The sequence below is a fragment of the Actinopolyspora sabaoui genome (assembly GCF_051225635.1).
Classification (GTDB): Bacteria; Actinomycetota; Actinomycetes; order Mycobacteriales; family Pseudonocardiaceae; genus Actinopolyspora.
Genome location: NZ_JBMIHH010000002.1, coordinates 402,147 through 514,349, shown reverse-complemented (window position 1 = coordinate 514,349; position 112,203 = coordinate 402,147). Strand labels below are relative to the sequence as shown.

At 68.1% G+C, this 112,203-nt stretch carries 109 protein-coding genes and 3 tRNA genes (2 of these 112 running past the window's edge); 75 read left to right on the top strand and 37 right to left on the bottom strand.

Annotation, left to right across the window (positions count from 1 at the left end; translation table 11 throughout):
* A protein-coding gene (locus ACOQFL_RS04930) for a dipeptidase (protein ID WP_435542870.1) crosses the window boundary here: on the bottom strand, window positions 1-141 show its 5' end (the start). 1,074 nt of this gene lie to the left of the window's left edge; the window shows 141 of its 1,215 coding nt (coding positions 1-141); the start codon lies at window positions 139-141; its stop codon lies off the left edge, out of view.
* Window positions 142-549: 408 nt separating this feature from the next.
* On the opposite strand from ACOQFL_RS04930, the gene ACOQFL_RS04925 reads away from it, so the two are divergent.
* The 4 genes from ACOQFL_RS04925 (at window position 550) to ACOQFL_RS04910 (ending at window position 5,412) form a co-directional block, all read left to right on the top strand.
* A complete protein-coding gene (locus tag ACOQFL_RS04925) occupies window positions 550-837 on the top strand; it encodes a DUF3311 domain-containing protein (RefSeq protein ID WP_435542869.1) in 288 nt (95 codons plus the stop codon).
* Between the two features lie 138 nt (window positions 838-975).
* The gene (gene mctP / locus ACOQFL_RS04920; protein ID WP_435542868.1) at window positions 976-2,637 is read left to right on the top strand and encodes a monocarboxylate uptake permease MctP; all 1,662 of its coding nucleotides are present in this window, start codon (window positions 976-978) and stop codon (window positions 2,635-2,637) included.
* Window positions 2,638-2,790: 153 nt separating this feature from the next.
* Window positions 2,791-4,449, top strand: a complete 1,659-nt coding sequence (locus ACOQFL_RS04915) for an FAD-binding dehydrogenase (protein ID WP_435542867.1) — start codon at window positions 2,791-2,793, stop codon at window positions 4,447-4,449.
* A gap of 234 nt (window positions 4,450-4,683) precedes the next feature.
* Complete coding sequence (locus tag ACOQFL_RS04910; protein WP_435542866.1) at window positions 4,684-5,412, top strand: PIG-L deacetylase family protein; 729 nt, start codon at window positions 4,684-4,686, stop codon at window positions 5,410-5,412.
* A gap of 343 nt (window positions 5,413-5,755) precedes the next feature.
* Here ACOQFL_RS04910 and ACOQFL_RS04905 read toward each other — a convergent pair whose 3' ends face one another.
* From ACOQFL_RS04905 to paaI, 7 genes are all read right to left on the bottom strand, one after another.
* A complete protein-coding gene (locus ACOQFL_RS04905; protein ID WP_435542933.1) occupies window positions 5,756-5,947 on the bottom strand; it encodes a hypothetical protein in 192 nt (63 codons plus the stop codon).
* A 126-nt stretch (window positions 5,948-6,073) separates the two neighbouring features.
* Entirely contained in the window at window positions 6,074-6,997 is a 924-nt protein-coding gene (locus ACOQFL_RS04900; protein ID WP_435542865.1) for a diacylglycerol/lipid kinase family protein, read from the bottom strand.
* Window positions 6,998-7,249: 252 nt separating this feature from the next.
* Window positions 7,250-8,920, bottom strand: a complete 1,671-nt coding sequence (locus tag ACOQFL_RS04895; protein WP_435542864.1) for an APC family permease — start codon at window positions 8,918-8,920, stop codon at window positions 7,250-7,252.
* A 432-nt stretch (window positions 8,921-9,352) separates the two neighbouring features.
* Entirely contained in the window at window positions 9,353-11,029 is a 1,677-nt protein-coding gene (locus tag ACOQFL_RS04890; RefSeq protein WP_435542863.1) for an APC family permease, read from the bottom strand.
* Between the two features lie 308 nt (window positions 11,030-11,337).
* Window positions 11,338-11,943 carry a TetR/AcrR family transcriptional regulator gene (locus tag ACOQFL_RS04885; RefSeq protein WP_435542862.1) on the bottom strand — a complete coding sequence of 202 codons (606 nt, stop codon included), beginning with the start codon at window positions 11,941-11,943 and terminating at the stop codon, window positions 11,338-11,340.
* Between the two features lie 129 nt (window positions 11,944-12,072).
* Window positions 12,073-13,404 carry a phenylacetate--CoA ligase PaaK gene (paaK, locus tag ACOQFL_RS04880; protein WP_435542861.1) on the bottom strand — a complete coding sequence of 444 codons (1,332 nt, stop codon included), beginning with the start codon at window positions 13,402-13,404 and terminating at the stop codon, window positions 12,073-12,075.
* Window positions 13,405-13,417: 13 nt separating this feature from the next.
* Window positions 13,418-13,795: a hydroxyphenylacetyl-CoA thioesterase PaaI gene (gene paaI, locus ACOQFL_RS04875; protein ID WP_435542932.1), complete on the bottom strand. Its 378-nt coding sequence runs from the start codon at window positions 13,793-13,795 to the stop codon at window positions 13,418-13,420.
* Between the two features lie 309 nt (window positions 13,796-14,104).
* On the opposite strand from paaI, the gene paaZ reads away from it, so the two are divergent.
* The 6 genes from paaZ (at window position 14,105) to paaE (ending at window position 20,345) form a co-directional block, all read left to right on the top strand.
* Window positions 14,105-16,147, top strand: a complete 2,043-nt coding sequence (gene paaZ / locus ACOQFL_RS04870; protein ID WP_435542860.1) for a phenylacetic acid degradation bifunctional protein PaaZ — start codon at window positions 14,105-14,107, stop codon at window positions 16,145-16,147.
* A gap of 109 nt (window positions 16,148-16,256) precedes the next feature.
* A complete protein-coding gene (gene paaA / locus ACOQFL_RS04865; protein ID WP_435542859.1) occupies window positions 16,257-17,225 on the top strand; it encodes a 1,2-phenylacetyl-CoA epoxidase subunit PaaA in 969 nt (322 codons plus the stop codon).
* On the top strand, window positions 17,222-17,566 hold the full coding sequence (gene paaB, locus ACOQFL_RS04860; protein WP_435542858.1) for a 1,2-phenylacetyl-CoA epoxidase subunit PaaB: 345 nt from the start codon (window positions 17,222-17,224) through the stop codon (window positions 17,564-17,566). The genes paaA and paaB overlap by 4 nt, the downstream gene beginning before the upstream one ends.
* A 262-nt stretch (window positions 17,567-17,828) precedes the next feature.
* A complete protein-coding gene (paaC, locus tag ACOQFL_RS04855; RefSeq protein WP_435542857.1) occupies window positions 17,829-18,719 on the top strand; it encodes a 1,2-phenylacetyl-CoA epoxidase subunit PaaC in 891 nt (296 codons plus the stop codon).
* A complete protein-coding gene (gene paaD, locus ACOQFL_RS04850; RefSeq protein WP_435542856.1) occupies window positions 18,713-19,249 on the top strand; it encodes a 1,2-phenylacetyl-CoA epoxidase subunit PaaD in 537 nt (178 codons plus the stop codon). The genes paaC and paaD overlap by 7 nt, the downstream gene beginning before the upstream one ends.
* 1 nt (window position 19,250) lies before the next feature.
* Window positions 19,251-20,345 carry a 1,2-phenylacetyl-CoA epoxidase subunit PaaE gene (paaE, locus tag ACOQFL_RS04845; protein WP_435542855.1) on the top strand — a complete coding sequence of 365 codons (1,095 nt, stop codon included), beginning with the start codon at window positions 19,251-19,253 and terminating at the stop codon, window positions 20,343-20,345.
* Between the two features lie 207 nt (window positions 20,346-20,552).
* On the opposite strand, the gene ACOQFL_RS04840 is transcribed toward paaE, so the two are convergent.
* From ACOQFL_RS04840 to ACOQFL_RS04830, 3 genes are all read right to left on the bottom strand, one after another.
* Window positions 20,553-21,494 (bottom strand): sporulation protein, encoded by a 942-nt coding sequence (locus ACOQFL_RS04840; protein ID WP_435542854.1) that lies wholly within the window; start codon window positions 21,492-21,494, stop codon window positions 20,553-20,555.
* 370 nt (window positions 21,495-21,864) lie between these two features.
* The gene (locus ACOQFL_RS04835) at window positions 21,865-22,071 is read right to left on the bottom strand and encodes a hypothetical protein (protein WP_435542853.1); all 207 of its coding nucleotides are present in this window, start codon (window positions 22,069-22,071) and stop codon (window positions 21,865-21,867) included.
* Between the two features lie 159 nt (window positions 22,072-22,230).
* Window positions 22,231-22,851, bottom strand: a complete 621-nt coding sequence (locus tag ACOQFL_RS04830; protein WP_435542852.1) for a YigZ family protein — start codon at window positions 22,849-22,851, stop codon at window positions 22,231-22,233.
* 271 nt (window positions 22,852-23,122) lie between these two features.
* On the opposite strand from ACOQFL_RS04830, the gene ACOQFL_RS04825 reads away from it, so the two are divergent.
* Complete coding sequence (locus ACOQFL_RS04825) at window positions 23,123-23,323, top strand: hypothetical protein (protein ID WP_092602537.1); 201 nt, start codon at window positions 23,123-23,125, stop codon at window positions 23,321-23,323.
* Between the two features lie 203 nt (window positions 23,324-23,526).
* Window positions 23,527-24,681 (top strand): FAD-dependent oxidoreductase, encoded by a 1,155-nt coding sequence (locus ACOQFL_RS04820; RefSeq protein ID WP_435542851.1) that lies wholly within the window; start codon window positions 23,527-23,529, stop codon window positions 24,679-24,681.
* Window positions 24,682-25,193: 512 nt separating this feature from the next.
* Here ACOQFL_RS04820 and ACOQFL_RS04815 read toward each other — a convergent pair.
* Window positions 25,194-26,024 (bottom strand): aldo/keto reductase, encoded by an 831-nt coding sequence (locus tag ACOQFL_RS04815; RefSeq protein ID WP_435542850.1) that lies wholly within the window; start codon window positions 26,022-26,024, stop codon window positions 25,194-25,196.
* A 195-nt stretch (window positions 26,025-26,219) separates the two neighbouring features.
* Window positions 26,220-27,479, bottom strand: coding sequence for an MFS transporter (locus ACOQFL_RS04810; protein ID WP_435542931.1), 1,260 nt, complete (start codon window positions 27,477-27,479; stop codon window positions 26,220-26,222).
* 405 nt (window positions 27,480-27,884) lie between these two features.
* Between ACOQFL_RS04810 and ACOQFL_RS04805 the strand changes: the two genes are divergently transcribed.
* Together ACOQFL_RS04805 and ACOQFL_RS04800 are read left to right on the top strand one after the other, a co-directional pair.
* On the top strand, window positions 27,885-28,970 hold the full coding sequence (locus ACOQFL_RS04805) for a hypothetical protein (RefSeq protein ID WP_435542849.1): 1,086 nt from the start codon (window positions 27,885-27,887) through the stop codon (window positions 28,968-28,970).
* Entirely contained in the window at window positions 28,970-29,575 is a 606-nt protein-coding gene (locus ACOQFL_RS04800; protein ID WP_435542848.1) for a zinc finger domain-containing protein, read from the top strand. Before ACOQFL_RS04805 ends, ACOQFL_RS04800 begins: the two co-directional genes overlap by 1 nt.
* 63 nt (window positions 29,576-29,638) lie before the next feature.
* On the opposite strand, the gene ctaD is transcribed toward ACOQFL_RS04800, so the two are convergent.
* Entirely contained in the window at window positions 29,639-31,342 is a 1,704-nt protein-coding gene (ctaD, locus tag ACOQFL_RS04795) for an aa3-type cytochrome oxidase subunit I (protein WP_435542847.1), read from the bottom strand.
* Window positions 31,343-31,686: 344 nt separating this feature from the next.
* On the opposite strand from ctaD, the gene ACOQFL_RS04790 reads away from it, so the two are divergent.
* Window positions 31,687-32,487: a DUF427 domain-containing protein gene (locus ACOQFL_RS04790; RefSeq protein WP_435542846.1), complete on the top strand. Its 801-nt coding sequence runs from the start codon at window positions 31,687-31,689 to the stop codon at window positions 32,485-32,487.
* 93 nt (window positions 32,488-32,580) lie between these two features.
* On the opposite strand, the gene ACOQFL_RS04785 is transcribed toward ACOQFL_RS04790, so the two are convergent.
* Window positions 32,581-33,219 carry an SACE_7040 family transcriptional regulator gene (locus ACOQFL_RS04785; RefSeq protein ID WP_435542845.1) on the bottom strand — a complete coding sequence of 213 codons (639 nt, stop codon included), beginning with the start codon at window positions 33,217-33,219 and terminating at the stop codon, window positions 32,581-32,583.
* A gap of 141 nt (window positions 33,220-33,360) precedes the next feature.
* On the opposite strand from ACOQFL_RS04785, the gene ACOQFL_RS04780 reads away from it, so the two are divergent.
* The 3 genes from ACOQFL_RS04780 to ACOQFL_RS04770 all read left to right on the top strand — a co-directional run bounded on the left by ACOQFL_RS04780 (window position 33,361) and on the right by ACOQFL_RS04770 (window position 38,542).
* Window positions 33,361-34,974 (top strand): carboxyl transferase domain-containing protein, encoded by a 1,614-nt coding sequence (locus tag ACOQFL_RS04780; RefSeq protein ID WP_435542844.1) that lies wholly within the window; start codon window positions 33,361-33,363, stop codon window positions 34,972-34,974.
* Window positions 34,975-35,245: 271 nt separating this feature from the next.
* The gene (locus ACOQFL_RS04775; RefSeq protein WP_435542843.1) at window positions 35,246-37,318 is read left to right on the top strand and encodes an acetyl/propionyl/methylcrotonyl-CoA carboxylase subunit alpha; all 2,073 of its coding nucleotides are present in this window, start codon (window positions 35,246-35,248) and stop codon (window positions 37,316-37,318) included.
* Between the two features lie 63 nt (window positions 37,319-37,381).
* Window positions 37,382-38,542 (top strand): acyl-CoA dehydrogenase family protein, encoded by a 1,161-nt coding sequence (locus ACOQFL_RS04770; RefSeq protein WP_435542842.1) that lies wholly within the window; start codon window positions 37,382-37,384, stop codon window positions 38,540-38,542.
* 340 nt (window positions 38,543-38,882) lie between these two features.
* Here the strand turns inward: ACOQFL_RS04770 and ACOQFL_RS04765 are convergent, their stop codons facing one another.
* On the bottom strand, window positions 38,883-39,467 hold the full coding sequence (locus ACOQFL_RS04765; protein WP_435542841.1) for a dihydrofolate reductase family protein: 585 nt from the start codon (window positions 39,465-39,467) through the stop codon (window positions 38,883-38,885).
* Between the two features lie 499 nt (window positions 39,468-39,966).
* On the opposite strand from ACOQFL_RS04765, the gene ACOQFL_RS04760 reads away from it, so the two are divergent.
* Entirely contained in the window at window positions 39,967-40,809 is an 843-nt protein-coding gene (locus ACOQFL_RS04760; protein WP_435542840.1) for a hypothetical protein, read from the top strand.
* 228 nt (window positions 40,810-41,037) lie between these two features.
* Here ACOQFL_RS04760 and ACOQFL_RS04755 read toward each other — a convergent pair whose 3' ends face one another.
* Together ACOQFL_RS04755 and ACOQFL_RS04750 are read right to left on the bottom strand one after the other, a co-directional pair.
* Window positions 41,038-41,619 (bottom strand): hypothetical protein, encoded by a 582-nt coding sequence (locus tag ACOQFL_RS04755; protein ID WP_435542839.1) that lies wholly within the window; start codon window positions 41,617-41,619, stop codon window positions 41,038-41,040.
* Window positions 41,620-41,964: 345 nt separating this feature from the next.
* A complete protein-coding gene (locus ACOQFL_RS04750) occupies window positions 41,965-42,183 on the bottom strand; it encodes a heavy-metal-associated domain-containing protein (protein WP_435542838.1) in 219 nt (72 codons plus the stop codon).
* A 273-nt stretch (window positions 42,184-42,456) separates the two neighbouring features.
* On the opposite strand from ACOQFL_RS04750, the gene ACOQFL_RS04745 reads away from it, so the two are divergent.
* From ACOQFL_RS04745 to ACOQFL_RS04725, 5 genes are all read left to right on the top strand, one after another.
* Window positions 42,457-42,699, top strand: a complete 243-nt coding sequence (locus ACOQFL_RS04745; protein WP_435542837.1) for a hypothetical protein — start codon at window positions 42,457-42,459, stop codon at window positions 42,697-42,699.
* 445 nt (window positions 42,700-43,144) lie between these two features.
* Window positions 43,145-43,750, top strand: a complete 606-nt coding sequence (locus tag ACOQFL_RS04740; protein WP_435542836.1) for a ScbR family autoregulator-binding transcription factor — start codon at window positions 43,145-43,147, stop codon at window positions 43,748-43,750.
* Between the two features lie 357 nt (window positions 43,751-44,107).
* Window positions 44,108-44,183, top strand: a tRNA-Glu gene (locus ACOQFL_RS04735).
* A 28-nt stretch (window positions 44,184-44,211) separates the two neighbouring features.
* Window positions 44,212-44,288 (top strand) — tRNA-Asp (locus ACOQFL_RS04730).
* 28 nt (window positions 44,289-44,316) lie between these two features.
* Window positions 44,317-44,390: transfer RNA gene (locus tag ACOQFL_RS04725), tRNA-Phe, on the top strand.
* 156 nt (window positions 44,391-44,546) lie between these two features.
* On the opposite strand, the gene ACOQFL_RS04720 is transcribed toward ACOQFL_RS04725, so the two are convergent.
* Window positions 44,547-45,494, bottom strand: a complete 948-nt coding sequence (locus tag ACOQFL_RS04720; RefSeq protein ID WP_435542835.1) for an MmyB family transcriptional regulator — start codon at window positions 45,492-45,494, stop codon at window positions 44,547-44,549.
* A gap of 118 nt (window positions 45,495-45,612) precedes the next feature.
* Between ACOQFL_RS04720 and ACOQFL_RS04715 the strand changes: the two genes are divergently transcribed.
* Window positions 45,613-46,833 (top strand): MFS transporter, encoded by a 1,221-nt coding sequence (locus tag ACOQFL_RS04715; RefSeq protein ID WP_435542834.1) that lies wholly within the window; start codon window positions 45,613-45,615, stop codon window positions 46,831-46,833.
* Window positions 46,834-46,894: 61 nt separating this feature from the next.
* On the opposite strand, the gene ACOQFL_RS04710 is transcribed toward ACOQFL_RS04715, so the two are convergent.
* On the bottom strand, window positions 46,895-47,296 hold the full coding sequence (locus tag ACOQFL_RS04710; RefSeq protein WP_435542833.1) for a VOC family protein: 402 nt from the start codon (window positions 47,294-47,296) through the stop codon (window positions 46,895-46,897).
* Between the two features lie 138 nt (window positions 47,297-47,434).
* Between ACOQFL_RS04710 and ACOQFL_RS04705 the strand changes: the two genes are divergently transcribed.
* From ACOQFL_RS04705 to ACOQFL_RS04680, 6 genes are all read left to right on the top strand, one after another.
* The gene (locus tag ACOQFL_RS04705; protein WP_435542832.1) at window positions 47,435-47,866 is read left to right on the top strand and encodes a hypothetical protein; all 432 of its coding nucleotides are present in this window, start codon (window positions 47,435-47,437) and stop codon (window positions 47,864-47,866) included.
* Complete coding sequence (locus ACOQFL_RS04700) at window positions 47,859-48,551, top strand: hypothetical protein (RefSeq protein WP_435542831.1); 693 nt, start codon at window positions 47,859-47,861, stop codon at window positions 48,549-48,551. Before ACOQFL_RS04705 ends, ACOQFL_RS04700 begins: the two co-directional genes overlap by 8 nt.
* Window positions 48,552-48,802: 251 nt before the next feature.
* Entirely contained in the window at window positions 48,803-49,327 is a 525-nt protein-coding gene (locus ACOQFL_RS04695) for a GNAT family N-acetyltransferase (RefSeq protein WP_435542830.1), read from the top strand.
* A gap of 169 nt (window positions 49,328-49,496) precedes the next feature.
* Complete coding sequence (locus ACOQFL_RS04690; RefSeq protein ID WP_435542829.1) at window positions 49,497-49,793, top strand: hypothetical protein; 297 nt, start codon at window positions 49,497-49,499, stop codon at window positions 49,791-49,793.
* A 215-nt stretch (window positions 49,794-50,008) separates the two neighbouring features.
* Window positions 50,009-50,341 carry a hypothetical protein gene (locus ACOQFL_RS04685; RefSeq protein ID WP_435542828.1) on the top strand — a complete coding sequence of 111 codons (333 nt, stop codon included), beginning with the start codon at window positions 50,009-50,011 and terminating at the stop codon, window positions 50,339-50,341.
* A gap of 331 nt (window positions 50,342-50,672) precedes the next feature.
* The gene (locus ACOQFL_RS04680) at window positions 50,673-51,089 is read left to right on the top strand and encodes a VOC family protein (RefSeq protein ID WP_435542827.1); all 417 of its coding nucleotides are present in this window, start codon (window positions 50,673-50,675) and stop codon (window positions 51,087-51,089) included.
* Window positions 51,090-51,162: 73 nt separating this feature from the next.
* Here the strand turns inward: ACOQFL_RS04680 and ACOQFL_RS04675 are convergent, their stop codons facing one another.
* The gene (locus ACOQFL_RS04675) at window positions 51,163-52,398 is read right to left on the bottom strand and encodes a cytochrome P450 family protein (RefSeq protein WP_435542826.1); all 1,236 of its coding nucleotides are present in this window, start codon (window positions 52,396-52,398) and stop codon (window positions 51,163-51,165) included.
* A gap of 226 nt (window positions 52,399-52,624) precedes the next feature.
* Here ACOQFL_RS04675 and ACOQFL_RS04670 point away from each other — a divergent pair, with 226 nt between their 5' ends.
* Entirely contained in the window at window positions 52,625-53,212 is a 588-nt protein-coding gene (locus tag ACOQFL_RS04670) for a GrpB family protein (RefSeq protein ID WP_435542825.1), read from the top strand.
* A gap of 43 nt (window positions 53,213-53,255) precedes the next feature.
* On the opposite strand, the gene ACOQFL_RS04665 is transcribed toward ACOQFL_RS04670, so the two are convergent.
* Entirely contained in the window at window positions 53,256-53,873 is a 618-nt protein-coding gene (locus ACOQFL_RS04665) for a DJ-1/PfpI family protein (RefSeq protein ID WP_435542824.1), read from the bottom strand.
* A gap of 283 nt (window positions 53,874-54,156) precedes the next feature.
* Between ACOQFL_RS04665 and ACOQFL_RS04660 the strand changes: the two genes are divergently transcribed.
* Window positions 54,157-54,558, top strand: a complete 402-nt coding sequence (locus ACOQFL_RS04660; RefSeq protein WP_435542823.1) for a PPOX class F420-dependent oxidoreductase — start codon at window positions 54,157-54,159, stop codon at window positions 54,556-54,558.
* 169 nt (window positions 54,559-54,727) lie between these two features.
* Here the strand turns inward: ACOQFL_RS04660 and ACOQFL_RS04655 are convergent, their stop codons facing one another.
* The 4 genes from ACOQFL_RS04655 to yczE all read right to left on the bottom strand — a co-directional run bounded on the left by ACOQFL_RS04655 (window position 54,728) and on the right by yczE (window position 57,936).
* Window positions 54,728-54,955 carry a DUF8847 domain-containing protein gene (locus ACOQFL_RS04655; RefSeq protein WP_435542822.1) on the bottom strand — a complete coding sequence of 76 codons (228 nt, stop codon included), beginning with the start codon at window positions 54,953-54,955 and terminating at the stop codon, window positions 54,728-54,730.
* A 399-nt stretch (window positions 54,956-55,354) separates the two neighbouring features.
* Window positions 55,355-56,383, bottom strand: coding sequence for a magnesium and cobalt transport protein CorA (locus ACOQFL_RS04650; RefSeq protein WP_435542821.1), 1,029 nt, complete (start codon window positions 56,381-56,383; stop codon window positions 55,355-55,357).
* A gap of 37 nt (window positions 56,384-56,420) precedes the next feature.
* Window positions 56,421-57,287, bottom strand: coding sequence for a protein phosphatase 2C domain-containing protein (locus ACOQFL_RS04645; protein WP_435542820.1), 867 nt, complete (start codon window positions 57,285-57,287; stop codon window positions 56,421-56,423).
* Window positions 57,288-57,294: 7 nt separating this feature from the next.
* On the bottom strand, window positions 57,295-57,936 hold the full coding sequence (gene yczE, locus ACOQFL_RS04640) for a membrane protein YczE (RefSeq protein ID WP_435542819.1): 642 nt from the start codon (window positions 57,934-57,936) through the stop codon (window positions 57,295-57,297).
* A 62-nt stretch (window positions 57,937-57,998) separates the two neighbouring features.
* Here yczE and yczR point away from each other — a divergent pair, with 62 nt between their 5' ends.
* The 3 genes from yczR to ACOQFL_RS04625 all read left to right on the top strand — a co-directional run bounded on the left by yczR (window position 57,999) and on the right by ACOQFL_RS04625 (window position 61,611).
* Window positions 57,999-59,435: a MocR-like transcription factor YczR gene (gene yczR / locus ACOQFL_RS04635; protein ID WP_435542818.1), complete on the top strand. Its 1,437-nt coding sequence runs from the start codon at window positions 57,999-58,001 to the stop codon at window positions 59,433-59,435.
* Window positions 59,436-60,484: 1,049 nt separating this feature from the next.
* Window positions 60,485-61,078 (top strand): RNA polymerase sigma factor, encoded by a 594-nt coding sequence (locus ACOQFL_RS04630; RefSeq protein ID WP_435542817.1) that lies wholly within the window; start codon window positions 60,485-60,487, stop codon window positions 61,076-61,078.
* Window positions 61,075-61,611: a hypothetical protein gene (locus tag ACOQFL_RS04625; protein WP_435542816.1), complete on the top strand. Its 537-nt coding sequence runs from the start codon at window positions 61,075-61,077 to the stop codon at window positions 61,609-61,611. The genes ACOQFL_RS04630 and ACOQFL_RS04625 overlap by 4 nt, the downstream gene beginning before the upstream one ends.
* Before the next feature lie 228 nt (window positions 61,612-61,839).
* Here the strand turns inward: ACOQFL_RS04625 and ACOQFL_RS04620 are convergent, their stop codons facing one another.
* Window positions 61,840-63,006, bottom strand: a complete 1,167-nt coding sequence (locus ACOQFL_RS04620) for a pyridoxal phosphate-dependent aminotransferase (protein ID WP_435542815.1) — start codon at window positions 63,004-63,006, stop codon at window positions 61,840-61,842.
* 281 nt (window positions 63,007-63,287) lie between these two features.
* Here ACOQFL_RS04620 and ACOQFL_RS04615 point away from each other — a divergent pair, with 281 nt between their 5' ends.
* The gene (locus ACOQFL_RS04615; protein ID WP_435542930.1) at window positions 63,288-64,493 is read left to right on the top strand and encodes a DUF445 domain-containing protein; all 1,206 of its coding nucleotides are present in this window, start codon (window positions 63,288-63,290) and stop codon (window positions 64,491-64,493) included.
* A 54-nt stretch (window positions 64,494-64,547) separates the two neighbouring features.
* Here ACOQFL_RS04615 and ACOQFL_RS04610 read toward each other — a convergent pair whose 3' ends face one another.
* Window positions 64,548-65,102, bottom strand: a complete 555-nt coding sequence (locus ACOQFL_RS04610) for a CGNR zinc finger domain-containing protein (protein WP_435542814.1) — start codon at window positions 65,100-65,102, stop codon at window positions 64,548-64,550.
* Window positions 65,103-65,205: 103 nt separating this feature from the next.
* Between ACOQFL_RS04610 and ACOQFL_RS04605 the strand changes: the two genes are divergently transcribed.
* From ACOQFL_RS04605 to ACOQFL_RS04585, 5 genes are all read left to right on the top strand, one after another.
* On the top strand, window positions 65,206-65,619 hold the full coding sequence (locus tag ACOQFL_RS04605) for a VOC family protein (protein WP_435542813.1): 414 nt from the start codon (window positions 65,206-65,208) through the stop codon (window positions 65,617-65,619).
* A 134-nt stretch (window positions 65,620-65,753) separates the two neighbouring features.
* Window positions 65,754-66,239, top strand: coding sequence for a helix-turn-helix domain-containing protein (locus ACOQFL_RS04600; RefSeq protein WP_435542812.1), 486 nt, complete (start codon window positions 65,754-65,756; stop codon window positions 66,237-66,239).
* Window positions 66,240-66,244: 5 nt separating this feature from the next.
* Window positions 66,245-67,069 (top strand): hypothetical protein, encoded by an 825-nt coding sequence (locus tag ACOQFL_RS04595; protein WP_435542811.1) that lies wholly within the window; start codon window positions 66,245-66,247, stop codon window positions 67,067-67,069.
* A 141-nt stretch (window positions 67,070-67,210) separates the two neighbouring features.
* On the top strand, window positions 67,211-67,498 hold the full coding sequence (locus tag ACOQFL_RS04590) for a DUF2516 family protein (protein WP_435542810.1): 288 nt from the start codon (window positions 67,211-67,213) through the stop codon (window positions 67,496-67,498).
* Window positions 67,498-68,301, top strand: a complete 804-nt coding sequence (locus ACOQFL_RS04585) for an alpha/beta fold hydrolase (protein ID WP_435542809.1) — start codon at window positions 67,498-67,500, stop codon at window positions 68,299-68,301. Before ACOQFL_RS04590 ends, ACOQFL_RS04585 begins: the two co-directional genes overlap by 1 nt.
* Window positions 68,302-68,415: 114 nt before the next feature.
* Here ACOQFL_RS04585 and ACOQFL_RS04580 read toward each other — a convergent pair whose 3' ends face one another.
* Window positions 68,416-69,165 carry a maleylpyruvate isomerase family mycothiol-dependent enzyme gene (locus ACOQFL_RS04580; RefSeq protein ID WP_435542808.1) on the bottom strand — a complete coding sequence of 250 codons (750 nt, stop codon included), beginning with the start codon at window positions 69,163-69,165 and terminating at the stop codon, window positions 68,416-68,418.
* Window positions 69,166-69,198: 33 nt separating this feature from the next.
* Complete coding sequence (locus ACOQFL_RS04575) at window positions 69,199-69,750, bottom strand: DUF2505 domain-containing protein (protein WP_435542807.1); 552 nt, start codon at window positions 69,748-69,750, stop codon at window positions 69,199-69,201.
* Window positions 69,751-69,789: 39 nt separating this feature from the next.
* Between ACOQFL_RS04575 and ACOQFL_RS04570 the strand changes: the two genes are divergently transcribed.
* Entirely contained in the window at window positions 69,790-70,887 is a 1,098-nt protein-coding gene (locus ACOQFL_RS04570; RefSeq protein WP_435542929.1) for a UDP-N-acetylmuramate dehydrogenase, read from the top strand.
* An 81-nt stretch (window positions 70,888-70,968) separates the two neighbouring features.
* Window positions 70,969-72,027 (top strand): hypothetical protein, encoded by a 1,059-nt coding sequence (locus tag ACOQFL_RS04565; RefSeq protein WP_435542806.1) that lies wholly within the window; start codon window positions 70,969-70,971, stop codon window positions 72,025-72,027.
* Between the two features lie 297 nt (window positions 72,028-72,324).
* Here ACOQFL_RS04565 and ACOQFL_RS04560 read toward each other — a convergent pair whose 3' ends face one another.
* Window positions 72,325-73,062: an SDR family NAD(P)-dependent oxidoreductase gene (locus ACOQFL_RS04560; protein ID WP_435542928.1), complete on the bottom strand. Its 738-nt coding sequence runs from the start codon at window positions 73,060-73,062 to the stop codon at window positions 72,325-72,327.
* A gap of 196 nt (window positions 73,063-73,258) precedes the next feature.
* Between ACOQFL_RS04560 and ACOQFL_RS04555 the strand changes: the two genes are divergently transcribed.
* The 12 genes from ACOQFL_RS04555 (at window position 73,259) to ACOQFL_RS04500 (ending at window position 87,746) form a co-directional block, all read left to right on the top strand.
* Window positions 73,259-74,443, top strand: a complete 1,185-nt coding sequence (locus tag ACOQFL_RS04555; RefSeq protein ID WP_435542805.1) for a L,D-transpeptidase — start codon at window positions 73,259-73,261, stop codon at window positions 74,441-74,443.
* A gap of 310 nt (window positions 74,444-74,753) precedes the next feature.
* A complete protein-coding gene (gene mshA, locus ACOQFL_RS04550; RefSeq protein WP_435542804.1) occupies window positions 74,754-76,052 on the top strand; it encodes a D-inositol-3-phosphate glycosyltransferase in 1,299 nt (432 codons plus the stop codon).
* An 87-nt stretch (window positions 76,053-76,139) separates the two neighbouring features.
* On the top strand, window positions 76,140-76,667 hold the full coding sequence (locus ACOQFL_RS04545; protein ID WP_435542803.1) for a type III secretion system chaperone family protein: 528 nt from the start codon (window positions 76,140-76,142) through the stop codon (window positions 76,665-76,667).
* Window positions 76,668-77,337: 670 nt separating this feature from the next.
* Window positions 77,338-78,087, top strand: coding sequence for a phosphoglyceromutase (locus tag ACOQFL_RS04540; RefSeq protein ID WP_435542802.1), 750 nt, complete (start codon window positions 77,338-77,340; stop codon window positions 78,085-78,087).
* 391 nt (window positions 78,088-78,478) lie between these two features.
* Complete coding sequence (locus tag ACOQFL_RS04535; protein WP_435542801.1) at window positions 78,479-79,723, top strand: sensor histidine kinase; 1,245 nt, start codon at window positions 78,479-78,481, stop codon at window positions 79,721-79,723.
* A complete protein-coding gene (locus ACOQFL_RS04530; protein WP_435542800.1) occupies window positions 79,720-80,406 on the top strand; it encodes a response regulator transcription factor in 687 nt (228 codons plus the stop codon). Before ACOQFL_RS04535 ends, ACOQFL_RS04530 begins: the two co-directional genes overlap by 4 nt.
* 330 nt (window positions 80,407-80,736) lie before the next feature.
* On the top strand, window positions 80,737-81,726 hold the full coding sequence (locus ACOQFL_RS04525; protein WP_435542927.1) for a Ppx/GppA family phosphatase: 990 nt from the start codon (window positions 80,737-80,739) through the stop codon (window positions 81,724-81,726).
* A gap of 60 nt (window positions 81,727-81,786) precedes the next feature.
* The gene (locus ACOQFL_RS04520; RefSeq protein WP_435542799.1) at window positions 81,787-83,373 is read left to right on the top strand and encodes an Rv0497 family membrane protein; all 1,587 of its coding nucleotides are present in this window, start codon (window positions 81,787-81,789) and stop codon (window positions 83,371-83,373) included.
* 180 nt (window positions 83,374-83,553) lie between these two features.
* Complete coding sequence (locus tag ACOQFL_RS04515) at window positions 83,554-84,408, top strand: sugar phosphate isomerase/epimerase family protein (protein WP_435542798.1); 855 nt, start codon at window positions 83,554-83,556, stop codon at window positions 84,406-84,408.
* Between the two features lie 100 nt (window positions 84,409-84,508).
* Window positions 84,509-85,339, top strand: coding sequence for a pyrroline-5-carboxylate reductase (gene proC / locus ACOQFL_RS04510; RefSeq protein WP_435542797.1), 831 nt, complete (start codon window positions 84,509-84,511; stop codon window positions 85,337-85,339).
* A gap of 304 nt (window positions 85,340-85,643) precedes the next feature.
* Window positions 85,644-86,678, top strand: coding sequence for an NAD-dependent epimerase/dehydratase family protein (locus ACOQFL_RS04505; RefSeq protein WP_435542796.1), 1,035 nt, complete (start codon window positions 85,644-85,646; stop codon window positions 86,676-86,678).
* Between the two features lie 9 nt (window positions 86,679-86,687).
* Window positions 86,688-87,746, top strand: a complete 1,059-nt coding sequence (locus ACOQFL_RS04500) for a lysophospholipid acyltransferase family protein (RefSeq protein WP_435542795.1) — start codon at window positions 86,688-86,690, stop codon at window positions 87,744-87,746.
* Window positions 87,747-87,855: 109 nt separating this feature from the next.
* Here ACOQFL_RS04500 and ACOQFL_RS04495 read toward each other — a convergent pair whose 3' ends face one another.
* Both ACOQFL_RS04495 and ACOQFL_RS04490 read right to left on the bottom strand, forming a co-directional pair.
* Window positions 87,856-88,272: a peptidoglycan-binding domain-containing protein gene (locus ACOQFL_RS04495; RefSeq protein WP_435542794.1), complete on the bottom strand. Its 417-nt coding sequence runs from the start codon at window positions 88,270-88,272 to the stop codon at window positions 87,856-87,858.
* A gap of 126 nt (window positions 88,273-88,398) precedes the next feature.
* Window positions 88,399-89,697: a peptidoglycan-binding protein gene (locus tag ACOQFL_RS04490; RefSeq protein ID WP_435542793.1), complete on the bottom strand. Its 1,299-nt coding sequence runs from the start codon at window positions 89,695-89,697 to the stop codon at window positions 88,399-88,401.
* A 364-nt stretch (window positions 89,698-90,061) separates the two neighbouring features.
* Between ACOQFL_RS04490 and ACOQFL_RS04485 the strand changes: the two genes are divergently transcribed.
* Window positions 90,062-90,550, top strand: a complete 489-nt coding sequence (locus tag ACOQFL_RS04485; protein ID WP_435542792.1) for a helix-turn-helix domain-containing protein — start codon at window positions 90,062-90,064, stop codon at window positions 90,548-90,550.
* A 17-nt stretch (window positions 90,551-90,567) separates the two neighbouring features.
* Here ACOQFL_RS04485 and ACOQFL_RS04480 read toward each other — a convergent pair whose 3' ends face one another.
* Entirely contained in the window at window positions 90,568-91,521 is a 954-nt protein-coding gene (locus tag ACOQFL_RS04480) for an HAD family hydrolase (protein ID WP_435542791.1), read from the bottom strand.
* 332 nt (window positions 91,522-91,853) lie between these two features.
* Complete coding sequence (locus ACOQFL_RS04475) at window positions 91,854-92,501, bottom strand: sigma-70 family RNA polymerase sigma factor (RefSeq protein WP_435542790.1); 648 nt, start codon at window positions 92,499-92,501, stop codon at window positions 91,854-91,856.
* Between the two features lie 412 nt (window positions 92,502-92,913).
* Here ACOQFL_RS04475 and ACOQFL_RS04470 point away from each other — a divergent pair, with 412 nt between their 5' ends.
* The 18 genes from ACOQFL_RS04470 (at window position 92,914) to ACOQFL_RS04385 (ending at window position 111,021) form a co-directional block, all read left to right on the top strand.
* A complete protein-coding gene (locus ACOQFL_RS04470) occupies window positions 92,914-93,165 on the top strand; it encodes a glutaredoxin family protein (protein ID WP_435542789.1) in 252 nt (83 codons plus the stop codon).
* Window positions 93,166-93,882: 717 nt separating this feature from the next.
* Window positions 93,883-94,731: a redox-sensing transcriptional repressor Rex gene (locus ACOQFL_RS04465; RefSeq protein ID WP_435542788.1), complete on the top strand. Its 849-nt coding sequence runs from the start codon at window positions 93,883-93,885 to the stop codon at window positions 94,729-94,731.
* A complete protein-coding gene (locus ACOQFL_RS04460) occupies window positions 94,728-96,152 on the top strand; it encodes a glutamyl-tRNA reductase (protein ID WP_435542787.1) in 1,425 nt (474 codons plus the stop codon). Before ACOQFL_RS04465 ends, ACOQFL_RS04460 begins: the two co-directional genes overlap by 4 nt.
* Window positions 96,149-97,087: a hydroxymethylbilane synthase gene (gene hemC, locus ACOQFL_RS04455; protein WP_435542786.1), complete on the top strand. Its 939-nt coding sequence runs from the start codon at window positions 96,149-96,151 to the stop codon at window positions 97,085-97,087. The genes ACOQFL_RS04460 and hemC overlap by 4 nt, the downstream gene beginning before the upstream one ends.
* A 14-nt stretch (window positions 97,088-97,101) precedes the next feature.
* Window positions 97,102-98,634: a bifunctional uroporphyrinogen-III C-methyltransferase/uroporphyrinogen-III synthase gene (locus ACOQFL_RS04450; protein WP_435542785.1), complete on the top strand. Its 1,533-nt coding sequence runs from the start codon at window positions 97,102-97,104 to the stop codon at window positions 98,632-98,634.
* 314 nt (window positions 98,635-98,948) lie between these two features.
* Complete coding sequence (gene hemB, locus ACOQFL_RS04445; protein WP_435542784.1) at window positions 98,949-99,944, top strand: porphobilinogen synthase; 996 nt, start codon at window positions 98,949-98,951, stop codon at window positions 99,942-99,944.
* Window positions 99,941-100,498, top strand: a complete 558-nt coding sequence (locus tag ACOQFL_RS04440; RefSeq protein WP_435542783.1) for a hypothetical protein — start codon at window positions 99,941-99,943, stop codon at window positions 100,496-100,498. The genes hemB and ACOQFL_RS04440 overlap by 4 nt, the downstream gene beginning before the upstream one ends.
* A gap of 73 nt (window positions 100,499-100,571) precedes the next feature.
* Window positions 100,572-101,384, top strand: a complete 813-nt coding sequence (locus ACOQFL_RS04435) for a proline-rich domain-containing protein (protein ID WP_435542782.1) — start codon at window positions 100,572-100,574, stop codon at window positions 101,382-101,384.
* Window positions 101,385-101,421: 37 nt separating this feature from the next.
* Window positions 101,422-101,865, top strand: a complete 444-nt coding sequence (locus ACOQFL_RS04430) for a hypothetical protein (RefSeq protein WP_435542781.1) — start codon at window positions 101,422-101,424, stop codon at window positions 101,863-101,865.
* Window positions 101,862-102,335 (top strand): transport-regulating membrane protein Mce1N, encoded by a 474-nt coding sequence (mce1N, locus tag ACOQFL_RS04425; RefSeq protein WP_435542780.1) that lies wholly within the window; start codon window positions 101,862-101,864, stop codon window positions 102,333-102,335. Before ACOQFL_RS04430 ends, mce1N begins: the two co-directional genes overlap by 4 nt.
* Window positions 102,336-102,359: 24 nt before the next feature.
* The gene (locus ACOQFL_RS04420; RefSeq protein WP_435542779.1) at window positions 102,360-102,755 is read left to right on the top strand and encodes a hypothetical protein; all 396 of its coding nucleotides are present in this window, start codon (window positions 102,360-102,362) and stop codon (window positions 102,753-102,755) included.
* A 171-nt stretch (window positions 102,756-102,926) separates the two neighbouring features.
* On the top strand, window positions 102,927-104,276 hold the full coding sequence (gene hemL / locus ACOQFL_RS04415) for a glutamate-1-semialdehyde 2,1-aminomutase (protein WP_435542778.1): 1,350 nt from the start codon (window positions 102,927-102,929) through the stop codon (window positions 104,274-104,276).
* Window positions 104,273-104,908: a histidine phosphatase family protein gene (locus ACOQFL_RS04410; RefSeq protein ID WP_435542777.1), complete on the top strand. Its 636-nt coding sequence runs from the start codon at window positions 104,273-104,275 to the stop codon at window positions 104,906-104,908. The genes hemL and ACOQFL_RS04410 overlap by 4 nt, the downstream gene beginning before the upstream one ends.
* Entirely contained in the window at window positions 104,905-105,627 is a 723-nt protein-coding gene (locus ACOQFL_RS04405; RefSeq protein WP_435542776.1) for a TlpA disulfide reductase family protein, read from the top strand. The genes ACOQFL_RS04410 and ACOQFL_RS04405 overlap by 4 nt, the downstream gene beginning before the upstream one ends.
* Window positions 105,628-105,809: 182 nt before the next feature.
* Window positions 105,810-106,595 carry a cytochrome c biogenesis CcdA family protein gene (locus ACOQFL_RS04400; RefSeq protein WP_435542775.1) on the top strand — a complete coding sequence of 262 codons (786 nt, stop codon included), beginning with the start codon at window positions 105,810-105,812 and terminating at the stop codon, window positions 106,593-106,595.
* A complete protein-coding gene (resB, locus tag ACOQFL_RS04395) occupies window positions 106,595-108,244 on the top strand; it encodes a cytochrome c biogenesis protein ResB (protein WP_435542774.1) in 1,650 nt (549 codons plus the stop codon). Before ACOQFL_RS04400 ends, resB begins: the two co-directional genes overlap by 1 nt.
* Complete coding sequence (ccsB, locus tag ACOQFL_RS04390) at window positions 108,241-109,260, top strand: c-type cytochrome biogenesis protein CcsB (RefSeq protein WP_435542773.1); 1,020 nt, start codon at window positions 108,241-108,243, stop codon at window positions 109,258-109,260. Before resB ends, ccsB begins: the two co-directional genes overlap by 4 nt.
* A 261-nt stretch (window positions 109,261-109,521) precedes the next feature.
* On the top strand, window positions 109,522-111,021 hold the full coding sequence (locus ACOQFL_RS04385) for a MinD/ParA family ATP-binding protein (RefSeq protein ID WP_435542772.1): 1,500 nt from the start codon (window positions 109,522-109,524) through the stop codon (window positions 111,019-111,021).
* Between the two features lie 314 nt (window positions 111,022-111,335).
* Here the strand turns inward: ACOQFL_RS04385 and ACOQFL_RS04380 are convergent, their stop codons facing one another.
* Both ACOQFL_RS04380 and ACOQFL_RS04375 read right to left on the bottom strand, forming a co-directional pair.
* A complete protein-coding gene (locus ACOQFL_RS04380) occupies window positions 111,336-111,524 on the bottom strand; it encodes a hypothetical protein (RefSeq protein ID WP_435542771.1) in 189 nt (62 codons plus the stop codon).
* Between the two features lie 481 nt (window positions 111,525-112,005).
* Window positions 112,006-112,203: the 3' portion of a BldC family transcriptional regulator gene (locus ACOQFL_RS04375; RefSeq protein ID WP_435542770.1), read on the bottom strand. It continues 45 nt past the right edge of the window; only the last 198 of its 243 coding nucleotides appear in the window; its start codon lies off the right edge, out of view; its stop codon occupies window positions 112,006-112,008.

Sequence of the window (112,203 nt, the reverse complement as noted above, 5' to 3'; positions counted from 1 at the left end):
GGCGATGTCGGCCCGGTCGGTGTCGTATCCGACCGTCTCGCGAAGTGCCCAGGGCAGATCGTTGTGGCCGTCGAACACGGGGTGCTCGTCAAGCAGTCGTGCGGCGAGCCGTCGCGGTTCCGACTCGGTGGGCTCGGTCATGTGCTCCGCCTTCGTTCTGGTCGAGATGTGTCGCTCGATGCGGGGTGGCCCCCGGCGACGCCCGGTGGGGGCGGATCGTCGATGGGCCGTGCTCGGAGTGTGCTCCGAGCACAAAGTGTGCCGGACGCCCGGTCGGCGTGTCCCCGGTATTCCTCCGGCGTGCGGAAGGCGAGCGGCGAGACACCGCGCGCACCTCGAAAACCGCGCACAAGCAGCGAGGAAGCGGGCGCAGGCAGCGAAGCGTCGCGCACAAGCAGTGCAGCACCGCGCGCAGGCAGCGAAACCCGGGTCACGTAGTGAGCCGACGTCTCACTCAGTCGGACGACTCTTCCCAGGGAGATCGACTCCGGCTAGCATGCTGCTGCCCGATCGGGTGATTCGTACTGGCACAGCCTGGGGAGGCCGTCCATGACCGAGCAGCCCATGAGCGAGCAGCGGATACCCGCCGCGCGAGCGCGCCACGGAACCGACCGTTCACCGTGGAACCTGCTGCTGCTCGTCCCGCTGCTGATGCTCGTGACTCCACTGTGGAATCACGATGAGCCCAGGCTGTTCGGGCTGCCGATGTTCTACTGGTCGCAGTTCCTGTTCGTGCCGCTCGGCGTGGTCTGCGTGGGGCTGGTCGTCCGCGCAGCCAACCGCAGGGAACGCGCGGCGACCGAGCACGCCGCCGAAGGCAACGAGGGGAAGCACTGACCGATGCTTCCCCCCGTGTCGTCCACTGGCGTGACTCGCTTGGTGCGGCAGCACCGAACCACCACCTCCCCGACTCGGCCACCCGCGGGAGGTTCCGCCACCCGAGCCCCCGGCAACCCCGACAGGAAACTCTGAAAAATGCAGTGGATCGAATTCGGCGTTTTTACCGCGCTCTTCCTGTTCGTCTCGGTCCTGGGGTTCGTCGCCACGCACTGGCGCCGCGCCGAGTCGATGCAGCACCTCGACGAGTGGGGACTCGGGGGCCGCAAGTTCGGCTCCTGGATCACCTGGTTCCTGGTGGGTGGTGATCTCTACACCGCCTACACCTTCGTCGCCGTCCCGGCGCTGGTCTTCGGGGCCGGTGCGATGGGTTTCTTCGCGCTGCCCTACACCGTCGTGCTCTACCCGCTGGTGCTGCTGCCGCTGCTGCGCATGTGGTCGGTGTCCAGAGTGCACGGTTACGTCACCCCGGCCGACTACGTGCGCGGCCGTTACGGTTCGCCGCTGCTGGCCACCCTGATCGCGGTGACCGGCATCGTCGCCACGATGCCCTACATCGCGCTGCAGCTGGCCGGGCTGGAGGCGGTGCTGCGCACCATGGGGCTCAACGCGGGCGGGCTGGCCGGGCACGCCCCGCTGTTCATCGCCTTCGTGGTGTTGGCGCTGTACACCTACCAATCCGGGTTGCGCGCCCCCGCGTTGATCGCGTTCGTCAAGGACCTGCTGATCTACGTGGTCATCCTGGTGGCCGTGTTCTACCTGCCCAGCAAGCTCGGCGGCTGGGGTTCGATCATCGACCAGTCCGCCGCGGGGTGGTCCGGGCCGGATTCGGGCGGCTCCATTCTGCTCGGGGAGCACAACCAGCTGCAGTACGCCACGCTCGCGCTGGGGTCGGCGCTCGCGCTCTTCCTCTACCCGCACTCGCTGACCGGTATCCTCGCTTCCTCCGGTCGCAAGGTCATTCGGCGCAACATGGTCGCGCTGCCCGCCTACTCGTTCCTGCTCGGAATGCTGGCGCTGCTGGGCTACGCCGCGTTGGCCGCCGGGGTCGAACCCATCGTCAACGGCGCCACCGGAGAGCCGGACTCCAACACGATCGTGCCGGTGTTGTTCGACCAGATGTTCTCCGACTGGTTCGCCGGGTTGGCCTACGCCGCCATCGGGATCGGCGCCCTGGTTCCGGCGGCGATCATGTCCATAGCGGCGGCCAACCTGTGGACCCGCAACATCTACAAGGAACATCTGCGTCCCGGCGCCACCCCCGCCCAGGAGGCCAAGCAGGCCAAACTCGCCTCGCTGGTGGTCAAGTTCGGCGCGGTGCTGAGCATCGTGTTCATCGACCCGCAGTTCTCCATCGACATGCAGCTCATCGGCGGTGTCATCGTGCTGCAGACCCTGCCCGCCGTAGCGATCGCCCTCTACACCAGGTGGCTGCATCGTTGGGCGCTCGTGGCGGGCTGGACGGTCGGCATGGCCTGGGGGCTGTGGCAGCTGTATCTGATCCCGAAGGACCCGGCCACCGGTGAGGGGCACTTCGGCGGTTCCGCGATGCCGTTGTCCGACTTCAGCCTCTTCGGTTGGCAGCCGCTGCCGGACATCCGGACCCAGATCTACGTGGGTGCGGTGGCACTGCTGCTCAATCTGCTGGTCGCGGTGGTGCTCACTCCGCTGCTGCGGTGGTTCGGCGCCACCGAGGGCACCGACGCCACGGCCGAGGCCGACTACCACGCCACCGAGGCACCCACCGGGGGTGACGAAGCAGCGGAGGTCGAGACCTCCGGTGAGACCGCCTCGCGGTGACTCCCGGTCGGTGAAGTCGCGGCCGGAAGAGCTGTTTCCGGCCCGGCCGCGTATCGGATACTGTTTCCTGGCTCACGCCGTGCTCGCGGGAGGACTCGGAGAACCGATCGCGAGGGCGTGTGATCGGTCCCGAGACGGACGGGAGGCGTGGCAATGGCATCGGACGCGGACGTCATCGTGGTCGGCGCGGGACTCGCCGGACTGGTGGCCACCTACGAGCTGACCCGTGCGGGCAGGTCCGTACTGCTGGTCGAGCAGGAGAACGCCGACAACCTCGGCGGGCAGGCCCACTGGTCCCTCGGCGGACTGTTCCTCGTGGACAGTCCCGAGCAGCGCCGACTCGGCGTGCGGGACAGTTGCGAACTGGCGCTGCGGGACTGGAACAGCAGCGCCGCGTTCGACCGCCCGGAGGCGGACCACTGGCCACGCCGCTGGGCGCGGGCCTACGTCGAGTTCGCCGCCGGAGAGAAACGCTCCTACCTGCGCGACCTCGGGATGCGGTTCATGCCCTTCGTCGGGTGGGCCGAACGCGGTGGTGGTACCGCGAGCTCCCACGGCAACTCGGTGCCGCGGTTCCACTTCGGTTGGGGAACCGGACCCGAGATCGTGCGGATCTTCGCCGAGCGGGTACGAGAAGCCGAACGCGCCGGCCTGGTGCGTATCCGGTACCGCCACCGGGTGGACGAGCTGCTCACCTCCGACGGCGCGGCGCACGGCGTGCGGGGCAGCGTGCTGGAGCCCAGCTCGGAACGCAGGGGAGTGGCCTCCTCGCGCGAGGTGGTGGGGGAGTTCGAGCACCACGCGCAGGCCGTGGTGGTCACCTCCGGCGGAATCGGCGGCGACCAAGAGCTGGTGCGGCGGAACTGGCCCTCCTGGCTGGGACGGAAACCAGAGCACATGCTCACCGGCGTCCCCGCCCACGTGGACGGCAGGATGCTCGACATCGGTGAGCGCGCCGGGGCCAGTGTGGTCAACCGCGACCGGATGTGGCACTACACCGAGGGCATCACCAACTGGGACCCGGTCTGGCCGGGGCACGGCATCCGGATCCTGCCCGGGCCGTCCTCGATGTGGTTGGACGCCACCGGCGAGCGGCTGCCCGCGCCCTACTTTCCCGGTTTCGACAACATGGGCACACTGCGCCACATCCTCGGCACCGGCCACGACTACACCTGGTTCCTGCTGGACCAGCGCATCCTGGAGAAGGAGTTCGCGCTGTCGGGTTCGGAGCAGAACCCCGACCTGACCGACAAGAGCCCGCGCAAGCTGCTGTCCCGGGTGCGTAAGGGAGCTCCCGACCCGGTCGAGGCTTTCAAACGCCACGGGGTCGACTTCGTGGTGCGGGACAACCTGCGCGACCTGGTGGCGGGGATGAACGAGCTCACCGGCGAGTCGCTGCTGGACTTCACTGCCGTGCGGGAGCGGGTGGTGGCCCGCGACGCCGAGATGCACCGCTCCTACGGCAAGGACATGCAGGTCTCGGCCATCCGCGCCGCGCGTAGGTTCATCAGCGACAGGGCCATTCGCGTCGCCACACCGCACGGGCTGCTCGACAGCGGCAACGGGCCACTGATCGCGGTGCGGCTCCGGTTGCTCACCCGCAAGACCCTGGGAGGGTTGGAGACCAATTTGGACTCCCAGGTGATGCGCCCCGACGGTTCCGCCTTCGACGGGCTCTACGCGGCCGGTGAGGTGGCGGGATTCGGCGGAGGCGGGGTGCACGGTTACAACGCCCTGGAGGGAACCTTCCTCGGTGGCTGCGTGTTCTCGGGCCGCAGCGCCGGGCGGGCACTCGCCCGCGACCTCGCCTAGTCGAGAGGTGCCACCACAATTCGCTTGGGTGGCCGGGTAGCCGGCACGTGAGTCGGCGCCCGGGGAGCGTTGGGCGGCACTGGGGTGCGGCGATTTCGTGGGAAATTGACGCCGCACGGAGGCCGTACCGCACCATCGACCCGGCGATTTCGCGGGAAATTGACGACTCTCGTGCCGGGAACCCGACGATTCGGTAATTTCCGGGAGCGATTACCGGACAACGACGGGGGAATCATGGCCGACTCACTCGAACCGATGCCGACCGACTGGCAGCGTGCGCTGGTGATCGTGGCGCATCCCGACGACGTGGAGTTCGCCGCCAGCGCGGCGGTGGCGAGCTGGACCGATGCGGGGCACGAGGTCAGCTACCTGCTGGCCTCGCGCGGCGAGGCCGGTATCGACGGAGTTCCTCCAGAAGAGGCCGGGCCGTTGCGCGAGCGGGAACAGCGCGAGAGCGCCGCACTGGTCGGTGTGCACGACGTGCGCTTCCTCGATCACCGGGACGGCGTCATCGAGGCGGGCACCGCGTTGCGGCGGGACCTTGCGCGCGGGATACGTGAAGTGCGCCCGGACCTGGTGGTCACGTTCAACCACTACGACCACTGGGGATTCGGCGGTTGGAACAGCCCGGACCACCGGGCCGTGGGGCGCTCGGCGCTGGACGCCGTCGGCGACGCGGGCAACCGCTGGATCTTCCCCGAACTCGTCACAGAGGAAGGTCTACAGCCCTGGCAGGGAGTGCGTCGGATCGCGGTGGCCGGATCACCGCACCCCACACACGCTGTCGACGTCGGTTCGACCCTCGATCGGGCGGTGGGCTCGCTGGCCGCGCACGCCAACTACCTGGCGGCACTGACCGAGCAAGCGCCGGAGGACATGGCTCGCGACTTCCTCCACCGCACCACCGTCGAGGCGGGGGTCTCCTTCGGTACCGAACACGCCGTCGCCTTCGAACTGGTCTAGAGTTCGTCATCTCGGTAGGACGAGGTGGTTCCTTGGCGGAACCTCTCGCACGGCTCTCGCTGCGGGAGGCCCGACATCGGGTAGCGGCCTACACAACGTCGGGGCCGTCCTCGCGAGAGCCGCACGGGAGAACCCGCGGCGGTGCCGACTGTGAGGGTGGTCGGAGTGCGGCTTGCGAGAGTGGTCGGAGTTCGGCCTGCGGGCGTGGTGGGAGTGTGGCTGCTCCTCGGCGCTGGTGGCCCGTAAATTTCGTGGGAAATTGACGCCGCGCTGGGGCGCACCGCCGTACCGCCCGGAAATTTCGTGGGAAATCGACGCTGCTCGGGCTCCACACCGGAGCGTCCTATCCGGACTCGGTTTGGTCGGCCCGCTCGAACTCCGGTGACCACACGTGCCAGCTGGACAGTTCTATCGGACACTGATAGGCCACCAGCCTGCCCGCCGTGGAGTTGACCAGGGTCTGCGCCTGCTGTTTGGTGATGATCGCGCGGTGCGCGCACACCGTGCATCTCGGAGCGTTGCTGTAGTTCCACATCGTCAACGGCGGTTGTTCCTCACCGGTATGTCTCGGGGCGGGGAGTACGAAATACGGTCGCGCGGTGCGACTACGGCCTCGGCGAGCCGTAACCGCGATCGTCGAACCCGGGCGACTCGCCCGTATTTACCCACCGTCCACCCAGTCCTGCGGCACGAGCACGTGCAGCGCGTTCCGAGCCACCGAGAAGTCTCGCGGCGTCCCCGCGACGAGTTCACCGTCGATGTTGATCGGCATGTTCGGAGTCGTCTCCAGCCGCATACGCCTGGTGCGGATGTGCTCCGCCTGATCGGTTTCCAACAGCTTCGTGCTCTTGAAGTTCCGTGCCACAGTGGCCAGCTCGCGAACGTTGCCGTGTTTGATCACCGTCACGTCCAGCGTACTGTCGTCGATGCCGGAGTCGAACACGGCGAGCTGGCCCCCGCCGAAGTAGCGACCGTTGGCCACGGAGACCTGCAGCAGGCTGTGGAACTCCTTCGTCGGGTGATCCCCGTCCGGGAAGGTGAGCCGTGCGGGGAACGGCCGATGTCGCATGAAGCCCCGCGCCGACGCCACCGGATAGGCCAGCGCCCCCACGAGTTTCTTCAGTTTGGGAGACATGGCGGTGGCGACGTTCGAGCCGATGCCGACCGAGGCCCGATTCGCGTAGTAGTTGTTGCCGCACAGCCCGAGGTCGATGTCGACGATTTTGCCCCTGGCGATGGTTTCGCACGCCTTCTCGATCTCGGTCGGGATCTCCAGGGTGCGGGCGAAATCGTTCGCCGTGCCCAGCGGCAACAGTCCCATCGGAACACCCGTGTGGGCGAGCACGTCGACCACCGAACTGATCGTGCCGTCCCCGCCGCCGATGATCACGAAGTCGTGCTCCTCGTCGATGGCGGCCCGTACCGTTTCCACCAGCCGTGCCGGATCCTTGAGCGGATAGGTGGTTCCCAACGGGACCCCCAGCTCCGTCAGGCTGCGCACGGCCTGCGTGTACGCGATGCTTCCGGTCCGGGACAGCGTGTTGACCACGACCGCCACCCGGTTCAATCCGCCGTTGGTGGACACCACTGCTCCCGTCTGCCTGCTGCGCCTACACCCCGAAGGGTCTGCACCCCGAAGTGTATGCGGGGTGGCGCGATGCTTCCTCGGTGTGTGGTGTGTGCTACGCCATCGGCCATCCCAAGTCGACGGCAACCGAAGGTACGCACTCGATAACTCGTCGGAACGAGAACGGGGCGGGACCACGCGGTCCCGCCCCGGCTGCGATCTCGCCGTTTCCGGACCTTTCGGCCCGAACTCGGTTGTCGACGCCTCAGCTCACACCGTGGTGGGAGCGTCGGTCGGGGTCTTCTCGATGTAAGCGGCGGCGCGCTGCGCGGGCAGGCGTACCGCTATCGCGTAGAAGTACATCGCCACGCTCCACACCGCGACCACGAGCGAGCCCAGCCCGATGCCGAGCACCCCGTCGCCACCGTTGAGAAGGCTGGCCGCGGCCTCGGCCTCGGCGTCCATCTCACCGAAGTAGCTGAAGACCATCAGCCCGGCGAGCCAGACCGGGAACCAGGAGCCGGCCTTGAAGTCGACCGGCGGCGTGTCGTGCTTGGTGGTCACGTGGTAGATCGCGAAAACCACGTAGCCGACCAGCAGGCCGATGAGCATCTTCTCGTTGATCGACCAACCCGACCAGAACACCAGCAGGCCGGAGGCGATGAACGCCAGCACCGGGACCAGGTCTCCACCGGGCAGCCGGAAGGGACGGTCCTGGTCGGGCAGCTGGCGGCGCATGGCGCCGACCACCAGACAGCCCGGTGCGAAGGAGACGGCGAAGGCCGAGCTGATGAAGCCGATGAACTTCGACCACGCGGGGAAGGGCAGGAAGAAGAAGCACCCGACCACGAACATCAGCAGGATGGAGACCCATGGCACGCCCTGCCGGTTGAGCTTGGTCAGTACCTGCGGCGCGTTGTCGTTGCGGGCGTTGGCGTAGGAGAGCCTGGTGGTCACACCCGCGTAGATCAGCCCGGTGTCGGCCGGGGAGACCACGGCGTCGACGCGCAGCAGGAACGCCATCCACGCCACGCCGAGCGTCAGCGCCAGCCCGGCCAGCGGGCCGGCGTTCTCGGCGAATTCGAGGTTCTCCCAGCCGCTGCCCAGCAGCCGCTCCGGCAGGCCGGTGATGAAGGCGATCTGCAGCAGCACGTAGATGATCGCGGTGATCACGATCGAGCCGATCAGGGCGAACGGCACGTTGCGCTGCGGGTTGTCGGTCTCGCCCGCGAACTCGACACCGTTGCGGAAGCCCAGGTAGGAGAAGGCGATACCGGCCGCCGGGATGGCGGTGAAGATGGCTCCCGCCCCGCTGGGCATGAAGCCGCCGAAGTTGGTGAGGTTGCCCGGGTTGAACTCCGCGGCGAACAGCACGACGATGACCAGTACGATCACCGCGAGCTTCCACCACACCAGAATGTTGTTCAGGTAGGCGAAGAGTCGGACGCCGAGCACGTTGATTCCGCTGTACAGCGCCATGAGCCCGATGGCCACGAACCATCCCGCTCCGTTGACCAGGTACTCGCCGTCGGACTCGACCATGAGCCAGCTCGCGTAGGGGTACGCGTACTGCATGGTGGCCAGTACCTCGATGGGTGTGACCGCCGCGGCGGCCAGCCAGCTGATCCAACCGGAGCTGAAGCTGGCGAAGGAGCCGAAAGAGTAGTGCGGGAAGCGGATGATCCCGCCGACGACCGGGAACATCACCGACAGCTCGGCGTAGACGAACCCGATTAGCATGATCATGATAGCGCCGATGATCCAGGACAGGATCGCTGCCGGACCGGCGATCTGGGAAGCGTAGAGGGCGCCGAACAGCCACCCGGAACCGATGATCGCGCCGACCCCGGTGAACAACAGACTGATCCGGTTCACGTCCCTGCGGACCCCGTGATCGAGCTGCACCTTGGCCTGCGTCGGTGGCGCAGTTGGTGTCGCCATCTATTCGCCCTTTCCGTACCTTTGTGAGGTCGATAACTACTTTGAGCGTGGACTCTCTAGGATTCGGGCGGCGTCGTCAACACGAAACGGTTAACCTGTCGCGCAATCAAGTAACATTTTGTGTACGGAACTGTGCGTAGGCCGTGCGATCGTGTCGCGTATTGGGCGATTCGTGGCCTCTGATGTGATCAGAATCGCGCGGAGATCAGGAGTGCGTTGACCGGCGAGCTCCCACTGTGTGGGACGGCCTCGCGCGCTTGAATACGTGCTTCGATCGTCGCCGCTCCCGTGGACTGGGAGCCACCGTTCCGGCGGTAGGCGCCACTCGAAGTGGCAGCGCGGCAGTCGTGACGGTGCTCCTCGCACCGTGGCGGGACATCGGAACGTGGCGGGGCTCGAAATCCCGCCGAGCCGGGAAGCGACCGACCCGGCTCAGCCCGCGGTGTGGGGAGCGTCGGTGGGGGTTTTCTCGACGTAGGAGGCCACCCGCCGGGAGGGCAGGCGCACCGACATGGCGTAGTAGTAGATCAGCACGCTCCACACCGCGATGATCAACGCGCCGAGTCCCACCCCTATCGGGCCGTCACCACCCTGCAACACCAGGCCTGCCTCGGCGGGCTCGTTCGGGGTGACCTCCCCGAAGTAGCTCAGTGCCAGCATCCCCGCCAGCCACACGGGGAACCAGGAGCCGGACTTGAACTCGACCGGCGGCGTGTCGTGCTTGGTGGTCGCGTGGTAGATCGCGAAAACCACGTAGCCGACCAGCAACCCGATGAGCATCTTCTCGTTGATCGACCAGGTGGACCAGAACACCAGCAGGTTGGACGAGAAGAACGCCAGCAGCGGAATCGTGTCCCCACCGGGCAGTCGGAAGGGGCGTTCCTGGTCGGGCAGTTGGCGGCGCATGGCGCCGACCACCAGACAGCCCGGTGCGAAGGAGACGGCGAAGGCGGAGGTGATGAAGCCGATGAACTTCGACCAGGCGGGGAAGGGCAGGAAGAAGAAGCAGCCGACCACGAACATCAGCAGCACCGAGATCCAGGGAACCCCTCGCCGGTTCAGCCTGGTCAATGCCTGGGGCGCGTTGTCGTTGCGGGCGTTGGCGTAGGAGAGCCTGGTGGTCACACCCGCGTAGATCAGCCCGGTGTCGGCCGGGGAGACGATCGCGTCCACGCGCAGCAGCCAGGCCATCCAGACCACGCCGAGCACCAGCGCCAGCCCGGCGAGCGGTCCCGCGCTCTCGGCGAAGGTCAGCTCGCCCCAGCCCTCACCCAGCAGGTCCTGCGGAAGGCCGGTGACGAAGGCGATCTGCAGCAGCACGTAGATGATCGCGGTGATCACCACCGAGCCGATCAGGGCGAACGGCACGTTGCGCTGCGGGTTGTCGGTCTCGCCCGCGAACTCCACACCGTTGCGGAAACCGAGGTAGGAAAACGCCACACCGGCCGCCGGGATGGCGGTGAAGATGGTTCCGGCACCTTCCGGTGTGAACCCGCCGAACTCGGTGAGGTTGCCGGGATTGAACGCCACGGCGAAGAAAACCACGATGACCAGTACGATCACCGCCAGCTTCCACCACACCAGAATGTTGTTCAGCCTGGCGAAAACACCGACACCCAGCGCGTTGATAGTGCTGTAGAGCGCCATCAGCGCGATCGCGATCAACCAGCCGTAGCCGCTGACCAGGTACTCCCCCTCCACCGGGGTCATCAACCAGCTCGCGTAGGGGTACGCGTACTGCATGGTGGCCAGTACCTCGATGGGTGTGACCGCCGCGGCGGCCAGCCAGCTGATCCAACCCGCGCTGAAGCTGGCGAAGGAACCGAAAGAGTAGTGCGGGAAGCGGATGATCCCGCCGACGACCGGGAACATCACCGACAGCTCGGCGTAGACGAAGCCGATGAACAGCACCATGATCGCGCCCACGATCCAGGACAGGATCGCTGCCGGACCGGCGATCTGGGAAGCGTAGAGGGCGCCGAACAGCCACCCGGAACCGATGATCGCGCCGACCCCGGTGAACAGCAGACTGATCCGGTTCACGTCCCTGCGGACCCCGTGATCGAGCTGCACTGTGGCACGGGTAGGTGAACCAGCCGGTGTGCCCATAATCGGCCCCGTTCGAGTGATAGGGGTCACTTCGGTGTTCCCATAGCACTCTCAGGCAGACACGGGAGTTCGGCAACACGAACACGCCTGCGGCGCGAACACGATCCGCATACCGCTCCGACCGAGTCCCGCGCTCCCTGCTCCCCGCTGGGCTCGGCGGTGTCAATTTCTCGCGAAATCGCCGGGCCGGTGCGGTGGTGTGGCCGGGGCGGTGTCAATTTCTCGCGAAATCGCCGGGCCTCGCCGCGGCGAGGCCCGCGAGAGGTTCCGCCGCAGAACCCGCGGAGCAGCCCGAGCGGAGTACCTTGCTATCGCTTCAGCCCCTCGAAGGCGATCGTTGTGACCGCTTCGGCGATCTCCTCCTTGGTCAACCCCTGCCTGGGGCGGTACCACTCGATTACCGAGTTCACCATTCCGAACAGCAGTCTGCTGGTCAGCGCCGGATCCAGGTCCAGCCGCAGGCTGCCCGCCCGCTCCGCCTCGGCGACGAGCTCACCCACCAGGTGGTCGAACTCCCGGCGCCGGGCGAGTGCCTGGCGCTCCACCTTGCTGTTGCCGCGTACCCGCAGCAGCAGGGTTACGAAGGGTAACTCGTCGACCAGTACCTCGACGCTGCGCCGCACCACGTGGTGCAACCGGTCAATGGCGGGACCTTCCAGCGACTCGGGTTCGTCCAGCACCGCGAACAGCGCGTCCAACGCCCGGTCCACGCTCATCCGCAGCAGTTCCTGCTTACTGGAGACGTGGTAGTAGATGGCCGATTTGGTGATGCCGAGCCGTTTGGCGAGGTCCTCCATGCTCGTGCCGTCGTAGCCACGTTCGTGGAAGACCTTGACGGCGGTGCGCAGCAGCGAATCGAGGTCGTAGCCCGGTCTGCCGCGCCCCGCACCGTTGTTCGTAGCCGCACCCGCCATGGTCTTCAGTCTCGCAGTAGTGGCAGGGGAGCGTGGTCACCGGCCCACGCGGCCCCGGCGAGGGTGTCGACCGGTTCTCGTCGCCTCCGGTGAGGGTCGCCCGCACGGATTCCGGTCGGGACGGCTCGGTCAGCTCTCGCGCAGATCGACGATCCGGCGCAGCTTGCCGACCGAACGCGGCAGCGTGTCGGGTTCGACGATCTCCACGCCCGCGCTCACCCCGACCGCGTCCTTGATCGCCGTCGCCAGTGCGCCAGGGACCTCGGAACGCTGTGCGTCGGTGGTGGTCTCGTCCGCCTCGATCTTGACGCGCATCTCGTCGAGTCGTCCCTGCGTGGTGAGTTCGAGCTGGAAGTGCGGCGAGAGCCCGTCCTGCCGTAGCACGAGCTCCTCGATCTGGCTGGGGAAGACGTTCACGCCGCGCAGGATGATCATGTCGTCGCTGCGTCCGGTGATCTTCTCCATCCTGCGCATCCCCGGTCGTGCGGTTCCGGGCAGCAGCCTGGTCAGGTCCTTGGTGCGGTAGCGGATCATCGGCATGGCCTCCTTGGTCAGCGAGGTGAACACCAGTTCGCCGTGCTCGCCGTCGGGCAGCGGTTCCTCGGTGATCGGGTCGATGATCTCCGGGTAGAAGTGGTCCTCCCAGATGTGCGGGCCGTCCTTGGTGCTCACGCACTCGTTCGCCACACCGGGGCCCATCACCTCGGAGAGTCCGTAGATGTCCACCGCGTCGATCCCGGCCGCTTCCTCGATCTCGCGGCGCATCTCGGCCGTCCAGGGTTCGGCGCCGAAGATGCCGATCCGCAGTGAGCTCTTCCGGGGATCGAGTCCCTGCCTGCGGAACTCGTCGAGCAGAGTGAGCATGTAGGAGGGCGTGATCATGATGATCTCGGGTTCGAGGTCGTGGATGAGTCGAACCTGCCGCTCGGTCATACCTCCCGAGGCGGGGATCACGGTGCAGCCGAGCCGTTCGGCGCCGTAGTGCGCCCCGAGCCCGCCGGTGAACAGCCCGTACCCGTAGGCCACGTGCACCTTCTGTCCCGGGCGGCCGCCCGCCGCTCTGATGGAGCGCGCCACGACGTCGGCCCAGGTGTCCAGGTCCCGCTGGGTGTAGCCGACCACGGTGGGCGTGCCGGTGGTGCCGCTGGAGGCGTGTACCCGCCGCAGCTGGTCCTGGCCGACCGCGAACATGCCGAACGGGTAGTTCTCCCGCAGGTCGTTCTTGGTGGTGGTGGGAAACTTGGCCAGATCGGCGAGGCTGTGGCAGTCCTCGGGCCGCACCCCGGCCTCGTCGAATTTCCTCCGGTAGCAGGGCACGTTCTCGTAGGCGTGCCGCAGGGTTTCGCGGAGCCGTCGCAGCTGCAGTTCGGCCAGCTCGGTGCGGCTCGCGCTTTCCGCGGGGTCCAGCCCGGGGCTCGGCGCGACGGGGGTCGGTTCGGTGTGCGCGGCGAGTTCGGTCAATGTCGTGCTCCCTTCAACTCTTGAGGCTGCGGCTGTGCCCGCGGAACTCGGCGACGGTTTCCCCGTCGGCCTCGTCGCGGAACACCGTGGTGTCGTAGATGCCGCTGCGTCCCCTGGTGTGGCGTTCGACCGCTCGGGCGTAGAGCAGTTCTCCCTCGTGTACGGGGGCCAGGAAGGTGATCTGTGCGCTCGCGGCGACGGTGACCGGCCCGTGGCTGTTGCAGGCGCAGGCGAAGGCCGTGTCCGCCAGCAGGAACACGTAACCGCCGTGGGCGATGGCGTGCCCGTTGACCATTTCCGGGGTCACGCGCATCCGCACGAGCGCGTGCCCGTCCGAGGCTTCGAGCAGCTCTATGCCGAGCGCCTTCGAGGCGTGGTCGTCGTCGAACATGGCCGCGGTGGGCGCGGCTATCGGCGGGTGCTCGGCGTCCAAAATCGGTTTCACCACCTCGGAATACTGACCGAACAGTCGGTTGCCGACCCGGGGTCGCCGTGGTTCCCTCGCGTGCCGCGCTGCTGGTCTTCGATGGTTTTTTCGTGGGCAACTATCGGTCAGGTGATTGTGCACGAGCTTGTTCTGCGTCACAATGCTTTACCGACCGATTGGTCAGTAATAAGCGAACTCGGTTGCCCGACCGCGCCCCGGCGGGCGGAGCGAGCACCCGGACCACAGGCGGACTACCCCAGGGAGATCGCGACGATGGAGCCATTGCGCAGCTACCTCGCGGGACGGTGGCAGCGACCAGACGCGGCCGGAACGCCGTTGCACGACGCCGCGACCGGGCAGGAGGTCGCACGGCTCTCCACGTCCGGGCTGGACCCCGCCGCCGCGCTCACCCACGGCCGGGAGATCGCCGGTCCCGCGCTGCGCGAGCTCACCTTCCACCAGCGGGCCGCGCTGCTCAAAACACTGGCCTCCCACCTGCGGGAGCACCGCCACGAGCTCTACTCGCTATCGGCTCGGGCCGGCGCCACCAAGGGCGACTCCAAGTTCGACATCGACGGCGGCATCGGCGTGCTGTTCAGCTACTCCAGCAAGGGCAGACGCGAGATGCCCGACGACACCGTCTACGTGGACGGCGCCACGGAACCGCTGAGCAAGCAGGGAACCTTCCTCGGGCAGCACATCGCCACCCCGCTGCGGGGTGTGGCGGTGCAGATCAACGCGTTCAACTTCCCGGTCTGGGGACCGCTGGAGAAGCTGGCCCCCGCCTTCGTCGCGGGAATGCCGAGCCTGATCAAACCCGCACCGCAGACCGCCTACCTGACTCACCGGCTGGTGGAGCTGATCGTCGAGTCCGGCATCCTGCCGGAGGGGTCGGTCCAGCTGCTGTGCGGCGATCCCGGGGACCTGCTCGACCACCTGACCGAGCAGGACACGCTGTCGTTCACCGGCTCGGCCGCCACCGCGCGGCGCCTTCGCGCGCACGAGAACGTGGTGCGGCGCGGCGTGCGGTTCAACGGCGAGGCCGACTCGTTGAACTGCTCGATCCTCGGCCCCGACGCCACCCCGGACACCCCGGAGTTCGACCTGTTCGTGCGCGAGCTGGTCACCGAGATGACCGTCAAAGCGGGCCAGAAGTGCACCGCCATCCGCAGGGCCTTCGTTCCGACCGAGCTCGCCGACGAGGTGACCGAGGCCGTCCGGGGACGGCTGGCCGACATCAGGGTCGGCGATCCCTCCTCCGCCGAGGTCGACATGGGTGCGCTGGCCGATCTGGAACAGCGCGAGGAGGTCCGGCGCTCGCTGAAGGCGTTGTCGGAATCGTGCCGAGCGGTGCACGGGGACCCGAACACGCCGTTCGAACTCGTCGACGCCGACTACGAGCAGGGAGCCTTCGTGCCGCCCATGCTGTTGCGCTGCGACGATCCCGAACTACCGCAGCCGCACGAGGTGGAGGCGTTCGGCCCGGTGAGCACGATCATGCCCTACCGCGACGCCGAGCACGCCGTGGATCTGGCGCGCCGGGGCAGTGGCAGTCTGGTCGGTTCGGTCGTATCCGCGGATCCGGAGTTCGTCCGCACCGTCGTGACCGGTGCCGCTTCGCAGCACGGCCGCATGCTCGTGCTCAACCGCCACGATTCCGCCGAGTCCACCGGACACGGCTCACCGCTGCCGCAGCTGGCGCACGGCGGTCCCGGCCGGGCCGGTGGCGGTGAGGAGATGGCCGGGTTGCGCGGCGTGCTGCACCACATGCAGCGCACCGCCGTGCAGGCCGACCCGGACACCCTCACTTCCCTGACCCGGCAGTGGATGCCGGGCAGCAGCCGTGAGACCACGGCGGTTCACCCGTTCCGCAAGTATCTGGAGCGGTTGCGCGTCGGGGACAGCGTCGTCGGCGGCCCCCGCACCGTCACCCGGGAGGACGTGCGACGTTTCGCCGAGTTCACCGGGGACGAGTTCTACGCGCACACCGACGAGGAGGCAGCCGCCGCCAACCCGTTCTTCGGGGGTCTGGTGGCGCACGGCTACCTCGTCGTCTCGTTCGCCGCCGGGCTGTTCGTCGAGCCCGAGTCCGGGCCGGTGCTGGCCAACTACGGCCTGGAGAACCTGCGGTTCCTGACGCCCACCTACCCGGGCGACGAGATAACGGTCACGCTGACCGCCAAGCGCATCACGCCGCGGCACAACGCCGATTACGGCGAGGTGCGCTGGGACGCGGACGTGACCAACCAGGACGGCGAGTCCGTCGCCAAGTACGACGTCCTCACGCTCGTGGCCAAGGAGAACCCACCGGAATGAGGCGCCATCCGCCGGATGCGGATCCCCCGGGGCGAGCGCCCGGGAGGATCCGACGGGTGGAGCACCCGGACAACGCGAAACGGAAGAATTCGGGGAGGAGGTGAGTGGCGTGAGCACCGAGGAAGCCACTGTCACCGAGGAGGAGCGGTTACACGAACGGTTCGAGTCGACCGTCGAGCACGATCAGCGCGTCGAGCCGCGGGACTGGATGCCCGAGGGCTACCGCAAGACCCTGGTGCGCCAGATCGCCCAGCACGCGCACTCCGAGATCATCGGGATGCAGCCGGAGAGCAACTGGCTGACCCGCGCCCCGAGCCTGCGCCGCAAGGCGATCCTGCTGGCCAAGGTGCAGGACGAGGCGGGCCACGGGCTCTACCTGTACTCGGCGGCCGAGACGCTCGGCGTCGAGCGCGCCGATCTGACCGAGAAACTCGTCGCACGCCGCCAGAAGTACTCCTCCATCTTCAACTACCCGGCGCTGACCTTCGCCGACATCGGTGTGATCGGTTGGCTGGTGGACGGGGCCGCGATCGTGAACCAGGTACCGCTGTGCCGGTGTTCCTACGGCCCCTACGCCCGGGCGATGATCCGCATCTGCAAGGAGGAGTCCTTCCACCAGCGGCAGGGCTACGAACTGCTGCTGACCATGATGCACGGCTCCGAACAGCAGCGGCGGGACGTGCAGGACGCGGTCGACCGCTGGTGGTGGCCCTCGCTGATGATGTTCGGGCCGCCGGACGGGGACTCGCCCAACACCCAGCAGTCGATGGCCTGGGGCATCAAACGGCACACCAACGACCAGCTGCGGCAGAAGTTCGTGGACATGACCGTGCCGCAGGCGGAGGTGCTGGGAGTCACGCTGCCCGACTCCGGGTTGAGCTACAACGCCGAACGCGAGCACTACGACTTCTCCGAACCGGACTGGGAGGAGTTCCATCGGGTGCTGGCCGGTGAGGGGCCGTGCAACACGCAACGCGTCGAACGGCGGCGCGCCGCGCACGAGGGTGGTTCCTGGGTACGCGAGGCCGCGGCGGCGCACGCGGCGAAGCAGGCGGAACGCGGGAGGGCCGCGGTATGAGCACAGCATCCGGCACCGGCGAGAACGGCCGGGACGCGACGGGCGAGGTGGAACGGCCCAGCACGGCCTGGCCGCTGTTCGAGGTCTTCGTCAGAGGCAAGCGGGGGCTCAACCACGTGCACGTGGGCTCCCTGCACGCCGCCGACGAGGAGATGGCGCTGCACAACGCGCGCAACCTCTACACCCGACGCAACGAGGGCGTGAGCATCTGGGTGGTGCGCGCGGCGGACATCACCGCGTCCAGCCCGGACGAGAAGGACCCGTTCTTCGCGCCGAACGGCGACAAGGTGTACCGGCACCCCACATTCTACGAGATTCCCGACGATGTCCCCCATATCTGAGGTGACAGTGTCGGCCGATCTGTCGGGGTGGTCCGGTGGCGGAACCTCTCGCGGGCTCTCGCTGCGGTTCCCCCGACATCGGGTAGTTACTACACAACGTCGGGGGCGTCCTCGCGAGAGCACCACGAGAGAACCCGCGGCGGTGCCGACTGCGGGGCTGGTGGAGGTTCGGTCCACTACGGCTCTCGCTCCGGTCCCGCATTCGACAAGTCGTGGTGCCGCGGTTCGGCGGCCACGTTCGCAACCGGTGAGGTAATTCCCCATGTCGTTCGACAACGCCTACGAGGCCATCGCCGAGGCGCATCCCGAGGGGGACGCGCGCTGGGCGTTCGGCACCGGATTCGACGACCCGTTGTCCGGAGTGGACACCACGGTGCCCGCCGGTGTCGACACCGCCGACCTCGCGGCCTACTGCCTGATGCTCGGCGACGACGCGCTGATCCTCTCGCAGCGGCTCACCGAGTGGGTGACGTGCGCTCACGAGCTGGAGGACGAGGTGGCGCTGGCCAACATCGCCCTGGACCTGCTCGGGCAGGCGCGGATGCTGCTCTCCCGCGCGGGCTCGGTCGAGGGCCTCGGCCGGGGCGAGGACGCGCTGGCCTACTTCCGCTCCGAACCGGAGTTCCGCAACGTGCGGCTGGTCGAGCTGCCCGGCGGGGACTTCGGCAGGACCATCGCGGCGCTGCTGGTGGCGTCCACCTGGCGGTTGGCACTGCTCAACCGGCTGGTCGCCTCGACCGATCCGGTGCTCTCTGCGATCGCCGCCAAAGCGGTCAAGGAGGTCACCTACCACCGCGACTACGCCGCGCGCTGGGCCGTCCGGCTCGGCGACGGCACCGACTACTCCGCCGAACGGCTGCGCAGCGGTTTCGCCGACGTGCTGCCACTGGTCGACGAACTGTTCACCGGGCACTCCGTGGAACGGCGAATGGCCGCCTCGGGAGTCGCCGTGGACAGCACCGAGCTGCGGGAGGAGTTCGACGGGGTGCTGTCCCAAGTGGCCGAGCAGGCGAGGCTGCGGCTGCCCGAGGTGAACCGGGTGGGCTCGGTCGGCGGTCTGACGGGACGCGACGGCGTCCACACCGAACATTTCGGCTACCTGCTCGCGGAGATGCAGAGCCTGGCGCGTAGTGATCCGGAGGCGACATGGTGAGCCGTACCGAACGCGATCGAACCCTGGCCGCCGAGGTCGCGGAGTCGGTGACCGATCCGGAACTTCCCATGCTCACCCTCGCCGATCTCGGTGTGCTGCGCGAGGTCACGGTTACCGACGCCGGCGGTGTGGTCGTCACGATCACGCCCACCTACTCCGGCTGCCCCGCGCTGACCGAGATGCGTGCCGACCTGCACCGCAGGCTCACCGCGGTGGGCTACACCGACGTGCGGATCCGCACCGAGCTCTCCCCGCCGTGGAGCAGTTCGTGGATCACCGAGCGCGGCAGGAGCAAACTGGCCGAGCACGGCATACATCCCCCGGACGAGCGGGCCGGTGAGTGGGCTCCCGGGGACGGTGGCGACGGCCCGGTCCCGCTGACGCTGGAACCGCCGCGGCGGGAGATCCGCTGCCCGCGGTGCGATTCCACCGCCACCGAACGGACCTCCGAGTTCAGCGCCACGGCCTGCAAGGCGCTGTATCGCTGCCTGGACTGCCGTGAGCCATTCGAGTACTTCAAGGAGATCTGACGTGTCCACCCCGACAGCTACCGCGCCGAGGCGTCGCGCGGACAACTCCTTCCACACCCTTCGGGTGGCCGAGGTCGAGCGGCTGTGTGACGACGCGGTCGCGGTGACCCTGGACGTTCCCGCCGAGCTGGCCGAGGAGTTCGACTTCCTGCCCGGGCAGTCGCTGACCCTCCGGCGGCAGGAAGCCGACGGTGAACACCGGCGTTCCTACTCGATCTGCTCCGCGCGTGGCACCCGGCCCCGCATCGGGGTGCGACTGGTGCCGGAGGGGTTGTTCTCCGGGTGGCTGACCGGCGGGATCGAGGTCGGCGACGAGGTCGAGGTGATGCCGCCCACCGGGAGGTTCACCCCGGACCTGACCGTCGCGGGCAGGCACGTGCTGGTAGCGGCGGGGTCGGGGATCACCCCGGTGCTTTCCATCGCGGCCTCGCTGCTGGTCGAGACCGACTCGGCGGTCACGGTGATCTACGGCAACCGTCGCAGTGACACGGTGATGTTCGCCGACGAGCTGGCCGACCTCAAGGATCGCTGTCCGAGCCGGTTCGAACTGGTGCACGTGCTCTCCAGGGAGCCCCGGGAGTCCGAACTCGTCAGCGGGCGGTTGGACGCCGAGCGGCTGCGTGGTCTGCTGGGCACGCTGGTGCCGCTCGACGGTTCGGAGCAGTGGTGGCTGTGCGGCCCGTACGGCATGGTCGAGGATGCCGGAGCGGTGCTGGCCGAACTCGGTGTGCCGGGCGAGCGGGTGCACCGGGAGCTGTTCTACGTCGACGACATTCCCCCCGAGCCGGTGCGGCACGAGGAGGGCGACTACGAGGGCGAGGTCGCCCGCGGCCGGGTGACGCTGGACGGCCGCACCACAGAGGTCGCGCTGCCCACCGACACCCCGGTGCTCGACGCGGCCCAGCGGGTTCGCTCGGATCTGCCGTTCGCCTGCAAGGGCGGGGTGTGCGGTACCTGCCGTGCCAGGATCACCGAGGGGCAGGTGCGGATGCGCCGCAACTTCGCGCTGGAGGACTCCGAGGTTGAGTCCGGATTCGTGCTCACCTGCCAGTCGATCCCGGTTTCCGAGGAAGTGGCCGTGGACTACGACGTCTGAGCCCACTTCCCGGGTCGTCGATTTCTCGCGAAATGTACGGGCGGGGCGACCGGGCGCATTCCTCCGGCCGCCCCACGGCAACGACCCGAACCGGTTCGGGCGGTGCGTCCGACCGGTCAGCGCTGTGTGGCCTGCCACGAAGATCGTTACCCGTACCACAGTGGTTCGAGACCGCTCAGGGAGCCGCCGCGAGCGGAGTGGGAGAACTCAGCCCTCCTCTTCTTCTTCCTCCTCTTCCTCGCCCTCCAGGGCCTCGCCGAGCATCATGCCGCCGAGAACGCCCGCCGCGGCGCCCGCGACTCCGCCCGCGACGGCACCGCCCAGTCCGGACCCGGAGTGCCCCGAGCCGTGGCCGTGGTGCTCGTGCCCACCGCCGAAGAACCCGCCGGAGGACTGCGACACCGCCTGCAACCAGTGCTGGATCTCGGAGGTCCAGTCGGTGTGCAGCGCGTCCTCGTGACTGCGGTGGATGCGCCCCAGTGCGTCACCGCCGGAGGTGAACAGGCCGCCCCGTTTGTCCGCCTCCAGCACCACGTCCAGGCTGTCGGGACGCGCCACGAAGGTCAGTTCGACCTCGTTGATGCCACCCGCGAACTGCGGTGGCGCGAAGAACTCGATCTCCTGGTAGAAGGGGTACTGCTGCGCGATGCCGTGCAGCACGCCGTGCTCGACATCGGCACTCTTCAGCGGGGCGCCCATGTTCAGCAGTGCCTCGATCACCGGTTGCTGTGAGGGCAGGGGCTCGACGTGCAGCGGGTCCATGTCACCGGTGTCCACCGCCTTGGCCACCGCGACCTCGGTGCGGACGCCGAGCCGCATGCCGCGCAGCGGCTGACCGCGCAGCGCCGTGATCGGTATCTCCCACGGCAGCGGCAGTTCGAACGGAATCGTGGAGTACTGCTCGGCCTCCAGCGTGAACTCCCCGCTCACCGTGTGACGCTGGAACTCCAGCGCCCCCTTCTGGTCGTCGGAGGTCTCCACCTCGGCCACCAGGATCAGGTCGATCCGCTGGATCTCGGCGGATCCGCTCGCCCCGCCGATGCGAACCTCCCCCGCGACCTGACCCCCCGGTTGGCAGGTTTCCTCGTGCAGCACCGTGTCCACCGACGGGCCACCGATTCCCACTGCCTGCAACATGCGTTTGAACACCGCGCGATCCTTTCGTCGTCGATCGTTGCCGCGGCACCCGCCGCTCGGGCGTGCCACGTGGTTGTACTCGTGCGACGATGCTGCCTTCGTGACGGTTTCCGTGTTGGCGTTGTCCGATTCGATCGTTACCGCATCTTGACTGGAAAACGCCGGGAAGGCCGGAGTCCGCGAGGGCGGGCGGCTCCGTCGATTTCGCGCGAAATCGCCAAGCCGGGGTGGGATGTGCAGGGGATCAGGACTCCCGGGGCGAATGGTCGGAGCGAACCGGTACGACGCGCCGGAGTAACGCACCGACGAAACGGGCCGGGAGTCCCGCCTTGCCGCGACACTGTCCACAGTGCTCGGTGTAGTGGTGTCCGGGGACTCCGGATCACTCGGCGAGCTGGTTGATCGCCTGCGCCCAGCGGAAGTACTTGTTGTTGCCCAGGTCCCTGATCGTACGAATGCCGAAGGCCTTCTCGAGCTGTTCGGCGTCGCTTTCGCTGACTCCCTGCAGTGCCGCCACGGGAGCATCGGGAAGCTCGCTGAGCGGCTTGCCCTCGTAGGCCTTGTCGAGCTTGTCCGCGATGTCGGTCATCCGGTTCCTTTCGGCGTGTCGTGTTGTGAGTGCCCACCCCCTCGGGTACGTGCTTATCACGCAGCGAAGCCGAACGAACACGACAATGTTGATCTTCTCACTGACGCTTTCGTCCGATATGGAGTTTTCAATAGACTTCTCCGGAAGTTGTCGGGATCATCACTCCGCCACTTCCACGAAGATCCGCGCACCCCGGCTGACCCGGGCGTTGCCTCCCGCCGCCTCGGTGAGCCAGTGTTCGAAGGCCGCGGTGTCCGGCTCCGGTACCGGAACGTCGAACTCCACGAAACTTCCGTAGCGCGTGTCCGAGGGCTCGTACCCGGCACCGCGCAGTTCGTTGTCCAGTCTTCCCGCCGTGGAGTGATCCACGGCGACCGAAACCACCCGAGCGGGCACCCGCCGGGCCAGCCCGACCTCCTCCAGTGCTCGGCCGGTAGCCGTGCCGTACGCCCGGATCAGGCCACCCGAGCCCAGCAGCACGCCCCCGAAGTAGCGCACCACCACGGCCACGGTGTTGGTCAGCTCGTTGCGGTGCAGCACCCGCAGTATCGGCATTCCCGCCGTGCCGGACGGTTCCCCGTCGTCGTTGGACTTCTGCACCTCGGCGTCGTCGCCCACCACGTAGGCGTAGCAGTGGTGCCGGGCATCCGGGTGCTCCTTGCGGCACCGCGCCACGAACTCGCGTGCCCGCGACTCGGAATCGACGCGTTGCAGCACGCACAGAAAGCGGGACTTCTTCGCCACGAGCTCTGCCGAACCGGCCTGTCGGATCGTGCGCATGCCCTCCTTCCTACCGGAAACGGGCTGTGGAGCCCCTCCCGTGCCCGAAGTCCCCGTGCGTCCGCTCACCCGCGAGCTCCGGCAGTGGCGAATCGATCACACAAGGTGGCCCTCGCTCCGGTGGTAGTGGTGACAACGCTCACCCGAAAACCGGTGTGATCTCGGGCACGTCCGATAACCGGCGTCGATAGCACCTGCACACGCTTTCGTGGGTGGATACCGGTGGGAGTGATTTTTCGTGCCGCCAGCCGGGCACGTACCGTCCACTCTCATGGAGCAGTCATCGAGTCCGTTGGAACCAGGCACACGGGTGCGCGCTTCCTTCGGCCGTTTTCAGGATCAGACGGGAACCGTGGTCGAGGCCGCGACCGGTCTGCCGGACGTCTTCGACGGGCCCGTGCTGTGGGTCCGTTTCGACGGAGACGAGGAGCCCGGCCTGGTCGCGGGCCGCTTCCTCGAACGCGCGGCCTGACCGTGGTCACGGTCGGCCCGCGCGTTCCGGGATTCTCGGTCGATGATCGTGCCGACCGGCGGATGATCCGGATGTGAGTAATCGTAAGTCCCGTTCCGGTTGAGTTCCGGATAAAATGCACCCGAGGTGCAGCGTTGTAGCGAGGACGGTTCTGCTGGTCGCGCTCCCGCACGGGGGGCGCCGGTGACGAAACGGACGGAGACATGCGGGTTCTGGTCATCGGGGGAGGCTTGGGAGGACTCGCCGTGGCCAAGGGCCTGCTCGACAACGGTCACCGGGTAAGGATCTACGAGCACGCCGAGCAGCTTCGGCACGGTGGTGCCGGGGTGACGGTGTGGAGCAACGGAACCGCCGCGTTGCGCGGGCTGGGGATCCCGCTGCAAGGCGTCGGGCGCCAGCTGCACAGCCTGCGTGCGATGACCGCGACCGGCAGGCTGCTCTGGGAAGCGGATCTGGACGAGGTGACGGAACGTCTCGGGTCTCCCACGGTCGAGATCCCCCGGCGGGAACTGCTGTATCGCATGGCCGAAGCGCTGCCGAACGACGTTTTCCGGTTCGGTAAGCGGTGTGTCGGCGTCCGGGAGTTCGCCGATCACGTCGTGGCCGACTTCGCCGACGGCAGTTCGGAAACCGGTGACGTGGTCGTCGGGGCGGACGGGCAGCGGTCCATGGTCCGCCGCACGGTGCTGGGGGGTGAACCGGCACGGCCGACCGGCTGGGCGAGCTGGCAAGGGCTGACCCGCAGCGACCTGCCGATCGCCTACGGCTACCAGACGCTGAACATCGCGGGACGCGACGGCCACTGTGGGCTCATACCGGCGGGTGAAGGGCTGCTGCACTGGTGGTTCGACATGCCGTGGCGGGACGACCAGGCCGAGTTGACCGTGGCGGACCTGCGATCCGTCTTCACCGGCTGGCCGGAACCCGTGGAGGAGCTGCTGGCATCGGTGTCCGATGAGGACCTGGGATTCTTCCCGCACATCCGGCATCAGATACCGAAGGTCTGGGGTGGGCCGCGAACCACCCTGATCGGCGACGCGGCGCACGCCATGCCGCCCGCCGTGGCGCAGGCCGCCAACCAGACGATGGAGGACGCCTGGCTGCTCTCCTGCTCACTCGCCCACGACGGCAGGCACCCCGAACCGATGTTGCGGGACTACGAACAGCAGCGCAGACCCCGCGTGGCCAAGGTGTCGCGTACCGCGGCGCTGACCTCGGCGCAGCGTCGTACCCCGTTGCAGCGCATCGGCAAGTTCCCGCGCTGGATCGCCACTCGCAGCCAGGTGATCTCGCTGCGCTCCGGCAGCAACATACTCCGCGGGCTTACCCCACCCGCGGTCTCCATGGGCGTCGCGTAACTGAAATGTCGGCGGTTTTCGGCGTGGCGGGGTAGCCGGCACGTGAGTCGGCGCCTTGCGGCGTTGGGCCGGCTCTTGAGTAGCGACCTACGCGGCGAGCGGCCCGGCCTCGCAATGCATCCGACTCACGCACCGGGGACACGCGCTGCTCATGCCGCATGACTGATGATGCGGATCCACAGCCCGGTGCTCGTGGGTGGTCTAGCGGCGGAACCTCTGGCACGGCTCTCGCTGCGGGTGCCCCGACCTCGGGTAGCGACCTACACAACGTCGGGGCCGTCCTCGCGAGAGCCGCACCGGAGAACCCGCGGTCGGTCCTGCTGCGAGGGTGGTCGGCGTTCTCCCCGCGAGGGTGATCGGAGTTCGGCACTGCGGCGTAGCGGCGTGGCGATTTCGTGGGAAATTGACGGAGCCCGCCGCAGCAGACGGTGCGGGGTGGGAGGTACACCCGGTGCCTCCCACCCACGGCGCAGCAGCGCCTCCGCCCGCGTGAGCGATGATTCACCCTTCGGTCACGCGCCGAAGACGTCCGGGTTGGGCCCGACCCGACCACCGTTGTCCAGCTCGCCGATGGCCTTCATGTCGTCCTCGCTGAGTTCGAAGTCGAACAGCTCGAGGTTCTCCCGAACGCGCGCCGGCGTGGCCGACTTCGGGATGGTCACGTTGCCCAGCTGGATGTGCCAACGCAGCACCACCTGGGCCGGGGACTTGTCGTACTTCTCGGCCAGGCCCTGCAGCCGGGAGTCCTCCAGCAGTCCCTTGCCCTGCCCGATCGGGCTCCACGCCTCGGTGGCGATGCCGTGCTCGGTGTGGAAGGCCCGCAGCTCTGCCTGCGGCAGGTTGGGGTGCAGCTCGATCTGGTTCACAGCGGGAACCACGTTGGTCTCCTCGAACAGCCTGCGCAGGTGCGCGGGGTGGAAGTTCGAGACGCCGATGGCCTTGGCCCTGCCCTCGGCGTGGAGCTTCTCGAACGCCTGCCAGGTCTGCACGTAGGTGTCCTGACCGGGCATCGGCCAGTGGATCAGGTAGAGATCCACGTAGTCCAGCCCCAGCTTGTTGAGGCTCTCGTCGAACGCGCGGAACGTCTCGTCGTAGCCCTGCCTGTCGTTCCACAGCTTGGTGGTGACGAACAGTTCCTCACGCGGGATGCCCGACTCCGCGATAGCCCTGCCGACGCCTTCCTCGTTGCCGTACACGGCCGCCGTGTCGATACTGCGATAGCCCGCTTCAAGAGCGGCTTTGACCGGTGCCACTACCTCCTCGGAGGGGATCTGGAAGACGCCGAAGCCCAGCTGCGGCATCTTCGCACCGGTGTTGAGCGTGATGTTCGGAACCTGGCTCATCTGGTGTTCCCTTCACGAACGTCGACTCGTAACACGGCCACCAATCGGACGGCGTTTCATCCCCTGTTCAGGGGAAGCACGCCGTCCCGTGCAACCAGTGGAATCGATCAAGCATTCCCGACCGCGGAGATTGCATCACGAGCTGGGTGGAATCGCCCGGTGTGGCCTCTCGGTACCCGGGGAGTTCTCCTCGGCTCAGTGCGTGGGCGCGGGCGTCGGGCTCGCCGATTCCGCCACCCGGGCTGGGGCGGTTTCTTCCGAAGCGGTTTCGGAACCGCCGGAGCGATTCCGGCGACCGGAACCGCCTCCGGCGCCACGACGGTCGAGCCTGCCGGAGAGCACCGCGAAGCCCAGCCCCACCAGGGCCAGTACGGCTCCGACCCAGCTCGGCGAGATCAGGCCGAATCCGGCTGCGATGACCAGCCCGCCCAGGTATGCGCCCAGGGAGTTGGCGATGTTGAAGGTGGACTGGATACTGGCCGAGCCCAGCGAGGGCGCCTCCTTGGCCTGGTCCAGGATCCTGGCCTGGATGCTCGGGATGGCGGCGAAACCGGTGACGCCGACCAGGAACACGTTGACAGCCACCAGCACGGTGTTGTGCGCGGTGAACGTGAACATCGTCAGGACCACGGCCAGCGCGGTCAGGAAGATGTAGAGCGTACGCATCGGGGAGCGATCCGCCAGCCTCCCGCCGATCACGGTGCCCAGCGTCATACCGGTGCCGAACAGCGCCAGCAGCACGGTGGCGGCCAGCGGCGTGTAGCCGCTCACCTGGATGAGCAGAGGCTTGATGTAGCTGTAGAACGAGAACGTGGCCGCGAAGCCGAACACCACCACCGCGAAGGCCAACCAGACCTGCGGGCGCCGGAAGGCCGACAGCTCGCCCCGCACGCTGACCTCGGTGGGTTTGGCCTGGCGCGGCACCAGTACGCTCACGGCGGCCAGCGCCACCGCTCCGATCAGCGCCACCAGCCCGAAGGTCCAGCGCCAGTTGATCGCCTGGCCGAGCAGCGTGCCCAGCGGAACACCGACGATGTTGGCCACGGTCAGCCCCACGAACATCATCGAGATCGCCCGGCCGCGTTTGTCCCGGCTCACCAGGCTCGCGGCCACGACGGCCCCGATACCGAAGAACGTGCCGTGCGGTAGTCCCGCCACGAACCGGGCCGCCAGCAGCGACTCGTGTGTCGGCGCGATCGCGGACAACAGGTTGCCCACGATGAACAACCCCAGCATGCTCAGCAGCATGGTCTTTCTGCGTATACGCATCCCCGAGATCGTCAGCAGCGGTGCGCCGACGACGACCCCCAGTGCGTACAGCGAGATGTAGCCGCCCGCCGCCGAGATCGACACGTTCATGTCGGTGGCGACCTCGGGCAGCAGCCCCATCATCACGAATTCCGTGGTACCGATTCCGAATGCCGCGATGGCGAGTGCCAACAGGGCAACAGGCAACACTTTCTCCTTGCGGTGTAACGCGGACACGCCGACAGGTTTCGGTGGACGCGAGCCGGTGTTTTCGGTTTCGCGACCGCGGTCAAGAGATCGGGAACGGTCGATCGATGCGTGGGCTTCTGTGCCCGGTCGGGTGGCGCCTGTGCAAGCGACCCGTACGAGTAACGCTACAGTGCGCGGAGTCTGTTCCTGCATCGATTATGAAGGGCGCCACTTCGGGGCAACGGTGGTTCCACCCGAAAAGAGTAGTCGGGTTACTCGTTGTGTCCGCGATCCTTCCGGAACGCCGCTCGTGCGACCGGTTCGACGGCTTCGCGTGGGGGCGACGCACGTTGTCCGAGTGTGCTGTCGGGCGGTATAGCCTTGTCCGGGCACGGCGTGTGACACCGATGGAGGAGTCGTTCGATGGATGGTGCGCTGTCTGCCGACTGGGACGGGTGGATAGCGGTCCCGGCCGAACTGGCTCAGGACAACTCCATGAGCCTGCAGGCCAGAGCGGCCTTCACACTCATCCAGGCCAAGGGGCGGGTGCGGTTGAGCGATCTTGCCTCCGCGGGGGCGTCGGATCCCATCGAGATGATCGCCGAGCTGGAGCGCTACGGCTGGTTGACCGGGTCCTCGGCGGAGACCGGGGTGCAGTGGACGCTGCACGCTCGTGCCGTCGCTCCCGGTGAACGGACCGCGTTGGCCAAGGAAGCCACGGCCCCGGTGGCCAGGTCGACTGCCTCGCGGGAACCCGAACGTCCTTCGGCGCCGAACACGGGGTCCGGATCCGGCGGTGGGTCGCTCCCCAACAACGGGTCGGCCTCCGGCAGCGGGTCCGGTTCGAACGGTGGGTCCGCTTCGAACGGTGGGTCCGCTTCGAACGGTGGGTCCGGCAACACCATGAGCACGGAGAGCCTGGTTCGGCAGTGGGCCGAGCAGCAGAAGAACCCGATACCCGACCGGATCCTGGAGCGACTGGCAGGCGAGATCAGGGCCAAGCGCGAGATGTCGCCGCTGGCCAACACCGGCGACCTCATCGCGGCGCTCAACATCTGGCGCGACAAGAAGACCTCACCGAGCAGGTTCTCCGAGTGCTACGGGGAGGCGTTGCAGCGTTCGGCGCGGGACGTCTACGACGGCTCCTCGTCGAGCACCGCCGTCGCCAAGGAACCACCGGCCGAGCGCGCGAACCCACGGCCCCGGCACCTCTCGCTGCCGGAGTCCAAGGAGAAGGCGGTCGGCGCGTCCACCCGCCCCCTACCCGGGCACTGTGGTAATGCCGGGTGCGACAGCGGTTACATCGAGCAGAGCGACGGGAAGCTGCGCAAGTGCCCCGACTGTCTGCCGGAGCCCGCCTTCGGTCGCCGAGCCTTCGACCTGCCCAGGCAGGCACACTACGTCGCCGCCCAGAACAAGCGGCGGATGCGCGAGAAGGTCGAGAACGAGCAGAGCGAGAACGGCTCCGTCATCGACATCGACGGCCCGCCGGACGAGGAGGAAGCCTGATGGAAACCTACGAACTCCCCGAGCTGTTCCAACTCGCCGCGAGTTACGACAGGTCGTTCGAGGGGTTCGCCTACCCCAAGACCGAGCAGCAGCAGGGCAAGGCCGATCTGACCGCGGAGTCGTGGGCGGCGGCGCTGGGAGACGTCCCCGCCGACTTCGCCAAGTCCGTGGTGGTGGAGCACTACCGCAGGAACTCGGTCTCGATCTCCACCAGCGTGATCCACCGCGAGTGGGTGGAGTACCGCAACCAGCAGATCCAGAAGGCCGAGAGCGCGGAGATCAAGTCCAAGCCTCGTCCCTCCGCGGCCGAGTCGCTGCGCGGGTGGGAACGGGCCACCGCCGCGTTGCTGGAAGCCAAGGGGCAGGATCCGGACGAGGCGATTCAGGACATCAAGGCCCGACGGCAGGTGCTGCAGGTCAAGTGCCCGGTCTGCCGGGCCTCGCCGGGTAAGGGCTGTGTCTCCAGTGCCGGCAACAAGGTGCAGCCGTTGTCCAACAACAGGTCGCACCCCTCCCGCTTCGAGGAAGCGGGGGTGGAGATGCCGGTGCCGAACGCGGCGAGCGAGGATCAGGAACACGAGGGAGCGACAGCGGAACGCGGCTGACCCCGGAAGCGGCACACGCGGCCACAGTCGCCACACGCCGCCACGCCTCGCGGTTCGCGACACTCACTCCTTGCGGCGATCGGGCCTGGGGCCGGTCACGTGGGCCTCCAGCTCCATGCGCTCCGACATGTGCGGGTAGTGCAGTTCGAAAGCGGGTCGGCTGGAGCGGATCCGGGGCAGCTCGTAGAAGTTGTGTCGCGGTGGCGGGCAGGAGGTCGCCCATTCCAGCGAGTTGCCGTGCCCCCACGGGTCGTCCACGTGGACCTGCGCGCCGTAGCGGTAGCTCTTGAACACGTTGTACAGGAAGGGCAGCATCGAGGCCCCCAGCAGGAAGGCCCCGGCGCTGGAGATCACGTTGAGCGTGATGAACCCGTCGGTGGGCAGGTAGTCGGCGTAGCGCCGGGGCATTCCCTCGTTGCCCAGCCAGTGCTGCACCAGGAACGTGGCGTGGAAGCCGATGAAGGTCAGCCAGAAGTGTGCCTTCGCCAGCCGCTCGTCCATCATCCGGCCGGTCATCTTGGGGAACCAGAAGTAGATGCCCGCGAACACCGCGAACACGATCGTGCCGAACAGCACGTAGTGGAAGTGCGCCACCACGAAGTAGGTGTCCGAGACGTGGAAGTCCAGCGGGGGTGAGGCCAGCAGCACACCGGTGAGCCCGCCGAACAGGAAAGTGATCAGGAAGCCGACGCTGAACAGCATCGGTGACTCGAAGGTCAGCTGGCCGCGCCACATGGTGCCGATCCAGTTGAAGAACTTGATCCCGGTGGGTACCGCGATCAGGAACGTGGTGAAGGAGAAGAACGGCAGCAGCACCGCCCCGGTGACGAACATGTGGTGGGCCCAGACGAGCACCGACAGGAACCCGATGGCCCAGGTGGCGTACACCAGCCCGGTGTAGCCGAACAGCGGCTTGCGGGAGAACACCGGCAGGATCTCGGTGATGATCCCGAAGAAGGGCAGCGCGACGATGTAGACCTCGGGATGGCCGAAGAACCAGAACAGGTGCTGCCAGAGGATCGCACCACCGTTGGCCGGGTCGAACACGTGGGCGCCGAGGTGCCGGTCGGCCAGCAGACCGAACAGTGCGGCGGTCAGGATCGGGAAAGCTATCAGGATCAGCAGGCTGGTGACCAGGATGTTCCACGTGAAGATCGGCATCCGCCACATGGTCATGCCGGGCGCGCGCATGCAGACCACCGAAGTGATCATGTTGACCGCGCCGAGGATCGTGCCCAGGCCGGAGACGATCAGACCTGTGATCCACAGGTTGCCCCCGATTCCCACGCTGAACTCCGACAGCGGTGGGTAGCCGGTCCAGCCGAAGTCGGCCGGACCGTCCGGGGCGAGGAAACCCGCGATCACGATTATCCCGCCGAACAGGAACAACCAGTAGGAGAACGCGTTCAACCGGGGGAAGGCCACGTCGGGAGCGCCGATCTGCAGCGGCAGTATCACGTTGGCGAAGCCGAACAGGATCGGTGTGGCGAACAGCAGCAGCATGATCGTGCCGTGCATGGTGAACAGCTGGTTGTACTGCTCCTGCGAGATCACTTGCATACCGGGTGCGGCGAGCTCGGCGCGGATGAACATCGCCATCAGCCCGCCGATCAGGAAGAACGTGAAGGCTGTGGAGAGGTAGAGCACGCCGATCCGTTTCGGATCGGTGGTGTGGGTCAGCGCGACCAGCACCGAACCCTTCCTGGCCCGCTGTCGGCCGGATGCGCGCGTCGGGACGGGTGTGGGCTGTGCGTCGGGCGTAGCCATCCTGCCTGCCTCCCTCGGCTCGGCGGCCGAACCCGTCCAGTCTTGCGCCGCTGCCGTCACCTCGCAAAACGTGTTCTTAACCCGATAGGTTGATGTTGGTTCGTTCCGGGAGCATGCTGCGGGTGGGGAGTGTTGCCACCGGTGTGTGAGTGACGGGCGCGGGCCACGGTTCACAACGCGGGGTACCGAAGGCGGATCGGTAACCGGGGCCGTGGGTCGACCCGGCGACGCCCTGTTTCGGCGAGGGCGGGTTCCGGGGAGGCTCTGCCCCCGGGGAGGCTCTGCCCCGGAGAGGCCGGGCACCGGTTACGAAACTGATTCCGAAAGAGTTCGAGGTTATCGCAGTGGCTCTTACCCTGGGCGACGGTCCGCTCACCAGCAGGCCGCCGGAAACGGTGAACTACCGCATCGACGGTCCCGCGCACCGACTGCTCTGGCAGGATTTTCCGCGGCGCGTGCGGGCGAGGTTCGGGGGGGAGACCGTGCTGGACAGTTCGCGGGGCAAGTTGTTGCACGAGAGCAACCTGCTGCCGCAGCTCTACGTACCGGTCGAGGACGTCCGCGCGGACCTGCTCGAATCGAGCACGCGGCACACGCACTGCCCGTTCAAGGGCGATGCCGAGTACCAGTCGGTGCGGGTGGGTGATCGCGTCGCGGAGAGCGCGGTGTGGCGGTATCCCGATCCCATCCAGGACGCGTCCTGGCTGGCCGGGCATTTGTCCGTTCGTTGGGATGCGATGGACCAGTGGTTGGACGAGGAAGAGGAGGTTGTCGGGCACCTCCGCGATCCCTATCACCGGGTGGATGTCCGGAACACCGCACGCCACGTCCGGGTGAGCAGTGGCGATGTGGTGCTGGCCGAGAGCGGCCGGGCCGTGCTGCTGTCCGAGACGGGGCTGCCCAACCGGTTCTACCTGCCCGCCGAGGACGTGCGCACCGAGCTGCTGGAGAACAGTGCCACGACCACGGTCTGCCCCTACAAGGGAACCGCCACTTATCGGTCGGTGCGTGGCGCGGGCCTGGACTTCCCGGACGCGGCGTTCCGTTACGAGCAGCCGCTGCCGGAGTCGGCCGGGATCGCGGGGCTGTACTGCTTCCTGGCCGACGGTGTGACGACCACGGTGGACGGCACCCCGGCTTACTAGCTCCCGTCCACTGGCTCCCGTCCACTGGCTCCCGTCCACTGGCTCCCGTTCGTTGGGTTCCCCTCCGCTGGTTTCCTGCCTACCGGATTCCCGTCACCGAGTATCTGGCACGCCCCGGCGGTGCCCGTCCTCGTCGGCCCGCCGGTCGGTCAGTAGCGCGTTCATCGCCATCCGGTGCAGCAGTTCCGACATCCTCGTGGGATCGAGGCGTGCGCTGTGCGGGGTTGAGTTGATCAGGCCGAGCACCGCGTGGGCGGATGCGCGCGCGGTGTGCTCGGAGAGGTCGGTTCGGCACTGCAGCAGGGTGTCGACCCAGACCTCCACGTAGCCGCGCTGCAGTTCCCGGACCCGGTGGCGGTCGGGTTCGGCGAGGCTGTCCAGGTCGCGCAGGTGCACCGTGATCAGTGCCGAGTTCGTCAGCGCGAACTCCACGTGCCAGGCGACCAGGGCTTCCAACGCGGTGATCGGGTCGGGGGTGTTCACCGTTCTGGCTCGTCCGCCGTGGAGCAGCCGTTCGCTGATGCCGGTCAGCATCTCGCCGAGCATCGCGTCCTTGCCCCGAAAGTGCCGGTACAGCGCCGGGCCGGAGATTCCGACCGCCGCGCCGATGTCGTCTATACCGACCCCGTGGAATCCGTAGCGGGCGAACAGTTCCGCTGCCGCGCTCAGCAGCTGTTCACGTCTCGACGTGGCACCGCCACGTCCGGTTCCGTCGGGGGCCTCGTTCGTCATCGGATCCGATACTAGACGAAACTGGTTAGTCAGCGTTAACATCGCTACGTTAACGATCATTAACTACATTGGTCGTGCCAATGGGCGCCCACCGGCGTTTCCAGGCGCGGCCGCGCCCGAACGGAAGGTACGGGTAGCGAGATGGATGCACCGGCGCTGTCCACCAACGTGGACCCCACGGCCGAGTCCTACGAGCGTTACACCTCGGAACACACCGCACTCGTGGCTGACCTGAACACCCGCCTCGAACGGGTCCGGGCGGGCGGTCCGGAAAAGACCAGACGCCGCCACGTCGAACGCGGCAAACTGCTGCCGCGCGACCGCGTGGAAACACTGCTGGACCGCGGCTCCCCGTTGCTGGAACTGTCCCCGATGGCCGCGCACGGGCTCTACGACGACGAGGCACCCGCCGCCGGGATCATCACCGGCATCGGGAGGATATCCGGGCGGGAGTGCGTGATCGTCGCCAACGACGCCACTGTCAAGGGCGGCACTTATTACCCGATCACGGTCAAGAAGCACCTGCGCGCCCAGGAAGTGGCGCTGCACAACAACCTGCCCTGCGTCTACCTCGTCGACTCCGGCGGTGCCTTCCTGCCGAAGCAGGACGAGGTCTTCCCGGACCGGGAGCACTTCGGCCGGATCTTTTACAACCAGGCGACCATGTCCGCGCGCGGTATCCCCCAGATCGCGGCGGTGCTCGGCTCCTGCACCGCGGGCGGCGCCTACGTCCCGGCCATGAGCGACGAGGCCGTGATCGTTCGCGAGCAGGGAACCATCTTCCTGGGCGGCCCCCCACTGGTGAAGGCCGCGACCGGTGCCGAGGTGACCGCCGAGGAACTCGGTGGCGGCAAGCTGCACGCCCAGACCTCCGGTGTCACCGACCACCTCGCGGCCGACGACGCCGACGCGCTGCGCATGGTGCGCTCCATCGTCAGCACCCTGCCACCCGCACCCGAGCGGCCGTGGCAGGTCGCCGAGGTGGAGGCCCCCACCGCCGATCCCGAACAGCTCTACGGCGTGGTGCCCACCGACAGCCGCACCCCGTACGACGTGCGCGAGGTCATCGCCCGCGTGGTCGACGGCAGCCGGTTCTCCGAGTTCAAGGCCGAGTACGGCACGACGCTGGTGACCGGCTTCGCCCGGATCCACGGCCACCCGGTGGGGATCGTGGCCAACAACGGCATCCTGTTCGGCGAGTCGGCCCTCAAGGGCGCCCACTTCGTGCAGCTCTGCGACCGGCGCCGGATCCCGCTGGTCTTCCTGCAGAACATCTCGGGGTTCATGGTGGGCAAGGAGTACGAGGCCGGTGGCATCGCCAAGCACGGCGCCAAGATGGTCACCGCCGTGGCCTGCGCCCGCGTCCCCAAGCTGACCGTGGTCATCGGAGGGTCGTTCGGGGCGGGCAACTATTCCATGTGCGGGCGGGCCTACTCGCCGCGGTTCCTGTGGATGTGGCCGAACGCCCGGATCTCGGTGATGGGCGGTGAGCAGGCCGCCTCGGTGCTGGCCACCGTCCGTCGCGACCAGTTCGAGGAACGCGGCGAGCACTGGTCGGCGGCCGACGAGGAGGAGTTCAAGCAGCCGGTGCGGGAGCAGTACGAGCACCAGGGGCACCCCTACTACTCCACCGCCAGGCTGTGGGACGACGGCGTGATCGACCCGAAGCAGACCAGGGACGTGCTCGGGCTGTCGCTGTCGGTGGCGGCGAACGCGCCGCTGGAGCAGGTGGAGAACGGCGTGTTCCGCATGTGACCGGAAGTACCCGGAAGGCGTGCCGACCGGCGGAGATCCCGCCGACACGACCACACGACCACCCGAATCCCGGTGGCCCTTCGGAGGCGAGGACATGGCCGACAACCAACCGTCACCAACCCGGCAGGCAGCGAACCCGCAGGCAGGTAACCCACGGGCAGCGACGAACCAACCGGCGGCGACTTCGGGGACAGCGCCTCCCCAGGCAGCGAGTCCCCAGGCAGCGAGTCCCCAGGCACGGCCCGGGCCGGCGGGGAGCGAGCCGCCGGGAGTGCGGCGCTTCGACACCGTGCTGGTCGCCAACCGAGGCGAGATCGCGGTACGCGTCATCCGCACCCTGCGCGAACTGGGCATCCGCGCGGTCGCGGTCCACAGCGACGCCGACACCACCGCCAGGCACGTCGCCGAGGCCGATGCCGCGGTGCGCATCGGCCCACGGGCGGCGACCGAGAGCTACCTGGACGTCGACCGCGTCATCGAGGCCGCCGTATCCTGCGGTGCCCAGGCCGTTCACCCCGGCTACGGCTTCCTGTCCGAGAGCGCGGCCTTCGCCGCCGCCTGCGCCGAGGCGGGACTGGCGTTCATCGGCCCCTCGGCGAGCGCCATCGAGTCCATGGGCGACAAGATCCGTGCCAAGCGCACGGTCGCCGACGCCGGCGTCCCGCTGGTGCCCGGCAGCGCCGAGGAGGGAGCCACGGACGAGGAGCTCCGCCGCGCGGCGCTGGACACCGGGCTGCCAGTGCTGTTCAAGCCCTCGGCGGGTGGTGGCGGCAAGGGGATGCGGCTGGTGCACTACGAGCACGAGCTCGACCAGGCCATCACCGCCGCCCGCAGGGAGTCCCGCGCCGCCTTCGGCGACGACACCATGTTCGTGGAGCGGTTCGTCACCCGCCCGCGGCACATCGAGGTGCAGATCCTGGGCGATTCCCACGGTCACGTGGTGCACCTCGGCGAGCGGGAGTGCAGCCTGCAACGCCGCCACCAGAAGATCATCGAGGAGGCCCCGTCCCCGCTGCTGGACGCCGAGACCAGGGCGCGGATCGGCGGCGCGGCCGTGGACGCCGCCAAAGCGGTCGGCTACGTGGGCGCGGGCACGGTCGAGTTCATCGTCTCCGCCGACCGCCCCGACGAGTTCTTCTTCATGGAGATGAACACCCGGCTGCAGGTGGAGCACCCGGTCACCGAGCTGGTCACCGTGCTGCCCGAACACCCCGGAACCCGACCGGCCGAGGACGGGTCGGGAATCGATCTGGTGGCGTGGCAGGTCCGCATCGCCGAGGGTGAGCCGTTCCCCTACGACCAACACGAGCTGGACATGACCGGGCACGCCGTCGAGGCCCGCGTCTACGCCGAGGACCCGGCGCGTGGCTTTCTGCCGACCGGTGGCGAGATCCTTCACCTCCGCGAACCGAGCGGTGCCGGTGTCCGGGTGGACTCCGGTATCAGTACGGGCAGCGTGGTCGGCTCCGACTACGACCCGATGCTGGCCAAGGTGATAGCCCACGCGTCGAACAGGTCCGAGGCGCTGCGTCGGCTGGATGGCGCGCTGGCCGAGACATCGCTGCTGGGGCCGGTCAGCAACCTCGGCTTCCTGCGCGCGCTGCTGAGCCGGACCGAGGTGCGCTCCGGCGAGCTGGACACCGGGCTGGTCGACCGGGAGCTGGAAAACCTCGTCGGTACCGAGGGCGCGCGTGACAACCCACCGAAACACGTGCTGATCGCCGCCGCCGCGGCGCTGCTGCTGGTCGAGGAGACCGTGGCCGAGTCCGGGGACCCGTGGGACACCCTGGCGGGCTGGCGGCTCGGTGCGCCGGGGTGGATGAACTGGCGGTTCGCGGTGGACGGTGACCGCACCACGGTGTGGCTGCGGGGTGCTGCCGGCGCGGCCGAGGTGGTGGTCGATCCCGGCGGCGAGCAGCTGTCCCGCCACCGGCTGCGCGCCGACCGGGCGGGTTCGGTACTCACGATCACGCTGGACGACCACACCCACCGCTACGACCACGTGGTGCGAGGCGACACCGTGCACCTGGCCGAGGGCGGTGCCTACTGGGCGCTGACCGAGCACACCCTGCTTGCCGACGCGGCCCGCGACACCGGTGCCACCGACGGCGCGGTGGTCAGTCCGATGCCGGGAACCGTGCTGGTCAGCAACGTCGAGCCGGAACAGCGGGTGGCGAGCGGCCAGCCGCTGTTCGTGGTCGAGGCGATGAAGATGGAGCACACCGTCGTTTCCCCGGTCGACGGCACCGTCGCCGAGGTGCGCGTCACGGCCGGACAGACCGTCGATCTGGAACAGTCGCTCGCGGTGGTGACCGCGGACGAGGACACCTCGCGCGGGGAGTGACCCTCCCTCGCGAGTCGAATCGACACGGCACTACCTGCCGTGTCCCGCCCTCAGGAGGTCGGCATGGTGGACTATCGACTCAACGACGAGCACGAACAGCTGCGGGTGGCAGCGCGCTCCTTCGCCCAGAAGGAAGTGGCACCGGTCATCGGTGAGCACTACGAACGCGAGGAGTTCCCTTACTCCATCGTGGCCGGTATGGGGCGGATGGGGCTGTTCGGGCTGCCCGTGCCCGAGGAGTACGGCGGGATGGGAGGCGACTACCTCGCGCTGTGCGTCGCGCTGGAGGAACTGGCCCGCGTGGACTCCTCGGTGGCGGTGACCCTGGAGGCCGGGGTCTCGCTCGGGGTAATGCCGATCTACCGGTTCGGCGACCAGCGGCAGCGGGAGCGGTGGCTGCCCCGGCTGGCCTCCGGCGAGATCCTCGGCGCGTTCGGGCTCACCGAACCGGGCGGTGGTTCCGACGCGGGTGCCACCCGCACCACCGCCGAGCTGCGGGACTCGGAATGGGTGATCAACGGTTCCAAGGCGTTCATCACCAACTCGGGGACCGACATAACCGGATTCATCACCGTCACCGCCGTCACCGGCACCAAACCGGACGGCCGCAACGAGATCTCCACCATCATCGTCCCTTCGGGGACGCCGGGACTGACCGTGGCGCCGAAGTACTCCAAAGTGGGTTGGAACGCCTCGGACACCCACGAGCTCGCGTTCGACGACTGCCGGGTTCCGGCGGAGAACCTGCTGGGGGAGCGCGGGCGCGGCTACGCGCAGTTCCTGGCCACGTTGACCGAGGGGCGGGTCGCCATCGCCGCGCTCGGCGTGGGGCTGGCGCAGGGCTGCGTGGACGAGTGCCTGCGCTACGTCGAGGAGCGCAGCGCCTTCGGCCGCAGGATCGGCGAGAACCAGGCGATCCAGTTCAAGCTCGCCGACATGGAGCTGCGTGCCCACACCGCCAGGTTGGCCTACTACGACGCGGCCTCCCGGATGCTGCGCGGCGAGCCGTACCAGAAGCAGGCGGCCATCGCGAAGCTCGCCTCGTCGAACGCGGCGATGGACAACTCCCGCGACGCGACCCAGATCTTCGGCGGGTACGGCTTCATGAACGAGAGCCCGGTCGGCCGGTTCTACCGGGACGCCAAGATCCTGGAGATCGGGGAGGGCACCAGCGAGGTGCAGCGGATGCTGATCGCGCGGGAGCTGGGGCTGCCCTCGGAGTGAGTTCGGGGCGCCGCGACCCCCGAAGTAGCGGAACAGGCCCCCGGTGGTGCGTGGCCTCGATCTGCCAGGATGGTGCCGTTACATCCCCCACGCCTCTCCACGGAAGCGCACTTGGGGGATTTTCGCTGTCCGGTGGCAGGAGCGCACATGTCCTGAAAGAACGATTCAGGGTCGCCGCGTTCGCGTCGCAGATCGAAGAACTACGGTGTGGTCACTGTCGAGGACCGCTCGTTGACATCTTCGTGTGGGCCGCCGTGCTTTCGGTCTTCGAGTCCTGTCCGCTCCCGCGACTGCCGGAGACCGCTGAGGACACTGAATAGGTCATCCGAACCCGGCTGATCTATCGTTTCCGGTACGTCAGGTGCAGCACGCCGCTGTCGTGGCGCTGCGTTTCCGACAGCGTGAATCGTTGCGGCGAGAACTCACCGTCGAACAGGGGAATCCCCGTCCCTGCTACCACGGGGTGGAGCTTCACGATCAGCTCGTCGATTTCGGAACGCAGGGTGGCGGCGAGCCCCGCTCCGCCGCACAGCCAGATCTTCTTCCCGTCCTCGCGTTTGAGTTCGCGAACCGTCTCGACCGGATCTGTGGAGACGAGCTCCACGCCCGGGTCGGGAGCCTGGGGCATGGTGCGGGAGAAGACGTAGTGCCGCAGGTGTGGATAGGCATTCGCGACTCCGGCTCGCAGCCCCATCTCGTAGGAGCCGCGGCCTTCGACGACGGTATCGAACACCTTGTTCGCGGGATGCGTGTTCAGGGCGGCGCGTACCGGTGCCGGGATGATGTCCGGGTAGTCGGCGAAGATCGCCTCCATGTGGCCGCCCTCGGCCACGAAGAAACCGTCCGGGCCCGACGGATCCGACCCGTCCGGTCCGGCGATGAACCCGTCGATCGTTGCTGCCACGAAATAGGTCAGCTGACGCAAACGCACCTTCCCTGGAACAGGGGACTCGGGGCGAGCCTACGATCATGGCCGCTGCCGTCGCCTGTAGCACCAGCCGCCACGAGGCAACCCTACACCCCACAGCCACGTGCGAAAGCATTTTTTACCGCCGATGGGTTTTTGGATTCAGCTGTTGGAGGTCGGTGGTTGCGTTGGCCGCAAGCCATTCCGGCGGCGTCGTTATTACGATGCGACATTGTGGAGGCCGGTGCTGCGCCATGCGTTCCCGAACTCGACGGGCACCCGTGGCGACTCACACGCGGTTGCGCACCTAATCCGCGCATTGCGCGACCGATTCTTGAATCGCGGCCCATTATTGGTGGAGTGCGCGTGCCGGAAAATATCATGCCGAAAAGGAACGAAATGTGATAAGATCATTTCTGAATTGACTAGGAAACAATTCACGAGCGGCCAACAGTGATCGGGATGCCGTGCGGCGAGTCATCAGCGACTTGAGGAACGCGTTGGAAGGAATGTGATATTGATTTCGCGTCTGTGGGCCGAACTGCCCGGTATCAGTCCCGAGCTGGCCGCCGCGGACAGGGCGGCCGTGGACGCCTGGCACGCGGATGAAGCGGACGGTGCTTCGGAGGATGCCGAAGCAGGGGCCGACTACCCGGTGCTGTTGCGACTGGCCGAGTTGGGTTCCTCGTTCGCCGCTCGGGCGAACCGGATGAGCGCCTGGCAGCGGGAGCGGTTGCTCGGCCGCCTGGAGGAGGTGCTCGTTTCCGGCACCGAACACGAGCAGGACGCTGTGGCCACCGGATTTCTCGAAGCCCTTGTCACTGCCTACGATCACGGTGACTTCGACCTGGCGACCGTCTGGCACGAGCTCGGCGAGGAGTCGCGGCACTACATCAAGATCTGGAACACGCGAACGGGAGTGGCGGTCCCCTATTGGATGACGTTCCGGGATCCTCCCGAGCCACAACCCGCGGGTGCCGCCGTGGCGCTGCTGCGGGATTCCTGCGACCGCCTGGCGAACGCCGACGACAGGCTGCTGGGCACGTCAACGGAAACGCGGAGCGCCGAACCCGACTACGACCTGCAGCACCGGGTCGAGAACATGGCCGCCGAGTTCGTCCGCGACTTCCGCGAGATCGACCGACCGAACCGGGCGAAGGTCTTCGAGGCCTTGGAAAAGGTTGTCCTTGGCGCTCCCGAACACGACGTCACGGCCATCGCGGAGCGGTTCGTTCCCGCGCTCGTCACGGGCTGCCGGCTGGGAGTTTTCCCTCCCATGCTGATCCTGAGCGGACTGGGAGCGCACACGGCCCACTACTTCAACAAAGTCAATGAAGAAATGGAACAAGAGATGGAGTGACCTGCTGATCTTTCCACGTGGCGGCCTGTGCTGGTTTCACTGGTCGGGCCGTCCTCACGAGAGTGCGACGCTTGAGCTCCCGCGTGGCACGGGGATCGGGGCTTCCGGCGCCGGAATCCCCGGGGCACGCCCCGCCCGTGATCTCGAGGAGATCAGACGGCGGCTCGCGTCCGGGGTCGGCAGCGGCTGGCTGGGATCGCTGTCGGGGGTCGCTGGCGCGGAGCTCGATCAGTAGTAGCGGTACTGCCCGTGCGGGATGGTGATCTCCGTCTCGGTTTCCGAGGAGTTGCCGCCCCCGGGCCCATGCTTCGGGCCTTGGGAGAACGCCGTGGTGGGGTACTCGTCCGGCGTGGGCGGGCCGTCCTGGAACTCGGTGGGAAAGCCCTCGTCATCGTAGCGGTGGTCGCCGTACAGCCCCGGGTCCCGCACGTCGTCGGTCTCCTCTTCGGGGCGGGCGTGCGCGGGCCGCTGTTCCGCACCGCTCGGCCGCTCCGGCTGCGGTGATTCCGCGGGCCGCGGCGGTTCCTCCGGGATCTCCTGCAGGTGTTGCAGCACCCAGTCCCGCGCCAGCGCGCTCGGCGACGTGCCCTGCTCGGCCGCCAGCTCCTTGAGCCGCTCGTTGGCCATCAGCGGCAGTCGCAGCTGATGCACCTCGGAACCGCCGAAGTTGCGCCCGGTCCCCGTCGTCTCCGGATCCGCGTCCGGCGAGAGCGCCGCCAGGTAGGAGTCCAGCTCCTGGTCCGACTCGGCCGACCGCTGATCCGCGTCGTCCGTACGTTTGCGTCCGCTCTTCGCCCGTCCTAGTACCACCCGGACACGATAACGGTTCCAGGCCGGCGTGGCGGTGGATGTGGGGGTGCTCACGGCGTGTCGTAGCGGCATCGGTAGTGGGCGACCCGTGTAATCGCTGGTCGCGTTGCCGTGCCGCCGCAGCGGCTGCCTCGAGTGGGCCGGTAACTCGATGGGCCGCACGAACCCCGCGGGGGATTCCGAACCGGCGGACTCCAAGAGTCGGCCCCCGCGTCGGGGGAAGAGCGCGGGGGCCAACGCAATGCCGATCTCCACAGCTGCTGACCGGGGGTGTGTCAGCGCTTCGATTGTGGCACGTCGAGGCGCCCGTTGGGGAGTGTCGCGAGGATTTTTCGTTTATGTCCGTTAGTTCCGGGACCACTCGGCCACGGTGTAGCCGGCCTCCTCCACGGCGGCGCTGGCGGCCTCCTCACTGATCCCGTTCTCCGAGGTGACGGTCACGTCCCCGTTGTCCAGGGAGACCTCGACGTTCGTGACCTCGGGCAGCTCCCCCAGCTCCTCCTGGACCGAGGCGACGCAGTGCTGGCAGGTCATTCCGGCGACTTTGAAGGTTTGCGTGGACATCGCGGCTCCTTCGTGGTGAGTGTCGTTGTCCTCGACCCCGAAAATACCCCAGGGGGGTAAGCGGTCGGGGATGAGCCGGGTCACTGTTACCCGGTTTCGGGTTGCCGCTGTCCGCGACCGGGAATCCGGGGGAGGCATTCGGAGTTGTGCCGGATGTGATTTCCCTCGGTCGGGTAGCAAACACGCTTCGTGTTCGCGAATCACCCCGCAGGGGGCTATGTTTGAAGCCGATGGGTGGATAACCTGCGGCGACACCCTAGTCGGGGAGGGGTTATGGACGGGTCACTCGACGTACGCAAGTTCTTGGCGTTGCAGGACAGAGCTTCCCCCAGGTCCGCGGCCGCCGAGGTTCCGAGACAGCGCGACGGCGACTCCGGCGGGCTCTCCTCCGAGCAGTTGCATCGTGCGCGGCTCGCGGTCGCACGTGGGGCGCGGGACCGGGAGGACTGCCGCATGCTGCTGGCGATGCTCGGACTCGCCGAGGACGACAACGAGGAATCCACGCGGGAGGACTGAGCACCGCGCGGGTCCTCTCGAACGCGAACGGAACGCGCTGTGCGTTCCGGTGGCGGGCGCGCGTTCTACCGCGCGGAGATCACGCCGTTCTCCCGTTCCCCGATGTTCCGTCGAGCGTGCCACCGGGCCCCGTGAATCCGACCCCCGGGATCCGACCCCGCGAGACGCACACCCCCCGGTGGAGCGTCTCGCGGGGCATCGGCGGGCGGCCGTGCGGCCACACCGAAAACCTACCCGGGAGTCTCTTTTGGGTGTTCACCAGGTCGCCGATGTTTCTTGAGTAGCCACTCGAATCACTGATGGTTGGGCCGATGGGATGAAATTTGCCCACGCGCGGTAACTTCAACTCGTAAAGTTGATCATCCGTTCGTGGGCGACAGCTGTTCGCTCTATCACTGAGCGTGCTGGCTGTTCGTCCGCGGGCACTCGTTGGAGCCGCGTACCCATGCCTCAGCAACGTCGTGCCCAACTGACTCGTCACGCGATCGTGGTCGCGGCGGCCGAGGAGTTCGACAGAACGGGTTATGACGCCACCCCGTTGAGCGCGATCCTGCGTCGCGGCGGTGTCACCAAGGGGGCGTTCTACTTCCACTTCGCATCCAAGGAGGAGCTGGCCCTGGCGCTCGTCGAATCGCAGGCGTACCGCTGGCCCAAGTTGCGTGGCGAGTGGCTAGGGCGCGAGCTCGACCCGCTGTCGATCGCGGTGGGGATGCTCAACGAGGCGGCGCGGCTGATCGAAGAGGATGTCGTGCTCCGCGCCGGGACGGGCCTGGCCCGACACCGGATCGCGCAAGGGAGAGGACTCGACTCCGAACCGGACTGGGAAACCCTGCTGCTCGACCTACTCCGCAGAGCCTCGGCGGGCGGGATGCTGCGGCCCGGAGTGGATCCCGAGGCGGTAGCCCGCGTCGCCTACGCCGCACTGGTCGGTGCGCGGGTGCTCGGGCCGAGGCGGGAACCCGGCGCGGGCGTGCGGATGGAGGAGACCTGGCGGATCACCTTGCAAGGGGTCGCCAGTCCCGAGTGGTTGAGCAATCGGAGGGCCCGCTGAGCTTCTCGGGCTTCCCGGCGGAGTGGCACGCCCGAGTTCGCTCGATGTTGCGACCGGCGTCACAAAATCGCCTCGGGTGGGGGATCGGGGGTTCGGTGGAGGTGTTCGGCGGGTGCGCGAGCTCGTTCCGGCTTGTTGGATCTGCCGGCTTCGTCGGGCGAAGCAGCAGCTCAGCGGTGTATCGTCGGTGGAGGCGGCCGGGTTCGCTCGGCCGTGAAGGGAGGGCGTGTGTCGATAGGGGACCCCCCGTTTACAACTCCCCGAAGGCATGACGTAAGCTTTTAATCGTTCCCAACGGGGCATCCGACAACGGAAAGCCGGTTGGAGGCAAGGCCGATCAGGGCTCTGGTCGACCAAGCCCCCATCGTCTAGAGGCCTAGGACGCCGCCCTTTCAAGGCGGTAACGCGGGTTCGAATCCCGTTGGGGGTACCACCGGACTCGTCCGGTGACAACAACACATGGCCCAGTGGCGCAGTTGGTTAGCGCGCCGCCCTGTCACGGCGGAGGTCGCGGGTTCGAGTCCCGTCTGGGTCGCCAGCGCGATCGGCCATGAGCCGGGTTGCACGGCCAGGTAGCTCAGTTGGTACGAGCGTCCGCCTGAAAAGCGGAAGGTCGGCGGTTCGACCCCGCCCCTGGCCACGCGGTATGATCAGCGAGAACGGCCCTCACCGGAAACGGTGGGGGCCATTCTTGTGCGTGGCTAGTCTCAGTTGCCGTCCCAGAAGTACCGGTTGAGCTGTTCGGCGACGTCGTGGCGAACGGCGTCGGTCGCATGCGTCCTGCGAGGGCTCGTCGTTAGTGTCCTCGGTGCTCCGATGAAGCCTGTACCCGAGCCGTGCCGTTCGTGGTCGGCCCGCGGAACCGGTCGTCTCCCGAATCCTGCTCGTGCGTGATCGTTCCGAGCAAGGTCAGGGCATCGGCGGACTTCTGCTCGGTCGGGGTGTAGACCTCCAGGCGGTGATCCGGGCTGTCGGCCTGTAACCAGATCTGGAACTCCGTGGAGAGCTCACCGACCAGGGGATGGTGAAAGTGCTTGATGCCGCCGGTGCATTCCCCGACCCGGCCGGATGCCCACATGGCGGCGAACTCGGCGTCCTTCATGCAGAGCTCCCCGACGAGTTCTGCCAGGCGAGTGTCATCGGGATACTTTCCGCTGATCAACCGCAGATAGGCGACATTGGTGCGCGCCTCGGCCGCCCAATCGCCGTACGAGCCGCGAACTTGCGGGTCCAGGAACAGCAGCCTCGGCATGGACGGCCGCATCGCCGGATCCGTGGGGCTATCGAACGGGACGTGCGGTGCCAGCAGCGCGTGCCCCATCGGTGTCCAGGCCAGCACATCATTACGACGCCCCAAGAGCACGGCGGGCTGCTCGGAGAGCGCCTTCACCATGGCCAGAGCTCGCGGGTGCGGTCGTTCAGGCCGAGTTCGGGGTGGAGTTCGCAGCAGTGAGGGTTTGGCCAGATCGAGCAGATGCTCGGACTCGGTCGACGTCAGCTGCAGCGCTCGCGCCAGGGCCAGCAGTACCTCGGTCGAAGCGTTGCACGCCTTCCCCTGTTCCAACCGGGTGTAGTAGGCGACGCTGACGCCGGCCAGTTGCGCGACTTCTTCGCGCCGGAGGCCGGGAACCCGCCGGCGTCGACCCCAGCTGACCACATCGGCCCGGTCGGGACCGAGGGCAGCACGGCGGGAACGCAGGAACTCGCCCAGGCTCCCCGATGATGCGCTCCCCGACGGTGTCATACCTGCAAGGGTAGGCACTCGGGTCGACTTCGAGCATGACCCTGCCAGTGGTAGGAACGCCGAGCGCACGCTCAACGGGTTCTGGTTGCCCGAGCGCTGGCCCGACAGGCTGAAATACGTGCTTTCTCATGACAATGCCTCGCGCACCCGGCTGGTGCTGCTGACTCTGGCCGCCGGTGCTTTCGGGATCGGCACCACCGAGTTCGCCATCTCCGGCTTGATGCCCGGAATCGCTGCCGAGTTCGGCATCTCCTTCGCTACCGCCGGGTGGGCGGCGACGATCTATGCCCTCGGCGTCTTCCTCGGAGCCCCGGTCCTGATCCTGGTCGGGCAGCGATTCGAGAGGAGGAGTTTCCTGCTCGTCCTCATGCTGCTGTTTCTGATCGGGAACCTGCTGACCGCCCTTGCACCTTCGTTCGCGCTGACCCTGCTGGGTAGGGTGGTCTCCTCGCTGACCCATGCGGCGTTCCTCGGCACCGGGTCGATCATCGCCTCACGGGCAGTACCCGAGCATCAGAAGACCAGCGCGATCGCGTTCATGTTCTCCGGCCTGACCCTGGCTACACTGATCGGCACGCCGATCGCCGCTTGGGTGTCCGCCGTACTGTCCTGGCGGGTCTCTTTCCTGGGCATCGCGGCGATCGGCATGATCGCCCTGGTCGGCATCCTCGTCTGCATCCCGGCCAACGACACTGCCGAGTCGTTCGACGTCGCCGCCGAGGTGCGTGCCTTCACGAACCCGCAGCTGCTGCTCGCGATGTTGATCACCGTCCTCGGGCCTGCCGGATTCTTCACCTCGATCACCTACATCGCACCTGTCACGATGAACGTCACCGGCACTCCGGAGAACTGGGTCACGATTTACATGCTCGTCTTCGGACTCGGCCTGTTCGTCGGCAACATCATGGGAGGCTGGCTGGCCGATATCAACCTCATGGGCCTGCTGTTGGGAAGCCTCGCCCTGCTGACCGCCACGCTGCTCGTGTTCTGGCTCGCTGCCGAGAACATCGTGGTCACCGCCGTGGCGGTGTTCCTGATGGCCGCCTCCGGATTCGCCACCGTTTCCCCGATCCAGCGGCTGGTGATGGAACGGGCGGAGCGCGCGGGCGCTCCCAACCTCGCGGCCTCGATGAACATCGGCATGTTCAACCTCGGCAACGCCATCGGCGCGGGGCTCGGTGGCTTCGTCATCAGTGCGGGGCTCGGTGGCAGCAGCCCCAACCTCGCAGGCGGCCTGCTCGCCGCGGGCGCTCTTGTGGTCGGCACCCTCATCCGGTTGCGATCGAAGAAGCCCATCAGTCGTCGGCAGCCCGCCGAGGCCGTTTCCGTGCGTGGTTAGCCTCAGTTCCGGCCTCGGTTGTTCGTCCGGTGGCTTCCGGTCCCGTCTCGTCATGGGGTGATCACCGATACGGCCGTGGGCCCAGCAAGTCCCAGCGGTTGCCCGCGACGTCGAGGAAGACCGCGACCTCACCGTAGGGTTCCCGGCGCGGCTCGGTGACGAACTCGACCCCCGCCGCACGCATCCGGTCGTAGGATGCCTGGAAGTCGTCCACGCGCAGGAACAGGCCGACCCGAGCCGCGAACTGATCTCCCACGACTCGCTCCTGCCGCTCACCATCAGCTCGTGCGAGCAGTAGGCCTGTGGTGGTGCCGGGCGGTCGTACGACGACCCACCGCTTCGCACGCCCGTCGTTGGTCGAGGACGGCGAATCCTCGACGAGTTCGAACTCCAGCGTGGCCACGAAGAACCGGATCGCCTCGTCGTAGTCGTCGACGATCAGGGTAAACCGCTCAAGGTGCACAACGCCAGGCAACCACGACGAGCAGCGTTTGTCTGGAAGTGCGACCGCTGCGGGCTACCTGGGCGAGCATCTTCGCCTCTCGCCCATAGGTGACGCCCCTGGGTTTACACATTTCTCGATCCGGGGCATGATGACCGCATGAGTCGTAACCCCGGGGTTGACGCCGCTTGGGACGCGGTGCTTTCCCACCGCCAGGACGAGACGCGTGCCGCTGTGGCAGAGCGGTTCGTCGACAACGGCATCTCGCCCACCGACGTTGCTTCGGTGCTGGCGGACATGGGCGACGGGTTGTACGCCGCCGCAGCGCAGGATGACGAGCACTGGACTCAGCGATTCGGGGGCCCACTCGTCGTGGCCTTGCTGGCCGCCGAGGTCAGTGCGCTGGCCGCCCACCTGAACTCGCGCGCCTCGGCGGTGCGGGCCCGAGCGACGGACGGTCTGCTCGATGACTTCAGCGCCGTGACCGTCGCGGCCCGGCTGGGGGTATCGCGGCAGAAGGTCTACGACATCGCCCGTAGCAGTACGAGCGGACCCTTCATCGAGCACGCCCCAGGAGGAAGCCATGCGTGAACTCACCGAACTCGTCGATCTGCCCGATGCGGACGTCCAGCCACTGGTGCATCCGTTGGACCTGCTCGAAGCCCGCCGACCGTTTCGGCGCGCGCAACTCATCACCGCGCTGACGAACCCCCCGATGGCGGTGTGCCTCGCCGCGCTCGTCTGGTTCGCCACCTACAGCTTCCTGCCGCCGCTGCTCATGGCTGCCGCGATTATCGCTTTCGGTGCTCTCGCGAGTCACCTCGATCGCGAGCGGGCATGGGATTTCATTCCCCGCAAACGGCAGGATCGGAACCGCGCTCTTCCGCTGAGCTGGGATGTCGGGGCTGCGGTGGTGCTCGCGGCGGTCCTCGCCGTGGTACTGGTCCTGGTGGCCGTCCGGCTCGGCCAACCCGACGTGCCCACCGAGGTCCGGCGGTTCACCTTCGGCATGGCAGCCGGGACCGCTCTGATCATGGTCGGTGACGCCGTCACCAGACTGCTCCGCAAGCGGGGCAGGAGCGCGCTGCTCGGGCTGCCGAGCCTGTTCGCCGTAGTGGGATCTCTCGCAGCCGCCGCCTTCCACACGCTGTCCGATATCCCGCACTCGACGACATCGCCAACCGTGTTCCTGGGCCTGATCACCATGCTCGGCATCGGCGTCCTCGTCGGCGGGTGGAAGTACCGCGAACACCATCAGCGAGTGCTCGCACACTGAGCATCCACCCGGCGAACCCTGTCGGACTCCGCCTCGGCTGAATCCGACAGAGCAGGGCCTCGTCAGAGCCGAGCGCCGTGGCGAAGCAGGACCGTGCACAGGAGTGAGTCACCGAAGCGAGGCGACTCGGCTGGATCGACGCCGATTTCCGCGCCGTCCTGGATCTCGGTTCGCATCACTCGTACTGTCCGGAGTCGCAACGAACCACCCTTGCCTCGGCGCGGGCAGCCGAACCGGACTGGAGCGATCTCTTGGGGTACCGCCATCGCCTCGCCACGCGGGAGGACCTGCCCGCGATCGTGGACATCTACAACGCGGCGATTCTGGAGAAGGCGAGCACCTGTGATCTGGAACCCGTCAGCGTCGCTTCCCGCGAGAGATGGTTCGCCGCCTCGCGGTCGGATTACCGCCCGATCTGGGTCGGCTACGAGGCGGACGATCCGTGTACCGTGACCGGCTATCTGAGCTTCGACCCTTTTCTGAACGGTCGGCCGGGGTACGACGTGACCTCGGACGTGGCGCTGTACCTGCACCCCGAGCACCGGGGTCGGGGACAGGGAACGTACCTGCTGGGCGAGGCCGTGGCGCATGCTCCGAAGCTGGACGTGCGCACACTGGCCACCACGATCTTCGGCAGCAACCGGGCCAGCCTGAGCCTGTTCCGCTCGCACGGCTTCCAGGAGTGGGGGCGGCTGCCCGCCGTGGCCGATCTGGGCGGCGGTGTGGTTCAGGACGTGGTGTTCGTCGGGCGCAAAGTGGACGGTTCCACTGGCTAGAGCTGCCCGGTTCTCCGGGCGATGAGAAGCGGTCGTTCGACCGTGTGGGGCGAATGACGTAGAGGACGTGCTGCTGGTGTGGGTTCACGGCGATGTGGGACCGCTCCACGATCTTCGGGTAGTGCTCGGATGCGGCACCGGCTAACAGAACCGCGAACCGTTCGCTGAGATGGATCGCGCTCGTGGCGAGGGGCGGCTTCGGGTCTACTACCTCGGCGTCACGCTCGACGCGCTCACGCTGTCCGGTGACATCCTCACCGTGGCGGTGATCGAGCCCGACTCCTACGACGAGTTGTTCGGTGCGGCCGTCACCACCAACGACGAGGGCCGCATCCCCGCCCGGCACCTGCCGTTCGAGGCCAACACCATCAGCCGTCTTCACGAACTGGGCCAACTCTCGCCCGGAGCCTCGGCGGCGGTGAACCTGGCATGGCAGCACCGAAGGGCATTGCTCGACCGGAACTGAATTGTTCGCCTCGTCGAGGTGTTCGGACGAATTCGTCGTGGTTTCATGGCAGGCTGGGGTCGACGCGGTGTGGCTGCGTCTTTATCACGGTGGCCCTGTCGTCTCCACTGTTCGTCCCGGCTCGGTCATCCGTGAGCGTTCAAACGCGCTGTTTTTCGTGAATCACCCGGTTGGACATTGGTAGCGAAATTCACATTGAATGATGGGGTGATTTCGTGCTACATGTCATGGTCATGTGGATAGTTGGCCTCATCGTACTGCTGGGCAGTATTTTCCTCGCCATATCGGGAAAATACCTTATTGCCGGGTGCGTCCTGCTGGCGTGGACAGTGGCGGAAGAAGTCGTTTCCTCGATTCGCCGCCGCAAACTTTACGCCAAATTTCGCGATAAATTTCCGACGTCGGATGATGTGGCTCGGTCTCTGGACCGTGAAGAAATTCGACGACTGCGCGACGATGAGGGAAAGGCGCGGGCCGTTCATCAGGTGCGTCGTGATGTGCCGGGGATGCCGCTCGTGGAGGCCGCGAAACTGGTGGATAAGCTGTGACTGGTGAGCGGACTGGTCACGAACATTGCCGTACCGATGACGCAGCCGGCGGACAGGTGAAGCGACGCGAGAAGGTTGACTGCCACTGCTGGCAGCCCTGCCGCCAGTAGAACGACCGCGAACTCCATCTCCCCGGCCACGGCATCGAGACTGATTCCGCGCGTTCACAGACCGCCCGGGCCGGTCTCGGAACGCCGGGCGATTTCGTACGCGAAGAGTAAGCCATCTCGGAAACGGAACAGGAAGCAACCGCACTCGGCGCGAACCCCGCCCAATCCGTAGTGGGCCGTACTCGCGTGCCCGGTCGGGGAACGCCGCTACGTTGGAAGGCATGATTGACAGCTCGGCGTCCTCGGTCTGGCCGATCCTGCACTACGACGACACGCGCGCCGCACTGCGCTTCCTCGTCGATGTCCTGGGCTTCCACGAGGTGCTCGCGGCGCGGAACGACGAGGGCGACATCGCGCACGCCGAGCTGCGCTGGCCCGGCGGTGGCGCGTTGGTCTTCGGCTCGACGAAGCACACCGACGGCGTGCACGGCCGAATGCGAGCGGGAAGCAGCGCCGTCTACATCGCGACCGAGCACGTGGACGCCGTCCATTCCCGAGTGCGGGAGGCAGGGGGCGACGTCGTCGAGGCACCGCACCACACCGAGTTCGGCTCGGGAGCCGGTTCGTACGCGCTCACGGTGCGGGATCCGGAGGGCAACCTGTGGACCTTCGGCACTTACCGGGGTATCGAGGCGTAGCGCGCCGCCGTCGTCGTGACCGCTACCGCACCGCGCCGGTTGTGGAGCTCCCACCAGTCGCTTTTTCCGAGTGTCAGCCGAGGTGAACGGGCAGCTCCTCGTAGCGGGTCCAGAACGGCATCGGTTCGAGTGCGAGTTCGGAGCGCTCGGTTGCCAGTCGCAGGTTCGGGTTGCGGCGGACGAGCTCCCGCAGTGCGACGCGGGTTTCCATGCGGGCCAGGTTGGCACCCAGGCAGAAGTGCACTCCGTGACCGAATCCGAGGTGGGCGTTGGGGTGGCGGTCGATGTCGAAGGTGTCCGGGTCGTCGAACGCGGCGGGATCCCGGTTGGCGGCGGCCAACACGGGAATCACCGTCGCACCGGCCGGGATCGTCGTGTCGTGCCAGGTGACGTCCTCGACTGTGGTGGAGGGTTTGGTTCCGCCGATCGGTCCGCTGTAGCGCACGATTTCCTCGACGGCCCTTCGCCACAGCGCTTCGTCATCGGGTGCGGCGCGCAGCCGCGCGAGCTGGTCGGGGTGATCCAACAGCGTGAGCACCGCGTTGGTGATCAGGTTGTACGTGGTCTCGTAACCCGCGGTGACCAGTAGAAAGACCATCGCGACCAGTTCGTCTTCGGAGAGGCGATCCCCGTCCTCCTCGGCCTGGATCAGACCGGTCAGGATGTCCTCGCCCGGTTCGGCTCGCTTGTGCTCGATCAGCTCGCGCACGAGCTCGGTCAGGGCGTTCATCTCCCGGGCCCAACTCTCCTGGCCGAGCCGCGCCATACCCGTCACGAGGGCATTCATTCCCCGACCGAAACGCTCCCGGTCGGCGTGCGGCACTCCGACCATCTCGTTGATCACCGTAGCGGGGACGGGCAGCGCGAACCGCTCGCGCAGCTCGACTCGACCAAGGGGTTCCAGCTCGTCGAGCAGCCCGTGCGACAGCTCGCCGACGCGCCCGCTGATTCGCTCGATCGCTCGGGGAGTGAAGGGTTGGGCAACCAGCTTGCGCAGGCGTCGATGCCCCGGATCATCCATCAGGATCATGTTGCTGGTCGTCATCAGCCGTATCGGTTCGCGGACCGAGTCCGGAAACCCCGCGAGCATCGCCGGGCCCTGCCCTCCCGGCGAGCGCAGGAACCGGTCATCGGCCAGCATCAGACGGCAATCCTCGTAGCGGGAGACCAGCCACACGTCCTGTTCACCCATGTAGGCCATCCGCCCACAGTGGACCGGGGCGTTCGTACGCAGCCACGTGTAGTGCGCTTGCGGGTCGGCGAGGAATTCCGGGCCGCCGACGGTGATCATGGTGTCCGATGTGCTCATGGCGGGCTCCTCGGCCAACTCTGCACTGCCGCTCATCACGGAGGACCGCGGCACCGTCGCTCTCTCCGACGTGCCGCTTCGAGTGGTGAAATCGTTCCGGACCGGATTCGAGATGTTGTCACGACACGGTTGCCTGCTGCTCGTGCTCGCGATCGTAGTGAAATGCCCGGTTCGGTGTCAGAGACAGAGGTGGAAACACCGCCGAAATCACGCTAGGTTCACCCGAATGCCCGCACCGGAGGAGATCACCCGACACCACGAACCGGATCCTTCGGAGGATCCCTGGGTTCACGGGCCACCCGCGCCGGAAACGGTCGAGATCGTGGCGTACGACCCGGAGTGGCCGAGTCGCTATCGGACGCTGGCCGCCGACATCGTCGCGGCTCTGGGCGACGCATCGCTCGGTATCGAGCACGTCGGCTCCACCGCTGTGGCGGGGCTCGCGGCGAAGGACGTCATCGACATCAACCTCACCGTGGCCGACCCCAGTGACGAGCAGACGTACGTCCCCGTACTGGCGGAGCTGGGCTACGTCCTCACGGTCCGGGAGCCCTCCTGGCACGAACACCGGTGCCTGCGGTTGTCGAATCCGCGCGCGAACCTGCACGTGTTCGGCCCGGACTGCCCCGAGACCGTCCGGCAGCGCATGTTCCGTGACTGGCTGCGCGATCACCCGGCGGACCGCGCTCGTTACGAGGCCGCGAAACGAGCAGCGATCCCGGGCGGCGGACACGTCATGGACTACAACGCCCGCAAGCAGCGTGTCGTCCGCGAGATCTACGACCGGATCTTCCGCGCCGCCGGATTGCGCTGAGTACTCCTGGTTTCCCGTGGAATACCGGCATCCCGCCGGTGCGTCATCCCGCCGAATTCGGGGCGTACTCGATGCCCTCGCGGACCTGGTGCGCCCGCTCGACACTCGCGAGGCGCCCGACCAGGTGCAGCGCCATCTCGATGCCCGCCGCGATACCGGCTGAGGTGACCACATCGCCGTCGTCGACGTACGGCACGCCGCCGTGCACCGCGATGCTCCGGTCCAGGTTGCCCAGCCGTTCGAGCGCGGAGCGGTTGCTGGTGGCCGCCCGCCCCCGCAGCAGACCGCTCGCGGCGAGAACCAGTGAACCGGTGCACACACTCGTCAGCAGTGACACCCGCTCGCGCTGTTCGCGCAGCCACCGCAGATGCTCCTCAGCGGTGCTCAGCCGTTGGGTGCCGTCGCCACCGGGATGCAGCAGAACCTCCAGCTCGGGCACCGTGGCCGTGCTGTGGTGCGCCTCGACCACGAGTCCCTTCTCGCAGTTCACCGCCGCGCCGTCGTGCGAGAACGTGGTCACGACGTAACCGTCCTCGGGAAAGTGCCTGGTCCACCACGCGAAGACCTCCCAGGGGCCGACGGCGTCGAGTTCCTCCATCCCGTCGAACAGCAGGATTCCGATGTGCCGGGTCTCGGTGGTTCCACCGTTCGTCTCGGTCATGCCCCCATGCTTTCGAAGCGACGAAGCGAAACCAAGTGGCAGGACTGCCCGAATGTGCCAGAATCCTGCCATCGCACGCACGGGCCGCGCTCGCGCTCCCCGACGTGGCTTCCCACCTCGCCCGCGACGCCGGTAGGGCCCCACCGCTTACCGCGCCGACTACCGGGGAGGCCGCTGAATCACAGCCGAGCGACTGAGCCAAAACCGAACCGTCACCGGGTGCGACGGCCCGTCCCGGGTGAGACTGGGCGAGAGCGGCTTTCCCACTCGAAAGGTGGGCATCATGACCGATACATCGGTGCCCGCGGTGCTGCGCCCGTTCGTCCGGCAGCCGACCGTCCTGCTGTGGACCAGGAAACGCGACGGGACCTGGGTCGACACCCCCGTCAACATCGTCGTGCGCGGTGACCGCGCCTACATCCGGACCTACGGCAAGTCCGGCAAGAGCAAACGGCTGCGGAACTTCCCCGAGGTGTGGTTCCGCCCCTCGACGTGGCTGGGCAAGCCCACCGGGCCGCAGGTGTGGAGCCGCGCTCGGCGCCTGGACGGTGCCGAAGCCCGAACGGCGGCCCACCTCCTCACGCGCAAGTATCCCCTGCTGCACGGCATCCTCGTCCCGATGGCCCACCGGCTCATGCGCACGAGAACGCTGCACTACGAGCTGACCGACGTACTCGCCCGCTGACGCGGCCGATCTCGGAACGCGACCGTGCGGCTGCCGAATCCGGCAGGGTGAAGCTCGCAGGCAACCATGCGGAACGGCCTCTCGCGGTGGGAGGTCAGCCGGGACCACCATCCTCTCGGGAGGGACAACCGGTTCCAGCGGTGTGCTTCGGAGAGCAGGTGGCGCCCGATCAGCCCGCCTGGGGATGTTCCGCCGACTGCGAGTCGGCGTACTTGTAGACCCAGAATCCGCGCCCCATGTGCTGGTCCCGCTCGTACCAGGCGACGCCTTCGTTCTCCTCCGAAGCGCGCGGCACGGGGAGTGGTGACAGCGGCTCACCCTCGCCGCTGAGGGGAAGCGTGATCTCGCGGCCGTCTTCAGGGCCGCCGTACAGCTCGATGCGGGCGTGCAGGTTCATGGCGTGCCTCCGTGTGAAAAACCTCCGGCTTTTATTACTGACGATTAGGTCTCGGGTTTGGTTCCGCATTTTCACCTGAACGGAGCAATGAACGGGTGCCGGTGCGGGGTGCCGTACCACCGTTCGACCCCCGTCCCGGTTCGTGGCGCCCTCTCGAATCGGAGCATCGCACGAGCCGTCCGGCCGCACTCGGCGAACCGGGAGCTCACGGCACGAGTCAACCGGAAAGGGGACACCCGAACGAAAGGTGCGCCCCCGCTCTCAACCGGCCTGGGGGTCACCGGGAGTGCGGGGGCGCCAAGTCCACCCCTGGGGGTCAGGTGGACGTCGCCCAGGTTACTAAACGGTGGCGCAAATGTCTCTAGGGGAAGAGATCTTTTTTGGGTCGGATTCGATTGGTCACAACCAGTCGCGTCTTCGAAACGCCGCGTACAGCGTCACCGCGACCAGCAGCATCAGCAGCAGCGCCACCGGGTATCCCAGCGGCCAGTCCAGCTCCGGCATGTGCGTGAAGTTCATGCCGTAGACCGTGCCCACCAGCGTGGGAGTGAACAGGATCGCCGCCCACGAGGAGATGCGCTTCATTTGCTCGTTCTGTCGCAGGCTCGTCTCCGTGAGTCTGGTGGCCTGCTCGTTCTGGCGCTGCGAGTGCAGCGAGGAGTTCACCAGCAGGATGTTCGCCAGCAGCTGCCGGTGCGACTCCACTCGCTCCGCCACATCCGCCGCGTGGTCCCGGACGTCCCGCAGGTGGCGGTTGAGTTCCACGCCGTCGCGCAACTCGTGGAAGGTCTGCTCCATGCCGTCCAGCACCTCCATGATCGGGCCGGTGGCCCGCTGGAACTCGATCACCTCGCGGGAGAGCCGGTAGATCCGTTTGGACACTGTGGGCTCGCCGCCGAACACCTCGGTCTCGATCTCGTCCAGGTCGTTCTGCAACTCGCGCTCCACCGGAAGGAAGTCGTCCACCACCCCGTCCACGAGGGCGTAGAGCACGGCCGGTGGGCCGTGTGCCAGCAGCTCGGGTTGGTTCTCCAGCCGGTCTCGCACCGCGTCGAGGTCGGGCCGCTCGCTATGCCGCGAGGTGATGACGAAGTCCGATCCGATGAACGCGTGCACCTCCCCGAGCGCCACGTTCTCGCTGTCCTCCTGGTAGAGCGCGGAACGCAGCACCATGAACAGCGTCTCGCCGTAGCGATCGAGCTTCGGCCGTTGGTGCGCGACCCTGGCGTCCTCCAACGCCAGCTGGTGCAGTTCGAACTCGGTTCCCAGCGTCGCCAGCTCGTCCCCGTCCGGTCCGGACAGATCGATCCACCCGAACGTGTGATCGGGGTCGGAGCCGCGTCGCAGTTCGTGCAGCGTCTGCTCGATCGTCCCGCAGCGTTGCCACGACCTGCCGTTCAAGTAGATGACGCTGTTCGCCAGCACCATGCCGGACACCTCCGCGAGCACGAGCGGTCGAGTTCTCTCAATCGTCCGGTGCGAACTCCACGACGGCGAGCGCCTGGTCGTCGTGTCGCTTGGGGCGCGGCCAGCGGCTGCCGTCCGGGTCGGCGTGTTCCGAGGCGCGGACTCGCTCCAGCACCGCCCGCGCCGATTCCGCCCGGGCGTGTACGAGCAGTTCCCGCCAGTCGCGGTAGCTGTCGTACTGGTCGACACCGCAGGAGACACCGTCGCTCGCCAACAGCGCCGAGCGAACCTCCGACCTCGGCCAGCTTCGCCGGATCGCACGGTGCGCGGCGGCCGGATCGGCCTCGGCGACCCAGAAGCCGCCCTCGACGTTGCGCCACCGGCCGGTCGCGTCCACCGCGGCGCGCAGCTCGTCGTGGTGCCGCTCGTCGAAGCCGCCGCCCCCGCGCAGCCGCTGCCGATAGTCACCGTTGTCGGTGGTGCGCAGGGCGTGCAGCCGGTCGTCGGTCACCGCGTCGGTTCCCGAATCGGTGAACACCACGATCGGGCTGTCGGCCAGCACGAGCGCTTCCACGGTCCGCTCGTCCCACCGCAGGATCGACACCGTGGTGGAGGGGGAGCTTCCCGGGCGCAGCCCGTGGGTCGTGCTGACCTCGTCGATCGCCGACGCCAGGGAGTCGGCCAGGTCCGGGTCGGCTCCGGAATCGGCGTGGGGACCCGGGCCGGGGCTCGGGGCGAGGCGGGAGCGTAGCTCGAGGCGTCGGCGCAGCGCCGCCGCGAGTTCGGTGGCGTACCAGCCGCCGGTGCGTTCGGTGGGGCGCAGCGAGGTGGCGCCGTCCAGTACCGCCACCGCGTTCGGCAGGGTGAGCACCACGTCCTCGCTGGGTTCGGTTCCCGCCTGTTCGGCTACCTCGACAGTGGGCATGTCCGGATTATCTGGCGTGTGGGGTCCGCACCGCCACAACGGGCATCGCGAGTTGCGCCGTCGGGCCGATTGCCAGCGCGTAGAGCGCCGTTCCGAATCCCACCGAGCCGCCCAGCAGCCATCCCGTCAGCAGTACCGACAGCTCGACGCAGGTGCGGACGGCGCGCAGCGACAGTCCCGTCGTGCCGTGCAGGCCGGTCATCAGCCCGTCACGGGGCCCGGGGCCGAGCCGGGCTCCGACGTAGACCGCGGTGGCGAAACCGTTGCACAGCACGCCGCCGAGCAGCAGTGCCACCCGGACCGGCAGGTTCTCGACCGGTGGGATGAGGTACAGCGCGGTGCTCACCGAGAGCGCCACCATGAACACGTTCGCCACGGTGCCGATGCCGGGCCGCTGACGGAGCGGTATCCAGCACAGCAGCACCAGAGCGCCGGTGATCGCGGTCACGGCACCGAAGCCGATGCCGGTGCGTTCCACCAGACCGTCGTGCAGCACGTCCCACGGCGCGAGTCCGAGTTCCGCGCGCACCATCATCGCCATGCTCGTGCCGTAGCAGGCAAGTCCGGTGAACAGTCGTAGCAATCGAGTGCCGGGGCGGTGCGTCACCGGTATCGGTTCGAGGTCCACTGTTGCGGTTCTTCGGGGCATATCCGATTGATATTCGGTTTTGGCCTGTTATGGCCAGGACCAATCGTGAAATATTGGTACCCATGACGACTTCGGAGGCGGGACGATTGGGTGCCAATGTTCTGGCGCGGTTGTTGGGCAACTGGTCGCGGGGCGACCGTCCCAGTGCCGACGCGCTGTATTCGGCACTGCGCCGGCTCGTGCTGGAGGGACAACTGCCGCCCGGTACGCGGCTTCCCGCCGAACGCGAACTGGCCGACCGGATCGGCGCCAGTCGCAATCTGGTGAGCGCCGCGCTCGACCGGCTCCGGGAGCAGGGGTTCGTGCGGAGCAGACGGGGAGCCGGTTCCTGGATCGGACTGCCCGCCACGGCCGGTGGCACCGTCGAGTCGGGCGGTTGGTACCCGCCGGAACGCAGCGAGAGCATCAACTTCGCCCAGGCCACCCCCGCCGCCTCCCCCGAGGTCTACGAAGCGTTCGAACGGGTGAGCGAGCGGTTCGCCACGCGGTTCCACGGGCACGGTTACCAGACGCAGGGTCTGCCGGAACTGCGGGAACGGATCGCGCGACGGTTCGCCGAGCGCGGCCTGCCCACGGACCCCGAGCAGATACTGATCACCAACGGTGCGCAGCACGCCTTCGCCCTCGTGCTGCGCACGATGCTCACTCCCGGGCAGCGGGTGTTGCTGGAACAGCCCACCTACCCGAACGCGCTGGAAGCCGTCCGCGGCGTACACGCGCGGCCGCTGTCGGTGCCCATGGTCGACGGTGGATGGGATCCGGAACTACTGGAGGCGACCCTGGCACAGGCGGCACCGCGGCTGGCCTACCTGATTCCCGACTTCCAGAACCCCACCGGTGCGCTGATGACCGCGGCCGAGCGGGAACGGCTGGGCCGCGCGCTGCGGCGACACCGCACGACCGCCGTGGTGGACGAGACGCTGGTCGACATCAATCTCTCCGGGGAGGCGCTTCCGCCTCCCGTGGCTGCCTTCGCCGATTCGCAGACGGTCACGGTGGGCTCGGCGAGCAAGTCGTTCTGGGGAGGTCTGCGGCTCGGCTGGCTCCGTGCGCCACACGAGTTCGTGCAGCGCGTCGTCGTCGGTCGTGCCGCGATCGACCTCGGCAGCCCCGTTTTCGAGCAGCTCGTGCTGAGCGAGTTGTTGGACGACGCCGATCGGACACTGGAGCGGCAGCGCACGAGGCTGCTGCACCAGCAAAACCGGTTGGTGACGGCGCTGCGCGAGTTTCGCCCACAGTGGACCTTCACCGTTCCGGGCGGTGGGCTCTCGCTGTGGTGCCACATCGGCTCACGCCGAGCCGGGCGACTGGCCGTGGCCGCCGAACAACGAGGCGTGCGGCTGGCCTCCTCCGGGAGATTCGCGGTGGAAGGGGAGCTCGAGGACCGTCTCCGACTGCCCTACAGCTTGCCGGAGGAAACGCTGCGCCAGGCTGTGGAGTTGATCGCCGAAGCTGACGACTCGATCGGGCCCGCCAGGCCGCCCGACCTGATTACCTAGGGTGCCGATGGCGAAGCTTTTTCGGGTGGGTCAGGTAGCCGTCACGTGAGTCGGCGCCTTGCGGCGTTGGGCCGGCTCTTGAGTAGCGACCTACGCGGTGAGCGGCCCGGCCTTGCGATGCATCCGACTCACGCACCGGGGACACCCCCGCTGCGACCCGCACGGTCGTGTCCCGAGGAGCGGAGCGAGGCGGAGATTTCGCGAGAAATCGACGCCGTTCCGGAGAGGGGTGGCGGAACCTCTGGCATGGCTCGCGGAGGGAGTGGCTGTTCGGCCACCCGCCGGCACGGCCCCTCGACGTGCCGGTGGGTGGCCGCTCGACCCGGTGTCACAGGGGCAGTGCGACACCGGGAGCGGGGCTGTCTGCCGCTCTCGTGACGATTGGTTCGCCCTGATGCGGCGCCCCGACCGACCCGGTCGGGCGCAGGCAACCGGATCGGAAGTCTCGGCGTTCGGAACGAGCGGCGAATTCTCGCCGCGTACTGCGGCCTCTCACCGCGCGGTCGGCCTTTCGCGGCGAGTTTTCGGTCAGCCGCCGTCCGCTGCCCGTGGTCTGGAGCGGAAACGCCCCGCGTGCTTCGGGAACCGGACCGCCCCCACCGGCGATCGTCCGGTCTCGGTGAATGTGGACGCTCCCGCACCACTCGGGACTGCCCGTTGCATCAGAATCACCGTCCCGTGTCTCGCTGCCCGCGTTCGACAATCATCCTCCCGGGGAATCGACGAATTGGCATCCGCAAACGCCGCCTGTCACCCGGTTAGGCGGTGTTACGAACCAACAGTGGGCCACTGTGACTTGTTGGTTATTCCCGAATGAGGCTCCCGGAACGGGGTGGGTGGTGCGCGGTGGGACGGATCGCGCCCGGGACTACCCCGGCAGGTACGTATTCCTACTCGAACTCTTGCCCCGTTCGGGGGTTTACCGCCGCACCGTGAATCCAGCGGCGGCCGTGCCGTCTCCTATTCGGCGAACCCGCCCGAGTCGTGTGCTTCGTTCGACGCCCACGGCTTCGGGGCGGGGCCGAATCCGAAGTAGGAAAGGTGTTGCAGTGACGGAACGGGAGCGATCCTGCGGTACCGCCGTGTTGCTGAGTCGACTGGCCGTGGGGGACGAACGCGCCTGGCGCGATCTGGTGGACCGCAACAGCGGTGTGGTGTGGGGAGCCGTTCGCGCCTACTCGGCCAATCGCGCCGATGCCGAGGACGCCTGGCAGGCGACCTGGTTGCTGCTGGCCGAGAACCTGCATCGACTCCGAGACCCCGATGGGGTGTCCGCGTGGCTGGTAACCACCGCCCGTCGCGAGTCGATGCGGTTGGCACGCGCCAGACGCCGGGAGTCGCCCAGCGGGCTGGCCGGAGTGCTGGCCGAGACCGCCGACGGCACCGAGACTCCCGAGAGCAGCGCGGTGCGTTCGTTGTCGGCCGCGCGGATGGCACAGGCGTTCGCACAGCTGTCACACCGTTGCCAACAGCTGCTGCGGATCATGGCGGTTGCCCCGGACGCGAGTTACGAGCAGATCGGTACCGCGCTGGGGATGGCCCGCGGATCCATCGGTCCCAAGAAGCAGCGATGCCTACGAGCGCTGCGCCTGCGGATGCTCGCCTCGGGGAGCTCGGAAGCTGTGGAAGGGGTGGCGGTGTGAGTACCGGGGCTGGTGTGAGCACGGGGATTCCCGAAGAGCTCCGCTCGTTGGGCAGGCTGTTCCGTAGCACGGATCCCACCCCCGAGCGGGCGATCGGCGCGGCGTACGGGGCCGTGCGGCGCCTGAGCCGGGAACGTGACTCCGGCGGAGCGCTGGAGCCGCTCGGCGATTCCGCCGTCCGGTGCCGCGCCTTCGGGGAGTCGCACGGTGCCGCCGGGGACTGGTGGGGCGCTGCCGGGGTGCGCACGCTGAGTTTCGCCGCGCCGGGCAGGCTCGTGGAGCTGGAGCTGCGTCAAACGAGGCCGGGGCTGTTCCTCGCGCGCGGCATCGTGCTGAACCGTGCCGGACAGCCCGGCCCGTGGGGCACGGTGATCGTGCGGCACGGCCGGGGAGAGTGCCGGGGCGAGTTGGACGACTGCGGCGGGTTCGCCGTGGCCGGTGTTCCCGCCGGGCCGATCTGTCTGCGGCTGCACACCTGGCGAGCGGACGGCCTCGTCACGCAGCGGGCGGGCAGCGACTGGTTCGTGTGCTGACGCGAGGCCCGGGGGTTGTGGGAGAGGCTGTTCGGTTGGCCGGATTCGCGCGGTGTCCGGCCAACCGGAGCCGTCACCGACGGCGTAGCAGCCACGCGGTGATCCTTCTCGGCACCGGCGGGTGCGGGCCGCCGCCGGTGGTCCGGGACAACGCTGCTGGATTCGGCTCTCGCCGGTGGGATCCGGGAAGGGAGACGCCGCAGGGGTGCGGACCCCGCCGGGATCCCCTCAGCCCAGCTTGTGCAGCCGCCGCACTCCCTCGTCGATCACCTCGTCGCGTTTGCAGCAGGCGAACCGGACGAGGTGGCGTACCGGTTCGGGATCGTCGCAGAGTACCTGAAGCGGAATGGCCGCCACACCGGCCAGCTCGGGTAAACCGCGGCAGAACTCGGCGCCGTCGGAATAGCCGAGCGGCCGGATGTCGGCACACAGGAAGTAGGTGCCCTCGCAGGCGAGCACGTCGAATCCCGCTGAGCCGAGTCCGGCCCGGAGGCGATCCCGCTTCTGCTGCAGTTCGGAGCGCAGCTCCGGCAGCCAGTCCCGCTCCTCGCGCAGAGCGTGGGCGACGGCGGGCTGGAACGGGGCACCACCGACGAAGGTCATGAACTGCTTGGCCGCGCGAACCGCCGCGACCAGTTCTGGAGGGCCGCAGACCCAGCCGATCTTCCACCCCGTGACGTTGAAACTCTTGCCCGCGCTGGAAACGGACAGGGTGCGCTCGGCCATCCCCGGGAACGTGGCCAGCGGCACGTGACCGCGCCCGTCGTAAACCAGGTGTTCGTAGACCTCGTCGGTGATGGCGAGCAGATCGTTCTCCCGGCACACCCGGGCGATCTCGGCCAGTTCCGCCTCGGTGAACACGGTGCCGGTCGGGTTGTGCGGCGAGTTCAGCACGAGCGCGCGGGTGTTCGGCCCGACCGCCGCTCGCAGGGCTTCGGCGTCGAGTCCGAACCGCCCGTCGCTCACCCGCAGCGGCACGGTGCGTCGCGTCCCGCCCGCCAGCGACACCGCCACGGGGTAGGAGTCGTAGTAGGGCTCCAGCAGCACCACTTCGTCACCGGGCTCGACGAGGCCGAGCATCGCCGCGCTGATCGCCTCGGTGGCGCCGACGGTCACCAGGATCTCGGTCTCCGGATCGTGCTCGATGCCGTAGTCAGCGGCGCGCTGGGCACCGATCGCGGCGCGCAGCTCGGGCTCACCCGGGCCCGGTGGGTACTGGTTCGTGCCGTCCGCGATCGCCCGTTCGGCCCTGCGGAGCATGCCCGCCGGGCCGTCGGTGTCGGGGAACCCCTGTCCCAGGTTGACGGCTTCGTTGCGCCGGGCGAGCTCGGTGATCTCGGCGAAGATCGTCGAGGTGAACGGGCGCAGTCGACTGCTCAAGGGTGGAGTACGCACGGCTCGCACCCTACTAGTGGGACCTTCGGTGACTCGGTTTCCGTGATGCTCGCTCGGCGAGCTCGCGCCGGTTCCGGCCGGTTTCCGTGGGGCACGGCCGGTTCCGTCGGGCACGGCCGGGCCGTGACTCGTCGTCGCGGCGCTCGCCCCGGTGGACCGAGGCCGCCCCGGTGGACCGAGGATCGAAGCGCAGTGGCGGCCGTGGTCGGCAGCGCTGCCACAATCGTGGGGTGTCGGATACCTCGGTGGCCGAGCTTTCCCGTAGGCGCGGGCTGCGCCGCATGAAGGGCGTCGCCACGGGTCTGTTCCTGCTGGCCGCGCTCGTTTACCTGTGGACCGGGTGGCTGGCGCCCGACGGCTCGGGCTGGGTCGGGTACGTCAACGCCGCCGCCGAGGCCGGAATGGTCGGCGCGCTGGCCGACTGGTTCGCGGTGACGGCGCTCTTCCGCAGGCCACTGGGGTTGCCCATCCCGCACACCGCGATCATCCCCAACCGCAAGAACGCGCTCGGGCAGAGTCTCGGCGACTTCGTCGGCACCAACTTCCTGTCCGAGCAGGTGGTGGTGGACAAGCTGGACCGTGCCGGGATAGCGGGCCGGCTCGGTGAGTGGTTGTCGCGGCGGGAGCACGCGGAGCGTGTCACGGCGGAGCTGGCAGCGGTGCTGCGTGGTGCGGTGCGGGTGCTGCGGGACGAGGACGTGCGGCAGGTGCTGGAGCAGACCGTGCTGCGCAGGGTTGTCGAACAGCCGTGGGGACCGCCGCTGGGCCGCATTCTCGGCAGGGTCTTCGAGGACGGTTCGCATCGCGGCTTGGTCGATCTGGTCTGCGACCGTGCCTACGACTGGGTCCGGGACAACTACGAAACTGTTTCGCGGGTGGTGGACCAGCGTGCTCCCTCCTGGTCCCCCAGATTCTTCGACTCGCTGGTGGCGGACAAGATCTACAGCGAGGTACTGGCCTTCGCCTGGGCCGTCAAGACCGATCCCGAGCACCAGATGCGCAAGGCCGTGGACCGGTTCCTGGTCGAGTTCGCACGGGATCTGCGAGAGGACCCGACCACGATGGCCAGAGCCGATCGCATCAAGTGGCAGGTGCTGGAACACCCCGAGGTGCGGAGCCTGGTGGCCGATGCCTGGACAACGGCCAAGGGCATGCTGCTGGAAGCCGCCGAGGACCCCGACAGCGAGCTGCGGCAGCGGGTACGCGACGGTCTGGTCGCGCTTGGTGGCCGCCTCGCCGCCGAGCCGGAGTTGCGTGACAAGGTGGACGGCTGGCTGCGCGAGGCGGCCCGTTACGTCGTCAATCACTACCGTGCCGAGATAACCACGCTGATCACGGACACGGTCGACCGCTGGGACGCGGCCGACACCTCCCGCAGGATCGAGCTACAGGTGGGGCGCGACCTGCAGTTCATTCGTGTCAACGGCACGGTGGTGGGTGCGCTGGCCGGACTGGCCATTCACACGGTCGCTCAGTTGTTGTTGTGACCATCCGCGATGAGCCCACACGGCTGCCCGTGTCGAGCGGTCTCGCGATGGTGCTCAATGCGTGGTGTGGCGTTCCCGCCAGGAGCGTGCCTTCTCCCGGTTGCCACAGACCCGCATCGAGCACCAGGTGCGCGATCGGTTTCTGGAGCGGTCGTAGAAGGCCCACAAACAGTTCGTCGCGGGACAGATCTTGATGCGATGCCAGCGGCCCACCGTGGCAATGCGGGACGCCGCCGCGAGGACGGCTCCGAGTGCATCGCTGCCGGAGGCGACCGGCACTCCTTCCTCGAGATGAATGCGCACCGGCCATTCCGCTGTCGCGGGAGGTATGGCCGTTGATTCGCCTGAACCGCAACTGATCGAATCGCGCATCAGGTCGCGAATCTCGCGTGCTGCTGCCGTGTCCACGGATGCCTGCCCGGTGTGTCGCAGGCACCACTGCTGCCATTGTTCCGTCTCCGCCAGCACATCAGTGCCGGTCTCGGCGTCGACGGTGTTGAGAAACGCCAGCAGAAGGTCGATGTCCTGTTCCGTGTCGGGCCCGACGGGCTCGGATGGTGCCGCTGATAGCCCGTTCGGCGCGACGGCTGCGACGGCTTTGCTGTTCACGGTCCCATCGTAAGCCAGCGATTCCTTGCGGTAACGCGGTTGCGAGGTCATACTCACCGATTGGTAACCATTAAAACAGTTACGATAGTTACGGAGAGCTTCGATGGTAGGAACCGAATACGCCACCTCGGCCCCGCTGCGCGTGATCTCCTTCGTGCTGGACGGGCCCGATCCGCGCGGGCTGGCCGAGTTCTACGGTGAACTGCTCGGCTGGCCGGTCGACGAGTCGGTGTCCGACGAGCGGTGGGTGGAACTGGCCGATCCCGAGGGCGGTGCGCGGATCTCCTGCCAGCTGGATCCGCACCACACCGCCCCCGGTTGGCCCGATTCGCCGCCGCAGCAGCAGGGCCACCTCGACATCAGGGTGACCGACTTCGAGGCCGTGGAGGCCCGTGCGCTGCGTGCCGGAGCCAAGCGGCTGCCTCAGCCCGCTGACGAGCTCGACTCGAAGTTCCGGGTCTACGCGGACCCGGCCGGACACCCGTTCTGCCTGTGCTGGGGACCGCCGCCCGCGTGATATCGCGAGAAATCGACAGCCGTCGCTCCCTCGGTGCCGGTCCTCGCTCGATTCACCTGTTCGAGTGCAAGCACTGTGCTTGCAATAGTTAGCAACGCTGCTAGCGTGGAGGTGACGGGAAAGGTGGCGCGATCGTGGAACGGATGGATCGCCCGGTCAAAGCCGTGAACCGGGCTGTCAACGACCTGGGGGGCTACATCCGCGCGCAGCGCGCCACCGCCCAGATCTCGCTGCGACAGCTGGCGAAACGGGCCGGAGTCTCCAACCCGTACCTCAGCCAGGTGGAACGAGGACTGCGCAAGCCCAGCGCGGAGATCCTGCAGCAGATCGCCAACGCCCTGCGCATCTCGGCGGAGGCGCTGTACGTGCAGGCCGGGATCCTGGAAAGCCGTCCGGGTGGGCCGGTGGTCGACGCGATTCTGGCCGACACCGAGCTGAGTGACCGGCAGAAACAGGTGTTGCTCGACGTCTACACCTCGTTCCGTGGCGAGAACGAGGCATCCGAGGCGGTGCTCGGGCGGGACCGGGAGTCACGGGACGAGCCGCGCCCCCGGGACGAGCCGGAGTCACGAGCCGAGACCGCCGTCCACGAGTCAGTTCGATCCGAATCCGAGGAGTGAGCACCATGGCGACGCGAACCGACAACAGTGAGACCGAGCAACCGGGCGGTCGTGCGGGCCAAGCCGCCGAAGGCCTCTACAAGCAGGCTCGGATGCCGCTGCTGGCGGCCCTCGGGGCGGGCGAGATCGCCGCCCACGCCGTGGCCGACAGCGTGCACCGGGTGCGGGAGCAGCTCAACGAGCACGCGGGATCGGCACGCGAGACCGTGAACGAACTGCCCTCGGACCTCGGGGAACTGCGCGACCGGATCCGTTCCGGAGATCTGCGCGAACTGCTCGACAGCTATCGCGACTCCGCCGCGAGGCTCTACGGCTACTTCGGCGAGCGTGGTGAGGACGCACTGCAGCGGCTTCGTGAACAGCCGGGTGTGCGGCTCGCCAAGAGCCAGGTCGAGCACGCCCAGGAACGTTTCGAGGGAGCCGTCGGAGAAGCCCGCGGGCTGGCGGACGATGTGCTCGGCAAGGTCGGCACCACCACCCGCTCGTTCGGGGAGAAGGCGGCCCGCACCACTGAGACCGTGGCGGAGGAAACCGCCGAAACGGTGCGCGAGACCGGGGGACGTGCCGCCTCGGAAACCCGTGGCGCGACACGACGCACCGCCAACCGCGCCTCGGCGGCGAAGAGTGGAGGCCGGAGTGGTTCCGGCAGTAGCGGCCGGAGTGGTTCCGGCAGCGGGAGTTCCGCCAGCGGGAGTTCGACGAGTGGGAGTTCGACGAGTGGGAGTTCCACCAGTGGGAGTCGTTCCGGTGGACAGCGGGGATCGACCGGCAGCAGGAACAACCCCTCGAAGCAGCCCAGGTCCGCCGCGCGGAAGAAGGAGCAGAGCTGAACGTGATCCGGCCGCCGGCAGGCACGGCCACCTTTCGACACCACCACCGTAGGGCGCGGCCACCGCTGTTCACGCGGCCGAGGCCGCGCCCGTTCGGTACACGACCGGGACTTCCGTGAGGATTACACGTATCCTTGCGGTGTGCTTCTGGCTCAGGTGATCGTGACGGCTCTCTGGATAGCGGGTATTCCGGTCGGGGTGTACGCGTTCGGCCACGCGCTGATGCAGCGCGCCGACGCGTTCACGGCAGCGGACAAGCAGTCCAAGCCGATTTGGCTCGGGATTACCGGCGCCGGTGCGCTGGTGCTCATACTCATGATCCGGGGACCCATGACGATTATCTGGATCGCCGGTCTGGTCGCCGCGCTGGTCTACATCGTTGACGTGCGTCCCCGGGTGACCGAGGTGCAGAAGGGCAGTTCCTGGTAGTGACGGTCGGTTCGACGGGAACCGTCGGCGGTGCCCGCCCGGAACTCCCCTCGGGAGCCACGTGGCGCGCGCACGGCAGCGGTGCGCCGGTGACGTTGGTGGTGCACGGCCTCGGCGCCACCGAGGGTGAGGCCCGCATCCCCGCCTCGGGACTGCGCGGTACTCGCGTGGTGCTCACGTTGCCCGGCCACGGTGGTGCGGCGGATCCGGCAGCCGGTTACTGGAGTTACGAGCGCGTGGCCGACGACGTACTCGAAGCGGCCGACCGGGTGGGGGCAGAGCGGGCGGTCGGCGTCTCGCTCGGCGCCGGGGCGCTGGCCCGGATAGCCGCGCGGAATCCCACGCGTTTCGAACGGCTCGCCCTGCTGCTTCCCGCCGCGCTGGACCGGCCGCGTGGCGGTGCGGTGACCGAGATCTTCGACCGGCTCGTCGCGGGAGTCGACGCCGCCGCCGAGGACGACGGCGAGTGGCTGCGCGGGCTCGTCGGTTCCGGACTCCCGGAGGATGCCGAGGTCGGCGACTACGTCGAGCAGCGCGCGGCCACGCTGCGGCGCCTCGGCCCCGCCCTGCGTACCCTGCCCCGGCAGGCTCCGCTGCACGACAGCGCCGAACTCTCCGCCGTCGCTTCCCCCGTGTTGGTGGTGGGCGCCGCCTCCGATCCGCTGCACGATCCCGCGGTGGCCGAACAACTCGCGGCCGTGCTGCCCGATGCGCGGCTGCGGGTGTTCGACTCCGCCGCGCCCATGCTCGACAGGCGTGCCGAGCTGCGCCGCTTGCTGACCGGTTTTCTCAACGACCGGTAGTTGGATTCTGTCGACGTTGTTCGAGGGTGGTGGGAGCTCGGCCGCGTCGACGGCGCGGCGATTTCGTGGGAAATTGACGCCGCCCCTGGGGTGAGCTCCCGGCACCCGCAGTGGTCATCTGCCGTTGACCAGTGCCGCCAGCTCCCGGTTCCCACTGGTCGTCGCCGTGTTGGGGCGTCCCCACACCCGGCGGTAGAGCGTGTCCGCGCCGCCCGCGACCGTAGCTTCCGGTTCGATGTCACCGAACGCGGTGGCGCCTCGGCGTTCAATCGAAGGGGCCTGCCCGGCCTCGAACGTCACCAGCCATGCCCGCTCCACGTCCACCGCGTGGAACAGCAGGCGTCCGGTGGTCCGTTCGGCGGACCAGTCCTGCCCGATCCCGAACAGCACGTTGAGGAATTCGTCGATCCCGTCCGCGGCGAATTCGGCATCGAACACCAGCCCGCCGCCGTCCGAGCCACCGATCGAGAGTGCGTACTCGGTGTCCAGCCGGTGGATGGCGGTCTCGTGCACCATTCGTCTCGCCCAGTTCCGGGGGGTGCCGCCGGGGAAGAACGACCAAACCGCGCGGTCCGGTGAGCCATCGGCCAGCTGGGTGCTCAACTCCGCCAGCCGCTCGTCCATCCAGCTCAGCGCGGCGTCGAACTCGCGGGGAGCCGACTCCGGCCGGGGCATCGAATCCGCTGGATCCAGTCGCAGTGCCTGGCCCACCATGTTGTAGACCTTGCCCACGTGCCGGACCAGTTGCAGGATGTCCCATTCCGGGCAGGTGGGCACGGCCGCGTCGGCTCCCGCGCCGGACGCCGCCTCGCGTAACGCCGTCGCGTGTTCTCGTAACAGCGCGTGATTCGGTTCGTCGTTCATGTCACGAAGTTTAGGAGGAGATCGGCGAATCACCTACCCGTCGGCGCGGCTCAGCCAGTCGGCCAGGAATTTCCGCTCCCGCGCGATCACGCGACGCACCTGACCGGCCAGTAGTTCTTCCGCCCGGTCGGTCAGGAACGGCAGCGGTACGCTCACCTCACCGTGGAACACGAACTCACTGACCCACGGCCGCTCCCCGGACGCCGTGGCGGCGTCGACCTCTTCACCCGGTGTCAGATCACGCAGCCACAGTGAGCCGGTGATGGTGCTCGGCACTCGCTGCAGGGTGGCGGCCACCTCGCCCACGAAATGACCGCTTTCCTGCCGCCGCCAGGTTTCGCTGCGGTCCACGACCGGGTTCCCGCCGAGCAGACCGCGAATCACGCCGGGCAGCTCCTGCTCTGGAAGCTGTTGCCGGAGCTGGAACCGGACCTCGTGCTCGGTGACCGTGTGGGACACCAGCCGCGCGGCCGCACCGCCCAGCGTGTCCAGCCGCTCGCGCAGACACGCCTCATCGACCAGCGCCGCGTGGATCCGTGCCGCGGGCCAACGCGACATGCTGTGGTGCTCGATGCGGCTTGTCATGCGGCGCAGGTTACCGTGACCACCGTGACCTCCAGCTCGATGTCCGAAGGCGGTGCCGTGGAGGCCACGGCTTCCGCCCTTCCCAGCCGCTCGCTGGCCCGACACACCACCCTGCGGTTGGGTGGCCCAGCGGCCGAACTCGTCACCGCCACCGACGCCGAACAGCTCGTCGATCTGGTGCGTACCGCTGATCGTGCCGGAACGCGGCTGCTCGTGCTCGGCGGCGGTTCCAATCTGGTCGTCTCCGACGAGGGGTTCGACGGCAAAGTGGTGCGCATCGCCACGAGCGGGGTCACCTACGAGCGGCTGGGGGACGGTCTGGTGCGGCTCACCGCCGAAGCGGGCGAGGACTGGGACGAGGTGGTCGCCGATACGGTCCGTCGCGGCCTGGGTGGCCTGGAGTGCCTTTCCGGCATCCCCGGCCTGACCGGCGCCACTCCGGTGCAGAACGTGGGTGCCTACGGGGTGGAGATCTCCGAACCGCTGATCTCGGTGGATCTGCTCGATCGTCCCACCGGCGAGGTGCGCACGGTGCCGGCCGAGGAGCTGGGGTTGAGCTATCGCAGCAGCTTGCTCAAGCGCACGGAGCGGGCGGTGGTGCTGCGAGTGCGGCTGCGGCTGCGGGAGGACGGGCTTTCCGAGCCCGTCCGCTACGGTGAGCTGGCCGGTGAGCTGGGAGTGGCGCCGGACGAGCGTGTCCCGGTGGAACGCGCCAGGCAGGCGGTGCTTCGGCTTCGCGGCGGCAAGGGGATGGTGCTCGATCGCGATGACCACGACACCTGGAGTGCGGGCTCGTTCTTCACCAACCCGATCGTGGGACCCGAGCACCTTCCCGGCGTGTTGGAACGCATCGAGGAGCGGGTGGGGCAGCAGCGCATCCCGCGTTATCCAGCCGCGGACGGCGCGGCCAAGCTCTCGGCAGCCTGGCTGATCGAACGTGCCGGCTTCGCCAAGGGGTACGCCGGTCCGGGCGGACGGGTGGGACTGTCCACCAAGCACACCCTGGCGTTGACCAATCGTGGTTCGGCCACGACCGTGGATCTGCTCAGCCTCGCGAGTGAAGTACGGGACGGAGTGCGGGATGCCTTCGGCGTGTTGCTGGCTCCGGAACCCGTATTGGTGGACTGTCTGCTCTGATGCGGACCCGACACACTCCACTGTGTTGACTTTACGTGACTAATAGTCACCCTGCGTGTTAAATGGTGGGCGGAGGCTGCCATGATGAGCGTCAGGGAAGCACGCGACCGGGCGGCTATTCGTCCGATCAAGCGTGCGGTGGAGGATCAGTTGCTGGATCTTCCGGGCGTGGGGATCGTCGACATCGGCGAGAAGCGGATTTCCGGTCGTCCCACCGGACAGCAAGTGATCATCGTTTCCGTCGCGCGCAAGAAACCGGTGGAGCGGCTCGAAGTCGGCGAGTGCGTACCGTCCATGATCCTCGGCATCCCCACCGATGTGGTGGAGGAGCGGGTGTTTCCGCAGCACGCCCACTGTTCGCTCGACGAACTCGTTCCGGCCGTGCTGCCGAGCCCGGCCGTCACGGTGTTCGGAGGAGTGGGTATAGCGCCTTCCCGTCCGGTCGTACTCGGTCCGGCCAGTTCCGTCGCCGAAGGCCGGTACCGGGAAGGGGGTCACTACCGGGAGGGGGGCGAGTACCGGCGGATCGGAACACTGGGTGCCCTCGTGACCGGACGGGGTTCGACCGTACTCACCATGGGACTGACCACTTTCGACGTGGCCTGCATGGACGATGCCTGGTCGGTGGGTGACGCGATGCTGGACCCGCACTCCGGCAGGTGCTACGCCGAGCTCTCGCGCGCGGCGCTGTCCGGGAGGGTAAACGCGGCAGCGGTCATGATCGACGAGGCTTTCGACTGCTGCCGCATGATTCCCGGTCTGGGGCCGGTGACCGGTCAGGGCGTCGCCGAGATCGGGGAAACGGTGCGCAAGAGCGGGTTGGGCACCGGACTCACGCGGGGTTCGGTGGCTTCCACCGACGCCACGCTGCGGATCGACCACGGGGACGCGTTGGGTGTCCGGACCCGTCGCGAACAGCTCAGAGTGGTCACCGCCCGCGAGAAGCCGTTCACCGGTGCCGGGGACGCGGGGGCAGTGGTGGTGAACGGGGAGGGTGGTGTGGTCGGCCTGCACACCTCGGGCAGCGCGGACGGCCGTACCGGATTCGCCTGCCCGATAGCCGACGTACTCACCGAACTGGACGTGAAGCTGGCCGTCACCTTCCGCAGACTCCGTCCCCACGACCAGCACACCCGCTGAGCTCGGACTTGACCTGTGTTCACGCGACGTGGTGCGGGTTACCGGGGTCGTCAATTTCTCGCGAAATCGCCACGCCGCCAGCGCCGAGGAATAGCCACACTCCTCCCACTCCCGCAGGGCGAACTCCCACCACCCTTGCACTCGGCAGTGCCGCGGGTTCTCGCGTGCGGCTCTCGCGAGGAAGGTCCGACGTTGTGTAGGTCGCTACCCGATGTCGGGCCTCCCACAGCGAGAGCCGTGCGGGAGGTTCCGCCAAGTGATCACCTCGGCAAACCGGGCAGCCGACTTCCTCCCGGTTCAGGTGCGGTGGGAGCGCGTGGCGGATGCCTGATCCCGCGGCTTCACCACGATCTGGTCGAGGTTGACGTGTGCGGGCCGCGTAGCCGCGAAAGTGATCACGTCGGCCACGTCGTCGGCCACCAGCGGTGTCAGGCCACGGTAGACGGCTTTCGCCCGTTCGGTGTCGCCGTGGTAGCGCACCTCGGAGAACTCGGTTTCCACCAGCCCCGGTGCCACCTCCGTGAACCTGACCGGATCGCCGAGGTGCTCGCCCCGCAGGGTGCGGTGCAGCGCCGCCTCGGCGTGCTTGGCCGAGGTGTAGCCCGAACCGTTGTCGTAGACCTCCAGCGCCGCCACCGAGGTCACCGTTATCACGTGCCCGTTCTCGGAGGCGACGAGTTTGGGCAGCAGTGCTTTGGTGAGTCGGAGCGTGCCCAGCACGTTCGTTTCCCACATCCAGCGCCAGTCGTTCTCGTCGGCCTCCGCCACCGGTGCCGATCCCTTCGCGCCCCCGGCGTTGTTGACGAGAATCCGGCAGGTGGGCACCTGCTCGACGAAGGAGTTCACCGACTCCTCGTCGGTGACGTCGAGCGGCAGGGCGGTGCCGCCGGTCTCCGCGGCCAGTTCGCGGAGTCGCTCCACCCGTCGTGCGCCCAGGATCACGTGGAACCCCTCGTTCGCCAGGCCGCGCGCGGTGGCCGCTCCGATGCCGGAACTCGCTCCGGTGATCACGGCTACATTTTGGTCACTGGCGATGACGGATCGGTTACTCGTTCCCGTTGTCGACTCTGTGCTCACGTTACGATTCTCCCGTACTCGGGACGTGTTTCGCCCAATACGGGGAGAGTGTGATGCAGCACACTTTCCTGTTCGGGCATCCCGCGGCGGCAGCCAGGCGTCTCAGGGGACAAGAAACGGAACACATGTCCATTCGCGATGGATCGAGGTAGGAGTGTCCACGAGGGGAAACGGTTCGCACGGGCGTTCGTCGAAGGGCGCGCTCGGTGTCGTGACGGCGGCGTTGTTGCTGCTTTCGGGCTGTGGCAGCGGTGCGGCGAATGGCGCGGGTTCCGGAGGAGAGTCGACGAGCTCCGCGCCGGAACCGCAGGTCTCACTGCAACCGGGCGACGGCGCGACCGGGGTCAACCCCAAGGACTCGATCAAGGTCTCGGCTGAGCACGGGGAGTTGCACAACGTTTCACTGGTCAACTCTTCGGATGAAGAAGTCGAAGGCAAGCTGGTGAACAACGACTCGGCCTGGAAGGCCACCGAGCCGTTGGGCTACGGCAAAACCTACGAATGGTCCGGCGAAGCGGTCGGTGCCGGTGGCCAGAGCTCTCCGGTCGGCGGCAGTTTCCGCACGATCGATCCGCAACGTGTGGTGCGCGCCACGATCAATCCCATCGACGACAAGACCGTCGGTATCGCGATGCCGATCAGCATCAAGTTCGACGCGCCGGTGGAGAACAAGGCCGAGGTGCAGCGTGCGCTGAGCGTCAACCCGTCCGAGGACGTCAAGGGGGCGTGGGCCTGGTTGAACGACAAGCAGGTGGACTGGCGCCCCAAGGAGTATTGGCCCGCCCACACCACGGTCAAGGTCGACGCCCCGCTCTACGGGCTCGACTACGGCGGAGGCAAGTACGGCAAGGCCGACCTGACCACGGAGTTCGAGATCGGCAGGTCGCAGATCGTCAAGGCCGACGTGCAGCGTCACCGGGTCCGCGTGATCCGCGACGGTGAGCAGATCGCCAGCTATCCCGCCAGTTACGGCCTCGACTCGGTGCCGGACCGGCACACCCACGACGGCACCTACATGGTCATGGCCAAGCACCCGGTCGAGATCATGGACAACCCGAAGTACGGCTACACCGACGTGAAGAAGAAGTGGGCCGTGCGCATCTCCAACCACGGTGAGTTCATCCACGAGAACGAGCAGAACCGTGCCAACATCGGCAAGCGGAACACTTCGCACGGTTGCGTGAATCTCACCAATGCCGACGCGAAGGACTACTTCGACAGCGCGATGATCGGGGATCCGGTGGAGGTCAGCGGTTCCGGGACCGACATGCCCGCGAAGTACGCCGTCTACGACTGGATGCTGAGCTGGGACCAGTGGCAGAACATGTCAGCGCTGTGAGCTCACTCCGCTCGCGTGGCGGGCGCCGCACCCGCCACGCGAGCGGGCCCGGGAGGTCCGGTCGGTGAATCCCGCTCTCAGATGTGTCCTGCGGCACAGTCGCATAGTTCGGTCCAACCGTGCCCTCGCGCCGACTTCCGGGGATTTTCCCCGGTCAGCGTCCTGACATTCGAGTCGCGGTGCCCGATCGGTGCGGAGTGGGGTGGCGAGCTCCCGCTCGGGTGCCGGAATGTTTCCGGCGGGTTGTGCGTCGTGACCGCACGGGCCCGAAGGTCTCGGGTGTGCACGACGAGCTTGCGATGAGCGTTAGATGACTTCCAGCAGACTTCAGACTCGCCCTCGGCGTGTCGCCGTGTTCTCGTTGCATACTTCGCCGTTGGAGCAGCCCGGAACGGGCGATGCCGGCGGTATGAATGTCTATATCGCCCAGACGGCGACCAGAATGGCCCGGTTGGGCACCGAGGTGGAGATCTTCACGCGTGCCACCTCCTCGGAGGTTCCCCCGGTGGCGGAACTGGCTCCAGGTGTCACCGTGCGCAACATCGTGGCGGGGCCGTTCGAGGGCCTGGACAAGAACGATCTGCCCGCGCAGCTCTGCGCGTTCGGGGCGGGTGCGTTGCGCGTGGAGGCGCGGCACGAACCGGGCCACTACGACATCGTGCACTCGCACTACTGGTTGTCCGGACAGGTCGGCTGGTTGGCGCGGGAACGCTGGGGCGTTCCGCTGGTTCACACCGCGCACACCCTGGCCAAGGTGAAGAACGCCTCGTTGGCCGAGGACGACAGACCTGAACCCAGGGTGCGGGTGGTCGGTGAGGAACAGGTCGTCGCGGATGCCGATCGAATGGTGGCCAACACCGATGCGGAGGCGCGGGAACTGGTCTCCCGCTACGACGCCGACCCCGAGGAGGTGACGGTGGTGCCACCGGGAGTGGACCTGGAGCGCTTCACTCCGGGGGACGTCGGTGCGGCACGGGAATCGTTGGGGATCGAGCCCGAGGCCCTCGTGCTCGCCTTCGTCGGCAGGGTCCAGCCGTTGAAGGGGCCGGACGTGCTGTTGCGTTCGGTCGCCGAACTACTGGCCCGCCACCCGGAGCTACGCACCCGGTTGCGGGTGCTGCTGGTTGGAGGCCCCTCGGGCAACGGCATGGAACGCCCCGAGGCCATGCATCGGCTGGCCGAGGCGCTGGAGATCACCGAGGTGGTGCGTTTCCTGCCCCCGCAGCGGGGTGAGGAGCTGACCGCCGTCTATCGTGCGGCGGACCTGGTGGCGGTGCCCAGCTACAACGAGTCGTTCGGGTTGGTGGCTCTCGAAGCGCAGGCCTGCGGCACGCCGGTGATCGCCGCGGCGGTGGGAGGCTTGCCCTACGCCGTGGCGGACGGTGTATCGGGGAGGCTGGTGACCGGCCACGATCCGGTGGACTGGGCCGACCTGTTGGCCTCGTTGCTCAGGTCCCCCGAGCTGTTGGCTCGCTTGGGGGAGGCGGCACCCGCCCACGCGGCCGCCTTCTCCTGGCAGCGGACCACCGAGTCGTTGCTGGACACCTACGCGCGCGCCCGGCGGGACTTCCGCGAAGCCCCCGTGCCGTTGACCGGGTTGTCGGCGTGATCGGAACCGCCGGAGTACCGTTCGGGACGAAGGAACGCGATGTTCCGGAGCGGGCAACCGGTTGGTCAGGAGTCGACGAGGAGGACGATGAGCGCGACGACACGGGACTCGTTGGATCGGGTTATCCGAACCACGCTCGACAGTGGTGAACTCGAGTACGAGCATCCCGAGACCGGTCGTTTCTTCGTCGCCCTGCCGGGCAACAAGAAGCTGCGCACGAACTGCTGGCTGATCGTCACCGAGCACGCCCTGCTCGTCGAGGCATTCGTGTGCAGGCAGCCGGACGAGGCCCACGAGGAGGTCTATCGTTACGTGCTGCGGCGCAACGCGCGGCTCTACGGGGTGCACTACACGGTGGACAGCGCCGGTGACCTCTATCTGGTCGGCCGGACCGCACTGCACGCGGTCACGAGCGAGGAGCTGGATCGGCTCCTCGGCCAGGTGCTCGATGCGGCCGACGGCGACTTCAACACCCTGCTGGAGCTCGGTTTCGCGACCGCGATCAGGCGGGAGTGGGGCTGGCGCGAATCCCGTGGGGAGTCCCTGGCGAACCTGCGTGCCTTCAGCTCGCTGGTGGAGCGGCAGGGAGCGCTGCCCCCGATGTCGGAGGGATAGCGGAGTTCGTCCCCCCGGGAAGAAGGGAGCGAGTCGTCCCGGTGGTGCGCCGTGGATCCGAACCCGGCGTGGGGACGGCTCGGGAGAGAGGGGGAGTCACGAGCTCGAGCCGTCCCCACGCGGGGGTTTCGCTGTGCCGGGCGCAGTAGGCGGGGAGACCCTGGCCCGGCAGGCACGACCCGACGGGGGGAAGCGGGCCGTACGCCTACTCCGGCGGGATCGGGGAGTGCGTGGGAGCCGATCACGCCAGAGCGTTGCCAAACTTCGCAGAGTCGGGCTGATGACCACAAGGCCATTAACCTGCTCTATTCGAGTGAAGTTTGAATTGAAAAGTAACGCTGTGAAGCATCTTTGTCGCTAGTTCACACTAAGATGTGATTAGTGACACTTTCGAGGGAACAAAAGAGCGGCAGAAAAATAACTGTCCGGTTTCAGTTATCCTTTCGCTCCTAGTCAGGGGGCGGAGAGTGCGTTTTGGCGGAACTCCTCGAAAGTGGATCGAAATTTTCCGTGCGTCCCGCGAACCGTCCCGCGGTGCTTTTCCGGTCGTCCCGCGGCTCGATGGTGATGTTCGGTGCACCCGCCTCGGCGCCTCGCCCGCTCGCTTTCGAGCGGGCCGAAGCGACGAGCACGAGTTATCGCGGCCGCGCGTAACGGATAGCCTGGCGACATGACTGCTGTCGGGACTCTTGTACTGCTGCGCCACGGTGAGAGCACTTGGAACGCGCAGAACCTGTTCACCGGCTGGGTGGACGTTCCGCTGTCGGAGGACGGCGAGACAGAGGCGCGACGTGGCGGTGAGCTGCTCGACGAATCCGGGCTGCTGCCGGACGTGCTGCACACCTCGCTGCTGCGCCGCGCCATCAGCACCGCCAACATCGCGCTCGACGTCGCCGAGCGCCACTGGATCCCGGTGCGCAAGCACTGGCGGCTCAACGAGCGGCACTACGGGGCGCTGCAGGGCAAGAACAAGAAACAGACCATGGAGACCTACGGCGAGGAGCAGTTCATGCTCTGGCGCCGTTCGTACGACACGCCACCCCCCGAGATCGACCCGGCGGACCCCTACAGCCAGGAGGGAGACCCGCGCTACGCCGACCTCGGGGCGGAGATGCCGCGTACCGAGTGCCTCAAGGACGTGGTGGCGCGACTGCTGCCCTACTGGGAGTCCTCGATCGTTCCCGATCTGCGTGCCGGGCGGACCGTGTTGGTCGCCGCGCACGGCAACTCGCTGCGCGCCATGGTCAAGCACCTGGACGGGGTTTCCGAGCAGGACATCGCCGCGCTCAACATACCCACCGGTATCCCGCTGCGTTACGACCTGGACGAGAACCTGAACCCGGAGAACCCAGGCGGAACCTACCTGGATCCGACGGCGGCCGAGCAGGCGGCGGCCTCGGTGGCGAGTCAGGGCCGCTGAACTCCGGAGCAGCTGATTCCCAGGGCAGCTGAACCCGAGAGGTCCTGCGTCCGGTGGGGCGTGGCTCCCACCGTTCCGAGGTTCGTCACCCGGGGTGGCCCGCCACGGTCGGTCCGGGCAGTGGTACGCCGAGTGCCCGGTAGCGCTGCCCGGTTCGCCGACCGTGGCACCGAACGGATTCCTCGCTCTTTCGGTGTCCTCCTTTCGGAGGGGAGGGCAAGGCGGGCATAGCCGCCTGTGACTGCCGGATATACGCACCGTCCTCGCACTGAACAACCGGCCACGCGGAAGTGACGTGCGGATGAAAAACTTCACTTTCGAGTGTCACGGGCATCACTGAATGGCCGCATACTATGGCCCACCCCTGCCCCTGCTTGCTTACGATGCGGTTGTGACCGCATTGGGCTATAGCGCCCTGTTGATCGGCGTGCTGGCGCTGGGCTTGGTGGCGGGGTACCGACTCGCCGCGACCAACAGGCGTCCCCAGCGCACCCGGCCGACGGGGCCAACAGTCGCGGAACTGCTCCAGCGCTTGGTACACACCAGTGACAACGGCATCCTCGTACTCAACAACTTCGGCGACGTCGTGGTGCACAACCCACGTGCGGACGAGCTCGGCTTCGTCCGGGACAACCGCCCCGACGCGCGTGCCCGCAAGGCTTCCGAACAGGCACTGAAGACCGGCAAACCGGTGCCGGTGGACCTGTCCCCGCTCAACCGGGACGAACCGCACGGGCGCTCCCCCGCCGCGGTGCTCGGTGACGTTCGTCCGCTGGGGGACGGCTTCACCGTCGTGGACGCGGCCGACGAGTCCGAGGCGGTCCGGCTGGAGGAGACCCGCCGTGACTTCGTCGCCAATGTCAGTCACGAACTCAAGACACCCGTCGGCGCCCTGGCACTGCTGGCCGAGGCCGTGCTGGACGCGGCCGACGACGCCGAAGAGGTCAGGCGGTTCTCCAACAAAATCCTGCACGAGTCGACCAGGCTTGGGACGCTGGTGTCCGAACTGATCGCCCTGTCCAGGTTGCAGGGGGCCGAGCCGCTGCCCGAACTCTCCACCGTCGACGTCGACGACGTGGTGGAGGAAGCCCTCGGCCGTTGCCGCATGCCCGCCGAATCGGCCGGTATCGAGATCACCCTGGACGATTCGAGCGGGCTGCGACTGGAGGGAGACCGTACGCTGCTGGTCACCGCCCTGAGCAACCTGATCGACAACGCGATCTCCTACTCGCCCGACGCGAGCCCCGTTTCGGTGAGCAGGCGGCTCCGGGACGACTGGGTGGAGATCGCTGTCACCGACCGCGGCATCGGCATCGACCCCGCCGACCAGGAGCGGGTGTTCGAACGGTTCTACCGGGTCGACCGGGCGCGATCCAGGGCGACCGGGGGGACCGGTCTGGGACTGGCCATCGTCAAACACGTCGCCGCCAACCACGGCGGCGAAGTCAAGGTGTGGAGCAAGCCGGGGACCGGTTCCACTTTCACACTGCGGGTGCCCAGATCCTCGGGTAACGAGGCTGCCCGCACCACCGAAGACGCGTCAGCCGGGGACGACCGTCCCGAGGGCGACACCGACGACCGCGCGGAGCGCGGGGTGCAAGGGACGCGAACCGTCGAAACGGGAGGAGTCCGGTGACCAGGGTGCTGATCGTGGAGGACGAGGAGTCCTTCGCCGACCCGATGGCTTTCATGCTGCGCAAGGAGGGATTCACCGCATCCGTGGCCACCACGGGCCAGCAGGCTCTGGAGGATTTCGAGCGCAACGGTGCCGACATCGTGTTGCTCGACCTGATGCTTCCCGGCATGAGCGGCACGGACGTGTGCAAGGAGATCCGACAGCGTTCCACTGTTCCGGTAATCATGGTCACGGCCAGGGACGCCGAGATCGACAAGGTGGTCGGGCTGGAGCTGGGGGCCGACGACTACGTGACCAAGCCGTACTCGGCGCGTGAGCTCATCGCCCGGGTACGTGCGGTGCTGCGGCGCGGCGGTGAGGCGGAGGAGCCCGCCCAGCCGGGGCAGGTACTGGAGGCCGGACCGGTCCGGATGGATGTGGAACGCCACGTGGTCACCGTTTCCGGCGAGGAGGTCGGGCTGCCGCTCAAGGAGTTCGACCTGCTGGAGTACCTGCTGCGCAACATCGGGCGGGTACTGACCCGTGCCCAACTGATCGACCGGGTGTGGGGAGCCGATTACGTCGGCGACACCAAAACCCTCGACGTGCACATCAAGCGGCTGCGCGCCAAGCTCGAGCCCGATCCCACCGATCCCAAGCACTTACTGACCGTAAGAGGACTCGGCTACAAGTTCGAAACCTGACTTCTATTCAGGCTGGTCGGTTTGCCGAGTGGGCCGGTTAGCCGGCACGTGAGTCGGCGCCTTGCGGCGTTGGGCCGGCTCTTGAGTAGCGACCTACGCGGCGAGCGGCCCGGCCTTGCAATGCATCCGACTCACGCACCGGTGACACCCGCGCCGCGACCCGCATGGTCGCCTCCCGACAGCGGTCCTGGGCGCGGCGATTTCGTGGGAAATTGACGCCGGTCCGAGCTGGGGCTCCGCCGCGGGAGCCGCCGATCGGTGTCGGAAAATCCGGGTGGGTTCGACACACCACGCACCCGGGAGGCCCTCGCGCACGGTAGGTTGACCGCCATGCGCCTAGGGGTGCTCGACGTGGGTTCCAATACGGTTCACTTACTGGTGGTGGATGCGCACCGAGGTGCGCATCCCACCCCGATGACTTCCGAGAAATCGGTCTTGCGTCTGTCCGAGCGGATCGGAGCGGGCGGAGCGCTGACCGAGTCCGATATCGAGGAGCTGGTCAACACCGTCCAGGCCGCCAGGGATTCGGCCCGCGGCCTCGGCTGTGCCGAGCTCATGGCCTTCGCCACCTCCGCCATCCGACAAGCGGACAACGCGACCACCGTGCTCGAAACGGTGCGGGAGCGGACCGGGGTCTCGCTCGAAGTGCTCTCCGGGGAGCAGGAGGCCCGGCTGACCTTCCTCGCAGCCCGGCGCTGGTACGGCTGGTCCGCGGGCAATCTGCTCTTGCTCGACATCGGAGGCGGCTCGCTGGAGATGGCGCTGGGCATCGACGAGCAGCCCGACATCGCGGTTTCACTTCCGCTCGGAGCGGGCCACGTGGCGCGTACCGCCTCGCTCGGGGACCCGCCGGAACGCGAGGAAGTGAAACACCTCCGGAACCGGCTGTCCGAACAGCTCTCGGACGCCGTTGAGCGGTTCGCCGAATTCGGCGCACCCGACAAGGTGGCCGCGACCTCCAAGACCTTCCGCTCACTCGCCCGGTTGGCCGGTGCCGCACCGCCCGCCGCGGGGCCCAGGGTTCGTCGCACCCTCACCGACACCGCGCTGCGGCAGCTCCTGGCGTTCATCACCAGGATATCGGCGCGAGACCTCGCTTCGCTCGACGGAGTGAGCGGTGCCAGAGCCCACCAGTTGGTCAGTGGCGGGCTCGTGGCCGAGGCGAGCATGCACGCCATGTCGCTGCGGGAACTGGACATCTGTCCGTGGGCGCTGCGCGAAGGTGTGATCCTGCGCCGTCTCGACCATGTCAACGGCGCCGAGAGGCCGGATGACGGCCTGGGCACACTCTCGGCGAGCGGTACGGGCGATACTGGGTAACGGCCGCGCGATCGCGGAGTGAACTGGACGCGAGATCTAGCACGGGGCACGGTGGAGTCGATGAGTCGGGACAGTGGGTCCGGTGACCCTAGCCAGCGCACCGTCGCGGAACTGCTGGCCGAGCACGGCGGTGGGGAGCAACGCGGCTCCCGCCGCAGGCGTAGGCGTGCCGAGGACCCGTCCGAAACGGCTCCGCAGGCGATCATCGAACGGGTGAATTCGGACAGCGGGAGAATGCTCCCCGTCGACGCACCCGAGGCCGAGGACGCGTCACCGTCCGATAACGGGTCGCCGTCCGAGCACGGAACGGCTTCCGGCCCGGAGGCCTCCGCATCCTTCGGCCCCACGGCGCAACCGCCCGTGACCGCGCCGCCGCCTGCCGCCGGGGCCTCCCCGGAGCCTCCCTCGGCCCCACCGCCGCAGTCCCCGGCCCAACCACCGCAGCCGGACCCCACCGTCGACCAGCAGAGCAACCCGGCGAGCGACGAGTCGTCGACCCCTTCGCGTAGACGTGTTTCGGGGGCCGGGCCTCGCCGTCCCACACGACCGGGCGCGCGATCCGCCGAGCCGGGTGCGCAGCCGGATCCGGGGGACGAATCCGGGAAGTGGTCCACTCCCGCCGCCGAATCGGGAGCGGCGCCTCCCGCCGCGGCTACACCGCCCGCCACGAGCACACCTCCCGCAGCGGTGACCCCCACTACCGCGGTCACCCCACCAGCCTCGCCCCCCACGAACTCCGCGCCCCCCGCCGAGGACACGGAGACGACCGCCCAGCAACCCCCACTGCCGGTGCGCACGCCCGGCACGAGCGGAATGAGTCGGAAGGCCCCCTCCGGCGACACGCCGCAGTGGCAGAGCGGCACCGCCCCGGCCTCCGGTCCCGACGCCCGAGCGAATCCGGCGCAGGACGGGTCGAGCCCGGACACCGCCGTGCCGGACAGCCCGGGTTCGGAGGGCGCCGTGCCGGACGCGATGGCTCCGGAGAGTCCGGCTCGGAAGAACTCGCCCGTACGGGAGGACCTCACCGAGCAGTTCCCCCCGGTCCGGGGGGGTACCTCCGCCGGTGACCCGGAGGCAACCGACGGTGACGGAACCGCGTTGCTGGAGTATCCGATCCCCGCTGAGGCCGAGTCCGTCGGGGCGGAGCCGACCGAGGCCGAGCGGGACGCCCCGGACGAGCCCCACGGCACCGCCTACTTCGACCCCTACGAGGAGATGGAGTCGGAGTTCGGGGACTCCGACGCGTTCTACACCGGCATGGTGGACGACCCCTATGCCGATTCGGACGACTACGCCGAGGAGGACGAGTACTCCGACCAGCCCCCCACCGGTATTCCGGCCGAGGACTACGAGTCCGAACGGGAAGCCGAGCAGGGGGGACGTTCCGCTGTCAGGGAATGGGTGCTCCTCGTCGCGCAGACGTTGGCCGGGCTGGTCGGCGGCGGTCTGGTGTGGATCGGGTTCCGCTGGCTGTGGAGCGAACTGCCGCTGCCCGCCCTGGCCGCGGCGCTGGCCTTTACCGGCACGCTCGTGCTGATCGCACGGAAAGTGCTGCGTACCGATGACCTGCAGACGATTTTGCTGTCGGTTCTGGTCGGCCTGGTCTGTACCGTTTCGCCGGTGGCGTTCCTGCTGCTCGGTTACTGAACGTCCCCGATTCGTGACTCGCCGAGTCGGGGCTGTGGGATCCCTCGGGGCGCCTGGAGCCTCGGCTCGGGACTGGCCGCTGCCACGACGCGTTCCCGGCTACCGTGGTGACGCCGCGTACACCAGTCCGTGTCAGCATCGAGCCCTGACGGGGACACGACCAGTGAAACGGTTCCAGTGATGTCCGAACCACACCGGCCCGCCGTTCCAGTCGCTCTCTCCAGCGCGTCCGTCTGGCCACAGCCGGTTCGCGCCGCTTTCGAGATGGCCGCCGATCTGGGCTACGACGGGGTCGAGGTGATGGTCTGGGCCGACGCGACGAGCCAGGACGTCTCGGCGCTTCGGCGCCTGGCCGAGCAGCACGGCGTGCCGGTACTAGCGGTGCACGCGCCATGCCTGCTGATAACCCAGCGGGTGTGGTCCCCCGAACCGGAGGAACGGTTGCGCAGGGCGGTGGTCGCCGCCAGCGACCTCGGTGCGGGCACGGTCGTCGTGCATCCCCCGTTCCGCTGGCAGCGCAGGTACGCCGAGAACTTCGACGAGCTCGTCTCGGAGCTGGAGGAGGCCAGCGGCATCCGGATAGCCGTGGAGAACATGTTCCCCATTCGCCCGCCGAACAGCTGGGACAGGCTGCGTGGCACCCGGGCCTCCGGGCTGTCGGCGTTCCGTCCCTCGCCCGATCCGACCGAGGTGGGGTTCCGCAACTACACCCTGGACGTCTCGCACGCCGCCGCGGCCCAGATGGACCCTCTGGAGCTGATGGGGCGCATGGGGGAACGGCTCGCGCACGTCCACCTCACCGACGGCACCGGGACCCCACGGGACGAGCACCTGCTGCCGGGGCACGGCAGTCAGCCCTGTGCCGAGATCTGCACCGCGCTGGGCTCGGGGGGATACACCGGGACCGTCGTGATCGAGGTCAGCACCAGGAAGGCCAAAACGGTGGACCAGCGCGCCGCGCAGCTCGCCGAGGCGCTGCTGTTCGCCAGACTCCACCTGGAGCCGTTGCGGGACACTCCCGACTTCACGTGGTGAACCACACCCCCCGTCGCCCCGAGTTGTTCAGCATGTGGGAGAACTTCGACGTCACCGGGCCGGGGGCTGATCGAATCGCCTGCTCTGGCACCCTGACCGCATGTCGACGATCGCCGTACTCGGGGCGGGAAAGATCGGGGAGTCGTTACTCTCCGGCCTGCTCAACGCGGGATACTCCCCGGAGAACCTGTTGTTCACGGAGCGGTACCAGCAGCGTGCCGAGGAACTGACCAAGCAATACGGTGTGCGGGCGACCGACCTGCCCACCGCGGCGCGGCAGGCCGACGTGCTGGTCGTCTCGGTCAAGCCGCAGGACATCGAGCCGCTGCTGGACGAGGTGGGCGATCTCGTCACGCCGGACAAGCTGGTGGTCACCCTCTGCGCGGGGCTGCCGACCTCGATGTTCGAGCGCCGCTTCGCCGCCGGTACCCCCGTGGTCCGGGTGATGCCCAACACGCCGATGCTCGTCGGTGAGGCCATGAGCGCCGTGTCCGGAGGAACCCACGCCACCGAATCGCACCTGGACCTCGTGGAGGGGATGCTCGGCAGCGTCGGCCGGGTGGTGCGGATCCCGGAGGACCAGCAGGACGCGGTCACCGCGCTGTCCGGCTCCGGGCCCGCCTATTTCTTCTACCTGGTCGAGGCCATGATCGACGCCGGAATACTGCTCGGACTGCCCCGCTCGGTGGCGGCCGAGCTGGTCGTACAGTCCGCCGTGGGTTCGGCCACGATGCTGCGCGAGGGGGAGGGGCACCCGGTGATCATGCGCGAAGGGGTGACCTCGCCCGCGGGCACCACCATCTCCGGCGTCCGCGAGCTGGAGAAGCACGGTGTCCGGGCGGCGTTGATCGACGCGGTCGAGGCGGCCCACTCCCGCTCGGTGGAGCTCGGTGCCAAACACCGGCAGGAGACCGACTCGGGGGGAGCCTGACCCGAACCGTTCTCCGTCGACGGTGCGTGGTCGGGTACTCGGCTCCGAAAAGCTGATCTCGCGGCGGAACGCACCGGCCCGCCGCGATTCCGTTTCGCTCGTCCACCGCGTGTCGTAACGGCGCTGACACGCGGTGGAGACGCGATCGCGGTTACGATCGTCACCGGGAGCCGGTGCTCCCGAGGTTTCGAGGCACCGGTCGTCCCGGTTCTCGTGTGTTCGGCACTCTCCCGGTGTGCTCGCCAGGCGTGCCGCGATCACCTCGCCGAGGTGGTTCGACACCGCGGCCGCGGTCAGGAGGCCCATGGTCCCGAACGTCGTGCTCGTCACCGGAGTCAGCCGTTTCGTCGGTGCCCACCTGGCGGGCAGGCTGGCGGAGAATCCCGCGGTGGGGCGGGTTCTCGGGGTGGACAGCGAACACCCGCGCCGCGAGCTCTCCCGCCGGATGGGGCGTGCGGAGTTCGTCCGGGCCGACATCCGGAACCCGCTGATAGCCAGGATCATCTCCGAGGCGGCGGTCGACACCGTGGTGCACGCCTCGTCGAACACCGACGAGATGCCCGTGGCCCGTGCCGCGATGAAGGAGATGAACGTTCTCGGCACGATGCGGCTGCTTGCCGCGTGCCAGGAGTCCCCGCACGTCCGCAAGCTGGTGGTCAAGTCCACCAGCGCCGTCTACGGTGCGAGTCCCCGGGATCCGGCGGTCTTCGACGAGGAGATGGCCCCCAAGGACCTGCCCTCCTCCGGCTACGCGAAGGACGCCGTCGAGGTCGAGGGATACGTGCGTGGCTTCGGCAGGCGTCGTCCCGACGTCGACGTCACACTGCTCCGCTTCACCGATCTGATCGGGCCGCGCATCGACTCGGTGCTCACCAGGTACTTCTCGCTTCCCCTCGTCCCGACGGTGTTCGGCCACGACGCGCGGCTGCAGCTGCTGCACCCGGAGGACGCGCTGGCGGTGCTGCGCCGTGCTGCGCTTGAGGAGCTTCCCGGCGTCTTCAACGTCGGTGCCGACGGGGTGCTCATGCTGGGGCAGGCCATTCGGCGCGCGGGACGTGTGCCCGTGCCCATCCCGGGAACGATGGTTTCCCCGTTGGCCGGATTCTTCCGGGGAACCAACCTGGCTTCGCTGTCCGCCGAACAGATGAGGTTTCTGAATTTCGGACGGGTGGTGGACACCGCGAAACTGCGTGACCGGTTCGGTTTCACTCCGAGATGGACCACGCGGCAGGCGTTCGACGATTTCGTGCACGGACGTGAGCTGCGCCCGGTGATCGATCCCGAGATGGTCGAGGGCGCGGAGCGGGAACTCCACAGGACGATCACCCGGCTACGTTGAGGAGGTGTGATGGCGGACGCGCGAGTCATTCCGCTGCATCCGGAGGATGACGGTGGCGGCCGGGCGGAGTCGGACTCCTCGAGTCGGTGGGCCGGGGAGGGGCGGTCCGCGATCTCCGGAGCATCCGGTTCGGTTCGGGAGCGCTCGGCGGATGCCGGGGACGCCGGTAGCGACGAGGGCGGTGCCGACGAGGGCGGTGCCGGGAACGACGGTGCGGAGGAGGGGTCGGACTGGCACGAAACCCTCGCCGACCTGACGGCCTTCCTCCGCAGGCGGTTGCTCGGGCAGTACCGGGTGGACGAGTTCGGCTTCGATCGCGAGCTGACCGAGCGGTTCTTCCTCCCGCTGTTGCGCACCTTCTACGACAACTGGTTCCGGGTCGAGGCGGTCGGGCTGCACAACGTGCCGCGCGACTCCGGTGCTCTGGTGGTGGCGAATCATTCCGGGACGCTGCCGTGGGACGCGTTGATGACGACGGTGGCGCTGCACGACTACCACCCCACCGGGAGACAGCTGCGGATGCTGGGTGCGGATGTCGTCTTCGGGACACCACTGGTCGGTGCGCTGGCGCGGAAGACGGGACAGACCCTGGCGTGTAATCCGGACGCGGAACGGCTGCTGCGCGGTGGTGAGGTCGTCGGGGTATGGCCGGAGGGATTCAAGGGGATCGGCAAACCCTTCCGCGACCGGTACAAACTACAGCGGTTCGGCCGGGGAGGGTTCGTCTCGGCCGCGATGCGCAGCGGTGTGCCGATCGTGCCGTGCTCCATCGTCGGCGCGGAGGAGATATACCCCAAGCTCGGCGACATTCGTCCGCTGGCCAGGCTGTTGGGCCTGCCGTACTTCCCGGTTACGCCGTTCTTCCCGCATTTGGGGCCGCTGGGCACCGTGCCGCTGCCGTCCAAGTGGTACATCGAGTTCGGCGAACCGATCGACACCACCGCACACGGTCCGGAAGCGGCCGAGGACCCGATGGTCGTTTTCAACCTGAGTGACCAGGTGCGCGAGACGATCCAGGAGACGATCTACCGACTGCTGGCACAGCGGCGGACCGTCTTCTTCGGTTAGCGCCGCTCGAACACTCCTGTGACGGTGATTCTCCAGGTGGTTCCCGGGCCTCGCGAGAGGCGGTCCGGCCGACCGAGTTCCCCCGGACGGCCGGACCGGAAGGGAGCCGTCAGCCCCAGCCGTACTGGTAGCCGACGCAGTCGGCGCCCACGTGCCAGCTCATCGCGTCGCGCGTCTGGGGCCCGTACACGCCGTCCTGCGAGATCCCGGCCCGCCGCTGCACGTTCAACACAGCGTTTCGGGTAGCGGGACCGTAGATTCCGTCCACCGCGATGGACTGTCCCTCGCAGGCGCGCAGTGAACGCTGCAACGCGGTCACGGGCGAACCGCCGTTACCCACCCCCATCACGCAGTGGTGGGAGCCGCTGGAGCTCGCCGGGATCACCCCGTCGGTGGTGGTGCAGCTCGGGTTCGCCGTGGTCGCGGCCGTGGCGGTGAGTGGGAACGCCAGTGCGGCCGTGGCCGAGGCCGCGGCGAGGCCGAGCGACTTGAGAGCTCGTTTCGTGCCATTCGTCGCTCGTGGCATCGATTTCCTGCCAATCATGGGAATCGGTGGAAGGGGCCGTGCGAGGCCCACCGGTGACGGAGCCGATCGGGTCCGGTTCGCGGTCAGCCGGTGGTTCCTCGCACGGCGCGAGAGCACCTCGACCGGTTACGGACTGGTGTAGCCGTAGATGTTGGCCGAGTACGGGTCCACGTTGTACTTGCGGCTGACGGCGTCGGAAACGTTGCCACCGATGAGGTTCAACGTGCCGTCCGCGTTGACCGACTCGACGAGGTCCACGTGATAGCTGGTCGATGTGTTCGACGGTCCTGATCCCCAGAAGACCGCGTCCCCTGGCTTGATGTTGGAGAAACCCTGCGAGGCGGGTACGGAGTGTCCGTTGCCCTGCCCCCAGCGATACCAGTCCCCGGTGAACCAGTAGGTCGGTACGTCGACCCCCGCGTTCTGCCACACCCAGGTGCCGAACCGGGCGCACCACGCGGCGCACCAGTCGTCGTACTTCTGGCAGTTCGTGCCGTATTCCTGGTAGCCGTGCTCACCAGCCGCGATCGACACGATCTTCTCCCGCGTCGACCCGTCGGCCGGAGGGGTCGGGTCTCCGGAGGACTGGTCGCACATCACCCGGGCGATGCCCATCTCGTTCATGGTGTTCGGTCCGGCCATGCCGTCCACGGCCAGTCCGTGAGCGCTCTGGTAGTCCTCGACCGCGGCGCGGGTGTTCGGGCCGTAGGCGCCGTCGACGGCGGCTCCCGCGGCCCGCTGGATCTCCGTGATCTGCTGGCTCAGGTGGTCACCGGTTACCGGTCCCGCGATCGCGTCGGTGGAGACGCAGGCGTCCCGCTGGAACTCCATGGTCGCCGAACGCGTCTGCGGCCCGACGATGCCGTCGATTCCGCTCCACGGCAGGTAACCCATTCCCGCCAGGTTCCACTGCACCTGATGGGTGTACGAGGAGGGGTAGGGCAACCCCTGGACGTCGTCGGAACAGCCCTTCCGCCGCTCGATCCCCATCGAGCTCATGGTCTGCGGCCCGGCGATGCCGTCGTAGGTGAGGTTGTGTTCGAGCTGGTAACGCTCGACGCTCTGGAGCGTCCACAGTCCGTAGACACCGTCGGCGGTGGTGTGGGCCGCTCGTTGGATCTCCTTGACCTTGTCCATCAACGCGGTGGTCGTATCGGGGCCGGCGATGCCGTCCACGGCTAGGCACTGCGAGGACTGGAACTTGGTGATGGCCCCGGAGGTCTGCGGACCGTCGATACCGTCCACACCCGCCCAGGGCAGGTAGCCGAGCCCGGCGAGGTCCTGCTGGACCTCGCGAACCGACAGGCTGGGTGTCGCCGCCGACTGGCCGGGGGCCGCGACCGCGCCCGTGGCCGCTATGAGCAGCGCGAACAACCCGGCCAGCAGGTGCCGCACCCCCATCTTGGGTAAACCTGACTTGCGCATGGATTCCTTTCCGAACGAGCGGAAAGCCGGGCGTGTTCGCGGTGAGCACCGCGCCTCGGACGCGGGAGGTGGACCGATCCACCTCCGCTCTCGGAAGGAGACGTGTCGGAACACGGTCGTCGCCCGGCGAAGTTGTCGTTCCGGAATCATCGCGGTGTCCCGTTCCCGAGACCAGGGCTGTGGGAACTGACGGGAATTTCCGGACCGTGCGGGACGGCGAACGAAGCCGGGGTGTTCGCCGCGCTGAAGCACTGTCGAAACGGGACACACCGTCTAGAGTCATCCGTGATCACGGCAACCGCCGAACGGTTTGTCACACCGCGTCGATTCAGGGTGTGTACGATCGTCACGAGAGGACCGGAGCATGTCACGACAGGGTAATCGGAACGCTGAGACGGTGGTGACCGACGAGCTCGTGGCTCAGCTGCGAAGACTTCGGGCGCGCAGTGGACTCACGTTGGCGGCGCTGGGGGAACGGACGAACTACAGCAAGTCCTCGTGGGGGCGCTATCTCAGCGGTAGGAGTCTGCCGCCCTATCAGGCGGTGCTGGCCTTCTGTCGGGCGGTGGAGGCCGATCACGAAGGTGTGCTGGCGCTGTGGGAAGCGGCGCACCGGGAACGTGCGCGGTGGACGATTTCGCGGCAGCACCGGCAGGTGGTCGAGTCCGGTTCGGACTGGGGGACCGGCGAGAGCGAGGTGCTCGTCCCGGGACCGGTGAATCCGCCGTCGTCGCCGACGAGCCGGGACCGTGTGCCGATCGGTCTCGTGCTCGGCGGCATGCTCTGCGGTCTGAGCGTGGGCTGCCTGCTCGGGGTGTGGGCGGCGCACCGGAACTACCGGGTGGGCCGGTGAACCACTCGATCGTCCGGTCAAGAACGATCCCGGCGGCGAAACGCGAGTCCCGCGGCCAGTCCCGCTCCCAACGCCCCCATCCCCAGTACGGAACGGGCTCCGATCCGCACGGCCTTGCGGCCGGTTCGGAAGTCGCGGATGTCCCAGCCGCGCGTGCGTGCCGTCTCGCGCAGCCGTTGGTCCGGATTGACGGCTACGGCCGTTCCCACCACCGACAGCATCGGCACGTCGTTGGCCGAGTCCGAGTACGCGGTGCAGCGGCGCAGGTCCAGCCCCTCGCTGGCAGCCAGTGCCCGTACCGCGTGCGCCTTCGCTCCGCCGTGCAGCATCTCGCCCACGAGTTTGCCGGTGTAGACACCCTGCGCGTGTTCGGCCACGGTGCCGAGCGCGCCGGTCAGGCCGAGCCTGCGCGCCATCACCTGCGCCAGCTCCACCGGCGTCGCCGTCACCAGCCACACCCGCTGGCCCGCGTCGAGGTGCATCTGGGCCAGGGCCCTGGTGCCCGCCCAGATCCGGTCGGCCATCAGTTCGTCGTAGATCTCCTCGCTGAGTCCCTCGAGATCCGAGACGTCGCGGCCCGCGACGAACGAGAGCGCCTGTTCCCGGCTGGATTGCAGATCCGTCGCGTTCTCCGCGCCTCCGATGCGGAACTTGATCTGCTGCCAGGCGAACCCGGCCAGATCCCCTGCCCGGACGAACTTCCGCGCGGCCAGTCCCCTGGCGAAGTGGAACAGGGACGCCCCCATCATCATCGTGTTGTCCACATCGAAGAACGCGGCCGCGGTGAGATCTCGCGATGTCGCCGTGTTCTCGTCCTCCGAGGTCGTGGTGACAGCCGCCTCCGCCGAGGCGCGTCCCGCGACTTCGGCGCTGTCCGGGGCGTCCTCCAGCGTCGACTCCCGTGGTTCGGTCACGTCGTCGTGCTGGTCCCCGTCGTTGGTTTCCTCGGCTGAGCCTGGCCGTCTCGGCACCGCCGCGCCTCCCGGTCTCCTCCGGAGTCGTCCGTTCGCTGCTGGTCCGCGAGCGGTGTGGTCCGTTCTCGCGCTGTTGCCCACCACCAGCATTCCTAGCTTAGATGTATTGTCCGTTTTCGGTGTTGACCCAGTCGGGGGCGGCTTCGTTCCAACGGTGGGAGTGATCGCGGGTTCGCGTCGGCCGGCCCCGTGGCCGTAGGGGTTGTGGCCGTCCGGGATCGGTGGTGCCGGGGTGATTGGCGGGGTGTGGCTCGCTTCGTGGAGCGAGACGGTTGTTCGCGACTATCGCGGCCTTTCGGGGCGCCCGCCGCCGTGTCGGCGTGGTGCTCTCAGCGCGGATCGTCCGGCAGCAGCTGCGCCAGTCTGCGGATCGCCCGGTGCTGCAGTGCTTTCACCGCTCCCTCGTTGCGATTCATGACACCGGCCGTCTCGGTTACCGACAGGCCCAGCAGGAAACGCAGCCTGATGCATTCCCGTTGATCCGGGTTGAGTCTGCGGACGCAGTCCAGCAGTTCGCGGTGGGCCGCTTCGGCCAGCACGTGCTGTTCCGGGCCCATCGGTTGTTGCGGGGTGCCGCCGTTGTTGGCCTCGCTCGGATCGGCGAGCGGGACCTCCAGTTTGTTGCGGCTGGACTTGATGTGGTCCAGCAGCAGGTTCTTGGCGATGGTGATGAACCAGGCGGCGACGTCGCGCCCCTGGTAGCTCACCGAGGCTATCCGCCGTAACGCTCGCGCGAAGGTCTCGCTGGTGATGTCCTCCGCCAGGCAGTGGTCGCTGACCCGCAGCAGCACGTAGCGGTAGACCAGGTGCGCGTACTGGTCGTAGAGCCTGCCGAACGCCTGGCTGTCGCCGTCCTGCGCGGCGCGCACGTGGCTCCAGCCGTCCGTCTCGTCCGGTTCGGGTACCGCCGAGCGCGGCGACGGGGGTGGTTCGGGGGGTAGCCGTGATTCTTCGGCCGGTGTCGGCTCCCGTGCCACCGAGGGCTCCTCGCGTAACGGGGCTGCTGACGACTGCTGGCGCGCCTCGGGGCGCGCGGGTGGGAGTCGCGGCGTTCGCTGATGTTGCACCGTTGCTTGAAGCATTTTCTGGTCCCTGGAGTCTTCGGTGTGATCGTGCGAGCCTCGTCGGGAATCGGTTGTCAGGATCGGCAGCATACGTCTTGTTACTGCCGGGTAGGTAGTGCATTCGGGGGTCGAATCGATACCGATTCCCCGGAGCCGCCGCCCGGGCTCGTCCCTCGCGTGCGGATTCCGGTGATTTCCACCACTCGCGACTCGTTGTTCTTCCTGCGCACCGGGCTGTCCCGTGGGTGTCGGCTCGGTCGTGGGGTGGACAATCGCCAGTGGCGGGCGATCGTATCCGTGAAATGTCGAGACGAGGTGGTATCGGGTGTCCGAGACGGCCAGGCACGAGGTGACACTGCTCGTTCGGCGGGACTGTCCCGCCTGCGACACCGCCGCGGCCGAGATCGACGGCGTGTGTTCCGAGCTGGGGGTCCCCTGGAGCACCTCGGACGTCGACGCCGATACCGAACTCAGAGCGGAGTACGGCGACAGGGTTCCGGTGATACTCGTCGACGGCGTCGAGCACGGATTCTGGAAGGTGGAGTCGCAGCGGCTGCGCGCCGCGCTGGCTCGTTGAACCGGCTCGCCACGGCCCGCTCCCGACACGGGCCTCGGCGTTCCCGAAGCTCGCCATGAGGGCCCTCTCGGTGGCGTCGCGATCCGCAGACCACTCGTTTTGGCACCTCGGGGGGCTGTCGGGGAGGATGTGTTCAGTACCTGTTCCACAGCTCGGTCCGCTGGTCGAGGGTCACCCTTCGGGTCGGAGTCCGAGCGTGTCGCGGAGCGTGACGGAGCTTTGGCCGTCCGTGTTCGCCGACCGTTCGGCCGTCCGGTTCGACTTCGGGGCTCACGGTCGATTCGGGCGGAGTGCCCGGTCCGGTCGGAGCGGATCCGGAACGGGTGCCCACCCGTGGGGCCTTCGGGACTCGCGGGGAACGGAGGATCGGGTCGGTGGGGCCACGACAGCATGGTCGAGCCCGGCGATCGCCCGAGAGTTCGGCCCCGTGTCCGGTGGGACGTTCGGATGGTTGTGGGGCTCGTTACTACGGGCCGGGTCGACTTTGTGCATGTGTTCACAAATAGCTACGGTGGGCGGTGTCGTGTTGCCGGACTCGTTCCGCGGAATCTCCGCACACGATTACCGGTGGCGTTGGCACACGCCCCCGGAAGTCACCCCTTCGTGGTCGGTGCCGCGTCCGATCGGGCGTCACGTTGTCCAACGTGGCGGCCACCGGTTCGCGTTTTCGCCGGTCACCGACGGAAGCAACAGCAGGCAGGTCGAGGGAGAGCCAGCGTGACGGCGCGCGGAGACGACGTGCGAGACGACGACGCGAAAGCCGCGGCCGCGGCGGAAGCGCGGTCGTCGGAGTCGGAGGGGGTGAGCATCCCCGCACCGCAGGACCGCGTCAGGTCGATTCCGGAAGCGGCCGTGGCACGACTCGCGGTGTACCTGCGCGTGCTTTCCGGCCTGCACGAGCGCGAGGTGCACACCGTCTCCAGTGAGGAACTGGCCGTCGCGGCGGGTGTGAACTCGGCGAAACTCCGCAAGGACCTCTCCTACATAGGCTCCTACGGCACCAGGGGAGTCGGCTACGAGGTCGCCGTACTCATCGGGCAGATCGAACGCACCCTGGGGCTGACCCAGCAGAACAGGGTCGCGGTGATCGGTATCGGCAATCTGGGGCACGCGCTGGCGAACTACGGTGGTTTCCCCAGTCGGGGTTTTCCCGTCGCGGCGTTGTTCGATCTCGACCCCGACCTGATGGGGGTGCCCGTCGGTGGCATCCCGGTCGACCACGTCGACGACATTCCCCGGGTGTGTGCCGAACGGGACGTGACCATCGGCGCCATCGCCACTCCCGCCAAAGGTGCCCAAGAGGTCTGTGACCGGTTGGTCAAGGCGGGGGTTCGGTGCATCCTGAATTTCGCGCCCGTGGTTCTGCAGGTCCCCGAGGAGGTCGAAGTGCGCAAGGTCGACCTCGCCGTGGAGATGCAGATTCTGTCCTTCCACGTGGCCCGGCGGAGTCAGGAACCCTCCGACTCCCCCGGCTCCGAACAGGCGGCGACCGGAGCGCCACAGTCGGAAAACAGTGATGTGAACACCGGGATCAACCCGGTGGACGGGATGGTGGTTCGGCCGTGAATCTGCTCACCGTCGGTCTGTCGCACAACAGCTCCCCGGTACGAATGCTCGAACGCATGGCGGTCGGCGCCGACGACGTCGGCAAGCTGCTGCACGAGCTGCTGCGCAGCGAGCACATCTGCGAGGCGATGCTGGTGGCCACGTGCAACCGCGTGGAGGTCTACGCGGTGGCCGAGACCTTCCACGGCGGTCTCGACGACGTCACATCGGTACTTTCCAGGCACGCCGGGGTCGAGTTCAGCGAACTGGCCGACCACCTCTACGTGCACTACGCCGGAGCCGTCGTCGAGCACCTGTTCTCCGTCGCCGCCGGCCTGGACTCGATGGTCGTCGGTGAGGCCCAGATCCTCGGGCAGCTGCGGCAGGCGTACAGCGATGCGGACGAGGCCGAGACGGTCGGCAAGACGCTGCACGAACTGGCGCAGCAGGCGCTCCGAGTCGGTAAACGGGTGCACTCCGAGACCGACATCGACGCCGCGGGTGCCTCGGTGGTCTCCGAGGCGCTGTCCGACGCCGAGGACGTGCTGACGAGCCTTTCGGGCCGTTCCGCCCTGCTGGTCGGTGCGGGATCGATGGGCGCGTTGGCCGCTTCGCAGCTCAAGCGGCTCGGGGCCGCCGAGGTGGTGATCGCCAACCGCACCGCCGGCAACGGTGACCGGCTGGCCGAGTCGCTGCGTTCGGAAGGGCTGTCGGCCGACACGGTCGCGCTTTCCGCGCTCAGCGGCGCCATCCGCGACGCCGACCTGGTGGTCACCTGCACCGGAGCCGTCGGTGCCGTGGTCGACACCGCCACCGTGTCGAGCGCTCTCGCGGAGAGGTCCTCGGACGCACCGCTGCTGTGCTGCGATCTCGGGCTGCCGCGCGACATCGAGCCAGAGGTGGCCGAGCTGACGGGCGTTACCGTGGTCGACCTGGAGTCACTGCAGCGCAGGCTGGCCGATCAGCACGGTGGCGGAGCCAGGCAGGATGCGGGAGACATCATCGCGGAGGAGGTCCGCTCCTACCTGGCCGCACAGCGTTCGGCCGAGGTGACCCCCACCGTGACCGCGTTGCGCAAGCGCGCGGCGGAGGTCGTGGACTCCGAACTGCTCCGGCTGGACTCCCGGTTGCCCGAGCTCGACACGGACGTCCGGGAGGAGCTCGCGCGTACCGTCCGCCGCGTGGTGGACAAGCTGCTGCACGCTCCGACCGTTCGGGTCAAACAACTGGCGTCGGCCCCGGGTGGCTCCGGCTACGCCGACGCGCTTCGTGAGCTATTCGAACTCGATCCGCAAACCGCCGCGGCCATCGGCACCCCGCAGGCCGTGGAGGATGGCGAGCACACCGCGCCGGGTACGCGTACCTCGGTCTCGCACGCCCAGCCTCCCAGAGCCGCCGCGGTCTCGCGCGATCGTTCCGAACAGGACGGTGAGGACCGTTGACCAGAACCCTCCGGATCGGCACCAGGGGCAGTGCGCTGGCTATGGCGCAGAGTTCCATGGTCGCCGAGGAGTTGGAACGCGCCGGTTACACGACCGAACTGGTCCGGATCGCCACGTCCGGGGACCAGTCGGAGGCCCCCGTCACCGAGATCGGTGTCGGTGTTTTCACCTCCGCGCTGCGCGAGGCACTCGCGGCCGGAGAGGTCGATGTAGCGGTGCACTCGTTCAAGGATCTGCCCACCGCGCCCGATCCCCGACTGGCACTGGCAGCCGTCCCACCCCGGGAGGATCCCCGGGACGCGCTGGTGGCACGGGACGATCTGACGTTGGGGGAACTGCCTCCGGGCTCCGTTGTGGGGACCGGTTCGCCGCGCCGCGCAAGCCAGCTGGAAGCCCTGGGACTGGGGCTGGAAACGCGCGGTATTCGTGGCAATGTGGACACCCGAATGCGCAAGGTGAGCGACGGCGAGCTGGACGCCGTCGTTCTGGCCCGCGCGGGCCTGGCCAGGGTGGGCCGGCTTGAGGTGATCACTGAATCGCTCGATCCACTGCAAATGCTGCCCGCACCCGCTCAGGGCGCGCTGGCGGTGGAATGTCGCGTCGACGACGTTGACACCGAGCACTTGCTGCAGTCCGTGTTGGACGATGAGGCCAGCCGCGTCGCGGTGGCCGCCGAGCGCGCCATGCTGGCAGCGCTCGAAGCCGGCTGTACTGCGCCCGTCGGCGCATTGGCCGGGGTGGTGGAGGACCTCGACGACGACGGCCGTGTGGTTTACCGGCTGTCCATGCGCGGGGTGGTGGCGACCGACGAGAACAGGTTGGTGCGCGCATCCGCCACTGGTGAGACGACCGCCGCTGAGCAGTTGGGCAAGGATGTCGCCGCCCAGCTGCTCGAAGCCAGGGCCGCATCGCTCAGCGGCCCCGGCAGTAGTTGATGGGGAGTGCCCTGATGACCCGAGCACGCAATACCCCCGGACGAGTGGCTTTCGTGGGCTCCGGTCCCGGTGATTCGGGCCTGCTCACCGTCCGGGCCAGGCAATTGCTTACACACGCTTCGCTCATCGTGACGGATCCGGATGTGCCCGCGGAGGTATCCGGACTCGCCGACGACGCCGCCGAGGTGCGTCCGGCCGTCGGTGATCCCGCCGACGTGGCGGGCAACCTGGCAGGCGAGGCCCAGACCGGCCGCCCCGTGGTGCGGCTGGTCGCCGGTGACCCGTTCACCGCCGACGCGGTGGTGCGCGAGGTGCAGGAGATCGCCAAGACCGACGTCTCCTTCGAAGTGGTTCCGGGAGTGTCCGCGGGGACCGCCGTTCCCGCCTACGCGGGCGTAGCGCTCGGTTCCGCGCACGCGGAGGTCGACGTGCGCGGCGAGGTGGACTGGGCCGCGCTGGCCTCCACCAACGGCCCGATCGTGCTGCACGCTTCCGGCAGCCACCTCGCGGAGGCCGCCTCGGCGCTGACCGAGCACGGCATGAGCCCGCAGACTCCGGCCGCGGTCACCGCCTCCGGAACCACCGTGTCCGAACGCACCATCGACACCACGCTGGCCTCGCTGCCCGGCGACGCCGGGGAACTCCAGGGGCAGCTGGTGGTCACGGTCGGCACCGCCGCGGGCAACCGCGCGGCACTGTCCTGGTGGGAGACCAGGGCGCTCTACGGCTGGAAGGTCCTGGTGCCGCGTACCAAGGATCAGGCCGGGGCGATGAGCGACCGGCTGTGGTCGCACGGTGCCGTCGCGCACGAGGTCCCCACCATCTCGGTGGAGCCGCCGCGCAGCCCGGCCCAGATGGAGCGGGCAGTCAAGGGGCTGGTGGACGGCCGCTACCAGTGGGTGGTGTTCACCTCAGCCAACGCGGTGCGCGCGGTGTGGGAGAAGTTCCACGAGTTCGGCCTCGACGCGCGTGCGTTCTCCGGCGTCAAGATCGCCTGCGTAGGGGAGGCCACGGCCGAGAAGGTGCGTTCCTTCGGGATCAACCCCGAGCTGTTGCCCTCCGGTGACCAGTCGAGCGAGGGCCTGCTGCAGGACTTCCCGCCGCACGACGACGTGCTCGACCCCGTCGCCAGGGTGCTGCTGCCGCGCGCGGACATCGCCACCGAGACGCTGTCGGCCGGGCTGACCGAGCGCGGCTGGGAGGTGGACGACGTCACGGCCTACCGCACCGTCCGCGCCGCGCCGCCGCCCGCCGAGACCCGCGAGATGATCAAGACGGGCGGGTTCGACGCGGTGTGCTTCACCTCCTCGTCGACCGTGCGGAACCTGGTCGGTATCGCCGGTAAGCCGCACGCCAGGACGCTGGTGGCCTGCATCGGTCCCAAGACGGCCGAGACCGCCAAGGAGTTCGGCCTTCGGGTGGACGTGCGGCCGGACCAGGCCCAGGTGCCGTCGCTGGTGGACTCGTTGGCCGAGCACGCGGCCAAGCTGCGTGCCGAGGGTGCCCTTCCGCCGCCCAAGAAGGCCAAGCGCACCCGCCGTTCGTAATTCGCGTGTGCTCCCCGGGCTGCCTGCGTGGTTGCTCGGCGGAACCTCGGCGGTAGCCGAAAATCTCGCCGAGATTTTCGGCCGGATCGTGAACCGAGTGGTGCTCTTCGGCGCTGCCGGGGAGCACTCCGATCACTCTCGCAGCCGGCACCGCCGCGGGTTCTCCCGTGCGGCTCTCGTGAGGAAGGCCCGACGTTGTGTAGGTCGCTACCCGATGTCGGGCCTCCCCGGAGCGAGAGCCGTGCGCGAGGTTCCGCCACGGAACCACCCTCGACAACCGGATCACCCCTCTTTTCCCGCGAGGTGTTCGAGATATGTACCCGTCGGTCCGCCCACGCAGGCTGCGCCGCAACGCCGCGCTGCGGCGGCTGGTCTCCGAGACCGAGGTGCGGCCGCGGCACCTGGTGCTGCCGATGTTCGTCCGCGAGGGCGCGACGGAGCCCGTCGAGATTCCCTCCATGCCGGGCGTGCTGCACCACACCAGGGACTCGCTGCGCGCGGCGGCCGTGGACGCCGTGGAAGCGGGCGTCGGCGGGCTGATGCTGTTCGGCGTCCCGAGTGAACGGGACGCCACCGGATCGGCCGCCGCCGACCCGGACGGGATCCTCAACGTGGCGCTGCGCGATGTCGCGGCCGAGGTCGGCGACGACACCGTGCTCATGGCCGACACCTGCCTGGACGAGTTCACCGACCACGGGCACTGCGGTGTGCTGGACGACCAGGGCAATGTCGACAACGACCGCACGCTGCGGCTCTACGGCGAGATGGCGCTCGCGCAGGCCGAGGCCGGTGCGCACGTGCTCGGCCCCAGCGGCATGATGGACGGGCAGATCGGCGCCATCCGGGAGACGCTGGACGCCGCCGGGTTCCACGAGACCTCGCTGCTGGCCTACTCGGCCAAGTACTCCTCCGCCTTCTACGGCCCGTTCCGCGACGCGATCGACTCCCAGCTCTCCGGGGACCGCAAGACTTACCAGCAGGACCCGGCCAACGGCAGGGAAGCGGCCCGCGAGGTCGGGCAGGACATCGCCGAGGGCGCGGATATGGTGATAATCAAACCCGCCATGTCCTACACCGACGTGGTCAGGCAGACCGCCGAGATGTCCGATATCCCGGTCGCTGCCTACCAGGTCTCCGGGGAGTACTCGATGATCGAGGCCGCCGTGGAACGCGGCTGGCTGGACCGGCGCCGAACGGTACTGGAGACCCTGACCTCGATACGCCGTGCCGGGGCCGACATCGTGCTGACCTACTGGGCGGCGCGGGCGGCCCGCTGGCTGCGTGAGGAGTCCGGAGGGGATGCCGCGTGACCGCGCCACCCGAGCCGCAAGGCGGTGTGGACCGCCGTGCCTCGTCCTCGCCGACCACACCGCCCCGTTCGGTGTGGTTGGCCAGGTGGCTGTGGATCGCCGCCGCGCTCCTGGGGCTGGGGAGCACGCTGGTTCGGCTGTCCGACCGCGAGATGCTCATCGGTGAGCTGCGGCGGGTCAATCCCGAGCTGTCGCAGCAAGAGGTGGACGCGGCGGCCAACGGCGGGATCATGTTCGCGCTGTTGTTCATGGCCGGGCTGGCGCTGTTGTACGTGTTCTTCGGCAACCGGATGGCGCGTGGTGCCAACTGGGCACGCGTGCTGGTGATGGTGTGCTGCGGGCTGTACGTCTGCGGCAGGTTGTTCGCGTGGTTCACCATCAGCATGGCCCGCTCGGTACTGGATCCGCGGCTGATGCCCGACATGGCGATCGGACCGCTGACTGTGCTGTTCACCACTGTGATCGCGGCACTGAACATCGCGGTGTTCGTGCTGTTGCTGCGTGGTGATTCCAGGCGTTTCTTCGCCGGGCCGGGTGTTCGCCACCCCGGTTGAGCGGGGTTTTCGGCCGGTTTTCCCGCTGCCGCCGAAATTGGACATCTCGACGGCGGGTTTCTACGGTTTCGACGTGACTTCCCCACAGAATCCTTGGGAGCAGGATCCCGCGAATCAGGGGCAGTACCCGCAGCAGCCCGGGTACCAGCCCGACCCGCAGTCGGGTGGCTTCCAACAACCCGATCCGCAGTCCGGCGGATTCCAGCAGTCCGGCTACGGTCCCTCTCCCTACCCGCAGCAGGGGTATTCGGAACAGGGCTATCCGCAGCAGGGCTATCCGCAACAGGGGTACCCGGCCGGCCCCGTACCGGGCGGCTACCCCAACCCCTACGCCGCGCCGCCGGTCTCGGCGCAGGAGATCGAAGGCCCACCACGACCCAACACGATCGACATCGCCTTCTGGATCGCGGTCGTGGTGCCCCTCCTGGCCACGGTGCTGTCGACGATCTCGATGGTACTGCAGCGGAACTACATGGAGCGGGTGCTGGATGAGATCTCCGGCAGCTCCACGGTCATGAGCGAGGACGTGCTGCGGGTCGCCATGATGTTCGGCGTCGTGTCCGGATTGATCATCTCCGTTGTATTCACCGGACTCTGGATCTTCTTCGCGTTCAAGCTGCGCGCGGGCCGCAACTGGGCCAGGATCACGCTGACCGTGTTCGCCGGTGTCTGGATACTCAGCGGCCTCAGCGGCCTGGTCAGGGCCACCGTCCCGCAGACGGTGCAATTTCCCGAGGGGGGGAGCTACACCCTGGAAATCCCCACGGCGCAGCTGGTGACCAGCTACGTGCAGAGCGGTCTCGTGCTGCTGGCGATGATCGCTTTCATCGTGCTGGTCTACCTCAAGCGGTCCAACGGGTTCTTCCAGGCGACGGCGCGCCGGTGACAACACCGCCGCCCTACGGTGAGCTGGACGGGCAGGGATGACCAACACTTCCGAACCGGCACCCACGGGGGTGCCGCGGACGCTGCGAGTGGGACTGGGGCTCTGGGTGGCGCTCGGCGTTTTCCTGCTCGTCCGTGCCGTGATCTCGTGGAACGACCTCGGTGCGCTGCGCGGCGGTCTCGTCGACACACGCGGGCTGGCTCCGGAGCGAGCCGAAGAGGTGGCCCGTGATCTCCTCGTGGCCAACACGATCCTGTCGGTCGTGCTGGCCCTGGGCTACGCGGGGCTCGCGTGGCTGGTGCTGCGGCGGCACTCCTGGGCGCGGATCGCGGTCAGCCTGTTCGCCGTGGCGCACGTGCTGTTGCTGCTGCTGTCCGGAGCCTGGAGCGCCTCCAATCTGATCGTGCTGGTGCTGGCGGTGCTCGCATGGGCGTGCTTCTGGCGCCGAGAAACCTCGGAGTGGCTGGCTGGTGACCGTTGACCGAAGCCACCGAGATCCGCTACGTCGAGCCGGGGTCGAGTTGGTGGCCGCTGCTCTGGGGACCGGGGTTCGCCCTGCTCGGCCTCGTCGTCGAGCTGACCACGCCGGGGCCGCTGCACCTGCCACACTGGCCGGTGCTGGCGGTCCTGCTGGCCGCGGCCGCGGTGCCGTGGATCCGGGCACGCAGACGCTTCCACTCGGTAACACTGACCACAGTGGAACTGACCGTGGGTGGGGAGTCGCTCCCACTCGACCGTCTCGTGCTGCCCGAGGCGGAACCGGCGACACGTGCCGCTCGGGTACTCGGTGAATCGAGCACGGTGCCGAAGGGAAAGACCGAGGTTCCACTGTTGCTGCGGCACCGCGCCGAATCCGACACCACGGCGGGCACGGGAACCGTGGTGCTGGCCTGGGCCCGCTTCCCGGAAGCGTTGCGTGCCGAACTCGCGCCACTGCTGCGTTCGGAGTAGTTCGCGGCATGCGATGCTGGTTCGGTGCGTGATCCCCACTCCGAGCCGACCGCGTCCGGGCAGCCACCACGTCGGTTGCACCAGCCGTGGCGACTGGTCGTGTTCGGGGTCGAGGTGCTGCTGGCGGCGGTACTGATCGCACTGGCCTTTCCCGCCTGGGAGAACTCGGTGGTTCGCATCGAGCTGCCCGACGCCTCCGGTGGCCCTGGCGTCTCCCGCATGCTGGGTAGTTGGGTCGCGCTCGCGGTACTCGCGGTCACCACCGGCGGGCTGCTGCTCATCGACGCTTTCCGACACCTGGCGCTGGGAGTGCGCGCCGGTCGCTCGGGCGGGCGGTCACCGCGTGACCCCGAGTCGAAAACAGCGTCCAGGGACACGCCCGCTTCCGGGGAAACACCGGATTCCGACTCCCGCTCGTGAGCCGAACGGCCGCGCACTGCTCGGTCACCGGCCCGAGATCGGCCGGGAGCATCCGTCGACCGGGCGCCACTCGAACGGAAGCGGTACGGCCGGGCAATGGTCGCGAGATTCGCCACCCCGGCCGGGGGAGCCCCGCTCCGGACTGTTCCGCTGCCTGGCAAACTGGGCGACGTGACTGCCGATAATCCCGCCAACGCGACGACAGCAGCCTCCGACCCGGCGCCCCGCTCCCGGCAGCTCTTCGAACGAGCGGAGGCGGTGACCCCGGGCGGAGTCAACTCCCCGGTACGTGCGTTCCACTCGGTCGGCGGTACCCCACGCTTCATGGTCCACGGCGAGGGTGCGTATCTCCGGGACGCCGACGGCAACAGCTACGTCGATCTCGTTTCCTCCTGGGGGCCGATGATCAACGGGCACGCGCACCCCGACGTGGTCGGCGCCGTGCGCGAGGCCGCCGTCGACGGGCTCTCGTTCGGCACTCCCGCCACCGGCGAGATCGACCTCGCGCAGGAGATCATCGACCGGGTCGATCCCGTAGAGCACGTGCGGCTGGTCAACTCCGGCACCGAGGCCACCATGACCTCCATCCGGCTGGCGCGCGCGTTCACCGGCCGCGACAAGGTCCTCAAGTTCACCGGCTGCTACCACGGTCACGTCGACTCGCTGCTCGCCGGAGCGGGCTCCGGAGTGGCGACCCTGGGGCTGCCCGGAACTCCCGGCGTCACGGAGGCGCAGGCCGCCGACACCATCGTGGTGCCTTACAACGACCTGGAGGCGGTGCGGCGGGCCTTCGCCGAGCACGGCGACCGGATCGCCTGTGTGATCACCGAGGCCGCCGCGGGCAACATGGGCGCGGTGCCGCCGCGCGAGGGCTTCAACGCCGCGCTGCGCGAGATCACCCGCGAAGCGGGCGCGCTGCTGGTGATGGACGAGGTCATGACCGGTTTCCGGGTCTCGCGCGCCGGTTGGTACGGCGTGGACGGCGTGGCCGGTGACCTCTACACCTTCGGCAAGGTGATGTCGGGCGGGCTGCCCGCCGCCGCCTTCGGTGGCCGGGCCGACGTGATGGACCTGCTGGCGCCGCGCGGTCCCGTTTACCAGGCGGGCACCCTCGCCGGTAATCCGGTCGCGGTGGCCGCCGGGCTGGCGAACCTGCGCGCCGCCGACGCCGATGTCTACGCCGCGCTGGACCGCAACGCGAGCCGCCTCGGCGGGTTGCTGGGCGATTCGCTGCGCGAGCGGGGCGTGCCGCACCAGATCTCCTTCGCGGGCAACATGCTCAGCGTCTTCTTCACCGAGACCCCGGTGCACGACTTCGCGGGGGCGCAGGCACAGCAGACCTGGCGGTTCCCCGCCTTCTTCCACGAGCTGCTGCGGCGCGGGGTCTACCCGCCGCCGAGCGCGTTCGAGTGCTGGTTCGTCAACGCGGCCATGGACGACGACGCCTTCGAGATCATCGCCGAGGCACTGCCACACGCCGCCGCCGCGGCGGCAGCGGCCGAGCCGGGGGAGTCCAAGTGAGTGGCAGAACGACCGTGGTCCACTTCGTGCGGCACGGTGAGGTGCACAATCCGGAGGGCATCCTGTACGGCCGCCTGCCCGGCTACCGGCTGTCCGAGGAGGGGCAGCGGCAGGCCAAGGTCGTCGCCGGTTTCCTTTCCGACCACGACGTCCGGGTGGTGCACGCTTCCCCGATGCAGCGGGCGGCGGAGACCGCCAATCCGGTGGCCGAGCAGCACGAACTGGACATCGACACCGACGAGCAGCTGATCGAGGCGGCCAACCGCTTCGAGGGCTGCCGGGTGTCGGTGGGTGACGGCGCGCTGCGCTCGCCACGCCACTGGCCGAAGCTCTGGAACCCGGTGCGCCCCTCCTGGGGCGAGGCATACCTCGGTATCGCGCACCGGATGTTCGCGGCGGCGCACCGCGCTCGGGCCGCGGCCGGCTCCGGTGAGGCGGTCTGCGTTTCCCACCAGCTGCCCATCTGGATCCTGCGCAGGTTCATCGAGGGCAGGGCGCTCTGGCACGATCCGCGCAAGAGGCAGTGTTCGCTGGCCTCGGTGACCAGCCTGGAGTTCCGGGGCGAGAAGTTCGAACGTCTGGCCTACGCCGAGCCGGTGGGCGAGACCGACGCGAGAGCGAGCGGTGCATGAGATCCGTCCGTTGGCGAGGCCGTGGGGGCCGTCGCCGGGGTAGGCCCGTAGCGGCGTTGGCGCTGGTCGCGTTGTTCGCGTTGCTGTCCGGATGCGCGGGCAGCGAGAACGCGGTTTCCGACAACGGTGAGTTCACGTTCGTCTCGCCGGGTGGGCGGATGCGGCTGTTCTACTCGCCGGACGAGCGCGGTCGCGTCACGGGGCTGAAGGGCGAGTCGCTGGCCAACGCCGACAACACCATCCGGTTGTCGGACTTCCGCGGCGAGGTCGTGGTGCTCAACGTGTGGGGTTCGTGGTGTCCGCCCTGCCGTTCCGAGGCCGACGACCTGCAGGCGGTGCAGGACGAACTCGGTGACCAGGGTGTGCAGGTCCTCGGGATCAACGTGCGGGACAACCGCGGCGCCGCCAAGGACTTCGTGCACAACCTGGAGGTCGACTATCCCTCCATCTACGATCCGTCCGGCCGCGCGATGCTGGCGCTGGACGGCTTTCCCCGCAGCACCACCCCGGCCACGGTGGTGCTGGACCGCGAGCACCGCGTGGCGGCGATCTATCTGAGCGAGGTCACGAAGAAGGGCCTGTTGCCGAAGGTTCGCGACATCGCGAACGAGAACTCCGGGTCCGGTGGGACCGGGACCACCGGTGATTCCGGTGAGACGGGTGGTTCCGACAGCACTGGTGGGGCGAGCCCGTCCGGGCAGCCGGAGTCCGGCCGGTAAGTAACGGGCCGGTAGTGAACAGCCGCTGACAAGCCCCGGCCGGTTCGGGGTGACCCCGGAGATTCCCGAAGGACGGTAATCGCTGTCCGGTTCCTTTCGGCGCGGGACCGCCACCCTCGATGTGGCTTCGGTCACCAGGGGTGCTGTGGGGGCTCCTCGGCGGCTTACCTACCCTCGGGTTCGTGGATCCGACCGAGCTAGTCCAGACCGGGCCGCTGATTCTGGCGGTCGGGTTCGCTGTTCTCGCCGGGACGGTCAGCTTCGCCTCGCCCTGTGTGATCCCGCTGGTACCCGGCTATCTCGCCTATCTGGCCGGTCTCGTCGGTGCCGACGCCCCGGCGGTCAACACCGCGGAAACCACGGCGGGCCGTCGCCGCGGGCGATGGCGGGTCGCGGGTGCCGCGCTGCTTTTCATGCTCGGGTTCACCGCCGTGTTCGTGATCGCCACGGTCGGTGTCCTGGGGCTCTCCGATGCGCTGGCTCTCAACGAGCCCGTGCTGCGCAGGCTCGGTGGTGTTGTCACCGTGCTCATGGGGCTGGTCTTTCTCGGCGTGTTCCCCGCGTTGCAGCGTGACGTGCGTGTTCAGCGGGTGCCGCGCGGCGGCCTGTGGGGCGCTCCCGCACTCGGTGCCGTCTTCGGCCTCGGCTGGACACCCTGCCTGAGCCCCACCCTCACCGGAGTCGTCTCGCTGGCCTACAGCACCCAGTGGCAGGGCGGGGCCGCGCTGCGCGGTGTCGTGCTGGTGTTGGTCTACTGCCTCGGCCTCGGGATCCCGTTCGTGGTGCTCGCACTCGGCGCGCGCTGGGCCGTACGCGGCACCGGCTGGTTGCGCAGGCACTCCCGCACCATCCAGTGGGTCGGCGGGGGACTGCTCATACTCGTCGGTCTGCTGCTGGTCACCGGCCTGTGGGGAAGCATGATCGCGTCGCTGCGCGCCCCCATCAACGGATTCGAGTTGCCCATCTGATGAACACTTCGGTCCCCCGGCGAGCCCTGGCCTTCCTGCGCAACACCTGGCGTGGGCTCACCTCGATGCGCACCGCACTGGTGCTGCTGTTCCTGCTGGCGCTCGCGGCGCTCCCCGGCGCGTTGCTGCCGCAGTGGTCGCTGAACCGCCAGAACGTCGAGACGTTCTACGACAACCACCCAACCTGGGCGAAGATTCTCGACTCGGTCGGCGCGTTCAACGTGTTCAGCTCGGTGTGGTTCGCCGCGATCTACGTGCTGCTGTTCGTCTCGCTGATCGGCTGTCTGGTCCCGCGCAGCGCGGAGTACCTGCGGCAGCTGCGCGCTCGCCCGGTGCGCACCCCGCGCAACCTCGAACGGATGCCGCACCACGCCGCCGGTACCGTCGCGCTCTCGCCCGACGAGATGTCCGACTTCGCGCGCCGCAGGCTGCGGCGCTGGCGCGTGGCCGAGAACACCGAGGAGGACGGCACCCGCACGTTCAGCGCCGAACGCGGTTACCTGCGCGAGGCGGGCAACCTGGTGTTCCACTTCGCGCTGGTGGGGCTGCTGATCACCGTCGGCGGTGACCAGCTGATGCGCTACGAGGGCCAGGTGGTCGTGCAGGCCGACGGTTCGGGGTTCTGCAACTCGGGAACCTACAACTACGACTCCTTCGACGCGGGCCTGACGGTCGACGGCACCAACCTGAGCCCGTTCTGCGTGCGGCTCAACAACTTCGACGTGCGCTACCTGCACTCCGGTCAGCCCGAGCGGTTCCACGCCGACATCGAGTACCAGTCCGGTCAGGCGCTCGACAACGGCAACTGGAAGTCCCACGACCTGCGGGTCAACAATCCGCTGCGCACCGCCGGCGATCGCATCTACCTGACGGGCAACGGCTACACCCCGATATTCACCGTCACCTTCCCGGACGGCACCGAGCGGACCAAGAAGACGCAGTGGCAGCCGGTCAACACCACCACCATGCTTTCGCAGGGCGCCACCAAGTTCGACCGGCCCGGCATGTCGAACGAACAGCGCAGGCACAACAACCAGCTGGCGATCACCGGGCTGTTCGCGCCCACCGCCAGCCTCGACGGCAAGGTGCTCAGCTCGCGCTTCCCGGCGCTGCGGGATCCGATGGTGGCCGTGGACGTGCTCAAGGGCCAGCTCGGACTCGCGGGCGACACCGGCCAGTCCATCTTCAGCGTGGACCAGTCCCTCATCGACTCCGGCAAGCTGAACCGGGTGGCCCGCGAGAACCTGGCCGTCGGGGAGACGATCCGGCTGGACGACGGCACCACCATCCGGTTCGACGGGGTGCAGCGCTGGGCCAACCTGCAGATCTCGCACAACCCGTTCCAGCGTTACGTCCTGGTCTTCGCCGTCGCGGTGGTCATCGGGCTCGGTGCCTCGTTGAGCATCAAGCGCCGCCGGATCTGGCTGCGGATCAAACCCCTCGGGGACGGTTCGAGCGACACCGATGAGAACGCTTCCGCCGCCGGTGGGACAACCGGTGGTGCCTCGGTCGAGATCGGTGGACTCGCGCGAACCGATCAGGCCGGTTACGGCGAGGAGTTCACCAAGCTGACAGCCGAGCTGCTCGGAAGTGGGGCGGAACCCACCTCGGGCTCGTCGGGGACCGACTTCCCCGGAAGGAGCAGTTGATGGTCAACCAGACACTGTCCAATCTGAGCGACATGGCGTTCGCGACCTCGGTCGCGGTCTACATCCTCGCCATGTTGCTCTACTTCGCCGAGTTCGCCTCCGGCAAGGCCACGGGCAACGCCGCCGAGAACGCCGAACCGGCGCGGGCGGCCGTCGGCGCGGGCGGGGGCACCACCAAGGAACCGGGTTCGGGGCCGGTCGTCGGCCGGCTGGAACCCGAACCCCGCAAACCGTGGTCGGAGCGGTTCGGCGGCATGGCCGTGGCCGTGAACGTGCTCGGTGTGCTCGTGCACGCCTTCTCGCTGGTCATTCGGGGTGTGGCAGTGGGACGCGTGCCGTGGGGCAACATGTACGAGTTCGGCTCGGCGATCTGCCTGGCCGCGGTCGTGGCATGGCTGGTGGTGCTCTACCGGCAGTCCCGTGCCGTCCGCAAACCCACCACCGCGCCCAAGCTGCGAGGGTTGGGCGGTTTCGTGCTGCTGCCCGCCACGTTGTTGCTGTTCCTGTCCGGCACCGCGCTGTACGCCACCGCTTCGCAGCTGCAACCCGCGCTGCGGTCCTACTGGATCTGGATCCATGTTTCCGCCGCGATCGTTTCCACCGGTGTGTTCATGTTCGCCGGTGTCGCCAGCGTGCTCTTCCTGGTCCGACTGCGGAGCGAGAACAACCCGACCAAACCCGGCCGCCTCGGCGAGCGACTGCCCAGCAGCCAGGTGCTCGACCGGTTCGCCTACCGCGCGACCGTGCTGATCATGCCGGTGTGGACCTTCGCGATCATCGCGGGCGCGATGTGGGCCGAGGCCGCGTGGGGCCGCTTCTGGGGCTGGGACCCGAAGGAGACCTGCTCGCTGATCGCCTGGATCGTCTACGCCGCCTACCTGCACGCGCGGGCGACCTCGGGATGGCGGGGAACCCGTTCCGCCTGGATCAACATCTTCGGTCTGGCGGTGATGATCTTCAACCTGTTCTTCATCAACATCGTGATCTCCGGACTGCACTCCTACGCGGGACTGTGACCGGTCGTTTCCTTCCTCCTTCGGTGCTCCTTCGCCGAGTCGTGGCGGCGCTTTCGCGCTCGTGGAACCCGGTGCTCGCGTGATCGTGGATATTGTCCGTAAGATCGCGGTTGTGGTATGGCCCGGTGATCCGGGCGGGCCCGCGGGAAACGGCGCGGGCCGGGCCCCGCGTCGGCCGCCCGCCGTGAACCGGGTGAGTTTCCGCCACTACCGTGCACACGGGCCGGGTAGGTCTCGATTCGTTCTTGGAGGATTCGAACGGTGACCGGAAGAAACGACGAGCCGGACGCCCGGCAGGATTCGGGACGGTTTCCCGCCGGGGGAGGAGCGGAACCGAATGCGGAGTCGGCCGAGAGCTCGTCCTCGTCGGGGCACGCCGCCCCCGACTACGGCGCTCCCGCCCAGCAGGCGGGAGGTCATCCCGAGCAGGCACCGCAGTACCCCGTGCCGGGGCAGTATCCCCAGTCCGGCCCGAATCCGGTGGTCAACCCGTACGCCAATCCCGCGGCTTCGGGGCCCAGGCCGGTTCCCGGCGGTGATCCGAACCAGGCACAGTCCGGTCCGTACCAGATGCCGCCCAACGCCCCGTCCGGCCCATACCCGGCTCCGGGGAGTACTTCCGGGCCGTACGCCGCCGCACCCGGGCAGCCCTATCCACCACAGGGGTACGCGCCCAACCAGCAAGTACCCGGTCAGCAGGCACCCGGCCAGCCCCCTGCCCCGGGACAGCAGTGGGTCCAGCCCCCACCCGGCCAGCACCCCCAGCCCGGCCAGGCCGTTCCCGGGGCGCAGCAGATGCCGCCCGGGCAGCAGGACCCCGCCGCCGCACAGGACCTGTCCTCGGCGCAGTTGCTGCGGCAGTCCAAGCGTCCGCCGCAATCGGGCTGGCGGCGCGCGATCTACCTCGCCAGCGGCAAAACCATCAACCCGGGCGAGAGCCCGGCCGATGTCCACCACAGGGAACTGATCTCGCGCATCAATCAGCCGCTCCACGGCTGCTACAAGATCGCCATGCTCAGCCTCAAGGGTGGGGTCGGCAAGACCACCACCACCGCCACCCTCGGCTCCACGTTCTCCTCGCTGCGCGGCGACCGGGTCGTGGCGGTGGACGCCAACCCGGACCGGGGGACGCTGAGCCAGAAGATCCCGCTCGAGACCACCGCGACCGTGCGCCACCTGCTGCGGGACGCGCCGCGCATCCGCAAGTACAGCGACGTGCGCTCCTACACCTCACAGGGCCCGAGCAGGCTGGAGATCCTCGCCAGCGAGCAGGACCCGGCGGTTTCCGAGGCGTTCAGCGAGAACGACTACCGCACCGCCGTCGACCTGCTGGAGCACTTCTACAACGTGGTGCTCACCGATTGCGGGACCGGGCTGATGCACTCCGCGATGAAGGGAGTACTGGACGTCGCGGATTCCCTGGTCATCGTCTCGCCGGGCTCCATTGACGGCGCGCGCAGCGCTTCGGCCACACTGGACTGGCTGGACGCCCACGGTTACGGCGAGCTGGTGTCGCGCTCGGTGGCGATCATCAATTCGGTGCGGCCGGGTTCCGGCAAGGTCGACGTGGACAAGTTGGCCGCGCACTTCGGATCGCGCTGCCGCTCGGTCTCCAAGATCCCGTTCGATCCACACCTGGAGGAGGGCGCGGAGGTCGATCTGGACCAGCTGGCCGCTTCCACCAGGCTGGCGCTGCTCGAACTGGCAGCCACGGTGGCCGACGATTTCCCGCACGCCGCCGGTAGGCAACAGGCCGGCTGATTTTGGAGTTGCCCGGCCTCATCTGATCGTGCGCTCGTTCGGCGGAACCTCTCGCGGGCTCTCGCTGCGGGGAGGCCCGACACGGGTAGCGACCTACACGACGTCGGGTCTTCCTCGCGAGAGCACCACGAGAGAACCCGCGGCGGTGCCGACTGCGGGGGTGGTCGGAGTTCGGCCCGCGTCGAAGGGGCGCGGCGATTTCGCGGGAAATTGACGCTTCTCGGGCCGCGCACCGCCGTAGTGAAGCGATGATTTCGTGGGAAATTTACGCCACCGGCGGCCGGGGCCCGCCCACGGGCACCGGCCGGGGTTGCTCAGTTCTCGTCGCGGTGTTTGCGCTGCTGCTCGGAGATCCTGCGCAGGAACTCCGGGTCGTCGTCCGGTGCGGTGGGGCGTTTGGGCTGTTCAGAGCGCTTCTCCAGCGTCTCCCGAACTGGACCGAAGCCCTGCCACAGCAGCACGACGAGCGTTATGGCACCGATTGCCGCCAGGATGTAGACCATCGTGGTCACCTCCGTTGTTCCGTCGGGGGCAGCGGATCCACCGGTTGTGGCTCTCGTCCCGCTGTTCGTTGCCGCATGCCGGATCGCTCGCCGTGGTGCGGGGATTTGTCCGATCCGTGTGGCGTGCGAAGTTCCATGATAACCGGTCGACGAAACCGACAGGAGCCTCAATTATCGCGCGATGCGGTGAGCAACGTCGCGCGGTGGGGGCACGCGGTGTTCGCCCGGGGCAGCGCGGGCAGTATCACTCGGCGAGGAAGCAGGAGGCGTTCGTTGGCGCAGCCGGGGGTGCCGCCCGGGGCCGAGCCGGTCGCATTGCCGGACGGCAGGGTTCGTGACCTCGAAGGGTCGTCCTTTCGGTCTCCGTACCCTGCCACACAGCAAGGCGTCGGCTCGGCCGAGCGTGGTTCCCGTTCACCCGGAGCCGGGCGAGCACCCGGTCGAGGGTGCGCGGAGAATTCCGCTCAACTGGGAACTCCGATCAGCGAGCGGTGCCGATGCCGTGGGTCAGGTCCGCGTCGTTGGTCAGCTCGGCGAGCATCGTGCGGACCTCGGACTCACGGAAACGGCGGTGTCCGCCCGGCGTGCGGATCGAGCCGATCCGGCCCGCGGTTGCCCAGCGGGTCACGGTTTTCGGGTCAACCCGGAACATAGCGGCGACCTCTCCTGGGGTGAGCAG

What these genes read in the sequence shown, in the direction of transcription:
- ACOQFL_RS04925 (WP_435542869.1), top strand. Translation starts at nt 550, where the DNA reads ATGACCGAGCAGCCCATGAGCGAGCAGCGGATACCCGCCGCGCGAGCG.
- mctP (WP_435542868.1), top strand. Translation starts at nt 976, where the DNA reads ATGCAGTGGATCGAATTCGGCGTTTTTACCGCGCTCTTCCTGTTCGTC.
- ACOQFL_RS04915 (WP_435542867.1), top strand. Translation starts at nt 2,791, where the DNA reads ATGGCATCGGACGCGGACGTCATCGTGGTCGGCGCGGGACTCGCCGGA.
- ACOQFL_RS04910 (WP_435542866.1), top strand. Translation starts at nt 4,684, where the DNA reads ATGGCCGACTCACTCGAACCGATGCCGACCGACTGGCAGCGTGCGCTG.
- ACOQFL_RS04905 (WP_435542933.1), bottom strand. Translation starts at nt 5,947, where the DNA reads ATGTGGAACTACAGCAACGCTCCGAGATGCACGGTGTGCGCGCACCGC.
- ACOQFL_RS04895 (WP_435542864.1), bottom strand. Translation starts at nt 8,920, where the DNA reads ATGGCGACACCAACTGCGCCACCGACGCAGGCCAAGGTGCAGCTCGAT.
- ACOQFL_RS04890 (WP_435542863.1), bottom strand. Translation starts at nt 11,029, where the DNA reads ATGGGCACACCGGCTGGTTCACCTACCCGTGCCACAGTGCAGCTCGAT.
- ACOQFL_RS04885 (WP_435542862.1), bottom strand. Translation starts at nt 11,943, where the DNA reads ATGGCGGGTGCGGCTACGAACAACGGTGCGGGGCGCGGCAGACCGGGC.
- paaI (WP_435542932.1), bottom strand. Translation starts at nt 13,795, where the DNA reads ATGTTCGACGACGACCACGCCTCGAAGGCGCTCGGCATAGAGCTGCTC.
- paaZ (WP_435542860.1), top strand. Translation starts at nt 14,105, where the DNA reads ATGGAGCCATTGCGCAGCTACCTCGCGGGACGGTGGCAGCGACCAGAC.
- paaB (WP_435542858.1), top strand. Translation starts at nt 17,222, where the DNA reads ATGAGCACAGCATCCGGCACCGGCGAGAACGGCCGGGACGCGACGGGC.
- paaC (WP_435542857.1), top strand. Translation starts at nt 17,829, where the DNA reads ATGTCGTTCGACAACGCCTACGAGGCCATCGCCGAGGCGCATCCCGAG.
- paaD (WP_435542856.1), top strand. Translation starts at nt 18,713, where the DNA reads ATGGTGAGCCGTACCGAACGCGATCGAACCCTGGCCGCCGAGGTCGCG.
- ACOQFL_RS04835 (WP_435542853.1), bottom strand. Translation starts at nt 22,071, where the DNA reads ATGACCGACATCGCGGACAAGCTCGACAAGGCCTACGAGGGCAAGCCG.
- ACOQFL_RS04830 (WP_435542852.1), bottom strand. Translation starts at nt 22,851, where the DNA reads ATGCGCACGATCCGACAGGCCGGTTCGGCAGAGCTCGTGGCGAAGAAG.
- ACOQFL_RS04825 (WP_092602537.1), top strand. Translation starts at nt 23,123, where the DNA reads ATGGAGCAGTCATCGAGTCCGTTGGAACCAGGCACACGGGTGCGCGCT.
- ACOQFL_RS04820 (WP_435542851.1), top strand. Translation starts at nt 23,527, where the DNA reads ATGCGGGTTCTGGTCATCGGGGGAGGCTTGGGAGGACTCGCCGTGGCC.
- ACOQFL_RS04815 (WP_435542850.1), bottom strand. Translation starts at nt 26,024, where the DNA reads ATGAGCCAGGTTCCGAACATCACGCTCAACACCGGTGCGAAGATGCCG.
- ACOQFL_RS04805 (WP_435542849.1), top strand. Translation starts at nt 27,885, where the DNA reads ATGGATGGTGCGCTGTCTGCCGACTGGGACGGGTGGATAGCGGTCCCG.
- ACOQFL_RS04800 (WP_435542848.1), top strand. Translation starts at nt 28,970, where the DNA reads ATGGAAACCTACGAACTCCCCGAGCTGTTCCAACTCGCCGCGAGTTAC.
- ctaD (WP_435542847.1), bottom strand. Translation starts at nt 31,342, where the DNA reads ATGGCTACGCCCGACGCACAGCCCACACCCGTCCCGACGCGCGCATCC.
- ACOQFL_RS04785 (WP_435542845.1), bottom strand. Translation starts at nt 33,219, where the DNA reads ATGACGAACGAGGCCCCCGACGGAACCGGACGTGGCGGTGCCACGTCG.
- ACOQFL_RS04780 (WP_435542844.1), top strand. Translation starts at nt 33,361, where the DNA reads ATGGATGCACCGGCGCTGTCCACCAACGTGGACCCCACGGCCGAGTCC.
- ACOQFL_RS04770 (WP_435542842.1), top strand. Translation starts at nt 37,382, where the DNA reads ATGGTGGACTATCGACTCAACGACGAGCACGAACAGCTGCGGGTGGCA.
- ACOQFL_RS04750 (WP_435542838.1), bottom strand. Translation starts at nt 42,183, where the DNA reads ATGTCCACGCAAACCTTCAAAGTCGCCGGAATGACCTGCCAGCACTGC.
- ACOQFL_RS04745 (WP_435542837.1), top strand. Translation starts at nt 42,457, where the DNA reads ATGGACGGGTCACTCGACGTACGCAAGTTCTTGGCGTTGCAGGACAGA.
- ACOQFL_RS04740 (WP_435542836.1), top strand. Translation starts at nt 43,145, where the DNA reads ATGCCTCAGCAACGTCGTGCCCAACTGACTCGTCACGCGATCGTGGTC.
- ACOQFL_RS04720 (WP_435542835.1), bottom strand. Translation starts at nt 45,494, where the DNA reads ATGACACCGTCGGGGAGCGCATCATCGGGGAGCCTGGGCGAGTTCCTG.
- ACOQFL_RS04705 (WP_435542832.1), top strand. Translation starts at nt 47,435, where the DNA reads ATGAGTCGTAACCCCGGGGTTGACGCCGCTTGGGACGCGGTGCTTTCC.
- ACOQFL_RS04700 (WP_435542831.1), top strand. Translation starts at nt 47,859, where the DNA reads ATGCGTGAACTCACCGAACTCGTCGATCTGCCCGATGCGGACGTCCAG.
- ACOQFL_RS04690 (WP_435542829.1), top strand. Translation starts at nt 49,497, where the DNA reads ATGGATCGCGCTCGTGGCGAGGGGCGGCTTCGGGTCTACTACCTCGGC.
- ACOQFL_RS04680 (WP_435542827.1), top strand. Translation starts at nt 50,673, where the DNA reads ATGATTGACAGCTCGGCGTCCTCGGTCTGGCCGATCCTGCACTACGAC.
- ACOQFL_RS04675 (WP_435542826.1), bottom strand. Translation starts at nt 52,398, where the DNA reads ATGAGCACATCGGACACCATGATCACCGTCGGCGGCCCGGAATTCCTC.
- ACOQFL_RS04670 (WP_435542825.1), top strand. Translation starts at nt 52,625, where the DNA reads ATGCCCGCACCGGAGGAGATCACCCGACACCACGAACCGGATCCTTCG.
- ACOQFL_RS04665 (WP_435542824.1), bottom strand. Translation starts at nt 53,873, where the DNA reads ATGACCGAGACGAACGGTGGAACCACCGAGACCCGGCACATCGGAATC.
- ACOQFL_RS04660 (WP_435542823.1), top strand. Translation starts at nt 54,157, where the DNA reads ATGACCGATACATCGGTGCCCGCGGTGCTGCGCCCGTTCGTCCGGCAG.
- ACOQFL_RS04655 (WP_435542822.1), bottom strand. Translation starts at nt 54,955, where the DNA reads ATGAACCTGCACGCCCGCATCGAGCTGTACGGCGGCCCTGAAGACGGC.
- ACOQFL_RS04650 (WP_435542821.1), bottom strand. Translation starts at nt 56,383, where the DNA reads ATGGTGCTGGCGAACAGCGTCATCTACTTGAACGGCAGGTCGTGGCAA.
- ACOQFL_RS04645 (WP_435542820.1), bottom strand. Translation starts at nt 57,287, where the DNA reads ATGCCCACTGTCGAGGTAGCCGAACAGGCGGGAACCGAACCCAGCGAG.
- yczE (WP_435542819.1), bottom strand. Translation starts at nt 57,936, where the DNA reads ATGCCCCGAAGAACCGCAACAGTGGACCTCGAACCGATACCGGTGACG.
- yczR (WP_435542818.1), top strand. Translation starts at nt 57,999, where the DNA reads ATGACGACTTCGGAGGCGGGACGATTGGGTGCCAATGTTCTGGCGCGG.
- ACOQFL_RS04615 (WP_435542930.1), top strand. Translation starts at nt 63,288, where the DNA reads ATGAAGGGCGTCGCCACGGGTCTGTTCCTGCTGGCCGCGCTCGTTTAC.
- ACOQFL_RS04605 (WP_435542813.1), top strand. Translation starts at nt 65,206, where the DNA reads ATGGTAGGAACCGAATACGCCACCTCGGCCCCGCTGCGCGTGATCTCC.
- ACOQFL_RS04595 (WP_435542811.1), top strand. Translation starts at nt 66,245, where the DNA reads ATGGCGACGCGAACCGACAACAGTGAGACCGAGCAACCGGGCGGTCGT.
- ACOQFL_RS04580 (WP_435542808.1), bottom strand. Translation starts at nt 69,165, where the DNA reads ATGAACGACGAACCGAATCACGCGCTGTTACGAGAACACGCGACGGCG.
- ACOQFL_RS04575 (WP_435542807.1), bottom strand. Translation starts at nt 69,750, where the DNA reads ATGACAAGCCGCATCGAGCACCACAGCATGTCGCGTTGGCCCGCGGCA.
- ACOQFL_RS04570 (WP_435542929.1), top strand. Translation starts at nt 69,790, where the DNA reads ATGTCCGAAGGCGGTGCCGTGGAGGCCACGGCTTCCGCCCTTCCCAGC.
- ACOQFL_RS04565 (WP_435542806.1), top strand. Translation starts at nt 70,969, where the DNA reads ATGATGAGCGTCAGGGAAGCACGCGACCGGGCGGCTATTCGTCCGATC.
- mshA (WP_435542804.1), top strand. Translation starts at nt 74,754, where the DNA reads ATGACTTCCAGCAGACTTCAGACTCGCCCTCGGCGTGTCGCCGTGTTC.
- ACOQFL_RS04545 (WP_435542803.1), top strand. Translation starts at nt 76,140, where the DNA reads ATGAGCGCGACGACACGGGACTCGTTGGATCGGGTTATCCGAACCACG.
- ACOQFL_RS04540 (WP_435542802.1), top strand. Translation starts at nt 77,338, where the DNA reads ATGACTGCTGTCGGGACTCTTGTACTGCTGCGCCACGGTGAGAGCACT.
- ACOQFL_RS04525 (WP_435542927.1), top strand. Translation starts at nt 80,737, where the DNA reads ATGCGCCTAGGGGTGCTCGACGTGGGTTCCAATACGGTTCACTTACTG.
- ACOQFL_RS04520 (WP_435542799.1), top strand. Translation starts at nt 81,787, where the DNA reads ATGAGTCGGGACAGTGGGTCCGGTGACCCTAGCCAGCGCACCGTCGCG.
- ACOQFL_RS04515 (WP_435542798.1), top strand. Translation starts at nt 83,554, where the DNA reads ATGTCCGAACCACACCGGCCCGCCGTTCCAGTCGCTCTCTCCAGCGCG.
- proC (WP_435542797.1), top strand. Translation starts at nt 84,509, where the DNA reads ATGTCGACGATCGCCGTACTCGGGGCGGGAAAGATCGGGGAGTCGTTA.
- ACOQFL_RS04505 (WP_435542796.1), top strand. Translation starts at nt 85,644, where the DNA reads ATGGTCCCGAACGTCGTGCTCGTCACCGGAGTCAGCCGTTTCGTCGGT.
- ACOQFL_RS04500 (WP_435542795.1), top strand. Translation starts at nt 86,688, where the DNA reads ATGGCGGACGCGCGAGTCATTCCGCTGCATCCGGAGGATGACGGTGGC.
- ACOQFL_RS04495 (WP_435542794.1), bottom strand. Translation starts at nt 88,272, where the DNA reads ATGCCACGAGCGACGAATGGCACGAAACGAGCTCTCAAGTCGCTCGGC.
- ACOQFL_RS04490 (WP_435542793.1), bottom strand. Translation starts at nt 89,697, where the DNA reads ATGCGCAAGTCAGGTTTACCCAAGATGGGGGTGCGGCACCTGCTGGCC.
- ACOQFL_RS04485 (WP_435542792.1), top strand. Translation starts at nt 90,062, where the DNA reads ATGTCACGACAGGGTAATCGGAACGCTGAGACGGTGGTGACCGACGAG.
- ACOQFL_RS04450 (WP_435542785.1), top strand. Translation starts at nt 97,102, where the DNA reads ATGACCCGAGCACGCAATACCCCCGGACGAGTGGCTTTCGTGGGCTCC.
- hemB (WP_435542784.1), top strand. Translation starts at nt 98,949, where the DNA reads ATGTACCCGTCGGTCCGCCCACGCAGGCTGCGCCGCAACGCCGCGCTG.
- ACOQFL_RS04430 (WP_435542781.1), top strand. Translation starts at nt 101,422, where the DNA reads ATGACCAACACTTCCGAACCGGCACCCACGGGGGTGCCGCGGACGCTG.
- ACOQFL_RS04405 (WP_435542776.1), top strand. Translation starts at nt 104,905, where the DNA reads ATGAGATCCGTCCGTTGGCGAGGCCGTGGGGGCCGTCGCCGGGGTAGG.
- resB (WP_435542774.1), top strand. Translation starts at nt 106,595, where the DNA reads ATGAACACTTCGGTCCCCCGGCGAGCCCTGGCCTTCCTGCGCAACACC.
- ACOQFL_RS04380 (WP_435542771.1), bottom strand. Translation starts at nt 111,524, where the DNA reads ATGGTCTACATCCTGGCGGCAATCGGTGCCATAACGCTCGTCGTGCTG.